Source organism: Curtobacterium sp. GC_Cur_3 (assembly GCF_026544205.1).
In the GTDB taxonomy this organism is placed as follows: Bacteria; Actinomycetota; Actinomycetes; order Actinomycetales; family Microbacteriaceae; genus Curtobacterium.
Genome location: NZ_JALNUI010000018.1, coordinates 1 through 86387 on the forward strand (window position 1 = coordinate 1; position 86387 = coordinate 86387).

Annotated in this window: 86 protein-coding genes; 48 read left to right on the forward strand and 38 right to left on the reverse strand. The window is 71.6% G+C overall.

What is annotated here, in order from left to right; genetic code table 11:
- Positions 1-10: 10 nt before the first annotated feature.
- Positions 11-604: a molybdopterin-dependent oxidoreductase gene (locus tag OXR63_RS10890; protein ID WP_267423081.1), complete on the reverse strand. Its 594-nt coding sequence runs from the start codon at positions 602-604 to the stop codon at positions 11-13.
- A 162-nt stretch (positions 605-766) separates the two neighbouring features.
- On the opposite strand from OXR63_RS10890, the gene OXR63_RS10895 reads away from it, so the two are divergent.
- Genes OXR63_RS10895 through OXR63_RS10925 form a run of 7 tightly spaced genes read left to right on the forward strand, consistent with a single transcriptional unit; the run spans position 767 to position 9218 of the window.
- A complete protein-coding gene (locus OXR63_RS10895) occupies positions 767-2383 on the forward strand; it encodes an ABC transporter substrate-binding protein (RefSeq protein ID WP_267423082.1) in 1617 nt (538 codons plus the stop codon).
- Positions 2380-3432: an ABC transporter permease gene (locus OXR63_RS10900; protein ID WP_267423084.1), complete on the forward strand. Its 1053-nt coding sequence runs from the start codon at positions 2380-2382 to the stop codon at positions 3430-3432. The genes OXR63_RS10895 and OXR63_RS10900 overlap by 4 nt, the downstream gene beginning before the upstream one ends.
- A complete protein-coding gene (locus tag OXR63_RS10905; RefSeq protein ID WP_267423086.1) occupies positions 3429-4292 on the forward strand; it encodes an ABC transporter permease in 864 nt (287 codons plus the stop codon). The genes OXR63_RS10900 and OXR63_RS10905 overlap by 4 nt, the downstream gene beginning before the upstream one ends.
- On the forward strand, positions 4289-6079 hold the full coding sequence (locus OXR63_RS10910; protein WP_267423088.1) for a dipeptide ABC transporter ATP-binding protein: 1791 nt from the start codon (positions 4289-4291) through the stop codon (positions 6077-6079). The genes OXR63_RS10905 and OXR63_RS10910 overlap by 4 nt, the downstream gene beginning before the upstream one ends.
- Positions 6076-8127, forward strand: a complete 2052-nt coding sequence (locus tag OXR63_RS10915) for a CocE/NonD family hydrolase (protein ID WP_267423090.1) — start codon at positions 6076-6078, stop codon at positions 8125-8127. The genes OXR63_RS10910 and OXR63_RS10915 overlap by 4 nt, the downstream gene beginning before the upstream one ends.
- A complete protein-coding gene (locus OXR63_RS10920) occupies positions 8124-8774 on the forward strand; it encodes a TetR/AcrR family transcriptional regulator (RefSeq protein WP_267423092.1) in 651 nt (216 codons plus the stop codon). Before OXR63_RS10915 ends, OXR63_RS10920 begins: the two co-directional genes overlap by 4 nt.
- 21 nt (positions 8775-8795) lie before the next feature.
- Positions 8796-9218, forward strand: a complete 423-nt coding sequence (locus OXR63_RS10925; protein WP_267423093.1) for an SIP domain-containing protein — start codon at positions 8796-8798, stop codon at positions 9216-9218.
- 21 nt (positions 9219-9239) lie between these two features.
- Here OXR63_RS10925 and OXR63_RS10930 read toward each other — a convergent pair whose 3' ends face one another.
- The 6 genes from OXR63_RS10930 to OXR63_RS10955 form a co-directional block, all read right to left on the reverse strand.
- Positions 9240-9899, reverse strand: a complete 660-nt coding sequence (locus OXR63_RS10930; protein ID WP_267423094.1) for a response regulator — start codon at positions 9897-9899, stop codon at positions 9240-9242.
- Positions 9896-11128 (reverse strand): sensor histidine kinase, encoded by a 1233-nt coding sequence (locus OXR63_RS18415; protein ID WP_267423096.1) that lies wholly within the window; start codon positions 11126-11128, stop codon positions 9896-9898. Before OXR63_RS18415 ends, OXR63_RS10930 begins: the two co-directional genes overlap by 4 nt.
- The gene (locus tag OXR63_RS10940) at positions 11125-11760 is read right to left on the reverse strand and encodes a DedA family protein (RefSeq protein WP_267423097.1); all 636 of its coding nucleotides are present in this window, start codon (positions 11758-11760) and stop codon (positions 11125-11127) included. The genes OXR63_RS18415 and OXR63_RS10940 overlap by 4 nt, the downstream gene beginning before the upstream one ends.
- Positions 11761-11854: 94 nt before the next feature.
- A complete protein-coding gene (locus OXR63_RS10945; protein WP_267423099.1) occupies positions 11855-12736 on the reverse strand; it encodes a glycosyltransferase family 2 protein in 882 nt (293 codons plus the stop codon).
- Positions 12733-14226: a D-glycero-beta-D-manno-heptose 1-phosphate adenylyltransferase gene (rfaE2, locus tag OXR63_RS10950; protein WP_267423100.1), complete on the reverse strand. Its 1494-nt coding sequence runs from the start codon at positions 14224-14226 to the stop codon at positions 12733-12735. Before rfaE2 ends, OXR63_RS10945 begins: the two co-directional genes overlap by 4 nt.
- Positions 14223-15728: an aldehyde dehydrogenase family protein gene (locus tag OXR63_RS10955; RefSeq protein WP_267423102.1), complete on the reverse strand. Its 1506-nt coding sequence runs from the start codon at positions 15726-15728 to the stop codon at positions 14223-14225. Before OXR63_RS10955 ends, rfaE2 begins: the two co-directional genes overlap by 4 nt.
- A 224-nt stretch (positions 15729-15952) precedes the next feature.
- Here OXR63_RS10955 and OXR63_RS10960 point away from each other — a divergent pair, with 224 nt between their 5' ends.
- The gene (locus tag OXR63_RS10960) at positions 15953-17056 is read left to right on the forward strand and encodes a glycosyltransferase family 9 protein (protein ID WP_267423104.1); all 1104 of its coding nucleotides are present in this window, start codon (positions 15953-15955) and stop codon (positions 17054-17056) included.
- A 201-nt stretch (positions 17057-17257) separates the two neighbouring features.
- Here OXR63_RS10960 and OXR63_RS10965 read toward each other — a convergent pair whose 3' ends face one another.
- The 7 genes from OXR63_RS10965 to OXR63_RS10995 form a co-directional block, all read right to left on the reverse strand.
- Positions 17258-17962: an SDR family oxidoreductase gene (locus OXR63_RS10965; RefSeq protein ID WP_194660915.1), complete on the reverse strand. Its 705-nt coding sequence runs from the start codon at positions 17960-17962 to the stop codon at positions 17258-17260.
- A gap of 53 nt (positions 17963-18015) precedes the next feature.
- A complete protein-coding gene (locus OXR63_RS10970; protein ID WP_267423106.1) occupies positions 18016-19401 on the reverse strand; it encodes a PfkB family carbohydrate kinase in 1386 nt (461 codons plus the stop codon).
- Entirely contained in the window at positions 19398-20021 is a 624-nt protein-coding gene (locus OXR63_RS10975; RefSeq protein WP_267423108.1) for a D-sedoheptulose-7-phosphate isomerase, read from the reverse strand. Before OXR63_RS10975 ends, OXR63_RS10970 begins: the two co-directional genes overlap by 4 nt.
- Positions 20018-21322 (reverse strand): glycosyltransferase, encoded by a 1305-nt coding sequence (locus OXR63_RS10980; protein ID WP_267423110.1) that lies wholly within the window; start codon positions 21320-21322, stop codon positions 20018-20020. Before OXR63_RS10980 ends, OXR63_RS10975 begins: the two co-directional genes overlap by 4 nt.
- Positions 21319-22314: a glycosyltransferase gene (locus tag OXR63_RS10985; protein WP_267423111.1), complete on the reverse strand. Its 996-nt coding sequence runs from the start codon at positions 22312-22314 to the stop codon at positions 21319-21321. The genes OXR63_RS10980 and OXR63_RS10985 overlap by 4 nt, the downstream gene beginning before the upstream one ends.
- A 72-nt stretch (positions 22315-22386) precedes the next feature.
- Entirely contained in the window at positions 22387-23505 is a 1119-nt protein-coding gene (locus tag OXR63_RS10990; RefSeq protein ID WP_267423112.1) for a glycosyltransferase family 9 protein, read from the reverse strand.
- On the reverse strand, positions 23502-24053 hold the full coding sequence (locus OXR63_RS10995) for a D-glycero-alpha-D-manno-heptose-1,7-bisphosphate 7-phosphatase (protein ID WP_267423114.1): 552 nt from the start codon (positions 24051-24053) through the stop codon (positions 23502-23504). The genes OXR63_RS10990 and OXR63_RS10995 overlap by 4 nt, the downstream gene beginning before the upstream one ends.
- 98 nt (positions 24054-24151) lie before the next feature.
- On the opposite strand from OXR63_RS10995, the gene OXR63_RS11000 reads away from it, so the two are divergent.
- The 3 genes from OXR63_RS11000 to OXR63_RS11010 all read left to right on the forward strand — a co-directional run bounded on the left by OXR63_RS11000 (position 24152) and on the right by OXR63_RS11010 (position 26658).
- Positions 24152-25141 (forward strand): glycosyltransferase family 9 protein, encoded by a 990-nt coding sequence (locus OXR63_RS11000; protein ID WP_267423115.1) that lies wholly within the window; start codon positions 24152-24154, stop codon positions 25139-25141.
- 48 nt (positions 25142-25189) lie between these two features.
- A complete protein-coding gene (locus tag OXR63_RS11005; protein WP_267423117.1) occupies positions 25190-25546 on the forward strand; it encodes a PRC-barrel domain-containing protein in 357 nt (118 codons plus the stop codon).
- Positions 25547-25731: 185 nt separating this feature from the next.
- Positions 25732-26658, forward strand: coding sequence for an SGNH/GDSL hydrolase family protein (locus OXR63_RS11010; RefSeq protein WP_267423119.1), 927 nt, complete (start codon positions 25732-25734; stop codon positions 26656-26658).
- Between the two features lie 9 nt (positions 26659-26667).
- On the opposite strand, the gene OXR63_RS11015 is transcribed toward OXR63_RS11010, so the two are convergent.
- Positions 26668-27510, reverse strand: coding sequence for an alpha/beta fold hydrolase (locus OXR63_RS11015; RefSeq protein ID WP_267423121.1), 843 nt, complete (start codon positions 27508-27510; stop codon positions 26668-26670).
- A 23-nt stretch (positions 27511-27533) separates the two neighbouring features.
- Between OXR63_RS11015 and OXR63_RS11020 the strand changes: the two genes are divergently transcribed.
- Both OXR63_RS11020 and OXR63_RS11025 read left to right on the forward strand, forming a co-directional pair.
- A complete protein-coding gene (locus OXR63_RS11020; protein ID WP_308202158.1) occupies positions 27534-27998 on the forward strand; it encodes an NUDIX domain-containing protein in 465 nt (154 codons plus the stop codon).
- 109 nt (positions 27999-28107) lie between these two features.
- Positions 28108-30420 carry a carboxypeptidase-like regulatory domain-containing protein gene (locus OXR63_RS11025; protein ID WP_267423123.1) on the forward strand — a complete coding sequence of 771 codons (2313 nt, stop codon included), beginning with the start codon at positions 28108-28110 and terminating at the stop codon, positions 30418-30420.
- 160 nt (positions 30421-30580) lie between these two features.
- Here the strand turns inward: OXR63_RS11025 and OXR63_RS11030 are convergent, their stop codons facing one another.
- Complete coding sequence (locus OXR63_RS11030) at positions 30581-31972, reverse strand: MFS transporter (RefSeq protein WP_267423124.1); 1392 nt, start codon at positions 31970-31972, stop codon at positions 30581-30583.
- A gap of 213 nt (positions 31973-32185) precedes the next feature.
- Positions 32186-33079: a hypothetical protein gene (locus OXR63_RS11035; protein WP_267423125.1), complete on the reverse strand. Its 894-nt coding sequence runs from the start codon at positions 33077-33079 to the stop codon at positions 32186-32188.
- A 56-nt stretch (positions 33080-33135) separates the two neighbouring features.
- Between OXR63_RS11035 and OXR63_RS11040 the strand changes: the two genes are divergently transcribed.
- Positions 33136-33330, forward strand: coding sequence for a hypothetical protein (locus tag OXR63_RS11040; RefSeq protein WP_071275455.1), 195 nt, complete (start codon positions 33136-33138; stop codon positions 33328-33330).
- A 6-nt stretch (positions 33331-33336) separates the two neighbouring features.
- On the opposite strand, the gene yidC is transcribed toward OXR63_RS11040, so the two are convergent.
- Together yidC and OXR63_RS11050 are read right to left on the reverse strand one after the other, a co-directional pair.
- Positions 33337-34074, reverse strand: a complete 738-nt coding sequence (yidC, locus tag OXR63_RS11045) for a membrane protein insertase YidC (RefSeq protein ID WP_267423128.1) — start codon at positions 34072-34074, stop codon at positions 33337-33339.
- 63 nt (positions 34075-34137) lie between these two features.
- Complete coding sequence (locus OXR63_RS11050; RefSeq protein ID WP_267423129.1) at positions 34138-34422, reverse strand: DUF6412 domain-containing protein; 285 nt, start codon at positions 34420-34422, stop codon at positions 34138-34140.
- 66 nt (positions 34423-34488) lie between these two features.
- Here OXR63_RS11050 and ybaK point away from each other — a divergent pair, with 66 nt between their 5' ends.
- From ybaK to OXR63_RS11065, 3 genes are all read left to right on the forward strand, one after another.
- Entirely contained in the window at positions 34489-34968 is a 480-nt protein-coding gene (gene ybaK / locus OXR63_RS11055; protein WP_267423130.1) for a Cys-tRNA(Pro) deacylase, read from the forward strand.
- Between the two features lie 97 nt (positions 34969-35065).
- The gene (locus OXR63_RS11060; RefSeq protein ID WP_267423133.1) at positions 35066-37654 is read left to right on the forward strand and encodes an ATP-dependent Clp protease ATP-binding subunit; all 2589 of its coding nucleotides are present in this window, start codon (positions 35066-35068) and stop codon (positions 37652-37654) included.
- A 625-nt stretch (positions 37655-38279) separates the two neighbouring features.
- Positions 38280-38522 carry a hypothetical protein gene (locus tag OXR63_RS11065; RefSeq protein WP_267423136.1) on the forward strand — a complete coding sequence of 81 codons (243 nt, stop codon included), beginning with the start codon at positions 38280-38282 and terminating at the stop codon, positions 38520-38522.
- 64 nt (positions 38523-38586) lie between these two features.
- On the opposite strand, the gene OXR63_RS11070 is transcribed toward OXR63_RS11065, so the two are convergent.
- Positions 38587-39636: a glycoside hydrolase family 6 protein gene (locus tag OXR63_RS11070; RefSeq protein ID WP_267423138.1), complete on the reverse strand. Its 1050-nt coding sequence runs from the start codon at positions 39634-39636 to the stop codon at positions 38587-38589.
- Positions 39637-39795: 159 nt separating this feature from the next.
- Between OXR63_RS11070 and OXR63_RS11075 the strand changes: the two genes are divergently transcribed.
- From OXR63_RS11075 to OXR63_RS11140, 14 genes are all read left to right on the forward strand, one after another.
- A complete protein-coding gene (locus tag OXR63_RS11075) occupies positions 39796-40338 on the forward strand; it encodes an adenine phosphoribosyltransferase (RefSeq protein WP_267423140.1) in 543 nt (180 codons plus the stop codon).
- A 90-nt stretch (positions 40339-40428) separates the two neighbouring features.
- Complete coding sequence (thrS, locus tag OXR63_RS11080; RefSeq protein WP_374116112.1) at positions 40429-42462, forward strand: threonine--tRNA ligase; 2034 nt, start codon at positions 40429-40431, stop codon at positions 42460-42462.
- Positions 42462-43037, forward strand: coding sequence for an HIT family protein (locus tag OXR63_RS11085; protein ID WP_267423142.1), 576 nt, complete (start codon positions 42462-42464; stop codon positions 43035-43037). Before thrS ends, OXR63_RS11085 begins: the two co-directional genes overlap by 1 nt.
- 26 nt (positions 43038-43063) lie before the next feature.
- The gene (gene pdxS, locus OXR63_RS11090) at positions 43064-43990 is read left to right on the forward strand and encodes a pyridoxal 5'-phosphate synthase lyase subunit PdxS (RefSeq protein WP_267423144.1); all 927 of its coding nucleotides are present in this window, start codon (positions 43064-43066) and stop codon (positions 43988-43990) included.
- The gene (gene pdxT / locus OXR63_RS11095) at positions 43980-44591 is read left to right on the forward strand and encodes a pyridoxal 5'-phosphate synthase glutaminase subunit PdxT (protein ID WP_267423146.1); all 612 of its coding nucleotides are present in this window, start codon (positions 43980-43982) and stop codon (positions 44589-44591) included. Before pdxS ends, pdxT begins: the two co-directional genes overlap by 11 nt.
- Positions 44592-44840: 249 nt before the next feature.
- Positions 44841-45605: a YebC/PmpR family DNA-binding transcriptional regulator gene (locus OXR63_RS11100; RefSeq protein ID WP_194660890.1), complete on the forward strand. Its 765-nt coding sequence runs from the start codon at positions 44841-44843 to the stop codon at positions 45603-45605.
- Positions 45606-45609: 4 nt separating this feature from the next.
- Complete coding sequence (ruvC, locus tag OXR63_RS11105) at positions 45610-46275, forward strand: crossover junction endodeoxyribonuclease RuvC (protein WP_267423151.1); 666 nt, start codon at positions 45610-45612, stop codon at positions 46273-46275.
- Positions 46272-46892 (forward strand): Holliday junction branch migration protein RuvA, encoded by a 621-nt coding sequence (gene ruvA / locus OXR63_RS11110; RefSeq protein ID WP_267423153.1) that lies wholly within the window; start codon positions 46272-46274, stop codon positions 46890-46892. The genes ruvC and ruvA overlap by 4 nt, the downstream gene beginning before the upstream one ends.
- Positions 46889-47926, forward strand: coding sequence for a Holliday junction branch migration DNA helicase RuvB (ruvB, locus tag OXR63_RS11115; protein ID WP_194660887.1), 1038 nt, complete (start codon positions 46889-46891; stop codon positions 47924-47926). Before ruvA ends, ruvB begins: the two co-directional genes overlap by 4 nt.
- Before the next feature lie 94 nt (positions 47927-48020).
- Positions 48021-48410 (forward strand): preprotein translocase subunit YajC, encoded by a 390-nt coding sequence (locus OXR63_RS11120; RefSeq protein ID WP_267423158.1) that lies wholly within the window; start codon positions 48021-48023, stop codon positions 48408-48410.
- A gap of 95 nt (positions 48411-48505) precedes the next feature.
- Positions 48506-50242 (forward strand): protein translocase subunit SecD, encoded by a 1737-nt coding sequence (gene secD / locus OXR63_RS11125; protein ID WP_267423161.1) that lies wholly within the window; start codon positions 48506-48508, stop codon positions 50240-50242.
- Entirely contained in the window at positions 50242-51255 is a 1014-nt protein-coding gene (gene secF / locus OXR63_RS11130; protein ID WP_267423163.1) for a protein translocase subunit SecF, read from the forward strand. The genes secD and secF overlap by 1 nt, the downstream gene beginning before the upstream one ends.
- 5 nt (positions 51256-51260) lie before the next feature.
- Entirely contained in the window at positions 51261-51611 is a 351-nt protein-coding gene (locus OXR63_RS11135; RefSeq protein WP_267423165.1) for a rhodanese-like domain-containing protein, read from the forward strand.
- A gap of 45 nt (positions 51612-51656) precedes the next feature.
- Positions 51657-53993, forward strand: a complete 2337-nt coding sequence (locus tag OXR63_RS11140) for a RelA/SpoT family protein (protein ID WP_267423167.1) — start codon at positions 51657-51659, stop codon at positions 53991-53993.
- Here the strand turns inward: OXR63_RS11140 and OXR63_RS11145 are convergent.
- The 3 genes from OXR63_RS11145 to deoC all read right to left on the reverse strand — a co-directional run bounded on the left by OXR63_RS11145 (position 53980) and on the right by deoC (position 56423).
- Positions 53980-54528: a type IV toxin-antitoxin system AbiEi family antitoxin gene (locus OXR63_RS11145; RefSeq protein ID WP_267423170.1), complete on the reverse strand. Its 549-nt coding sequence runs from the start codon at positions 54526-54528 to the stop codon at positions 53980-53982. The genes OXR63_RS11140 and OXR63_RS11145 overlap by 14 nt on opposite strands.
- 104 nt (positions 54529-54632) lie before the next feature.
- Positions 54633-55598, reverse strand: coding sequence for an ROK family protein (locus tag OXR63_RS11150; RefSeq protein WP_267423173.1), 966 nt, complete (start codon positions 55596-55598; stop codon positions 54633-54635).
- A gap of 93 nt (positions 55599-55691) precedes the next feature.
- Positions 55692-56423, reverse strand: a complete 732-nt coding sequence (deoC, locus tag OXR63_RS11155) for a deoxyribose-phosphate aldolase (RefSeq protein WP_194660881.1) — start codon at positions 56421-56423, stop codon at positions 55692-55694.
- A 43-nt stretch (positions 56424-56466) separates the two neighbouring features.
- On the opposite strand from deoC, the gene OXR63_RS11160 reads away from it, so the two are divergent.
- Genes OXR63_RS11160 through OXR63_RS11175 form a run of 4 tightly spaced genes read left to right on the forward strand, consistent with a single transcriptional unit; the run spans position 56467 to position 60684 of the window.
- Positions 56467-57996 carry an SDR family oxidoreductase gene (locus OXR63_RS11160; RefSeq protein ID WP_267423177.1) on the forward strand — a complete coding sequence of 510 codons (1530 nt, stop codon included), beginning with the start codon at positions 56467-56469 and terminating at the stop codon, positions 57994-57996.
- A complete protein-coding gene (locus OXR63_RS11165) occupies positions 57993-58580 on the forward strand; it encodes a GDSL-type esterase/lipase family protein (RefSeq protein ID WP_267423180.1) in 588 nt (195 codons plus the stop codon). Before OXR63_RS11160 ends, OXR63_RS11165 begins: the two co-directional genes overlap by 4 nt.
- Positions 58580-59077, forward strand: coding sequence for a DUF6804 family protein (locus OXR63_RS11170; RefSeq protein WP_267423184.1), 498 nt, complete (start codon positions 58580-58582; stop codon positions 59075-59077). The genes OXR63_RS11165 and OXR63_RS11170 overlap by 1 nt, the downstream gene beginning before the upstream one ends.
- A gap of 50 nt (positions 59078-59127) precedes the next feature.
- A complete protein-coding gene (locus OXR63_RS11175) occupies positions 59128-60684 on the forward strand; it encodes a stealth conserved region 3 domain-containing protein (RefSeq protein ID WP_267423186.1) in 1557 nt (518 codons plus the stop codon).
- 673 nt (positions 60685-61357) lie between these two features.
- Here OXR63_RS11175 and OXR63_RS11180 read toward each other — a convergent pair.
- The 5 genes from OXR63_RS11180 to ctaE all read right to left on the reverse strand — a co-directional run bounded on the left by OXR63_RS11180 (position 61358) and on the right by ctaE (position 66773).
- Entirely contained in the window at positions 61358-62317 is a 960-nt protein-coding gene (locus OXR63_RS11180; RefSeq protein ID WP_267423188.1) for a phosphodiesterase, read from the reverse strand.
- A 200-nt stretch (positions 62318-62517) separates the two neighbouring features.
- On the reverse strand, positions 62518-64203 hold the full coding sequence (gene qcrB, locus OXR63_RS11185; protein ID WP_267423189.1) for a cytochrome bc1 complex cytochrome b subunit: 1686 nt from the start codon (positions 64201-64203) through the stop codon (positions 62518-62520).
- A complete protein-coding gene (gene qcrA, locus OXR63_RS11190; RefSeq protein WP_267423190.1) occupies positions 64203-65267 on the reverse strand; it encodes a cytochrome bc1 complex Rieske iron-sulfur subunit in 1065 nt (354 codons plus the stop codon). Before qcrA ends, qcrB begins: the two co-directional genes overlap by 1 nt.
- Before the next feature lie 33 nt (positions 65268-65300).
- Positions 65301-66113, reverse strand: a complete 813-nt coding sequence (gene qcrC, locus OXR63_RS11195) for a cytochrome bc1 complex diheme cytochrome c subunit (protein ID WP_267423192.1) — start codon at positions 66111-66113, stop codon at positions 65301-65303.
- Positions 66114-66134: 21 nt separating this feature from the next.
- Positions 66135-66773, reverse strand: a complete 639-nt coding sequence (gene ctaE, locus OXR63_RS11200; protein ID WP_267423194.1) for an aa3-type cytochrome oxidase subunit III — start codon at positions 66771-66773, stop codon at positions 66135-66137.
- Between the two features lie 71 nt (positions 66774-66844).
- Between ctaE and trpD the strand changes: the two genes are divergently transcribed.
- A complete protein-coding gene (gene trpD / locus OXR63_RS11205) occupies positions 66845-67891 on the forward strand; it encodes an anthranilate phosphoribosyltransferase (RefSeq protein WP_267423196.1) in 1047 nt (348 codons plus the stop codon).
- A gap of 85 nt (positions 67892-67976) precedes the next feature.
- Here the strand turns inward: trpD and glpK are convergent, their stop codons facing one another.
- Both glpK and OXR63_RS11215 read right to left on the reverse strand, forming a co-directional pair.
- Positions 67977-69488: a glycerol kinase GlpK gene (glpK, locus tag OXR63_RS11210; RefSeq protein WP_267423198.1), complete on the reverse strand. Its 1512-nt coding sequence runs from the start codon at positions 69486-69488 to the stop codon at positions 67977-67979.
- Between the two features lie 77 nt (positions 69489-69565).
- Positions 69566-70291, reverse strand: coding sequence for an MIP/aquaporin family protein (locus OXR63_RS11215; RefSeq protein WP_267423200.1), 726 nt, complete (start codon positions 70289-70291; stop codon positions 69566-69568).
- A gap of 307 nt (positions 70292-70598) precedes the next feature.
- Here OXR63_RS11215 and dhaK point away from each other — a divergent pair, with 307 nt between their 5' ends.
- The 3 genes from dhaK to dhaM all read left to right on the forward strand — a co-directional run bounded on the left by dhaK (position 70599) and on the right by dhaM (position 73038).
- Positions 70599-71600, forward strand: a complete 1002-nt coding sequence (gene dhaK / locus OXR63_RS11220) for a dihydroxyacetone kinase subunit DhaK (protein ID WP_267423202.1) — start codon at positions 70599-70601, stop codon at positions 71598-71600.
- A gap of 89 nt (positions 71601-71689) precedes the next feature.
- Complete coding sequence (dhaL, locus tag OXR63_RS11225) at positions 71690-72316, forward strand: dihydroxyacetone kinase subunit DhaL (protein ID WP_267423205.1); 627 nt, start codon at positions 71690-71692, stop codon at positions 72314-72316.
- Positions 72313-73038, forward strand: coding sequence for a dihydroxyacetone kinase phosphoryl donor subunit DhaM (gene dhaM / locus OXR63_RS11230; RefSeq protein WP_267423207.1), 726 nt, complete (start codon positions 72313-72315; stop codon positions 73036-73038). Before dhaL ends, dhaM begins: the two co-directional genes overlap by 4 nt.
- A 55-nt stretch (positions 73039-73093) precedes the next feature.
- Here dhaM and OXR63_RS11235 read toward each other — a convergent pair whose 3' ends face one another.
- A complete protein-coding gene (locus OXR63_RS11235; protein ID WP_267423209.1) occupies positions 73094-73657 on the reverse strand; it encodes a TetR/AcrR family transcriptional regulator C-terminal domain-containing protein in 564 nt (187 codons plus the stop codon).
- A gap of 30 nt (positions 73658-73687) precedes the next feature.
- On the opposite strand from OXR63_RS11235, the gene OXR63_RS11240 reads away from it, so the two are divergent.
- Positions 73688-74944 (forward strand): beta-ketoacyl-[acyl-carrier-protein] synthase family protein, encoded by a 1257-nt coding sequence (locus tag OXR63_RS11240; protein WP_267423211.1) that lies wholly within the window; start codon positions 73688-73690, stop codon positions 74942-74944.
- A 64-nt stretch (positions 74945-75008) separates the two neighbouring features.
- On the opposite strand, the gene OXR63_RS11245 is transcribed toward OXR63_RS11240, so the two are convergent.
- Positions 75009-75842: a helix-turn-helix domain-containing protein gene (locus OXR63_RS11245; protein WP_267423213.1), complete on the reverse strand. Its 834-nt coding sequence runs from the start codon at positions 75840-75842 to the stop codon at positions 75009-75011.
- A 101-nt stretch (positions 75843-75943) separates the two neighbouring features.
- Here OXR63_RS11245 and OXR63_RS11250 point away from each other — a divergent pair, with 101 nt between their 5' ends.
- Positions 75944-76624 carry an SDR family NAD(P)-dependent oxidoreductase gene (locus OXR63_RS11250; protein WP_267423214.1) on the forward strand — a complete coding sequence of 227 codons (681 nt, stop codon included), beginning with the start codon at positions 75944-75946 and terminating at the stop codon, positions 76622-76624.
- Positions 76625-76761: 137 nt separating this feature from the next.
- On the opposite strand, the gene OXR63_RS11255 is transcribed toward OXR63_RS11250, so the two are convergent.
- Positions 76762-77391 carry a copper resistance CopC family protein gene (locus OXR63_RS11255; RefSeq protein WP_267423215.1) on the reverse strand — a complete coding sequence of 210 codons (630 nt, stop codon included), beginning with the start codon at positions 77389-77391 and terminating at the stop codon, positions 76762-76764.
- Positions 77392-77496: 105 nt separating this feature from the next.
- Between OXR63_RS11255 and OXR63_RS11260 the strand changes: the two genes are divergently transcribed.
- From OXR63_RS11260 to OXR63_RS11270, 3 genes are all read left to right on the forward strand, one after another.
- Positions 77497-78531 carry an alcohol dehydrogenase catalytic domain-containing protein gene (locus OXR63_RS11260; protein WP_267423216.1) on the forward strand — a complete coding sequence of 345 codons (1035 nt, stop codon included), beginning with the start codon at positions 77497-77499 and terminating at the stop codon, positions 78529-78531.
- A complete protein-coding gene (locus tag OXR63_RS11265; protein ID WP_267423217.1) occupies positions 78528-79382 on the forward strand; it encodes a pentapeptide repeat-containing protein in 855 nt (284 codons plus the stop codon). Before OXR63_RS11260 ends, OXR63_RS11265 begins: the two co-directional genes overlap by 4 nt.
- A gap of 106 nt (positions 79383-79488) precedes the next feature.
- Positions 79489-79977 (forward strand): DUF4396 domain-containing protein, encoded by a 489-nt coding sequence (locus OXR63_RS11270; protein WP_267423218.1) that lies wholly within the window; start codon positions 79489-79491, stop codon positions 79975-79977.
- Positions 79978-80025: 48 nt separating this feature from the next.
- Here OXR63_RS11270 and OXR63_RS11275 read toward each other — a convergent pair whose 3' ends face one another.
- Complete coding sequence (locus tag OXR63_RS11275; RefSeq protein WP_267423219.1) at positions 80026-80295, reverse strand: hypothetical protein; 270 nt, start codon at positions 80293-80295, stop codon at positions 80026-80028.
- A 255-nt stretch (positions 80296-80550) separates the two neighbouring features.
- Between OXR63_RS11275 and OXR63_RS11280 the strand changes: the two genes are divergently transcribed.
- Complete coding sequence (locus tag OXR63_RS11280) at positions 80551-81438, forward strand: NAD-dependent epimerase/dehydratase family protein (protein WP_267423220.1); 888 nt, start codon at positions 80551-80553, stop codon at positions 81436-81438.
- A gap of 76 nt (positions 81439-81514) precedes the next feature.
- On the opposite strand, the gene OXR63_RS11285 is transcribed toward OXR63_RS11280, so the two are convergent.
- On the reverse strand, positions 81515-82324 hold the full coding sequence (locus OXR63_RS11285; protein WP_267423221.1) for a hypothetical protein: 810 nt from the start codon (positions 82322-82324) through the stop codon (positions 81515-81517).
- A gap of 87 nt (positions 82325-82411) precedes the next feature.
- Positions 82412-82918 carry a hypothetical protein gene (locus OXR63_RS11290; protein ID WP_267423222.1) on the reverse strand — a complete coding sequence of 169 codons (507 nt, stop codon included), beginning with the start codon at positions 82916-82918 and terminating at the stop codon, positions 82412-82414.
- Positions 82919-83574: 656 nt separating this feature from the next.
- On the opposite strand from OXR63_RS11290, the gene OXR63_RS11295 reads away from it, so the two are divergent.
- Positions 83575-83937, forward strand: coding sequence for a hypothetical protein (locus tag OXR63_RS11295; protein WP_267423223.1), 363 nt, complete (start codon positions 83575-83577; stop codon positions 83935-83937).
- 211 nt (positions 83938-84148) lie between these two features.
- Positions 84149-84547, forward strand: coding sequence for a hypothetical protein (locus OXR63_RS11300; protein WP_267423224.1), 399 nt, complete (start codon positions 84149-84151; stop codon positions 84545-84547).
- Between the two features lie 427 nt (positions 84548-84974).
- Here the strand turns inward: OXR63_RS11300 and OXR63_RS11305 are convergent, their stop codons facing one another.
- Positions 84975-85295, reverse strand: a complete 321-nt coding sequence (locus OXR63_RS11305; protein WP_267423225.1) for a hypothetical protein — start codon at positions 85293-85295, stop codon at positions 84975-84977.
- A 5-nt stretch (positions 85296-85300) separates the two neighbouring features.
- On the opposite strand from OXR63_RS11305, the gene OXR63_RS11310 reads away from it, so the two are divergent.
- Entirely contained in the window at positions 85301-86083 is a 783-nt protein-coding gene (locus OXR63_RS11310; protein WP_267423226.1) for a GNAT family N-acetyltransferase, read from the forward strand.
- A gap of 22 nt (positions 86084-86105) precedes the next feature.
- On the opposite strand, the gene OXR63_RS11315 is transcribed toward OXR63_RS11310, so the two are convergent.
- Positions 86106-86387: hypothetical protein (locus tag OXR63_RS11315; protein WP_267423227.1), on the reverse strand; the 282-nt coding region annotated here is incomplete at its 5' end.

The window sequence follows — 86387 nt, forward strand, 5'->3', positions numbered from 1 at the left end:
ACGGGTGCGCTCACCAGTACCGCTCTTCCTTCCAGGGGTCACCGTGCATGTTGTAGCCCGCGTTCTCCCAGAAGCCCGGCTCGTCGTCGGCCTGCATGACGATGCCGCGCACCCACTTCGCGCTCTTCCAGAAGTACAGGGCGGGGACCAACAGACGCGCCGGGCCGCCGTGCTCGGGCTCGAGGGGTTCGCCGTCGGCCTCGAACGCGACCCAGGCCTTGCCGCCGAGCAGTTCGTCGAGGGGCACGTTCGTCGTGTAGCCGCCGAAGCTGTGCACCATGCAGTAGTCCAGCGAGGTCTCCACCTGGGCGAACAGGGCGTCGAGCGGGACCCCGCGCCACGGCATGTCGAGCTTGGACCAGTGCGTCACACAGTGGATGTCGACGGTGACGTCCTCGACGCCGAGCGCCTGGACCTCGTCCCACGTCCACTCGTGCAGACCGGACTCCGTCTGGATGGAGAAGCTCCAGTCCGTCGGTGCGATGTCCGGGGTGGCCCCGGCCGAGAGCACGGGCCAGTCGCGCACGAGCGTCTGCCCCGGCGGGGTGCGGTCCTCGTCCTCGTTGCGTCGTCGTCCGCCGAACCCGCGGGTGAAGGTCGCCATCGGTTTGCTCCTCGTCGTTGCTCCTGTCGATCCTGGCCCCTCGACACCGTCGGCGTGTAACGGATTCGTGAATCTTCGCGCCGGGACGCGTCACGGGATTGGCCAGGGAGCGCGAAGCCCCCTATCGTTCACCGGAACGATTACCAGGAGGGGTCACCCCGAATGCAGCACGTCGTCCAGCAGCACCACCCCGACCAGCGAGCCGCCCGAGACGGCCGTGGTCCCAGCCGCCGCGCGCTCCTCACCGGGGCCGCCGGCCTCGCCGGTCTCGGTCTCCTCACCCTCACCGGGTGCAGCACCGGCGCCGATGCCGTGACCATCCCGGAGCAGGCCGCCACCGGCGTCGCCCGCCGCGGTGGTCGCCTGCGCATCGCCCGCCCCGCCGCGTCCGCCGCCGAGACCCTCGACTCGGCGAGCTCGCTCTCCGCCTACGAGTACCTCGGCGCGCTCTACAACCGCCTGGTCCGGCTCGACGAGTCCGGGCAGACCGTCCCCGACCTGGCACGCGAGTGGTCCGGCAACGACGACGGCACCGTGTGGACGTTCGCGCTCCGCCGGGGGGTCCGCTTCCACGACGGCTCCCGGTTCACCGCCGACGACGCGATCGCGAGCATCCGGCACATCCTCGACGAGAAGACCGCGTCACCGCAGGCCGGGGTGCTCGGCGAGGTGATGACCGCGGACTCGATGCGGGCGCTCGACCCGTACACGCTGCGGTTCGAGCTGACGAAGCCGAACGCGGAGTTCCCCTCGCTGCTGACGGCCTACCAGTGCTACATCGTGCCCGCCGGCGCGATCGACACCATCGGCACGACCGGCATCGGCACGGGCCCGTTCAAGCTGTCGTCCTTCGCACCCGCCGGCACCGGCAGCATCGAGGCCTTCGACGACCACTTCGCCGGACGCCCCGCGCTCGACGGCATCGACTTCTTCTCGATCCAGGACACCACCGCCCGGGTGAACGCGCTGCTCGCGGGCCAGATCGACCTGATCTCGCAGACGAACCTCGACTTCGCCACCGCGCGGGTCGTCGCCGCGTCCCAGCGGGCCACCGTCGCCCGGGTCGTGAACGCGCAGTGGTACACGATGCCGATGCTCGCCACCAGCGACGAGTTCTCCGACCCGCTGGTGCGTCAGGCCATGAAGCTCGCCTACGACCCGCGGAAGATCGTCGACACGTCGGTCCAGGGCACCGGCTCGCCCGGGTGGGACAACCCCGTGCCGCCGCAGCTCGCCGCGTTCCTCGACGAACCCCGCGAGCACGACCCGGACAAGGCCAGGAGCCTGCTCAAGCGCGCCGGCCACGAGCGCTTCCAGGCGTCGATCTACACGTCGAGCTACGAGTCGGTGTTCACGCCCCTCGCCGTCGCCTACCGCGACCAGGTCAAGGCCGCCGGAATCGACCTGACCGTGAAGAACGCGTCCGCGGACTCGTACTACACGCAGATCTGGATGCAGAAGCCGCTCATGGTGAGCTACTTCTTCACCGGGCGGCCGATCGACCAGCTGCTCAACCAGATCTTCCGTTCCGGGTCCTCGTACAACGAGAGCGCCTGGTCGAACCCGACGTTCGACGCGCTCCTCGACGACGCCCGCGCCGAGATGGACGACGCCAAGCGCCTGACGCTGTACCAGGACGCGCAGCGGCTCGTCGTCGCGGACGGCGCCGACATGACCCCGATGTTCGGCGACCGTCTGGTCGGGCTGTCCCGCGACGTCGTCAACTACGCGGAGTTCGGCTTCGAGTTCGACTACCTGAAGATCGGACTGGCCCGATGAACGTCCTCCTCCCCGTGCTCCGGCGCGTCGGGATCGCCCTGCTGACGGTGGTCCTGGCGTCCCTGTTCGTGTTCCTCGCCGTGCAGGCCCTGCCCGGCGACGTCGCGCAGCAGCTCCTCGGTCAGAACGCCACGCCCGACGCCGTCAAGCAGCTCCGCGAGACGCTCGGGCTCGACCAGAACGTGTGGCTGCGGTACGGGCAGTGGCTCGTCGGCGCGGCACACGGCGACTTCGGCACCTCGCTCGTGAGCGGGGAGCCCGTCGCCCCGACGCTGTTCACCGCGTTCCGCAACAGCATGCTCATCGCCGTGCCCGCGATGCTCGTCGGTGTGACCCTGTCGCTCACGCTCGGCGTGGTGGCCGGTGTGCGTCGTGGGCGTCCGACCGACCGGGTCATCTCGATCGTCAGCCTGGTCGTGATGAGCGTCCCCGAGTTCATGGTCGCGACCGTGCTCGTGCTGCTCTTCGCGATCGGCATCCCGCTGTTCCCAGCCGTGGTGCTCCGCGGCAGCGACGCGACCGTGGGGGAGCTGCTGCCGACCATCTGGCTGCCGATCATCGTGCTGACCCTGGCGATGGCGGCGTACATCGTGCGCACCGCCCGCTCGTCGACGATCGACGTGATGGCGTCCGAGTTCGTCACGACCGCCGAGCTGAAGGGGCTGACGATGCGTCGGGTGGTGTGGAAGCACGCCGTGCCGAGTGCGCTGCTCCCGACGCTCAACGTCGTCGCGCTCAACGTGGCGTGGCTGCTCGGTGGCGTGGTCGTCGTGGAGAACGTCTTCAACTACCCGGGCATGGGCAAGCTCATGCTCGAGTCGGTCTTCAACCGGGACCTGCCCGTGATCGAGGCCATCGCGCTCCTCAGTGCCGTCGTCTACGTCGTGTGCAACCTCGCCGCCGACCTGGTCGCGCTCGCGCTCGACCCGCGGCTCCGCACCCGGCAGCGACGCACCCGCGTCCGCCCGCCGGCCCGGCGGCGCCGGATCCCGGGGACGCCGACGGCACCGGGCGGCGCCGTCACCCCCGAAGGGAAGGTCTCCGCATGAGCACGAGCGTCATCGGCAGCGTCGTCGCGCCGCTCCGCAGCTCGACGGCACTCTCCGTCGGCCTCGGGGTCATCGCCCTGCACCTCGTCCTCGCCGTCCTCGCCCCGGTGATCGGCGTGCACGACCCGGTCGCCACCGACTCCGCGAACGTGCTCGCCGGTCCGGAGTGGACGCACTGGCTCGGCACCGACCAGTACGGGCGCGACATCCTGTCCCGCACGCTGAACGGCGGCCGGTACGCGCTCCTCGTGACGTTCCTCGCCACGACCATCGCGGTCGCCGTGGGGACCGTCCTCGGTGCCGTCACCGCCTACGCCGACAACTGGTTCGACGAGGTCGTGATGCGCGTCGTCGACGCCCTGCTCAGCGTGCCGTCGATCCTGGCGCTGCTCGTCGTCGTGACCGTCTTCGACGCCGGCCTCTGGGTCATCGTCCTCGCCGTGACCGTCGTGTACGCCCCAGCCGTCACCCGGGTCGTCCGCGGCGCCGCCCGGACCGTCATCACGCAGGACTACGTGACGGCCGCCCGTGCCCGGGGCGAGAAGCCGCTGTCGATCGTGTTCCGCGAGATCCTGCCGAACGTCCTCGACGTCGTGCTCGTCGAGTACGCGATGCGGGCGTCGTGGATCGTGCTGCTCGTGGCGTCGCTGTCCTTCCTCGGTTTCGGGGCGAACCCGCCGACGCCGGACTGGGGCCTCATGGTGCAGGAGAACCGCACCGCACTCACCGTCGTGCCGCTCGGCACGCTGGCACCCGTCGTGGCGCTGGCGACGCTCGTGGTCGGCCTGAACCTCGCCGCCGACGGACTGAGCAAGTCGCTCGGCGTCGACCGCGCCACGCAGGGAGCGACCCGCGCATGAACCGCGACACCCCAGCTACCGACACCACCACCGCGAGCACGCGGACGCCGGAGGCCACCGCCGTCGTCCGCGTCGAGGACCTCGCGATCTCCTACGCCGCCGGACGCACCGAGGTCCCCGTCGTCCGCGGCGTCTCGTTCACCATCGCGGCCGGACGGACCCTCGGCCTGGTCGGCGAGTCCGGCTCCGGCAAGTCCACGGTCGCGCGGACGCTGCTCGCGCACCTCCGCACCGGCTCCCGGATCGTCCGCGGCTCGGTCGTCGTCGGCGACCAGGACGTCTTCGCCCTGTCGCCCTCGGCCACACGCGCACTCCGCGGGGGCACGGCGTCGGTCGTCGCGCAGAACGCCGGGCAGGCCCTGACCCCGTCGATGCGGGTCGGTGCACAGATCCGCGAGGCGCTCAGCGCCCACGGCGAGCCCGACTCCCCGGAGCGCGTCGCCGAGCTCGTCCGGCTCGTCCGGCTGCCCGACCCGGACACGATCGTCCGCCGCTACCCGCACCAGCTCTCCGGCGGCCAGCAGCAGCGCGTCGCGATCGCGATGGCCGTCGCCGCGCGGCCCCGGGTGCTCGTCCTGGACGAACCGACGACGGCGCTCGACGTGGTCACGCAGGCGGCGGTCCTCGACCTGGTCGCGGACCTCGGCCGTGAGCTCGGCATGGCCGTCCTCCTCGTCAGCCACGACCTGGGCGTCGTGTCCGCGATGGCCGACGAGATCGCCGTGATGCGCGACGGCGAGGTGGTCGAGCACCGCGACACCGCCGCGCTCTTCGCGGACCCGCAGCACGCGTACACGCGGGCCCTGTTGGCAGCCGTCCCCGACGGCCGCACCCGGACGGGAGGCCCGGATCACCACGACCAGGACCCGACCGTCCCCGGGACGGTCACCGACACGGCTGCGCACACCGGGCCTCCCGGCCGTCCGGTCGTGACCGCGCGCGACCTGGTGGTCCGCTACGGACGCGGTCTGCCGGCCGCCGTCGACGGCGTGTCCTTCGAGATCGGTGCGCGCGAGACGCTCGCCGTGGTGGGCGAGTCGGGCAGCGGGAAGTCGACGCTCGCGACGGCGATGGCGGGGCTGGTGCCCGCCGAGTCCGGCACCTTCACCTACGCCGACGACGCCGCGACCGGCGACCTGCGCCAGCCCGTCGGCGGACGCTCCCCGGAGCTCCGCCGTGCCGTGCAGCTGGTGTTCCAGAACGCGGACACCTCGCTGAACCCCCGTCGGACCGTCGGCGCGGCGATCGCCCGCCCGCTGCGGCTGTTCACCGGGTCGTCGTCGCGCGCGCGGGTGGCGGACCTGCTGACCCAGGTCGGCCTCGGGCCGGAGTTCGCGACCCGGCTGCCCGCGCAGCTCTCGGGCGGGCAGCGGCAGCGCGTCGGCATCGCCCGTGCACTGGCCGCCGGGCCCCGGCTCGTGATCGCCGACGAGATCACCACCGCGCTCGACGTGCAGGTACAGGCCGGCATCCTGGCGCTGCTCGCCGACCTGCAGCGCGAGAACGGGCTGAGCTGCCTGTTCATCAGCCACGACCTCGCCGTGGTCCGCGGCGTCGCCGACCGGGTCGCCGTGATGACCGGTGGCCGGATCGTCGAGATCGGACCGACCGAGCGGGTCTTCACCGGCCCGAACCACCCGTACACGCGGACGCTGCTCGCCGCGACGCTCGAACCCGGGGTGACCGACCTGCCGGACGTCGACGACGGCGTGCAGCACTGGCGACACACCGACGGGTGGACCGACCACGGTGCCGGGCACCGGATCCGGAACTGGGAGGACGCATGACCGACGGCTCGTTCACGGGGATCGGGGTGCCGGTCGACCTGCCCACAGGGGTGACCGTCCGCGACACCTGGATCCCGATGCCCGACGGCGTGCGCCTGCACACCCGCATCTGGGCACCGGTGACCGCCGGGCCGGACGCCCCCGTCCCCGTGCTGCTGGAGTACCTGCCGTACCGGCTCGACGACTGGACGGCGCCGCGGGACTCGGAGCGCCACCCTTGGTACTCCGAGCACGGGTACGCCTCGGTCCGCGTCGACATCCGCGGCACCGGGTCCTCGAACGGCACCTTCGACGACGAGTACAGCGAGCAGGAGCTCCGCGACGGCGAGGCCGTGATCGCCTGGCTGGCGGAGCAGGCGTGGTCGACCGGCGCCGTCGGCATGTTCGGCATCTCGTGGGGTGGCTTCAACGCCCTGCAGCTCGCGGCGCGTGCCCCCGCGGCGCTCAAGGCCATCGTCACGGTGTGCTCCACCGACGACCGCTACGACAACGACGTGCACTACGTCGGCGGTGCGGTCCTCGGGATCGACATGGCGGCGTGGGGCGGGACGATGTTCGCGTTCAACGCGCGGCCCCCACGCCCGGAGGTCGTCGGGCCGTCGTGGGTGGAGCAGTGGCGTGCGCGTCTGGCGTCGAACCGTCCCATGACGCCGGTGTGGCTGTCGCACCAGGAACGCGATGACTACTGGCGGCACGGCAGCGCCGCCGAGGACTACGCGGGCATCTCCGCCGCGGTGCTCGCCGTCGGCGGGTGGGCGGACCCGTACCGGGACGCCGTGCTCCGGCTCGTCGAACACGTCGACGCCCCGGTCAAGGGGATCGTCGGGCCGTGGTCGCACCAGTACCCGGACCGCGGGCTCGCCCCGGGGCCGTCGATCGGGTTCCTGCAGGAGTCGCTGCGCTGGTGGGACCGCTGGCTGCGCGGCGTCGACACCGGCGTCGAGCACGAACCGGCACTCCGCGCGTGGATCAACGACCCGGAGCCGCCCGCCACGTACTACCCCGTCCGCTCCGGTCGTTGGGTCGGCGCGTCCTCGTGGCCGGACGACGCCACGGCGCCGAGGACCCTCGCACTCGATGCCCTTCGTGGCGGCGGGGACGGCCCCGTCGTCGTCGCGTCCCCGCAGGAGACCGGTGCGGACGCCGGACGGTTCTTCCCGTTCGGCAACCAGACCGACCTGCCGCCGGACCAGCGCGCCGAGGACGGCCGCTCCGTGTGCTTCGACCTGCCCGTCGAGGAGTCCTTCGACCTGCTCGGGAACGTCCTGGTGGACCTCGCCGTCACGAGCGACCAGCCCCGGGCGACCGTCACCGTGCGGCTGTGCGACGTGGCCCCGGACGGCAGCTCCACCCTCGTCACCCGCGGTGTGCTGAACGGACTGCGGCGGGTGGGCATGGACCGCTCGGTGCCCCTGGTGCCCGGGGAGCCGACGACGCTGCCCGTGCGGCTCGTGTCGACCGGCCACCGGTTCCTCGCCGGACACCGCCTGCGCCTCGCCGTGTCCACCGCGTACTGGCCGTGGGTCTGGCCGCACGGCACCGCGGCGACCGTCACGCTGGACCCCGCTGCCAGCACGGTGACCCTGCCGGTCTGGACGCGCTCGACCGACGACGGCGTCCGGTTCGAGGAGCCGACCCGGTCGACGCCGCTCGCGATCATGCGCGTCGAGCCGAGCGACCCGCTGCCGCAGCGCACCGTCACGCACGACGTCGAGACGGGGGCGTGGACGCTCGACGTCGACCCCGGGTACGGCGGCGGTCGGGTGTACCCGGACGGGCTGGTGTTCCACGAGGACGCCCGCGAGACCTACCGCATCGTCAGCGGCGACCCGACCTCCGCGGTCGCCGAGTCGCGGTGGGCGATCGGGCTGACGCACACGGACTGGGCCGCACGGCTCGAGACGACGTCGCACGTGTCGGCCACGGCCGAGGCGTTCACGGTCGTCAACACCGTCCGGGCCTGGGCGCGGGACGGCGTTGATGGCACCCCCGAGGAGCTCGTGGCCGAGCACACCCACCACGACGAGGTCCCGAGGACGTCCGCGTGAGCGCCGCGGTGCCCGCGCAGCCCGGGTCCCCGGCGCCACGTGTGCGACAGCGCCCCGAGGTCCGCCGGGCGATGATCGTCCGTGCCGCGCGCGCCGTCATCGTCCGGCAGGGGCTCGGCGCCACCGGGCTGCGCGACATCGCGGGCGAAGCGGGCGTCTCGGTGGGCACGGTGACGTACCACTTCGCGAGCGTCGCGGAGATCCTCAACGAGGTCGTCGTGCTCGAGACGGAGCGGTTCTACGGCGCGATCGTGGCCGCGGTCGACGCCGAACCCGACGCGGTCGTGGCCCTGCGGATGCTCGTCGAGCCGCTCTTCGACGACAGCGAGGAGGTCCGGCAGCACTGGCGCATCTGGTCGGACTACTGGACCGCAGTGGCACGTCGGCCGGAGGTCGCCGAGGAGTACGCCGAACGCATCCGCGTGTGGGAGGCCTGCCTGGTGCGGGTCATCCGTCGCGGGGTCGCCGACGGCACGTTCACGGCCCCTGGCGGCATCGACCCGTCCGTCGTCGCGCTCAAGCTCGCCGCGTACAGCGACGGCGTGGCGACCCAGATCGCGCAGAACGCCCCCGGGCTGACCGACGCGGTGGCACTGACCTGGATGTGGGAGTTCCTCTCCCAGCAACTCGGGGTTGTCCTGGGCTGAACGCGGTCCTACCGTTGGAGCATGGACCGGACCCGTCGACAGCCCAGCGACCGCGTGCTCATCGCCGGGGCGGTCGAGGACCTGTCGGAGATCCACCGGCTGCTCGAGGACCTCCCCGAGACCGCCTACGGCCAGGTCTTCGTCGAGGTCGCGCTCGAGGAACAGGTCCGCATCCTGCCTGCACCCCCGCGGGTGACCGTGTCCTGGCTCGTCCGGAGCGACCGGCCGTCCTCGGTGCCGTCGCTCTGCTTCGCCGACCACGGGGAGGCGCTCGCGGCCGCCGTGCTCGCGTGGGCGGGCGAGTGGTGCCTCGCCGACTCCGAACCGCGCACCGTCGTCTGGATCGGGTGCTCGGACAGCCCCTGGATCGAGCAGACCCGGGCCGCGGTCCAGGACGGGCTGACCAACGCCGGCCAGCAGGTCCAGGTGGAGTTCGGCGGCTGACGCCCCGGACCCCCTCCGGGGTCAGGCCGGGCCCACCAACCCGGACTCGTAGGCGAGCACGACCGCGTGCACCCGGTCGCGCAACTGCAGCTTCGCGAGGATCCGGCCGACGTGGGTCTTCACGGTCTGCTCGGCGATGAACAGGTCCCCGGCGATCTCGGTGTTCGAGCGCCCCCGGGCGACGAGCATGAAGACGTCCCGCTCGCGGTCGGTGAGCACGTCGAGGACCTCGGTGCGCGGCGTGGACGGCGGGGGAGCGGCGACGAAGGCCTCGACGAGGTGCCGGGTCACCCGTGGAGCGAGCAACGCCTCGCCACCGGCCACCGTCCGGACCGCCGCCACGAGCTCGTCCGCCGTGGCGTCCTTGAGCAGGAAGCCGCTCGCCCCGGCGCGGAGGGCGTCGAAGACGTAGTCGTCGATGTCGAACGTGGTCAGCATCAGCACGCGGACCGGGGAGTCGGACGGTGCGGCCAGCAGGCGGCGCGTGGCCTCGATGCCGTCCAGGTGCGGCATCCGGACGTCCATCAGGACCACGTCCGGCTGCAGGCGGACGCCGAGCGCCACGGCCTCGTCGCCGTCGCTCGCCTCGCCGACGACCTCGACGTCGTCCTGCGCCTGCAGGATCGACCGGAGCCCCATCCGGAACATCTGCTGGTCGTCGACCACCACCACGCGGATCACGCGGTCACCCCGTTGACGTGCGCGGGGAGGTCGGCGACGACCCGGAAGCCCCCGGCCGGCGTCGCGCCGTGGTCGAGCGTGCCGCGCACCGCTGCGACGCGCTCCCGCATCCCCGCGAGCCCGAAGCCGCCGTCGTCCGGCGGCGTGAGCGGGACGCTGCCCACCGGCGGGGCGTCGTTCGTGACCGACACCCGGATCCGTGCACCGACCCGGGTCACCGTCACGGTCGTGGGCGCACCGGAGGCGTGCCGGGCGACGTTGCCGAGCGCTTCCTGCACGATCCGGTAGGCCGTCAGCTGGGTCAGCCGGTCGACGTCGTCCTCGGCGTCCACCGTCAGCGTCACGGGGATGCCGGCCGCGCGCGTGGCCGTGACGAGCGCCGGCAGGTCGGTCAGGTGCGGTTGCGGCGCACGTTCCGCCGCGTCGTCGCCGCGCAGCGTGCCGAGCAGCTGCCGCATCTCGCGGAGCGCGGTGCGCGAGGTCTCGGCGATCGCCTGGAACTCAACGCGCGCCTCGGCCGGCAGGTCAGCGACGCGGTACGGCGCCGACTCGGCCTGCATGTGCACGACGGACATGCTGTGCGCCACGACGTCGTGGAGCTCGCGGGCGATGCGGGAGCGCTCCTCGACGGACCTGCGCCGTGCCACCTCGACCTCGGTGTCCCGCAGGGCGGCGTCGAGTTCGGCGCGGATCGAGCGGCGCTGCCCGACGACGACCGCGGCGGCCGCCACCACGAGGGTGTCGCCAGCTGAGACCACGAAGCTGGCCGCCCAGACGCCCGGGTGGCCCCAGCGGTCGGGGGTCGCGGCCACGAGCACGAGGGGGATCACGGTCGCGACGCCCCACACCACGGCGGTGAGACGCCAGGACGTGCGGACCCCGAGCACGACGAGCAGCACGCTGAGGCCGATGATCCCGGTGACCGGCACCGGCCAGGGACCCACGTCGCTCGGTGCGGTCAGGACCCCGAGCCCGACGAACGCAGCGAGGTGGACGACGGCGGCGCTCCGCGGTGCCCACGGGGCGACGGCGACGGTGACGCCGAGGACCACCGACACCAGGAGCGACAGCGGGACGGCGACGCCGTAGACGACCGAGGTCACCGGGGCCGCGACGGCGACGATCGCGGCGGCGACGACGACCAGGGCGATGCGGAGCGCGGGCGCCGCCCATGCCGGACGGGGACGCGGTCGTGGCACGGGGCCGGTGTGGAGCTGCTGGTCGGTCACGGTCGCGCGGTCTCTCCGGTCGTGAGCGGTCGGGCGTCGCGCCTGCGGCCGAGCCTACCGATGACACGGTCGACGACGACGCCGAGCACACCGGCCACCACCATCGAGACCACGGCCGCGACGAGCGGTTCGTGCAGGACGCTCGAGGTCGCGAGCGCGATCCCGACCGACGTCGCCGACCACGCCACGCCCGCGATCGCACTGATGGCGATGAACCGACGGTAGGGCAGCCCGGTGGCACCGGCGGTCATGTTCACGGCGACGCGGCCCACCGGGACGTACCGGCCGACGAGGATCAGGCTCGCCGAGCGTCGACGCATCTGCCGTTCCGCGAAGGCGAAGGCGGCCGCGATCCTCGGGCGCTCCGCCCGGGACAGCCGCTCGAGTCCGATGCGCCGACCGATCAGGTACGCGATCGAGTCACCCGCGATCGCACCGGCAGCAGCGGCGACCAGGACGCCGGCGATGACCGGCTGTCCCGAGGTGACCGCGATGGCGGCGACCGCCACGAGCGCAGTTTCGCTCGGTACCGGCGGGAAGAAGCCGTCGACCAGGCACAGGGCGAACAGGACGACGTAGACGAGCGGACTCGCCGCGAGGTCCACGACGAACGGGGTGATCTGGTCGAACACGGCGAGCTCCAGTTCCGCCGACGACGATCGCCGACGTCACCGACGCTACGGAGCGCGGGACCTCCTGCCATCCCGCTGCGGGGTCGGCGACCCCCTACCCGGGTATGACCGGTGCCTGCCCCATCACCACGTCGGGGGCGTCGACGGAGCGGTCGGTGACGGTCGTCGGCGCCTCGAGGTGGACGGCGCCGGAGGGCACGATCCCCGCGCCGCCGAAGCGCTCCATGACCCGCCACTGCGCGACGACGTCCTCGCCGGCGTGGCCGACCGGCAGCCGGTCCCAGAACTCGAACCCGCCGACCTCGACGAGCGCGGCACGGTCGTAGAGCGCGCAGGCACCGACCCAGGCGACGTGGTACGGCATCCACCCGCCCGGTTCGACGTCGAGGCCGGCTGCGACGTGCGCGAGGTTCGCGGCGTTGTGCAACGACCAGCGCTCGAAGCCCGGGGACCCGCGGCGGATCACCTCGGGCAGCACCTGCCCGTCCCACGGCTCGAACGGCGCGGTCTCGTGCGGACGCACGTCGGCCAGGTACGACAGCCCCTGCACCGCGCTGCCGACGAAGCCGCAGCCGAGCGTCCGCAGCGCGTCGAGCATCCGGGACACGGAGCCGGGCTCCAGCCAGACGTCGTCGTCGAGGAACAGCACGGCCGGGGCGGACGCGCGGTCCAGCAGGAACTGCCGGTGCTCGGCCAGGCCACGCCGTTCCGGGTGGGTGAGCAGCGTGACGGGCCGGCCCTGGGCCTCCAGGACGCGCACCATGGCGGCGACCGCCGGACGCGACGCGACGTCGCTGGTCTCCGACTGGTCGCTCAGGACGACGCGGAACGAGGCGTCCGTCTGGGCGGCGAGCCCGGCGAGGGTCGTCGCCAGCTCGGCGGTGCGTCCCACGGTGGGGATGAGGACGTCGACGTCCGGCGCGTCGTCGGGTCGACCGTCGCGCGCCCAGGCTCCTGACCAGCGGGCGGTGCTCACACGGCCTCGCCTCCCGTCGCCCCTCCCGACGTCTCGCGGATGCGACGGACCACGGCACTCGTGGAGTGCTCGGGGACGTAGTCGACCATGACGACCTCGCCGCCGTAGCTGCGCACGACCTCGGTCTCGCGGAGCATCTCGGGGGAGTAGTCGCCGCCCTTGACGTAGACGTCGGGCTGCACGCGTTCGATGAGCGGAATGGGGGTGTCCGTCGCGAAGACCGTCACCAGGTCGACGCACGCGAGTGCCGCGAGGACGCCGGCTCGGTCCTCGGCGGTGTTGATCGGCCGCTCCGGGCCCTTGAGCCGACGGACGGAGTCGTCGTCGTTGAGCGCGACGACGAGCAGGTCCCCGAGCTCCTTGGCCTGGCGGAGATACGAGGTGTGTCCGCGGTGCACGACGTCGAAGCAGCCGTTCGTGAACACGACCCGGCGGCCCTCGCTGCGGGCGACGGCCACCGCGGCGGCGAGGTCGTCGTGGTCGACGACCGTCTCGGCCGGTGCCTCGACGGAGCGGAGCAGCGCGGCGGCGTCGCAGGTGGACGTGCCGGCCTCGCGGACGACGACGTCGGCCGCGGCCTGCGCGAAGGCGACGGCATCGCGCGCCGGGGCGCCGACGGCCAGGGCGACCGAGGCGGCGGCGCAGAACGTGTCGCCGGCGCCGGACGCCTGCTGTTCGGAGGCCGGGGTCGCGCGGGTGCGGAAGCCCGTGTCCTCGCCCGGCTCCAGGAGCACGGTGCCGTTGCGGTCGAGGGTGACCACGACGGCGCGGGCACCGGTGGCGGCGAAGACCTCGTCGCGCGCGGCCACGACGGTCGCGGCGCGGTCGACACCGTCGCCGAGGGGCCGACCGAGGAGCGCCGCAGCCTCGCCCGCATTCGGCGTGACGAGGTCGGGACGCAGCTCGCGCCAGCCGCCCAGGTCGTGGGCGTCGACCACGACCACGTCGGGACGGTCGCGGTCGATCACGGGCAGGACGCTCTCCGGCGTCACCCCGAGGCCGTAGTCGCAGACCACGGCGGCGTCGGCGGCGCGGATCGCACGGGCCACGGCGGCGGCGAGCTGCTCGCTGTGGCCGTCGGTCGGCATCGCGGCGAGCTCGTCGACGCGGACGACCACACGGTCGCCGCCGACGATCCGGGACTTCGACGTGGTCGTCGCGCCCGGGATCGTCACCATGTACGAGGTGTCCACCCCGGCGGCGTCGAGACGCTGGCGGAGGACCGCCCCGGCCTCGTCGTCCCCGAGCAGGCCGACCATGCGGACGCGGGCACCCAGGGCGCGGGCGTTCACGGCGGTGTTCGCCGCGCCGCCGGGGACCGCGATGGTCTCGGTGACGCGGACGACGGGTGCGGGTGCCTCGCGGGAGACGCGCTCGGCCTCGCCGATCGTCCAGCGGTCCAGGATGCAGTCGCCGATCACGACGACGAGCGGCTCGCGGTCGTCGATGCGGCCGATCATGTCGCGGACCAGGCGGACGTCGGCGGTCATCGGTCGAAGCCCTCGGCGGGTGCGGTGACGCCCTCGTCGGTCCCGGGTGCAGCAGCGGCCGCAGCCGGTGCGGCGGACGTCGCGGACGGAGCAGGGGTGGCGGAGGCCGAGGGTGCGGCGGGGGCCGCTTCGAGGTGGACGACCGTGGTCGTCGTCATCTCGTCGAGCAGGTGCGGGCCGTACCCGAACCCGGAGCCCGAGGCACCGCGGGGCTCGGCGCTGCCACCGGGAGCGCCACCGAACACCGCGTTCACCTTCACGGTGCCGACGGGGAGGGTCGCGGCGGCGAGCAGCGCGTGCGCGGTGTCGTTGGTCAGGACCGAGGCGGCCAGGCCGTACCGGTCGGCGGCCGCGAGCTCGAGGCCCTCCTCGAACGAGTCGACCACGCGGACGGGCGCGATCGGTCCGAAGGTCTCCTCGGTCAGCACGAGCGCGTCGTCGGTGCACCCGGTGAGCACGGTCGCGGGGTAGAAGGTCCCGGCACCGTCGGGCACGGAGCCGCCCGTGCGGACCTCGGCGCCCTTGGCGACGGCGTCGTCGACGTGCTGCTGCACGAGGACCCGGAGCCGGTCGTCGACGAGCGGGCCGTACTGCGCGGCGGGAGCTGCGGTCTTCGCCTCGGCCTCGGCGACGAGCGCCTCGACGAAGGCGTCGGCGACGTCGCGGTGCACGTAGACGCGCTCCACGCTCGTGCAGATCTGGCCGGTGTTCGCGAAGGCACCCAGGGCGGCCTGCCCGGCGGCCCACACGGGGTCGACGCCGGCGTCGACGACGAGCGCGTCGTTGCCGCCGTTCTCGCGGATGACGTGCGCGCGGGTGCCGGCGGCGACCTCGCTGAGCCGGTCCCCGGTCGCGGTGGAGCCGACGTGGGCGTAGACGGCGATGCCGTCCTCGGTGAGGAGCGCCTCGCCGGTGGAGGCGTCGCCGTCCACTCCGACGAACACGCCGTCGGGCAGTGCCTCGGCCAGCAGCTCGTTCAGCCGGGCGAAGGTCGCGGGGCACCGCTCGCTGCCCTTGTGCACGACGGTGTTGCCGGTGACGACGGCCGCGCCGATGATGCCGAGCGCGACGGCGACCGGGTCGTTCCACGGCGTGAGCGCCAGGACGACACCGCGCGGGTGCGGGACGGTCCAGTCCGCGGCACCGTGCTGGCCGCGGAGGGACTCACCACGGTGCAGGGGGCCGAGCTCCGCGTACTGCAGGAGCGTGCCGATGCCGGCCTCGACGCCGCCCGCCGCGTCACCGGGGACCTTGCCGGTCTCGCGGGTGTTCAGCTCGGCGAGCTCGTCGGCGTGCGCCCGGAGGTGCTCGGCGGCGGCGCGCAACGCGGACCCGCGCTCGGCCGGGGCGGTGCGTGCCCAACCCGGGAACGCCGCTCGCGCCCGCGCCACCGCGTCGTGCACGGCGTCGGGGCCGGCGAGCGCGGTCGTGGAGGCGACGTCGCCGGTCACGGGGTCCAGGACGACGACCTCGTCCGTGGCGGTGGGGGCTTCGAGCGTCATGCGCGTCCTTCCGGGCGGTGCTGCTGGGACAGTGCTGATGGGTCAGTGCTCACGGGTCGGCGCTGATGGGTCACGCCGATGGTCATGAGGAGTTCGACACTGCTCCTCCTTCTCTGGACGTGGTCACGGCACTGCGTTCCGCGGTCAGGCGGCACACCGCCCAGCGATGCTCGGTAGACAGGACGTCGGTCGATCCCGACCGACGACGACAGGAGACAGCGGACGTGGTGCGCATCGGCGACGGCGGCGAACGGTTCGAGGGGGTCCGCGAGGTCGCGGTCCTGCGGGGCGGAGGCCTCGGCGACCTGATGTTCGCGATGCCCGCGATCGAGGCACTCGCAGCTGCCTACCCCGACGCCCGGCTGACCCTGCTCGGCACGCCCGCGGCGGCGGCCCTGCTCGAGGGCCGGAGCGACGCGGTCGACGCCGTCGAGGAGCTCCCCGTCGTGCCGGGTGTCCGCGACGCCGGCGACGGCGCGCCGACGCCGGAGGACTTCTTCGACCGGCTGCACGGCCGGTTCGACCTCGCGGTGCAGCTGCACGGCGGTGGACGCAACTCGAACCCGTTCCTGCTCCGCCTCGGCGCCCGCCACACCGTGGGGACCGCCACCGAGGACGCCGAGGTGCTCGAGCGCTGGGTCCGCTACGTCTACTACCAGCACGAGGTGCTGCGCGGCCTCGAGGTCGCCGGGTTGGCGGGCGCGGAACCCGTCACCCTCGACCCGCGCCTCGCCGTGACGGACGCGGAGCGCACCGCCGTCCGGGCGCGCCTCGGCGTGACGGGGAACCTCGTCGCGATGCACCCGGGCGCGACGGACCCCCGACGCCGCTGGAGCCCGGAGCACTTCGCCGCCGTGGCCATCGCCCGTCTCCGAGCCGGGGACGACGTGGTGGTCGTCGGCGACGACTCCGACCGCCCCGCCACCGACCGGATCACCGCGGCCGTGCAGGACGCCCTCGGCTCGACCGATCGCCTGCACGACGTCGTCGGCTCGCTCCCGCTCCGGGAGCTCCCCGCGGTGCTCGGCGCCGCGGACGTGATGGTCGGCGACGACTCCGGTCCGCGCCACCTCGCCCTGGCCGTCGGCACCCGCACGGTCGGCGTGTTCTGGTTCGGCAACGTCATCAACGCCGGACCGCTCGACCGCGGCCGGCACCGCGTCCTGATGTCCTTCGTCACGCGCTGCCCGGTGTGCGGGACCGACGTCACGCAGGTCGGCTGGACCGCCGAGCGCTGCGAACACGACCCGTCCTACGTCGACCAGGTCACGCCGGAGCAGGTGCTCGCCGACGTCGAGGACCTGCTCCGGACGGCGCCGGTCCGGTAGCGCTGCGGCGGAACGCACAGCGGGTGGAATCGCGCGTTGCGAGTGGAATCGCGCGTTGCGTGTCGGAACTTCCGACCCTCCACGCGCGATCCGACCTCCCATGGCGCGCGACAGGGGAACGAACGCACCACCGACACGGACGGGAGGCCCGGTGCCAGCTGGCACCGAGCCTCCCGTCCGCGACATGGGCGCGTCAGCGCGTCACGGCCAGCTGGGCTCCGTGGCCGGCATGATCGACAGCTCGCGGATCTCGCAGCCTGCCGGCTGCGAGAGCGCGAACATGATCGAGTTCGCGACGTACTCGGGCTCGATGAGCTGCGCGTCCGGGCCCGGCTTGTACTGCTCGGTGCGGTCGGCGAAGAAGTTCGTGCGCATGCCGGCGGGGATCACGTTCGTGACGCCGACGCGCCCGGCCGTCTCGGCGGCCAGGGCCTGCGAGAAGCCGCGGACGCCGAACTTCGACGCCGAGTACGCGGTGCCGTGGCCGACACCGCGCAGGGCGAGCGACGAGGAGATCGTCACGACGCGGCCGTGTGAGGCCTCGAGGGCGGGGAGGGCGGCGCGCACCGTCGACGCGGTGCCGATGAGGTTCACGCCGACGATCTTCTCCCAGTTGCCGGACGAGATCGCGTCGATCGGGGCCGGCGTGTCGATGCCGGCGGCGGTGACCACGGCGTCGAGGCCACCGTGGCGCTCGACGGCTTCGCGCACGGCCTGCTCGACGGCGTCGGTGTCCGAGACGTCCACGGCGACGGCGTCGACGCCCTCGGGGACGGCGTCGATGCGCAGGTCGAGGACGATCGGGGTGCCGCCGGCCTCGGTGACGGCGGCCACGACGGCTGCGCCGAGTCCGGATGCGCCGCCGGTGACGAGGACGCGGCCGATGGGGGTGGTGGGGACGGGCATGGATGTCCTTTGCGTTGTGGTGCTGGTGTGGGGAGGGACGAGCAGGGAGCGGTTCAGCTGACGCGTTCGATCGCGGCGGCGAGCCGGGTGGTGGAACGGCCCGGGTGGAACGGGACGGTGACGACCCGTCCGCCCCACTCGGCGAGCGTGACGGCCTCGGGCAGCTCGTCCGCGGTGTAGTCGCCGCCCTTCGCCCACACGTCGGGGCGGAAGCGGCGGAGTGCCTCGTCGGGCGTCGTCTCGTCGAAGACCACGACGGCGTCGACGCAGTCCAGCGCGAGCAGCAGCTCGACGCGGTCGTCCTGCGTCATGAACGGCCGCTCGGGGCCCTTGAGCTGGCGCACCGAGCTGTCCGAGTTGAGGCAGACGACCAGGCAGTCGCCGAGCGCCCGCGCTGCCGACAGCGTCCGAGCGTGGCCCGCGTGGAGCAGGTCGAAGCAGCCGCCGGTCGCGACGACGGTCCCGCCGCCGCTCCGGACGCGGTGCACGACCCGCAGGGCGTCACGGTCGGTCCCGGGGACCTCGACCGGCGCGGGGGCGTCGGCGAGGAGCGAGGCGACCCCGCCGGCCGCGAGGTACGCCGAGGCGTCGGCCACACCGGCCGCGACGGCGTCTGGCACGTCGGCCCCGCCGGCCAGCGCGACTGCGACGCCGGCGGCGAGCCGGTCACCGGCACCGCAGGGGTCACCGGCGGTGACGGACGGTGCCGGCAGGAAGCGGGAGTCCATGCCACGGGGGGTGCGGCGGCCGACGAGCGCTCCGCGGTCGCCGAGCGTGACGGCGACGGCGCGGACGTCCCAGGCGTCGACCAGGGCGGCGGCCGCGTCGGTGGCGAAGGGCACGCCCTCGCCGCTGAGTTCGGTGAAGCGCCGGGCCTCGGAGGCGTTCGGCGTGGCGACGGTGATGCCGGCCACGGGGACGGCGCCCTTGGGGTGCGGGTCCCACACGACCGGGGTGTGCTCAGTGGCACGGGCGATGGCCTCGCGGACGGCCGGTGCAGCGGCGACCCCGCGGCCGTAGTCGGCGACGATGACGGCGTCGACGTCGTCGAGCGCCGCGGTCATCTCCGGCGTCGCGGACGGCACCGGGGGCGTGTCGCAGCCCTCGTCGATCCGGACCAGGGCGTGGTCGCCGACGCGCACGCGGGTCTTCACCGGCGTGGCGACACCGGACGGACCGGCGACGATGCGGACGCCGGGCAGCAGGTCGCGGATCTCGGCCGCCCGGGCGTCGTCGGAGAGCACGGTGACGAGCGTGACGTCGTGGCCGTCCTTGGCGAGCATGGTGGCGACGAGTCCGGCACCACCGGCGCGGCGGTCGTCGGTGCGGACGTCCACGACGGGGACGGGGGCGTCCGGGCTCAGCCGTTCGCTGGTGCCCGAGACGTCGACGTCGAGCAGCGTGTCGCCGACGACGGCGATCCGGAGCCGGGCGCTCATCGGCGCACCCCGTGACGGAGCGCGGGCTCCATGGCGCGGCACAGGGCGTGCACGAGGACGAGCTGGGCCTCCTGCACGTTCGCGGACGGTCCCTCGATGCAGATGGCGTCGTCGACGGCGTCGGCGAGGGGGTTCGGGCGGGCGCCGGTCAGGGCGATCGCGCGGGCACCGACGGCCCGTGCAGCAGCGGCCGCCGCGAGCAGGTTCGGGCTCTTGCCGCTCGTGCTGAGCAGCACGACGACGTCCCCGGTCCTGGCGTGCGCGCGGACCTGCCGGGCGAACACCTCCTCGAAGCCGTAGTCGTTGCCGATGGCCGTGACCGCGGAGGTCTCGGCGTGCAGGGAGATCGCCGAGTACGCGGGTCGGTCTCCGTCGAAGCGACCGGTCAGCTCGGAGGTGAGGTGCTGGGCCTCGGCGGCCGAACCGCCGTTGCCCGCGGCGAGCAGCCGACGTCCGGCGACGAGCCGCGACGCGATGTCGTCCGCCCAGGCTGCGATGTGGTCGTGGTGGTCGACGAGCGACGCGATGACGGGCACGGACGCCGCGATGTGGTCGAGCACCACCTGCGCGCTGTCCCGCATCTGCTCGGTCGCGCCGATCCCGGTCTGTTCGATGGTCATCGTGCCGTCCTCTCCGTCGCACGCACGGCGCGGGTGGCGCGCGTCGTGGTCGTCCGTGTCCGCGGCGCCGTGGTGGCCCCTCCGCTGATGAGTCGCTCGTACACCCGCTCGGTGTCCGCGGCGACCCGGGTCCACGCGTAGCGGGACTCGACCCGCTCGCGTCCTGCTGCGCCGTAGGCCTCGCGCCGCTCGGGATCGTCGAGGAGCGCCGTGACGGCCGCCGCGACGGCGGCCTCGTCACGCGGCGGGACGTGGAGTCCGGTCGCGTCCTCGACGACCGTGTCGATGAGGCCGCCGACCTGCGAGGCCACGACGGGTCGGCCGCAGGCCATCGCCTCGAGCGGCACGATGCCGAACGGTTCGTACCAGGGGGCGCAGACGACGACGTCGGCGCTCCGGTAGACCGAGGGCATGGCGTCCTGGCCGAGCTGGCCGCGGAACGACACGTGGTCCCGCACGCCGAGCGACCGGGCGAGTGCGTCGAGACGCTGGTACTCGGGGTCGTCGGCGAGGTCGGCCCCGGCCGTGCCGGCTCCACCCACGATGACGAGTTCGACGTCCCGACCGGCCTCGACCAGCGCAGCGAGCGCGGCGATCGTCGTGCCGACGCCCTTGCGGCGCACCAGGCGCGACGCGGTGAGCACCCGCTCGGTCCGGCCGCGCTCTTCGACGGGGCCGTCGGGGCGGAAGCGGTCGACGTCGACCCCGCACGGCACGACCGAGATCGCGTGCAGCGGGACGCCGAGCGCCTTGAGCTCGAAGGCCTCGTCGGAGCAGGTCGCGACGACCTGGTCGACGCCGCGGCCGACGGCGGGCTCGATCCACTCGCGCTCGTCCGGGCTGGTGTCCGCGGATCCTTGGTGGCGGCGCTTCACGACACCGAGCGCGTGGAAGGTCTGCACGATCGGGATCCGGGTGCCACCGGTGCGCGACTGCACCTGCGTCACGGCCTCGAGCGCGGCGTGGCCGGACATCCAGAAGTGCCCGTGCACGACGTCGGGTCGGTCGAGGAACCACTCGGCGGCCAGCACCTGCGCGAACGTCCCCATGAACGGGAACAGGTCGTCCTTCGGCACGGCCCGGGCGGGACCGGCATCGACGTGCACGACCTCGACGCCGGGGCGCAGCATCACCCGGGCGGCGAGTTCGGGGTCGTCGCGGCGCGTGTAGACCGTCACCTCGTGCCCACGGTCGGCCAGGGCACCGGACAGGGCTGCGACGTGCACGTTCTGCCCGCCGGCGTCGACACCGCCGAGCACCGCGAGCGGGCTGGCGTGTTCGGAGACCATCGCGATCTTCATCGGGTGCTCCCTTCGAGCGCGGGGCTCGCACCCCGCGTGCGCCGGTGGCGCGTCACGGCGTCGTCGAGGAGCTCGTCCCAGTCGCCGAGGAAGCGGGCGAGCGAGTGCCGCGCGAGCGCGGCCTCCCGGGCGACGGCACCGCGTCGGCGCGCCTCGTCCGGGTCGTCGAGGAGCAGCCGGGAGGCCCGGGTCAGCTCCGTCACGTCGGTCGCGATCGCGCCGGCCTCGGCGGGCACGGTGCGCGAGGCGTCGGTCGTCGCGAGGACGAGCACCGGCATGGCCATGTGCATCGCCTCGATGAGGGAGAGGCCGAGCGAGGTCCACCGGTTCGGGTGCAGGTAGGCGCGGCGTTCCGCGAGTGCGGCGTGCATCGGGTCGGGCTTGACGTCGCCGAGCCCGACCAGGCCGTCGCCGAGCCCGAGCTCGGCGAGCTTGTCCGTCCCCATGCCGAACACGTCGACGGGGGCGACCTCGGCGAACCGGGGGAGCAGGTCCGTGCCGACGACCCGGTTGCGGCGCACGGGTTCGTTGATGACGGCGCCGAAGCGCTCGAGGGAGCCCGAGTAGAGCGGACCCGGGTCCACGACCCCGTGCTCGACGACGGTGGTCCTCGTGGTGCCGCAGTCCCACATCAGGGCGTTCCAGTGCGTGACGTGCGCGATCGTCAGGTCGTCGCGGTCCCCGAGGGGGTGGACGGAGTTCGGCACGTCCACCCGCGGGGCGTTGTGCTCGACGAAGACGATCGGCACGTCGCGACCGCCGAGGAGCTCCACGGCGACGGCCTCCTCCTCGGTGCGCTGCAGCACGACGACGTCGACCTCGGCGTCGGCGACGTCCTCCGGCGCGATCTCGACGACGTTCGGCCAGTCGCGGCCGCCCGCTCCCAGGCCCCATCCGTCGCGTGCCGCGGTGGTCGGGACGAGGTACTCGTGCGGCCCGCGGACGAAGGCGTCCATCCAGCCGCCGTGCACGTGCCACAGGAGGATGCGCATGCAGGCCTTTCGTTCGTCGAGCGGACAGACCGTCGACCGGGAGAACAGGAGAAGGAGAAGCAGTGCCGCACGCTACTGCTCGTCGGCTGCAGCAGTTCGCAGGGTGCTCTGCTTCGTCCGCAGAACGCATCCGGTCAGGCGCTCGTGGGCGTCGAGCACGTCGTCGGGGGTCACGGAGGTCAGGCACGGGTGCCCGGGGACGGGGCAGTCGCGGGCCCGGCTGAGGCGGCAGGGGGCGTCCTGGTCGCCGAGCAGTTCGACGTGCTCGGCGTACGGCGCCCACTTCACAGCGGGCACCACGGGTGAGAAGAGGCTGACGATCCTGGCGCCCACCGCTGCGGCCAGGTGGGCGGGCCCGGTGTTGCCGACGACGACCACCTCGGCTCCCGCCAGCACGGCGGCGAGCTCGGCTGGGCTGGTCCGTCCGCCCAGGTCGAGCACGGTGGTCGCCCGGTCCGCGGCACCGTCGGGACCGGCGACGAACGCGGTCAGGTCCCGCTCGCCGGGCGACCCGGTGACGACCACCGGGACGCCGAGGTCGCGGTAGGCGGCGACCAGCGCACGGTGGGCCGCGGGCGGCCACGAGCGCGCCTCCACGCTGGCGCCGGGGTGCACGACCACGTAGCGCTCCAGCGCGGCCACCTCGGCAGGTGCGACGGCGTCGTGCCGCACCACGAGCCTCCCGTCGTCCTCCGGGGGCAGCGCGAAGCCGGCGGCCTCGGCGATGCGGAGGGCGCGCTCGGGTTCGGGGAGGTCCTCGGGCAGGTCCTCGCCGGGGCGGAGCCGGACGTCGAGCAGCGAGCCGGGGTGGTCGACCGACGCGCCGGAGACCCGCTCGACGCCGGCGAGGCGGAGCAGCATCGCGACCGGGAGCGGCGACTGGTGGAACGAGGTGAGCACGACGGCCTCGTCGACCCGTTCCTCGGCGACGACCGCGCGGAACTCGGCGAGGACGGCGTCGTCGAGCGGCCGGACGGTCTCGGTGACCCACGGCGCCGCCCAGACCCGGACCCGGTCGATGCCGGACAGCAGGTCGGCGGCCGGGGCACCCTGCGGACCGCAGAGCATCGTGACGTGCGAGGCGCCGGCGGCGACCGCACGGACGGCGGGGCCGGTGACCAGGACGTCCCCGAACGAGTCGAGCCGGACGACGAGCACCCGGGGTCCGGTGCGGGGACCCTCGTCGCTCATGCGCGGGCCGCCGCCACGCGGGCGAGCGCCATCGCGACGGCGTCCTCGATGGTGGCCGCGACGGTGGGGGCCCCGTCCACCTCCTCCTGCCGGGTGCGCGGTGTCGGCACGAGGATCGACTGCGCACCGGCAGCGGCGGCGGCGCCGACGTCCGCGCCGATGTCCCCGATCACGACGAGCTCCGACGCCGGGATCCCGAGGCGCTCCGCGGCCTCGAGCACCAGGCCCGGCCGGGGCTTCCGGCAGGCGCAGTCGTCGGCGGAGCCGTGCGGGCAGACGCACCAGACGTCGAACGGCCCGACGAGCTCGTCCACGCGGGCGTTCGTCGCGTCGACCTGCTCGCGGGTGGCACCGCCGCGGGCGATCACCGACTGGTTCGTGACGACCCCGACCGGCAGCCCGGCGGCGCGGGCACGCTCGACCGCCCGGTGCGCACCGGGGACGGGCACCACCTTGTGCGGGTCGGCGTTGTAGGGGACGTCGATGACCAGGGTGTCGTCACGGTCGAAGAGGAGACCGCGCACGACACGGTCCACGGAGAGAGCCATGCCCTGAGTTCTACCAAGGACGTGTGTCGCCGGCGGCAGGAAGGCCGCTGACCGCGCGTCCCGGGCGTGGCTCCCGCCGTGCCGCTAGCGTCGGGAGCGTGACCGCCCTCGAAGCCCTGCCCCCGTCCGACGGCCGCCCCGAACTCGTCGTGCTCCGCGCGATCAAGCTCGGCGACCTGCTGGTGGCGGTCCCCGCGCTGCACGCCATCCGTCGGGCCTTCCCCGACCACCGCATCAGCCTCGCCACGACCGCGTGGCTCGCCCCCGTCGTCGAGCTCATCCCGGACGTCGACGTGCACCTCGCGCAGCAGGGCTTCGACCACCCGATCGGCGTGCCCGCCGGGGTGACCGACGTGGCCGTGAACCTGCACGGCGCCGGCCCGGAGTCGCAGGACCTCGTCGACGCGCTCGGCGCGCGGCTCGTCATCGCGCACGGCGGAGCCGAGGGGCCGGCATGGGAACAGGGTCCGGTGAACGAGCGGGAACGCTGGGCCGGGCTGCTCACCGCCCACGGGTACGACGCCGACGCGGACGACGTCGCGATCGCGCGCCCGGCCGAACCGGCCGTCGTCGAGGGTGCGGCCGTCGTGCACGTCGGCGCCTTCCACGGTGCCCGGCACTGGCCCGTCGACCGCTTCGCCGAAGTGGTCCGTGGCCTGCAGGAGCGCGGCTTCCACGTCGTCCTGACAGGAGGCTCGGCGGACGTCGAGCGCGCCGCCGCCGTCGCCGACGCGGTCGGCCTGGCAACCGACGACGTGCTGGCCGGGGTCCTGGACCTGCAGCCGTTCGCCGCCGTGGTCGCCGCGGCGCGGCTCGTGGTCACCGTCGACACCGGCGCCGCGCACCTGGCGTCCGCCTACGGGATCCCGTCCGTGGTGCTCTTCGGCCCGGCCCCGCCCGAGTCGTGGGGACCGCCGGCGACCGGACCGCACATCGTGCTCACCGACGCGTCGGTCCGCCGCGGAGACGTCTTCGCGGAGGACCCCGACCCCGCGATCCTCGCCGTGCACGCCGCCGACGTGCTCGGGGCCGTGGACCAGCTCGGCGTCGTGCCGGACCTGCGGACGACGGCGACGACCGACCGGTAGCGTCGAGGCGCGGCTTCGGATCGTCCGACGGCCGCGGAGGGAGCACCCGTGTTCGAAGCGGCCAACATCCGGGACTGGATCGGCCTGCCGGTCGTCGACGAGAGCGACGACAAGGTCGGGAACCTCGAGAGCATCTACTACGACACCGCGACGTCCGAGCCTGCGTTCGGCTCGCTCACCACCGGTGTGATGGGCTTCACGAAGCTCGTGTTCGTGCCGCTGGTCGGCGCGACGGTCACCCCGAAGCACCTCCGCGTGACCTTCGGCAAGAAGGCGATCAAGGACGGCCCGTCGATCGCGACGGACGGCGAGTTGACGGCGGAGCTCGAGCCCGAGGTGTTCGCGCACTACGGCCTCGAGTACCGCACGGGCAGCGGCGGCGAACGGCGACTCGGCCGACGCTGAGCGCGCCGCGGGTAGGGTGATCGTCCCCGACCACCCGACCCGCACCCGAGGGACCCGCCCTGCTCCGCTCCGCCCGCTCGACGCTGCTCGCCGCCCTGGCGCTCGTCGGTGTGCTCGGGGCAGGGGCGGTCGCTCCGGCTCCGGCCTCTGCGGCACCGTCCTGGCCGGTCCCGCAGCCCTACCCGGTGTCGTCCCCGCCCGCCGAGGCGCTCGCCGGGCTGCCCCCGGGGAGCGAGTACGTCGCCCTCGGTGACTCGTACTCGGCCGGGTACGGCCTGACCGACCCCACCCGGCTGCCGGTGTCCGCGTGCGGGCAGTCCGCCAGGGACTACCCGCACCGGATCGCCGCCCGGTTCGGCCTCGCGCTGCAGGACGTCACCTGCGGCGGGGCCACGAGCGAGGACGTCACCGAGCGGCACCAGTTCAGGGGCGTCCCCCCGCAGATCGAGGCCCTCTCCGCGCGGACCCGGCTCGTCACGCTGACGATCGGCGGCAACGACGCAGACCTGTTCGGCACGGCGGCGTCCTGCCTGGCCCTGACGGCGAAGGGCCCGGTGTTCTCCGGCCGTGACGCCTCCTCCTGCCGGAGCACCCTCGTGCACGACGGCGAGGACCAGCTCGGCGCCAAGATCCAGTCCCGCGTGGCGCTCGGCATCGCCGACACCCTCGCCGCGGTCCGCCGTGCCGCGCCGAACGCCCGCGTGCTGTTCCTCGGGTACCCGGCGATCTTCCCCGACGCCGAGCACACCCCGGCGAAGGGGTGCTTCCGCGCCGGGCTCGACCTCGGCACGCTGACCGGGTCGTTCCCGACGGACACCTACCCGTTCACCGACACGGACGTCGCGTACCTGCACGGGGTGCAGGAGGAGCTGGACGACGTGGCCCGGTCCGCTGCCACGGCCGCCGGTGTCCGCTACCTCGACGTCTTCCGGGCCACCCAGGGGCGGACGAGCTGCGCCCGCTCCGGGGCGTACGTGTCCGGCGTCACGCTCGACTCCACGAGCGGGTTCCGCCGGATCGACCTGGAGCCGGGCGCGCTGCACCCGAACACCCGGGGCGTCGCCTACCTGACCCGGCGGGTCGCGGCCGAGCTCCGGACGCTCGCCGGCTGACCCGCCCCCTCACCCCTGCGCGGCGAGCCAGTCCAGCGCCGCGGGGACGCCGGCGAGGACCGAGACGTGACCGGCACCCGGTCGTTCGTGGAGCACGGCACCGGGGACGGCGGTGGCGATCATCCGGCCGTGCGCCAGCGGCACCACCCGGTCGTCCACACCCTGCTCGACGAGGGTCGGCACGTGCACGTCGGCGAGCGCGAAGCCCCAGCCGGTGACGAACGCCCGGTCGTCGTCGGCACTGCCCACGCGACCCGTCTCGCCGGCGGCCTGCGCGTCCTGACCGAGCGCCGCCCAGTCGCCGTCGAGCGCTGCCCAGTCAGCGTCGGTGAACTGCGCCGGGTCGAAGCCGGCGGTGTCCGCCCAGGTGAGCCGAGCCTCCCGTCCGAGGACCGCTGCGCGGAGGCCACCGTCGTCGGCCATGCCGTCCCACCAGGCCGGTGCGTCGACGAACGGGGCGGGGGAGGCGAACGTCGCGACCGCGGTGACGCGGTCGGGCAGGAGGGCCGCCGCGGCGAGGGCGTGCGGGCCGCCGCCGGACCCACCGATCGCGGTGACCCGGTCGATGCCCAGGAGGTCGAGGACCTGCTCGAGGTCGCGGGCGCCGTCGGCGACGGTGCGACCCGGCAGGGGGTCGGCGCCGCCGAAGCCCGGGCGGGTGACGGCGACCAGACGGAGACCGCGTTCGGTGGCGGCGGCGAGGACCGGGGCGAGGTGGGCGCCGGTGTGCGGTGTCTCGTGGTGCCAGACCACGGAGGTGCTGCCAGCGGTGCTGCCACTGGCACTGCCGGAGTGGGCGCCGGTGTCGGCGACGAGGACCGTGCGACCGTCGGCGAGGTGCAGGGGCGTCATGCGGGCGAGCGTAGCCTCGGATCGTGGTGCGGAGTGCGGGACTGCTGCTGTACCGGACCGGTGCGTCCGGGACCGAGCTCTTCATCGCGCACATGGGCGGTCCGTTCTGGCGTCGGCGCGAGCGGGCGTGGTCCATCCCCAAGGGCGAGTACACCGACGAGCAGCCCCTCGAGGCCGCGCTGCGGGAGTTCCACGAGGAGATCGGCGTGCCGGCGCCCGACGTGCCGTGGTCCGAGCTGGGGGAGTTCCGGCAGGCCTCGGGCAAGCGCGTCGTCGTGTTCGCCGGTGCCGCGCCCGGCTTCTCCGTCGTGGCGGTGCGGAGCAACACCGTGCGGCTCGAGCTCCCGCGGGGGTCCGGCCGGTTCGTCGAGGTGCCGGAGGTGGACGACGCCCGGTGGGTGGGCGTCGACGACGCCCGGACGATGCTCGTCGCGGGGCAGGTCGCGGCGGTGGACGCACTCGTCGGGCTGCTCGGTCGGTCGGGCTGACCGGGGTCAGCGTGACGATCACGTCTCGATCCGTCCCTGGCGTTCGTGCGGTGGATAGCCTGGGCGGACGTCGCGGCGGCGGGGCCGGCGCGCGGACAGGGGAGATCGCATGCGCCACTGGCGGATCATGACGGCCGGGCTGACCGGGATCGTGCTCGGAGCCGGGCTCGCGCTGGGCGGAGCGACCACCGCCTCGGCCGCGACGGCCGGGCACTGGGGAGCGTTCGCCGTGAGCGGCTCGAGCAGGGCCTACACCGGCACGATGACGTTGCCCGGGTTCCCGGAGACGACCTTCACCTCGACGTCACGGCAGGCCAGCGTGATCAGCGGCGCGACGACCGGTCAGGGGCCGTCCACGCCTCCGGGTGCGGTCTACGGCAACAGCCGGAACAACACCTACCTGAACCAGCGGCCCCTCGCCGACCAGCCGAACGCTGCGAGCGCGGCGACCACGAAGTACACCTTCGACGGTGCGACGCCGGGGTCCGGCGGCTGGTCCTTCGTGCTCGGCGACGTCGACGCCGACCAGGTGACCCTCAGCGCGACGGTGCCCGGCGGCGGTGCTGCGACGGTCGCCCAGCTCGGCTACCAGGGCTCCTACAACTCCTGCTCGACGGTCTCACCTGGCGGATGGACGTGCCCCGCTGATCCCGGGGGCGTGCCCGCGGGGCAGGACCGACCCACCTGGGACGCGGCCACCGGCGTGCTCACCGGGAACGCCGCGGCGAACGACACCGCTGGGGCCACCGCGTGGTTCACACCGACGGTGCCGCTCGCGACGCTGACCATGACCTACCAGGCCAGGAGCGGCCTGCCGGTCTACCAGACCTGGTTCGCCAACACGACCGCATCGCTCTCGGGCGTCGCGACCCTGGACGGCGAGCCGCTGGGCGGAGCCGTCGTCACGGTGACCGCACCGGGTGGCGCCGAGTTCACGACCACGACGGGCGACGACGGCCGGTACGTGATCGACGCCCTGACCCGGTCGGACGGCTACGTCGTCGACGTCGACCCGCCCGCCAACGCCTCGCTCGCGACCCCGTCGGCCCCGATCTCCCTGCGTGCCGGTGACGCGACCGCCGACGTCCCGTTCGTGACGCCGGTGGGCACCGTCGCCGTGACGGGCACGGTCGTCGACACCACCGGGGCACCGGTCGCCGACGCTCCGGTCGTCGTCACCGATCCCACCACCGGTCAGACGCTGGCCGAGACCGTCACCGACGGCGACGGCTCCTACCTCGTCCCCGGGCTGCCGGCGTCGACCGCGGTCGAGGTCGTCGTCGACGGCGGCACCCCGGTCCCCGTGACGACCGGTGCAGACGGGGCCGCACCCGTCGTCGTGCCGCCCGTCGTGGTGCAGGCAGCGGTGTCGACCATCAGCGGCCGCGTCACGGTGGACGGTGTCGCCCCGACCGCGGTGAGCGTCGTCGAGCTCGTGGCGGACGGCGAGGTCGTCGCCACGACGGAGACCGCTGCTGACGGCACGTACGCCTTCCGTGTCCTGCCCGGCGTCTACGCGGTCCGGACCACGTCGCCGGCCGCCGGTGCCACGGGACCGACGGAACGCGCCGCGGACACCTCCGCCGGCAACGCCGCCGACGTCGACTTCGCCTTCGTCGTCCCCGTGCCGGTCGTCGTCTCGCAGTCCGGCTCCGTGACCGACACCGACGGCACCCCCGTCGCGGGGGCGACCGTGACCGCGCGGCCCGTCGACGCGGGCTCCGGCGCCGTGATCGTCGCCACCACCGGGGCAGACGGCTCGTTCGACCTCCGCGGCCTGACACCGGGGACGCCCTATCGCGTCTCGGTGGCCGGGACCACCCCGCAGGACGTCACGACCGGGGCCAGCGGTGCCGCACCGACGCCGCTCGACTTCGTCGTGCCGGTGCCGACGGTGGACCAGCCGGGCACCGTGACCGACGCCGACGGTGCCGCCGCGGCGGACGTCCCGGTCGTCGCGACGCCGACGGACACCAGTGCAGGCGACGTCGTGACGACGACGACCACCGCTGCGGATGGCTGGTTCGACCTGACCGGGCTGCGGCCGTCGACGTCGTACTCGGTCGTGGCGGGCTCCGGTGACCAGGCCAGCGAGCCCCAGGTCGTCGTCACCCCCGCCAGCGGGTCAGGCACGCCGCTGTCGATCACGCTCGCGGCGGCCACCCCCGCGCCGTCGACGGCCCCGACGCCCGGTGGTGCCACGGGCGGTGGTGGCACAGTCGGTGGCACGGTCGATGGCGGCAGCACGGCCGGTGGTGGTGGCGCCTCGTCCGGTGGGTCGACGTCCGGCTCGCTCGCCTTCACGGGTGCGGAGATCGCGCCCGCGGCGATCGCGGCCGGGATCCTCGTGCTGCTCGGTGGCGGACTGTTGACCTTCCGTGCCGCACGCAACCGCCGCCGCACGGAGCACCTGCAGGACTGACGCCCGCGCTGCGGGGGCGAGCCGGGCCTCCTGGCCGACCCGACCGCACGAGCATGGCGTTGCGCCGAACCGCACCGCGGAACGGACACAGCACCACGGATCCCCGTGGTGCTGTGTCCGTTCTGTGGTTCTGTGCCGCTTCCCGCCGCGCCCCGCCCCGCTACTCCGCCACGTGCCGCGTCCGCGTCGACCCGGTCACCGTCGCGACCGATCCCGTCATGGTCTGAATCGCCCGGCTGATCGTCGGGATCGACGTGGTGACGACGGCGAGCGAGGACGTGATCGCCTCGATCGACGACGTGGACAGGTGCTCCTGGTGCGAGGAGTGCACCGGGAAGCCCCGGCGCGCCGCGACGACCACGCCGAGGGACCCGAGCAGCACGACGGCCCCGGCGATCGGCAGCGTCTGCATGCCCGTCATCCCGAGCACCTGCCCGCCGATGGCCGCACCGCCCGCGATGCCGATGTTCGACGCGCCGTTGACCAGTGCGCCCGCGATGTCGGGGGAGACGCCCCCTGCACGGATCGCCGCCGCCATGAAGAGCGTGCCCGTCGTGCCGTTCGCGGCCATCCACACGCCGGCGACGACCATCGTCCCGATGATCGACCCGTGCACGAACGGCAGGGCGACGAACGCGGCCGCCATCACCGCGACCGACACGATGAGCGTCTGCCGGGGCGCGGTGTCGACGAACACGCCGGCCAGCCACAGCCCGATCACGCCGGTGCCGCCGAGGACCAGCAGCGCTCCGCTGACCAGGCCCGTGTCGAGACCGGCGTCGATCGCGTAGGGGCCGACGTACGTGTACACGATGTAGTGCCCGGCGAAGAGCAGCAGGTCGGCGGCGACGACGGCGAGCAGCCCGGTGCGCGCCCATGCCCGCGGCGACCCGATGTGCGGCGACGACGTGCCGCGGACGGCCGGCAGGAACACGGCCGCGACGACGGCGAGCGCCGCGGCGCACACGGCGACGGACCCGACGGCGGGCCGCCAACCGATCGACTGCCCGATCCCGGTGGCGAGCGGCACGCCGATCACGAACCCGAGCGAGCTGCCCGAGTACACGAACGCGATCGCCCGGCCGGCGAGGCGCGGGGGCACGATCCGGGTGGCGTACGCCGACGCGACGGAGAAGAACAGGGCGTGTGCGACGCCGCCGACCACGCGTCCGGCACAGACCACGGCGAACGACGGCGCGAGCGCGACCGTGAGGTTCGACACGGCGTACCCGATCAGGGTGGCGACGAGGACCGCCTTCCGCGGCAGCCGAGCGGTGAACGACGTCAGCGGCAGCGCGAGGACCGCCACGGCCGCGGCGTACACGGTGATGACGATGCCCATCTGCGACTCGGTGACGCCGAGGTCGGTGCTCATGGTGCCGAGCAGTCCGACGGGCATCAGCTCGGTGGTGATGGCGAAGAACGTGGCGAGGCCGAGGACGGCGATGCCGACGACGGCCTTCGAGGTCAGGACGGACGTCGTGACGGACGACGTGGTCGACGCGGTCGACGCGGTCGACGTGGTGGTGACGGACGCGGTGCTCGTGGACACGGGGCTGACCTCCTCGGGACGTGGTGGAGCGCGCGACGGGGACGTCACGTCGACGACACCACGACCGGGTCGGTCGGGCAGTGCGCGCTCGCGGGTGTGGGATGTGTGGTTGGTCACTCCACGGCGAGTGCGATCCATCCAGTGTCGCACGCCACCACGCAGGAGCGCGAGTGCCCGGAGGAACTTCGAAGGAGCGCTCCAACACTCCTGGCGTCAGAACTCGTTCGTCACCGTGCCGCGCACCCCGCCGCCACGGAGGTCGACCGTCAGCGTGCCACTCAGTGACGACGCCGACAGCGACACCGACCCGTGCAGCGCGTCCTGCCGCGGGTAGCAGGCACTCGTCGCGTGCCGGCGGTCGGCGGTCGCGACGAGGCAGATTGTCGCCCGGTCCGTGCCGACCCCGGCCCACACGGCCCAGGGTGTGGCGGCGTCGTCCCCGCTGAGCGACCGGTTCGTGAAGACGAGTCGCGTCGTGTGCAGGCTGACCGGCGCCTCGAAGGCCCCCGGCAGCTGGTCGGCGTAGGTCTGCGGCGCGTCGAGCAGCTGCTCGAGCGTCACCGACCCGGCCGTCGGGGTCACCGAGGGCGACGAGGGCGTGACCGGGTGGGCGGTCCCGATCGCGAGCCCTGTCCCGAACGCCACGACGACCACGGCCGCGACGCCGCCGGCCACCCACGGTCGTGCCAGCGCCCACCGTGCCAGTCGGAGCGGCCTGGTCCACGGCCGTCCCGGTGCCTGGGTCTGCGCGGCCTCCTGGTCGCCGACGTCGCCCGGGGCAGGACCGTCGACCGGCACCCGGTCCGGCAGGTCGTCACCGTCATCCGGCACCCGTTCCGGCAGGTGGCCACGGCCGGCCTGGAGGCTCGTGTCGGCCTGGTCGCGCGGCTCCGCCTGCACGACACGGGTCGCGTCAGGCACCGATGCACGGACCCCACGTCCGCGCTGCAGGTCCCCGAGGGCGATCCGCGCCCTCGCGGCTTCCGCCTCGCTGGATCCTGCGCCCCAGGCGATGCCCTCGAGGCGCGCGCGTTCGACAGCGGTGTCGCGGTCGTCGTCGGCCATGCGCACTCCCGGGCTCCGGTCGTTGCTCTCGTCGGTTCTCATGCTGGCACTCCGACCGCTCCGGCGCGCACCCAGATCGGGGGGAGTACGCCGGTGACATGACAGACGCACGCGAGCCCGACCCCGAGACCCTCGAGCCGCTCAGCCACGACACCCAGTCCGGCGAGGCCGACTACGTCGCGACGAGCCCCGGCGGCAGCGGCACCGAGCGCCACGTCCCGCTCCCGTCGGAGGAGCAGGGACGCGACACCGAGTACGACCCGGTCGACGAGGGCCCGAAGCACGAGGGCTGAGTCGCGTCAGCGCACCAGTCGCCGCAGCACCGCCCGCTCCCCGTACGTCCACGTGGCACTCGTCACGACGTAGAGGGCTGCGGCGAGCGGTGCGATCGCGGCGAAGACCACCGTCAGGAACGGCGCCCACCGTCCGATCACGGTCGCGGCACCGGCGCCGGGCACGTCGACGTCCGGCGCTGCTGCCGGGTTCCAGTGCAGGGCCGACCGGCGCGTGGCCTCGACCACGACGGCGAGGACGACGAGCAGGACGACCACCACCCAGGCGTGCACCCACAGCGGCGAGGCGGCGACCGCGACCAGGGACTGTCCGAGCGATACCCCCGCGAGCGTGGCCTGGAGCAGGACGTTGGACGTCCCCGCGATGGTCGTGTGCGTGAACAGGGCGTACAGCAGCGAGACGACCGGAGCCTGCGCGAGGACGGGCAGGCACCCGGCGAGGGGTGACACGTGTTCGGCGGTGTACAGCGCCTGCACGGCACGCTGCAGCCGCTCCCGGTCGGCACCGTGCCGCTTCCGGAGTGCGGCGAGCTGCGGCGCGAGTCGGCGGCGGTCCCGTTCCGCCCGGACCTGCAGGACGGACAGGGGCACGAGCGCGGCGCGCACGACGAGGGTGACGAGCACGACGGCCAGCGCCGCGGCCAGCGGCCCCGCCACGGGGGAGAGGGCTCCGGCGAGCGAGGCGAGCAGGTCGGCGCCGAGCTGCAGCAGCGCGCCGACGACGGGCAGGGTGGAGAGGTCCATGACGGTTCCGTTCGAGTGGGGTGGTCGGGGTCACGTGTGCGACCCGCCACCGATCGATCGGCGTCAGGTCGCGGGGAGCACCCCTGGGGCCCTCGGACGCGCGTGGCCCGCGGCGTCGGGGTGGCTCCACGTGATCCGCGTGATCACGTCGACGTGACGGTCGGCCTCGGACGCTGCCGGACCGACCCGGACACCGAGCACCAGTGCGACCAGCTGCGCGACGACCACGGCGGCAGCGACGGCGGCGACACCGAGTGCGGCCACGGCGAGCAGCGGCAGGACGCCCGTGGTGGGGTCCACGGTGAGCAGCGCGGCGACGGCGCGCAGGATCACCTCGATGACGGTCATGGTCCGTTCAGCGTAACCCCCGCGTGCCGCCGACCCGTGGTGCGCCGGGCACGGGAGGATCGCCGCATGACCTCCCCGAGCACCCCCGCGACGCTGGCGCTGGAGCGTGCGGGCGTGCCGTTCGTCCCACACGTGTACGAGCACCACGAGACGGCGACGAACTTCGGTGAAGAGGCCGCAGCCGCACTCGGCCTCCGCGAGGAGCAGGTGTTCAAGACGCTCGTCGTGTCCGTCGACGGCGCACTGGCGGTGGCGATCGTCCCCGTGGCCAACCGGCTCGACCTCAAGGCCATCGCCGCGGCGGTCGGTGGCAAGAAGGCGAGCCTCGCCGACCCGGCCCTGGCGGAGAAGCGCACCGGCTACGTCGTGGGTGGCATCAGCCCGGTGGGGCAGCGCTCGAAGATCCGCACGGTGCTCGACGCGTCGGCGTCCGACTACCCGACGATCTTCGTCTCCGGCGGTCGTCGCGGGTTCGACATCGAGATCGCGCCGGCAGACCTCCTCCGCGTCACGGAAGCGACCACGGCGGCCATCGCGCGGACCTGAGTCGGGTCGGCGCAACTTTCTTCCACGACCGGGAATGCCCCGGTACCCCCTGCGTTGCATTGAGTCGAAGGCACTCAAGTACCCCCAGGAGGTCCCGTTGCCAGAACAATCCGGCCCCATCGGCGGGCGTGACTCGTTCGACGAGTTCCTCGCACGCCTCCTCGCCGCCCAGAACACCGGCCAGCAGCGCTCCATGCCGTTCGGCCGCCCCGTCGACATCACCCGACTGCTCAGCCGTCGCACCCACGAGATGCTCCAGCGCACCGCCGAGTACGCGGTCGAGCAGGGACAGCGGGAGATCGACGCCCTGCACGTCCTGCACGTGCTCGTCCGCACGCAGCCGTTCGACGCCGTCGTCCGGTCCGCGGGCGTCGACCCCGAGCGCCTCGCGGCCGAGGTCGAACAGCGCCTCCCCGCCCCGTCGTCCGAGCCCGTCGAGGGCCGTCCCGCGCTGACGGCCTCCGCCCAGCGGATCCTCGTCGAGGCCACCCAGGCCGCACGCGGCTTCGGCAGCACCTACACCGACCCCGAGCACGTCTTCTTCGCGCTCGTCATGGACCAGGAGACGGTCACCGGCCAGCTCCTCGCGAACGCCGGGATCACCCCGGCCGTCATGCAGTCCTACGCACAGCAGGCCGCCAACGCGGCACGAGAGAGGCACCCCATGCCAGGCACCAGCGAAGCGGCTGACACCCGCACCGACAGCGAGACGCCGACGCTCGACCAGTTCGGCACCGACCTCACCCAGCGCGCCCGCGACGGCCACATCGACCCGGTGATCGGCCGCGCTGACGAGATCGAGCAGACCGTCGAGATCCTGCTCCGTCGGTCCAAGAACAACCCCGTCCTGATCGGTGAGCCCGGCGTCGGCAAGACCGCGATCGTCGAGGGGCTCGCCCAGCGCATCGTCGACGGCGACGTCCCCGCCCTGCTGCAGGGCAAGCGCGTCGTCGCCCTCGACCTGCCCGGCATGCTCGCGGGCACCCGGTACCGCGGTGACTTCGAGGAGCGCCTGACGAAGGCCCTCGACGAGATCAGCGCGCACGCCGACGAGCTCATCGTGTTCGTCGACGAGCTGCACACCGTCGTCGGGGCGGGTGGCGGCGGCGAGGGCGGCTCGATGGACGCGGGCAACATCCTCAAGCCGCGCCTGGCCCGGGGCGACCTGCACATGGTCGGCGCCACCACGCTCTCGGAGTACCGCCGGATCGAGAAGGACGCCGCGCTCGAGCGGCGCTTCCAGCCCGTCACGGTGGGGGAGCCGAGCGTCGAGGACGCGGTCGCGATCCTCACCGGGCTCAGCCCGCGGTACGCCGAGCACCACGGCGTCACCTACACGGAGGGCGCCCTCCGCGCCGCGGTCGAGCTCTCGCACCGCTACGTCACGGACCGGCACCTGCCCGACAAGGCGATCGACCTCATCGACCAGGCGGGCGCACGCAGCCGCCTCCTCCGATCGGGGGACGTCGACGTCGAGGCGCTCCGTGACCAGCTCGCCGAGCTGATGGCGGAGAAGGACCGCGCGGTCGCCGAGGAGCGCTACGAGGAGGCGTCTCGCCTCCGCGACCAGACCGCCGACCTGGAGGCCCGGATCACCGCCGCCGGATCGGCGGACGCAGGGCGCGCCTCCCGTCCGGACCAGGCCGACTCCGTGATCACGGAGGCCGACATCGCGGCCGTCGTGTCCCGCGCCACCGGCATCCCCGCGGCCCGGCTCACCCAGGGTGACCGGACGCGTCTCGCCCGACTGGAGGACGAGCTGCACGAGCGGGTCGTCGGACAGGAGGATGCGGTGCGCGCCATCGCGACCGCCGTCCGCCGCAGCCGGACCGGGATGGGCGACCCGGATCGTCCGGTCGGGAGCTTCCTGTTCCTCGGACCGACCGGTGTCGGCAAGACCGAGCTCGCGAAGGCCCTCGCGTCGTCGCTGTTCGGGGACGAGTCGGCCATGCTCCGCTTCGACATGAGCGAGTTCGGCGAGCGGCACACCGTGTCCCGACTGGTCGGTGCCCCTCCCGGGTACGTCGGCTACGACGAGGCCGGCCAGCTGACCGAGCGCGTCCGCCGCAACCCGTACTCGGTGATCCTGCTCGACGAGGTCGAGAAGGCGCACCCCGACGTGTTCAACCTGCTGCTGCAGGTGCTCGACGACGGTCGACTCACGGACGGACAGGGCCGCACGGTCGACTTCCGCAACACCGTGGTCATCATGACGTCCAACATCGGGTCGGAGTTCCTCGCGTCGCGCTCCGGCGCCCTCGGGTTCTCCGCGTCGGCGGACGGCGGCTACGGCGAGGACGACCTCCGGAACCGCGTGATGGGCAAGCTGCGCGAGTCGATGCGCCCCGAGTTCATCAACCGCATCGACGAGATCGTGCTCTTCCGCAAGCTCGACCGGACGCACCTGCGCTCGATCGTGTCGCTGCTGCTGGCCGACACCTCCCTGCGCCTCATCGCGCAGGACATGGTGCTCTCGGTCGACGAGGCCGCGGTCGACTGGCTCGCCGAGCACGGGTACGAGCCCGAGTACGGCGCCCGACCGCTCCGTCGCCTGATCCAGCGCGAGGTCGACGACCGCGTCGCGACGCTCGTGGTCGAGGGTGCCGTGCAGGCCGGTGACACCGTCCGCATCGAGGTGTCGGGTGGGTCGCTCGTCGCTCGTGTCTCCGCACCGGCGACCGTCTAGTCGCACCACCCCTGAACGCCCCGGGACCGATCGGTCCCGGGGCGTTCTCGTGTGTTCAGTTCTGCAATTCCGACGCATTTCGTGGAATGGGTTGCGCGGGCGGGGAGGATGTCGCTACTGTTCACACGTCGCGAACACACTTCCCGACAGCATCAGTTGCATTTCCCGACCCGTGCCGAAAGGGGGCCGACCATGATCTCGATCATCATCACCACGCAGACGCCGTTCCGTGCAGTCCGTGGGACCACCGGCTCCTTCCCCGGGTCCCGCTGACGCGACCGCGTCCGCCACGCACAGGCTCACCGCCACGCACTGGTCCGTCGCCGCGACGGCCCGCCGGTCCTGTCCACCTCGGCCGCTCCAGGCTGACGCCGAGCACTGCTCGCGTCCTGGTCGTCTGCCGTTGATCCTCCTGGATCAACGACGCTGACCCTGTCGTGCAGGACCGTGGAATGTGTCCGGAATGCCGTTCGAGCGTGCGGATGCGTGTCGTCGCGGAATGTCGATCCACATTCTCATCGCCGATCCGTGTGCATTCTGCACGCACATCGGACGATCCTCCCTGCCCGGTCGCCGGCTGATTCGTCGCGCCCCGGGATCCAAGCCACACCCGTACCCAGAACCGGTGACCACCATGTCCACGAAGTCCGTCCTCCGCCCGCCCGGCGCGACCACAGCAGCCCGCTCGGTCTCCCTGACCGACCGGCTCGCGATGCGCCTCGGGATGGCACTCATCGTCTGGAGTCGACGCACCCGCGCGAAGCGGCCGCCCGTCGACCTCTTCCTCGCCGAACAGCTCCGCCAGGAGCGTGCTGGGCGCGAAGCCGAGTGGGTGATGCTCGGCGCCACGATGCACATGTGGCGATGAGCGCACCGACCACCACCGACGGGTGGTCCGACCGTCTCGACGGCCGGGCCACCCGTTCCTCGTGTCACCGCCGGTTCGCCACCAGGGCCTGCGCATAAGCGGACCACCACTTGCCGGCAGCCGGACCGCCGTTGCACGTGCCGTCGCTCGACCCCGGGGTCTTCACCCAGAGGAGCGCGTCCATCGCGGTCGTGCCGGCGCTGACCCGCGGCGTCTGCCCGAGCCCCGCACCGGTCGGGTTGCACCACGTGCCCTTCCACCCACGGCCGTTCCGCGAGACGTCCACGACGTAGTGCGACCCACTGGTCAGCGCGCTCACGCGGTCGGCGTACGCGCGCTCCTGGTCGACCGGCTGGAAGTTCGCGACGTTCGTGAAGAACCCGCGCGCCTCGGCGACGCCGGCCGACCGCAGCAGCGCCGCCTGCGCCTCGGGCGTGTTCCACGTGCTGTTGCCGCCGTCGAGGTACGCGGGCACACCGGCCGCTGAGAGTGCGGCCACGGCCTGCGCGAGCAGCGGCGGACGCGTCGCGGCCTCGCTCGTGCACCGGGGGAGCGCCGAGAGCGAGTCCGGTTCGACCAGGACCACCGCTCGGTGTCCGCGGAGGTCGTCCGCGATCCGCTGGTTCCACGCGACGTAGTCGGCGGCGGAGACGCCTCCGGCCGAGTAGCCGCCGCAGTCCCGGTTCGGGATCGCGTAGGTGACGAACACGGGCGTCCGGCCGGCTGCCTCAGCTGCCGCCAGTGTGCGCGCGAGGTACCGGTCGAGCATGTCGCCCCGGAACCACTCGCCGAGCCAGGTCGCGACGGGCTGCGCGGCGATCGTCCGCGCCGCAGCGACCCCCGCGGTGTCGCCGGACGCGGTCAGCGCGGTCACCGCCTGGGCCGCCTGGCTGTCGGGCTGAACGAACAGGCCGCCGGCGAAGACCTGTCCGGTGGTCGCGGTGCGGATGGTCGCGGTCGTCACGGTCGGTGCTGCCTGGGCCGGCTGCGCCGGGCCGGAGGTGGCGACCCCGGCGAGTGTCGCCAGCGCGGTGATCGCGGCAGCGACGGTGAGTCTGTTGCTGGTCGTGCTGCCTGTGCGGTTCCTGGTCGTGATCCTGGTGCGTTCGTCCACGGTGTCGCTCCCCTGTCCCTGGCGGCGGGCGCCCGGTGCGCCCGTGTCCCGACCGGTCCAGGGGACCCCGAGCCGCGGTCCGTCGGCCAGGACCAGAACGAGGGGTTGACCGTCCGGGCGGTGTCCGTGCAGGGCTCGGGCGGACCGTACGGTTGGTGCATGAGCGAAACCGCCTCCGACCTCGTCCAGCGACTCACGGCGATCGTGCCGGACTTCCCGAAGCCGGGCATCCTGTTCCGTGACGTCACCCCGGTGTTCGCCGACGCCGTGGCGTTCGGCCGGGTCTGCGAAGCGCTCGCAGCGCCGTTCGCCGTCGGCGGCGGGTTCGCCGCGGTCGCCGGCATCGAGGCCCGCGGGTTCGCCCTCGCCGGCGGCATCGCGGCGCAGCACCAGGTCGGCGTGCTGACGGTCCGCAAGGCCGGCAAGCTCCCGGGGGAGGTGCTCAGCGAGCAGTACGCGCTGGAGTACGGCGAGGCGGAACTCGAACTCCGTCCCGCACAGCTCCCGGCGGGCACCCGCGTGCTGGTCGTCGACGACGTGCTGGCGACCGGCGGTACCGGGGCCGCGACCATCACGCTGCTCGAACGCGCCGGGTACGAGGCGATCGGGTTCGCCGCCCTGCTGGAGCTCGACGGGCTCGCCGGCCGCGAGCGGCTCGAGTCGCGCCTGCCCGTCACCACGCTCGGCGCCGTCCCCGCCTGAGCACGCGCCGGCGGCTCCCGACCCATCCCGGTGGCCGTCCGCTCGCGCACTAGTCTTGACGCACCGTTTCTATCGAGGAGTCCCACCATCGTGACCGAGTCAGTCGCACCGCCGGAAGCCGGCCAGCCCGCAGACGTGCCCCAGGCACCCGAGCCCCGCACCGCGACGACGACCACGACGGGCACCGAGCTCTTCGACGGCGTCCGCGGTGTCGTCGCGATCCGTGTCGACGGCGTCCTCAAGGACCTCGCCGCCGAGGTGCAGGACGGCGAGACCGCCGAGCCCGTCACCCTCGACGAGCAGGACGGCCTCGACATCCTCCGGCACTCCGCTGCCCACGTGCTCGCGCAGGCCGTCCAGCAGATCAACCCGGACGCCAAGCTCGGGATCGGCCCGCCCGTCACCGACGGCTTCTACTACGACTTCGACGTCGCTGAGCCCTTCACCCCCGAGGACCTCAAGGCGATCGAGAAGGGCATGGACCGCATCGTCAAGCAGGCCCAGCGCTTCCGTCGCCGCGTCGTGACGGACGACGAGGCCCGCGAGCTGATGGCGGGTGAGCCCTACAAGCAGGAGCTCATCGGGCTCAAGGGTGCCGCATCCGAAGGCGACTCCGGCGAGAGCGTCGAGGTCGGTGCCGGCGAGCTCACCGTCTACGAGAACGTCGATCCGAAGTCCGGCGACGTCGTGTGGCAGGACCTCTGCCGTGGCCCGCACGTGCCGCACACCCGCTGGATCGGCAACGCCGCCAAGCTGATGCGCGTCGCGGCCGCCTACTGGCGCGGCTCGGAGAAGAACCCGCAGCTGCAGCGCATCTACGGCACCGCCTGGCCCGACAAGGACCAGCTCAAGGCGTACCTGGTGCGACTCGAGGAGGCCGCCAAGCGCGACCACCGCAAGCTCGGCGCCGAGCTCGACCTGTTCTCGTTCCCGGACGAGATCGGTTCCGGACTCGCGATCTTCCACCCCAAGGGCGGCATCATCCGTCGTGAGATGGAGGACTACTCGCGCCGCCGGCACGAACAGAACGGCTACTCGTTCGTCTACACGCCGCACATCACCAAGGGCGACCTGTTCGAGACCTCCGGGCACCTCGGCTGGTACAAGGACGGCATGTTCCCGGCCATGCACATGGACCAGGCGACCGACGAAGAGGGCAACGTCACCCGCCAGGGTGCCGACTACTACCTCAAGCCGATGAACTGCCCGATGCACATCCTGGCGTACCGCTCGCAGCCCCGGTCCTACCGCGACCTGCCGCTCCGGATGTTCGAGTTCGGCACCGTCTACCGCAACGAGAAGTCCGGTGTCATCCACGGGCTCACCCGTGTCCGCGGCATGACCCAGGACGACGCCCACATCTTCACCACGAAGGAGAAGATGAAGGAGGAGCTCACCACGACCCTCGAGTTCGTGCTGTCGCTGCTCCGCGACTACGGCCTCGACGGCTTCTACCTCGAGCTCTCCACGAAGGACCCGGAGAAGTACGTCGGCGACGACGACGTCTGGGAGGAAGCCACGAACACGCTGCGCGAGGTCGCCGAGGAGTCCGGGCTCGAGCTCGTGCCGGACCCCGCCGGTGCGGCGTTCTACGGCCCGAAGATCTCCGTGCAGGCCCGTGACGCCATCGGTCGCACCTGGCAGATGTCGACCGTGCAGCTCGACTTCAACCTGCCCGAGCGCTTCGGCATCGAGTACGCCGCTGCCGACGGCACCCGGCAGCGCCCCGTGATGATCCACCGTGCCCTGTTCGGGTCGATCGAGCGCTTCTTCGGCGTCCTGACCGAGCACTACGCCGGCGCGTTCCCGGCCTGGCTCGCCCCGGTCCAGGTCGTCGGGATCCCCGTCGCCGAGGAGTACGGCGACTACCTCGACGAGGTCGTCGCCAAGCTCCGTGCCGAGGGCGTCCGCGCCGAGGTCGACCACTCCGACGACCGGATGCAGAAGAAGATCCGCACGCACACCAAGCAGAAGGTGCCGTTCCAGCTGATCGCCGGTGGCGAGGACCGCGACGCCGGCGCGGTGAGCTTCCGCTTCCGCGACGGTCGCCAGGACAACGCCGTGCCCGTCGACGAGGCGGTCGAGCGCATCCTGACGGCGATCCGCGAGCGCGCGCAGGTCTGATGTCCGACACCGAGGACGACCCGCTGGTCATCCGGGACGCGGCCACACAGGCCGCTGTCCCGGATGCCTTCCAGCGTCTGTGGAACCCGCACCGGATGGCGTACATCGACTCCGGGCGGGCCGGCGAAGGCCGCGGGCACAAGGACGACTGCCCGTTCTGCGAGGCGCCGGAGAAGACCGACGAGGACGCCCTCATCGTGGCCAGGGGCGAGCACGCCTACGTGCTGCTCAACCTGTACCCTTACAACAACGGCCACCTCCTGGTCTGCCCGTACCGGCACGTCCCGCTCTACGACGAGGCCACCCCCGAGGAGCTCCGCGAGATCGGCGAACTCACGCAGACCGCGATGCGGGTCCTGCGGCAGGTGTCGCACTGCGACGGCTTCAACATCGGCATGAACCAGGGCGAGGTCGCCGGCGCCGGCGTCGCGGGACACCTCCACCAGCACGTCGTGCCGCGGTGGGAGTCGGACTCGAACTTCTTCCCGGTCATCGCCAGGACGAAGTCGATGTCGCAGATGCTCGGGGACACCAGACGACTGGTCGCAGAAGGCTGGTCCGCACAGCGGTCCTGACCGCTCAGCACTAGGATGGGGGCATCATGAGCGACAGCACCAGCACCCCCGACACCAGCACTCCCGGCACCTCCATCACCGGATCGTCCCGCGTGAAGCGCGGTCTGGCGGAGATGCTCAAGGGCGGCGTCATCATGGACGTCATCGACGCCGACCAGGCCCGCATCGCCGAGGAAGCCGGCGCCACCGCCGTCATGGCCCTCGAGCGCGTGCCCGCCGACATCCGTGCGCAGGGTGGCGTGGCCCGCATGTCGGACCCCTCGATGATCGAGGAGATCATCGCCGCGGTGTCCATCCCCGTCATGGCGAAGGCCCGCATCGGCCACTTCGTCGAGGCCCAGGTCCTGCAGGAGCTCGGTGTCGACTACATCGACGAGTCGGAGGTCCTCTCGCCGGCCGACTACGTCAACCACATCGACAAGTGGAACTTCACGACCCCCTTCGTCTGTGGCGCCACGAACCTCGGCGAGGCACTCCGTCGCATCACCGAGGGCGCGGCCATGATCCGCTCCAAGGGCGAGGCCGGCACCGGTGACGTGTCCGAGGCCACCCGCCACATCCGCACCATCGCCAAGGAGATCGCGGCGCTCCGCCACCTCAAGGACGACGAGCTCTACGTCGCCGCCAAGGAGCTCCAGGCGCCGTACGACGTGGTCAAGGAAGTCGCGAGCACCGGCACGCTCCCCGTCGTCCTGTTCACCGCCGGTGGTGTCGCCACCCCGGCCGACGCGGCGATGATGATGCAGCTCGGCGCCGACGGCGTCTTCGTCGGCTCCGGCATCTTCAAGTCCGGCGACCCGGCCAAGCGTGCCGCCGCCATCGTCAAGGCCGTGACCTTCCACGACGACCCCAAGGTCATCGCCGAGGTCTCGCGTGGTCTCGGGGAGGCGATGGTCGGCATCAACGTCGCCGACGTCCCCGCCCCGCACCGCCTCGCCGAGCGTGGCTGGTAGTCCGACCACGGGCGCGGCACCCCGCATCGGGGTGCTCGCGCTGCAGGGTGACTTCCGCGAGCACATCGCCTCGCTGACGGAGCTCGGCGCCGAGGTGGTGCCCCTCCGTCGTCCCGAGGAGATCGCGGGACTGCACGGTGTCGTGATCCCCGGGGGCGAGTCCAGCGTGATGGACAAGCTGTCACGGGCGTTCGGTGTCGCGGAGCCCCTCGCCGAGGCCATCCGCAACGGGCTGCCGACGTACGGCACCTGCGCCGGGATGATCATGCTGAGCGACCGCATCACGAACGCGATCGGTGGGCAGCAGACCCTCGGTGTCCTCGACACGACGGTGCGGCGCAACGCCTTCGGCAGCCAGAACGACTCCTTCGAGACGGACATCCCGATGCCCGACCTCGGCGAGGCCCCGGTGCACGCGGTGTTCATCCGTGCGCCCGTGGTGGAGCAGCACGGTGACGCCGTACACGTCCTCGGGGCGCTGTCCGACGGCCAGGTCGTCGCGGTGCAGCAGGGCAACGTCATCGCGAGTGCCTTCCACCCGGAGGTCGCGGGGGAGGACCGCTTCCACCGGCGCTTCCTCGACCTCGTCCGGCACGCCTGACCCGAGCGTCCCCGACCTCGCTGAACACCGGCGTCTGGCCATGCGTGCCGCCGTGCCTGCTGCGCTCAACACCGGCGTCTCGGCATGACACCGCGGAAATCCGCGGCGTCGCACCCAGACACCGGTGTCTTGCCGCATCTCACGAGACGACAGGGCGGCCGGCTGTCCACAGGGCCTGCGTGCCGGGCGCACGGCGAGCCTCCCGGCCGGTAAACTGATCCGGACTTTCCGCACGACGCAAGGAGAACCGTGTCCGGGCATTCCAAGTGGGCGACCACCAAGCACAAGAAGGCCGTCATCGACGGCCGCCGTGCCAAGTCGTTCGCCAAGCTCATCAAGAACATCGAGGTCGCCGCGAAGATGGGCGGTGCCGACCTGTCGGGCAACCCGACCCTGGTCGACGCCATCCAGAAGGCCAAGAAGACCTCGGTGCCCAACGACAACATCGACCGCGCCGTCAAGCGTGGTGCCGGCCTCACCGGTGAGTCGATCGAGTACACGACCATCATGTACGAGGGCTACGCGCCCAACGGCGTCGCGATGCTCATCGAGTGCCTCACGGACAACAAGAACCGGGCAGCAGCGGAGGTTCGCACCGCGATGTCGCGGAACGGCGGCACCATGGCCGACCCGGGCAGCGTCGCCTACAACTTCGCGCGCAAGGGCGTCATCTCCGTCACCAAGACCGACGGCCTGACCGAGGACGACGTCATGACGGCCGTGCTCGACGCCGGTGTCGAGGACGTCATCGACCAGGGCGGCGGCTTCGAGGTCATCACCGAGGCCAGCGACCTCGTCGCGGCCCGCACGGCGCTGCAGGACGCCGGCATCGACTACGACTCCGCCGACGCAGAGTTCGTCCCCGGCCTCAAGGTCCCCGTCGACGCCGAGACCGCCCGCAAGGTGTTCCGGCTGATCGACGCGCTGGAGGACAGCGACGACGTCCAGAACGTCTACGCGAACTTCGACGTCCCCGCCGACGTCCAGGCCGAGCTCGACGAGGACGAGGACTGAGCCGGTGCTCCGCGTGCTCGGGGTGGACCCCGGGCTCACCCGCTGCGGTGTCGGGGTGGTCGAGGTCACCCCGGACCGTCGCGCCCGCCTGGTGCACGTCACCGTCGTGCGCACCCCGGCGGACATGGCGCTCGAGCAGCGCCTGGTGCTGATCGCCTCGGGCATCGCGGAGCAGATCGAGGCCCACCACCCGGACGCCGTCGCCGTGGAGCGCGTCTTCGCGCAGGCGAACGTCCGCACGGTGATGGGGACGGCCCAGGCCGCCGGGCTCGCCCTGCACGCGGCGGCCGTCCGCGGCATCCCCGTCGGCCTGCACACCCCGTCCGAGGTCAAGGCCGCCGTCACGGGCTACGGCAACGCCGACAAGCGGCAGGTGCAGGCGATGATCGCCCGCGTGCTCGGACTCGCGGAGGCCCCGAAGCCGGCGGACGCCGCCGACGCGCTCGCCCTGGCGGTGTGCCATGCCTGGAGGCTCGGTGCGCCCGATGCGGTCAGCACCGGCACCGGGACCCTCACCCCAGCGCAGCGTGCATGGCGCGACGCGCAGGCAGGGACGACCAGCCGCACCGCGGCCTCGCCGATCAGCCGCGCCACCTCACCACTCCAGCGTGCCGAGGCCGCAGCGCGGCGTGCGTCGTCGTCGGCCGCTGCCCCTAGGCTCGGGGCATGATCGCGAGTCTCCGGGGAACCTGCATCGACATCGCCGGGTCCAGCGTCGTCGTCGAGTGCGCGGGGGTCGGGTACCTCGTCACCGTGACGCCGGCGCACGCGCTGACGCTCCGCCACGGGGCAGAGGTCTTCCTGCGCACCGCGATGATCGTGCGGGAGGACGAGCACCTCCTCTTCGGCTTCGAGTCCACGGACGCCCTCCGCGTGTTCGACCTGCTCCGCAGCGTGTCCGGCGTCGGACCGAAGTCGGCCCTCGGCGTCCTCGGGCAGATGGACCCGGCACAGATCGCGAACGCCGTCGCGAAGGACGACGACGGCGCCTTCCGCAAGGTCTCCGGCATCGGCCCGAAGACCGCGAAGCTCATCATCGTCGCGCTCTCCGGCAAGCTCGTCGCGTTCGAGACCCCCACCGCCCCCACCGGCACCCGTGGCGGAGTCGCCCACCCGGCGTCGGAGGACGTGGTCACCGCACTCGTCGGGCTCGGCTGGCGTGAGGAGACCGCCCGCACGGCCGTCGACGACACCATCGCGACCGAGCCCGGCGTGGCGGCGATGGGCACCCAGGCACTCCTCCGTGCGGCGCTCGGAGCCCTCCGGCCTGCCGGGGCCGCCCGATGAGCGGCGGCATCACCGCGGCCGACGCCCAGTCACCCGAGGAACTCGCCTTCGAAGGCGCGCTCCGACCGAAGTCCCTGGCCGAGTTCGTCGGGCAGCGGAAGGTGCGCGGGCAGCTCGACCTGCTGCTCAAGGCCGCGGCGATGCAGGACCGCACGCCGGACCACATCCTGATGGCGGGGCCGCCCGGCCTCGGCAAGACGACCCTCGCGATGATCGTCGCCCACGAGTCCGGTCGACCGCTCCGGATGTCGAGCGGCCCGGCGATCCAGCACGCCGGGGACCTGGCCGCGGTGCTCTCGTCCCTGATGCCGGGCGAGGTCCTGTTCATCGACGAGATCCACCGCATGGCCCGTTCGGCGGAGGAGATGCTCTACCTGGCGATGGAGGACTTCCGCATCGACGTCATGGTGGGCAAGGGCGCCGGGGCCACGAGCATCCCGCTCGACCTCGCGCCGTTCACCCTCGTCGGGGCCACCACCCGTGCCGGGCTGCTGCCGAACCCGCTGCGGGACCGCTTCGGCTTCACCGCGCACCTCGAGTTCTACGAGCGTGACGAGCTCGAGCAGGTCCTCATCCGCGCGGCACACCTGCTCGGCCTCGACTTCGACCGGTTCGCCCTGCGGGAGATCGCCGGTCGGTCGCGAGGCACACCGCGCATCGCGAACCGTCTGCTGCGCCGTGTCCGCGACTACGAGCTCGTGCACGCCACCGGTGACGGCATGGCCGCGGTGCAGGGTGCGCTCGAGCTCTACGACGTCGACGAGTTCGGTCTCGACCGTCTCGACCGCGCCGTGCTCGAGACCATGCTGACCCGCTTCGACGGGGGACCGGTCGGGTTGAACACCCTCGCCGTCTCCGTCGGGGAGGAGTCCGAGACGATCGAGTCCGTCGTGGAGCCCTTCCTCGTCCGGATCGGGCTCGTCACCAGGACACCACGCGGGCGCATCGCGACCCCGTCGGCCTGGCGCCACCTGGGTCTGACGCCCGGGCAGCCGGGGGCCTCGGCGCTGCCGGGCCTGTTCGACGACGAGTAGTCCCGGCCCCGCAACCGGCCGCGACGCCAGCCACAGCCCGGTGCCCTAGACTGCTACGGCCCGAAACCGAAATACCAGAGAAGGCAATGCAACCATGGGTCAAGAAGTCATCCTCATCGTCATCGTCGTGGCGTTCGCGGCCTTCATGTTCTACAACAGCCGCAAGCGCAAGAAGCAGCAGGGTGAGCTCGCCACCAAGATGGTGCCCGGCGCTCGCGTGATGCTCTCCTTCGGCCTGTACGGCACGCTGCTCTCCGTCGACGACGAGAAGGTCACCGCCGACGTCGAGATCGCCCCCGGCACCGTCGTCACCGTGCACCGTCAGACGCTCTCCCGCGTCGTCGACGACACCGCCTCGGACATCGAGACGACGACGGCCACCCCGGTCGACACGACGGAGCACGTCACCGAACTCAACGGCGAGCCGATCTACGGCGAGCGTGCAGACGACGCCGAGCAGGCGAAGCGCAAGACCGAGGACTGAACCCCTCGGGCACCGGGACACGACCGTGACCCGGTGGCGACACTCTTCCGTCGGCGTCCAGCGCCGACGGTCCTGACAGAAAGACGAGACGACCGGTGGCACGATCGACACCCGTCAAGAAGGCGCTGCGCTCGCTCACCTGGTTGGTGATCCTGATCGCGATCCTCGCCGGCCTGAACACGGCCGCGTCGATCCTCGCGGCCACCAGCAAGGACGACACGGGCAAGTGGTACGAGGGCGCGAGCTGGGTTCCTGAGCTCGCCCTCGACCTGCAGGGCGGCACACAGCTGACCCTCGCGGCGCAGAACACCGAGGGTGGATCCGTCACCTCACAGCAGCTGCAGCAGGCGGTGAACATCATCCGCCAGCGCATCGACGCCACCGGTGTCTCGGAGTCCGAGATCAACACCCAGGGCGCCAACAACATCGTCGTGTCGATCCCGGGCAAGCCGGACCAGCAGACGATCCAGCGCATCGAGGCAGCGGCGAAGCTGACCTTCCGCCCGGTGCTCTACACCGAGGCCGCGACGAACACCGCGGTCGGCGGGGCCTCCGGGTCGAGCGCATCGCCGACGCCGTACTCGCCGCCCGCGTCGCTCGCGGCGACGCCGAGCACGAAGCCGTCCAACGCGAGCGACCTGGCATGGGTCACGCCGAAGCTGCAGGCCCTCTTCACGAACTACAACTGCAAGGCGCCGGACGACGTCACCACGGCGCCCGACGACGAGCCGCTCGTCACCTGCGACACCGACGGCGCCGGCAAGTACATCCTCGGTCCGGTCGAGGTCTCCGGCGCGAACATCTCGAACGCCACCTCCGGGCTCGCGACGAGCTCGCAGGGCACCACCACGGGCGAGTGGGCCGTCAACCTCACGTTCGACGGCACCGGCACCAAGGACTTCCGCACGGTCACCAACCGACTCGTGTCGCTCCAGCAGCCGCAGAACCAGTTCGCCATCGTGCTCGACGGCAACGTCATCACGGCACCGACCACGAACTCCGCGATCACCAACGGCAAGGCGCAGATCAGCGGCTCGTTCACGTCGGAGTCCGCCAAGACCCTGGCGGACCAGCTGAAGTACGGCGCGCTGCCGATCAACTTCCAGGTCCAGTCGAACGAGAACATCTCGGCGACCCTCGGCACCGCACAGCTCATCGGCGGTCTCGTCGCCGGGTTGATCGGGTTGATCCTGGTGATCATCTACTCGGTGATCCAGTACCGGGCTCTGGCGTTCGTGACGGTCCTGTCCCTCGGTGTCGCCGCCGCCCTGACGTACCTGGTCATCGCGATCATGTCGTGGCGCGTCGACTACCGCCTGTCGTTGGCCGGCGTCGCGGGGTTGATCGTCGCGATCGGCATCACCGCGGACTCGTTCATCGTGTACTTCGAGCGCATCCGCGACGAACTCCGTGACGGCCGAGCGCTCGAGGGAGCCGTCGAGTCCGGGTGGAAGCGTGCCTTCCGCACGATCATCGCGTCCGACTCGATCAACTTCCTCGCCGCGATCGTGCTCTACGTCCTCGCGGTCAGCGACGTGAAGGGCTTCGCGTTCACGCTGCTCCTCACGACGCTCATCGACATCGTGGTCGTGATCCTCTTCACGCACCCGATGCTCCAGCTCATCTCCCGCCGTCGCTTCTTCAACGAGGGGCACCGGTTCTCCGGGCTCGACCCCGCGGCGCTGGGTGCGGTGTACCGCGGTCGTGCACAGTTCCGTGCGCCGGTCGTGGACGGCAAGCGCCAGCGCAGTGCCGGTGAGGCACAGCGACGACAGACCATCGCGGAGCGCAAGGCCGGCAACGGCGAAGCGCCGAACGGGAAGGACAGCTGATGGCGAGCTTCAGCCAGTTCGGCAACGACCTCTACACCGGCAAGCGGTCGTACGACATCGTCGGGCGCCGCCGCACCTGGTACCTCATCGCGATCGTGGCGATCGTGGTGTCCCTCGCGGTGCCGTGGCTCCGCGGCGGGTACCAGCTCGGCATCGAGTTCACCGGCGGGTCCGAGTTCACGATCTCCGACGTCAAGTCGGTCGACCAGAACCTCGCGACGAACGCCGTCGAGGACATCGTGTCCGACGAGATCCCGCGCGTCTCACAGCTCGGGACGCACGGCATCCGCGTGCAGACCGGCCAGCTCACCGACCGGCAGACCACCGATGTCCAGTCGGCACTGGCGAAGGCCTACGACGTCGACGAGTCCGAGGTCGCCTCGACGTTCATCGGTGCCACCTGGGGTGCCGACGTCCTCGCGCAGGCCATCCGCGGCCTGGTGATCTTCCTCGCCCTCGCCGCGGTCTTCATGGCGCTGTACTTCCGCACCTGGAAGATGTCGCTGTCGGCCATGGTCGCGCTGATCCACGACCTGCTGATCACCGCAGGCGTGTACGGCATCGTGGGGCTCGAGGTCACGCCCGCGGCGGTGATCGGCTTCCTCACCATCCTCGGGTACTCGCTCTACGACACCGTCGTGGTGTTCGACAAGGTCCGCGAGAACACCGGCAGGGAGACGCACCGCACCTTCGTACAGTCGGTCAACCTCGCGGTCAACCAGACGCTCGTCCGCTCGATCAACACGTCGATCGTCGCGCTGCTCCCGGTCGCGGCGATCCTGTTCATCGGGTCGTACATCCTCGGTGCCGGCACGCTGCGCGACATCTCGCTCGCCCTGTTCATCGGCATCATCGTCGGCACCTACTCGACGATCTTCATCGCCTCACCGATGTACGCACACCTGCGCGAGAACGAGCCGAAGATCAAGCAGGCGGACGCCAAGAAGGAAGCCGCCAACGCCAAGCGGCGTGCCGAGGTCGGCGTGCCGGCAGACGCAGCTGCGGAGGCCTGATCGCCGTGCAGGAGATCACCGTCGAGGACGCCCTCGCCCGCATCGCGTCGGGTTCCCGCCTGTACGACGTCCGCGAACCGGGGGAGTGGACCGAGGTCCACGCCCCGCAGGCCACGCTTGTGCCGATGTCCGAGTTCACCGAGCGGTGGAGCGAGATCGAGCCGACCGACGAGCCCGCGATCGTCGTCTGCCACTCGGGGATGCGCTCGGCCCGGGTGGTGGCCGCGCTGGAACAGGCGGGCGTCCCGGCGGTCAACCTCGCTGGCGGCATGGTCGCCTGGGAGTCCGCGGGTGCTCCGGTCGTCCGGGGCGACGCGGACGCCACAGCCCCCGGCGAACACGGTCACGGGCACTGACCCGACGCGCGTAGTGTTGTCGGATCAGGTCCTGGGAGGCGCAGCATGACGGACATCCGTGAATCCTCGAAGCAGGACGACTCCGCGCCCAGCCGCCCGGGATCGCCCTCTGAGCCCACCAGTCCGCCGCTCGGCCCGAACACCACGGGCAACCTGGGATCACTGCGGTCCCTGCTCCCGCGCCTCTTCTCGCGCGCGCAGCCGGCCGGCGCCGTCGACACCCTGATCCGCACCGTCCGGTCGCACCACCCCAAGGGCGACGTCACGCTCATCGAGCGGGCGTACTCGGTGGCGGAACGCGCGCACGACGGCCAGAAGCGCAAGTCCGGTGAGCCGTACATCACGCACCCGGTGGCCGTGGCGCAGATCCTCGCCGACCTGGGCATCGGCCCGATCACCATCGCCGCGGCACTCCTCCACGACACCGTCGAGGACACCGACTACCAGCTCGACCAGCTCCGGCAGGACTTCGGCGACGAGATCGCCATGCTGGTCGACGGCGTCACGAAGCTCGACAAGGTCAAGTACGGCGACAGCGCCCAGGCCGAGACCGTGCGCAAGATGGTGATCGCGATGTCGAAGGACATCCGCGTGCTCGTGATCAAGCTCGCCGACCGCCTGCACAACGCCCGGACGTGGGGCTTCGTCGAGTCCACCTCGGCGACGCGCAAGGCCAAGGAGACGCTCGAGATCTACGCACCGCTCGCGCACCGTCTCGGCATCCAGATGATCAAGCTCGAGCTCGAGGACCTGTCGTTCGCGGTCCTGCACCCCAAGCTCTACGTCGAGATCGACAGCCTGGTCAAGGAACGCCAGCCCAAGCGCGAGCAGTTCGTCCAGAACGTCATCGGCACGCTGAAGAAGGACCTCAAGGCCGCCAAGGTCCGCGGCGACGTGATGGGCCGACCGAAGCAGTACTACTCGATCTACCAGAAGATGATCGTCCGCGGTCGTGAGTTCGACGAGATCTACGACCTGGTCGGCATCCGCGTCCTCGTGCCGACCGTGCGCGACTGCTACGCCATGCTCGGCTCGGTGCACGCGCGCTGGACCCCGCTCCCCGGCCGGTTCAAGGACTACATCGCGACGCCGAAGTTCAACCTGTACCAGTCGCTGCACACCAGCGTGCTCGGTCCCCAGGGGCGTCCGGTCGAGATCCAGATCCGGACGCACGAGATGCACCAGCGTGCCGAGTTCGGTGTCGCCGCCCACTGGAAGTACAAGCAGCGCGCCGCCGGCCGCGACGTCGACACGTCCAGCGCCACCGACCAGGACATGGCGTGGCTCGCGCACATCACCGACTGGCAGGCGGAGACCAGCGACCCGGGCGAGTTCCTCGACTCGCTCCGCTACGAGATCGGCGCCAAGGAGACCTACGTCTTCACCCCGCAGGGCAAGGTCATCGGCCTGCCCGCCGGCGCCACCCCCGTCGACTTCGCCTACGCCGTGCACACCGAGATCGGCCACCGCACCATGGGTGCGAAGGTGAACGGCCGGCTCGTCCCGCTCGAGAGCTCCCTGTCGAGCGGTGACGTCGTCGAGATCTTCACGTCGAAGAACCCCGACTCCGGCCCGAGCCAGGACTGGTTGACGTTCGTCCGCAGCCCGCGTGCACGCAACAAGATCAAGCAGTGGTTCACCAAGGAGCGCCGCGAAGAGGCCATCGAGCAGGGCCGCGACGCCATCGCCCGCGCGATGCGCAAGCAGAACCTCCCGCTGCAGCGGATCATGAGCCAGGACTCCATCTCCGAGGTCGCCTCGGCGATGCGGTACGACGACGTGTCCGCGCTCTACGCCGCCATCGGTGAGGGGCACGTCTCGACGCAGTCCGTCATCGAGAAGGTCCTCGCCGGCGTCCAGTCGGAGACGGAGACCGACGAACCCGAACTCGCCTTCCCCCGCCAGGTCACGAGCCGGCAGCTCCGCAACAGCGACAGCGGTGTGCTCGTCCGCGGTGCGCCGGACATCCTCGTCAAGCTCGCGAAGTGCTGCACCCCGGTGCCCGGCGACCAGATCGTGGGCTTCATCACCCGCGGCCAGGGCGTGTCCGTGCACCAGGCGGCGTGCAGCAACGTGAAGTCGCTCATGAACGAGCCCGACCGGATGATCGAGGTCGAGTGGGCCCCGTCGTCGAAGTCGGTGTTCCTCGTGCAGATCCAGATCGAGGCGCTCGACCGCTCCGGCCTGCTCAGCGACGTCACCCGCGTGCTGACCGACCACCACGTCAACATCCTGTCCGCGACCGTCTCGACGTCCTCGGACCGACTGGCGCTCTCGCGGTTCGTGTTCGAGATGGGCGACACCACGCACCTGGACCGCGTGCTCAACGCCGTCAGACGCATCGACGCCGTCTACGACGTCTACCGCGTCAGCGCCGGCTGAGCAGGTCCGCGAGGCGCCGCTCGGCCTGACGGACCATGGGCACGGTGCCGAGCAGCTCCAGGCGGTGCTGCAGCGCCGGGGGGTCGACCGCGCCGATCGCGATGAGCCCCGCGACCGACTCGATGGACGCGTCCCAGGCATCCTGCCCGTGCACCCGGAGCAGGTCGAGCGCAGTACGCACCGGCGTCGTGACGGGCACGCCCGCCGGGTGGAGGAGGTCCTCCGGCGTGATCGCGACCTCCCGGATCCGTTCTCCGGCCCGTCGGTGGATGCGCTGACCGGCCCGGACGCAGGCGTCGTGGGGGAGCGGCGGCCGTGACCGAGCGCCCCAGATCCAGGTCGCCGTCCGACCGGCGGCGATCACCCGAGGGTCGCCGGTGCTCCAGGCGAACGAGGCGGCTCGCAGCGCTGCGTCCTGCGGTTCGGCGACCGAGGCCCAGCACGCGCCGACCTCGACCAGGTCACCGGCGAGCGTGGCGGCGTGCAGTTCCGCCTCCGGCCAGTCGTCCGTGGTCAGCAGGCGCGAGGAGGGCACCCGGACATCCTGCCCCACCCGCCACGGCGACCGGACACACTGTGGACAGCGCCCCCGCGCGGGCCGAGCCGACCGGCACGACGCCCCACGGGCCTCCCGGCGGGTCAGCGCAGGACGTGCGCCCGGTGCACGAGCGCGGCAGCTCCGATGAGGGGGCCGTCCTGCGACAACCCCGTCGGCACGATCTTGACCTTCGTCACGAAGCCGAACTCGACGCGCTCCGCGACGGCCTGCCGCGCGTACTCGAACAGGTCGGGCGTGACGTGCGAGAACCCGCCGCCGATCGCGACGACCTCGAGGTCGACGAGCGACGTCGCCGCGGCGATCGCCTGCCCGAGCGCTCGTCCGCTGCGCTTGACGGCGGCGACCGCGATCTCGTCCCCGGCGGCGTAGGCCGCCGACAGGTCCTCGCCGGTCTCCCCGGTGAAGCCCTGGCGCCGCGCCCAGGCGACGGTCTTCGGGCCGCTGGCCACGGCCTCCAGGCAGCCGGTGCCGCCGCAGGCGCACGGGTCGTCGAACCCACCGCACTCGACGTGGCCGATGTGGCCGGCGTTGCCGGTCGGCCCGCTGACGGTGCGGCCGTGCAGGATCAGGCCGCCACCGACGCCGGTGGACACGATCATGCCCATCACGTGGTCGTGGCCCTGGGCCGCACCGAGCCAGTGCTCGGCGAGCGTGATGGCCAGGCCGTCCATGCGGAGCACGACGGGCGTGCCGGCGGGGACATGGGCGGCCACGCGGTCGCGAAGCGGGTACCCGCGCCAGACGGGCATGTTGAGCGGCGAGACGCGGCCGTTCACCTCGTCGACGGGTCCGGCGGAGCCGATGCCGACCCCGGCCAGCGCTGCACCCTCGGGCAGGGCGGCGAGTGCGTTCGTGACGGCCTCGTCGACGGCGGCCTGGAGCTCGTCCGACGTCCGCTGCGGACCGGTTGGGCTGCGGAACCGGCTGCCGGGCAGCACCACGCCATGCTCGGAGACCAGCGCGGCCTCGACCTTGGTGCCGCCGAGGTCGACGGCGAGGGCCAGCGACCCGCTCAGGTCGTCGGTGGCGGGTGCGGGGTTCGACATGGGCGCTCCGATGCGTCGGTATGGAGGCTCGGAGCGGCTCCTCGACGCAGCGTCACGTCGGGCGCGCACCGGCTCGGTGCTGGTGGGTTCGGGTCAGTAGGAGGTGGTGTCGTCGCCGACACCTGAGGCTGCGCCGGTCGCGACGCGGTGCGCGACCTCGTCCAGGATGCGGGCCGAGGCACTCGTGCCGATCCGGTCGGCGCCGGCGTGCACCATGTCGACGAGGGTGTCGAGCCCGCGGACACCGCCCGAGGCCTTCACCCCGGTGTCGGCACCGACCGTCTGGCGCATCAGCGCGATGTGCTCGGTCGTGGCCCCGCCGCCGGCGAACCCGGTCGACGTCTTCACGAACGCGGCACCACCGGCGACGGCGGCACGGCTGGCAGCGACGACCTCGTCGTCGGTGAGGAAGGCGGTCTCGAGGATGACCTTCACGACGGTGTCACCCGCGGCGTCGACCACGGCGCGGACGTCCTGTTCGACGCGCTGCCAGTCCCCGGACTTCGCCGCGCCGATGTTCTGCACCATGTCGAGCTCGAAGGCGCCGTCGGCCAGGGCCTGCAGCGACTCGGCGACCTTGGTGGAGGTGGTCGTGGTGCCGTGCGGGAAGCCGATGACGGTGCCGACGCCCACACCGGTGCCCTGCAGCCGCTCGACGGCGTGCTGGACGTCGCTCGGGCGGACGCACACGCTGAACACGCGGTGGGTCGCGGCTTCGTCGAGCTGCGCGTCGACGTCGGCGCGGGTGAGCTCCGGCTTCAGGATCGCGTGGTCGATGAGCCGACGGACGGCGTCGGCGGTGACGGAGAAGGGTGCGTTGTCCACCGGGCAAGCCTAGCCTCAAGGGGCAGCGCGTACCGTGCCAGGCATGCGCGTCCTCGTCACCGGGGCCACCGGCTACATCGGCGGTCGTCTCGTCCCACACCTCCTCGACGCCGGACACTCCGTCCGCGTCCTCGCCCGCACCCCGCAGAAGCTCGACGACGTCCCCTGGCGCGACCGCGTCGACGTCGTCCAGGGCGACCTGCAGGACAGCGACGCCGTCCGCACCGCCGTCGACGGCATCGAAGCGGTCTACTACCTGGCCCACGCGATGGGCGCCGACGGTGACTTCGAGGAGGCCGAGCGCGACGCCGCCCAGACGATGGCCGACGCCGCGAAGGCCGCCGGCGTCCGCCGCTTCGTGTACCTCGGCGGACTGCACCCCGACGGCGAGCTCTCGAAGCACCTGCGCAGCCGGAAGGAGGTCGGGGACATCCTGCTCGGCTCCGGCGTCCCGACGATCGCCTACCAGGCCGGCGTGGTGATCGGCTCCGGCAGCACCTCGTTCGAGATGATCCGCCACGTCACGGACGTCCTGCCCTGGATGCCCGCGCCGCGGTGGGTGCGCAACCGCATCCAGCCGATCGCCGTGCGCGACGTGCTCTACTACCTCGTCAAGGCGCTCGACATCCCGGCCGAGGTCAACCGGACGTTCGACATCGGCGGCCCGGACGTCCTCCGGTACGGCCAGATGCTCAACGGCTACGCGGTGGAGGCCAAGCTCCCGCAGCGCCCCATCAGCCCGCTGCCGGTGATGACCCCGGGCCTCGCCGCCCACTGGTTCAACGCGGTCACCCCGATCCCGCGCAAGCTCGCGACGCCGATCATCGAGTCGCTGCAGTTCGAGTGCGTGCAGCGCGAACACGACATCGACGACGTGGTGCCCCGTCCCGAGGGCGGGCTCACCTCGTACCGGCGTTCCGTCCGGCTCGCGCTGACGAAGATGCGCGCCGGCGAGGTCACCACCAGCTGGCGCAACGCCACCCTGACCGGCACCGCGGACCCCCTGCCGAGCGACCCGGACTGGGCGGGGCACACCGTCTACGTGGACGACCGCAACCGGCACTCGTCCGCCCCGCCCGAGGCCGTGTGGAGCGTCGTCGAGTCGATCGGCGGCGAGAACGGCTGGTACTCCTTCCCGCTCGCCTGGGTCGCCCGCGGCTGGATGGACAAGGTCCTCGGCGGTGTCGGCCTGAACCGTGGGCGCCGCGACCCGAAGCGGCTCGAGCAGGGCGACGCGCTCGACTGGTGGCGCGTCGAACGGCTCGACCGTGGCCACTACCTGCGACTGCGCGCCGAGTTCAAGTCGCCCGGCCGCGCCTGGCTCGAGATGACGGTCACACCGACCGACGACGGCGGCTGCGACTACCACCAGCGCGCGATCTACTTCCCGCAGGGACTCGCCGGACGCCTGTACTGGTACGGCATCCTGCCCTTCCACGGGGTGATCTTCCCCGGCATGGTCGAGCGCATCACCGCCCGCGCCGAGCGCGAGGCGCACCGCACGGACTCGACGCAGACCAACCGGACCGAGCAGAATGGGTCGCGCGCGCCGGCGCACGAGGAGGCATCATGACCGAGAACGACCGAGAACTGGTCCTGTTCCTGGGGGACAGCATCACCGAGGGCGGCTCCTGGGACCAGCGCCTGCCCGACGAACGGACCCTGAACCAGGGGATCGGTGGCGACACCACCGACGGCGTCCTTGCCCGGATCGACTCCGTGGTCGCGGCAGCCCCCGACGTGATCGTGCTGCTCATCGGCACGAACGACTTCGGCAACCACCGCAAGAGCGCCGAGCACGTCGTCCGCAACGTCGAGACGATCCTCGTCACGCTCCGTCGCGAGCTCCCGGGCGTCCGCCTGCTGCTCGTGTCGATCCTGCCGCGACAGGCCGACCACACGCCCCGCATCGAGGAGGCGAACCGGCACCTGCGGCAGTTCGTCGCCACGTGCCACGCGCAGTACCTCGACGCCTGGCCTGCACTGGCCGACGGCGACCACCTCTCCGACAAGTACACCGAGGACGGCCTGCACCTCAACGACGAGGGCTACCGTGCCTACGTCGACGAGCTCGTGCCGGCCCTCGAGCGGCTCCGCGGCCTGCCGCCGATGTCCCGCTCGATGACCGCGATCGAAGTGGACGAGGCCTCGGCCTGATGGCGGCGCGGAAGGGACGGCCCGCGGTCGGGTCGTCGCTCGGCTCGCCGCGCGGGTCCTCGTTCGGGACCGGCGCGACCGGGGACCGGGCGACCGGTGCTGGTGCCGACCGTGCCGGGACCGGCGGCCGCGCTGGCGGCCGTGGACGAGCCTCCCGTCCGGTCACGAACTTCACCCGGCCGGCACTGGCCCCCGGTCTCATCGCGGCGATCGTGCTGCTCGCCTGCGTCGCGTTCCTGGACGCCCCGGCCTTCGTCGCCGTCCGCTGGGGCGTGACGGTCCTCGCGCTCATCATCCTGGTGTTCGCGCTCCGTGGCCGCGCGTGGTGGGCCCTCGCGGTGACCGCCGCGATCGCCGTCTGCTGGAACCCGCTCGTCACCGTGCCGATCCCCGGACAGGTCTGGGCGGCGCTCCAGATCGTCGCCGCAGCACTGTTCGTGGTGATGGGCCTGGCGGTCAAGGTGCCCCGAACCACGGAGGCACCGGTCGCCCGATAGGATCGCTGGGGTCGGGTGCAGGTCCCGACCGCACGACCAGAAGGGCATGGATGAGCAACGAGACCGAGCCGGTGACCGAGAGTCCTCTGCTGCACCCTCGACCGTCCTCCGGCGGTCTCGACCGGTCTGACGTCGTGCTCCGCAAGGGGCGCTTCACGCTGCTGAACGGGCACCTCACGCCGCAGCAGTCGATGATCGACGACCTGCTCTTCCTCGACGACGCGCTCACCGCCGGCGACGTGGACCACCTGCTCATCCGCGGCAACGACCAGCGCCCGGTGATCGCCCTCGACGAGCGCGACCGCCAGCGTGCCGAGTCCGCCGTGATGGACGCCGCCGTGGGGGAGCCCTTCTACGCCAAGCCCCCGGGCAAGCCGGCGGTCCTGGTCGTCGACGACGGCCTCGGCCCCGTCGACGAGACCGTCCTCCGCGTGTTCCGGCCGCGGCTCGAGCCCATCGGGCGGCTCCGCTACGGCGCCGAGACGAGCGTGCAGATGGAGTTCTGGCGGGTGACGGACACCGAGGTCCTCGCTCCCGTCGAGAACGCCCTGATGCGCCGCAGCCTGCCGATCGAGGAGTTCGTCCTCGTCGACATCGAGCGCTACGGACGCACCTGGCAGACCGTCGAGCACATGTTCGACGACCACGTCTCCGACATCCGCTTCCCGATCGACATCGTGTTCTCGTGGGTCGACGGCAACGCGATCGAGTACCAGCGTGCCCGTCAGGCAGCGCAGTCGTCCGCCGTGCTCGGTGAGGGCGACGACGCCCCCGCCCGCTTCCGGCAGATCAACGAGCTGAAGTACGCCCTGCGATCGGTCTACATGTACGCGCCGTGGGTGCGGACGATCTACATCGCCACCGACTCCCCGGCTCCGGCCTGGCTCGCCGACCACCCCCGCGTCCGCATCGTCCGGAGCGAGGAGTTCTTCGCCGACCCCTCGGTGCTCCCCACGCACAACTCGCAGGCCGTCGAGTCGCAGCTGCACCACATCCCGGGCATCAGCGAACACTTCATCTACTCGAACGACGACATGTTCTTCGGCCGGCCGGTCGACCCGTCGGTGTTCTTCAGCCCGGGCTCGGTGACGAAGTTCCTGCTCGCCGACACCCGCATCGGCCTCGGGTCGAACAACCCGCGCCGCAGTGGCTTCGAGAACTCCGCCCGCGTCAACCGTCGCCTCCTGCAGCAGCGCTTCGGGGCCGTCACCACGCGCCACCTCGAGCACGCACCGACACCCCTCCGCGCCAGCATCATGACGGAGATGGAGCACGAGTTCGCCGACGAGTTCCGCGCCACCGCCGCCTCGCGGTTCCGTGCCGCCGAGAACATCTCGGTGACGAACTCGCTGTACCACTACTACGCGCTGCTCACGGGCCGTGCGATCGTGCAGGAGAACGTCCCCGTGGGCTACATCGACACGACGATGCTTTCCGGGCTCCGCGAGCTCGAGGAGCTGCTCAAGAAGCGCAACGCCGACTTCTTCTGCCTCAACGACGGCAGCTTCCCCGAGGTCAGCGACGACGAGCGCACGACCCGCGTCACGGACTTCCTGGAGCGCTACTTCCCGTTCCCGGCGCCCTGGGAGCGCCCCGACGAGGCCTGACGCGCGCGATTTGGTGAGATCGCACTTCGTGTCGCCTCCGATTCGCTGGACCCGACACCGAGTGCGATCTCACCGCCAGGGGGCGCGCATGCGCTCGGCCGGGAGGCTCGTGCCGCGTCCGCAGGACCCGGTTGCGTCCGGTGCGTGACCGGTCACGACACCCCGCTCACGTCTGCCGAGCGGTCACCGGCTGTCGCCTGCGCCGCCGTGTACCGACGACGTGTGAGCACTCGGCGCCGGGCCGCGGGTCCCCGTCTGGCCCCGGTGAGATCGCACTTCGTGTCGCCTCCGGTCCGCCGGACCCGACACGGAGTGCGATCTCACCGCCAGGGATCGCGCGCGTCCGGCCGGGAGGCTCGTGCCGCGTCCGCAGGACCCCGTTGCGTCCGGCCTCCTGACCGGTCACGACACCCCGCTCACGTCTGCCGAGCGGTCACCAGGGTGAGATCGCACTTGGTGTCGCCTCCGGTCCGCCGGAGCCGACACCAAGTGCGATCTCACCGCAGGGGGCGGCGGTCCGAGGCGCGCCGTCGCGAGCGGTCACGACACCCCGCTCACGTCCGCTGAGCGGCCACCGGCTGTCGCCTGCGGCGCCGGTCAGCGACAACGAGGGACCACTCGGCGTCGCGGGAGCGACGAGGTGTGACCAGCCGGGGCGGCGCCGCCCGACGGGTCAGCGGCGGATGGGGGAGACGGGGACCGAGTCGAGCGTGAACACCGGGATGCTCGACGTCACGGGGGCGGGCTCGACGGCGTCGGGGATGGTGACCCCGGCGGCGGCGAGACGAGCTTCGGTCTCGTCGGAGGACACGGGCTGGCCGACCGTGGAGTACGTCCCGATGGGCACGACCGAGTGCACGGCGGTGTGGCCGTACACATGGACGAGGTTGAACGACTGCGCGCCGTCGCGGCCACGGGTCCCACGCTGGAACTCGTTGAGGTCCTGCGTGTAGCACGTGGCACTGGCGACGGACACCGGGATCCCGGCGAACACGGCGCTCGTCGAGTAGTGCAGGTGCCCGGCGATGATCGTGAGGACGTCCGAGCCCTCGAGGACCTCGGCGAGGGCCTGCTGCTCCCGGAGCTCCACGAGGACGGTGAGGTCCTGCACGCTCGGAACGGGCGGGTGGTGCATCGCGAGGACCGTGCCGTGCGGTGCGGCCTCGGAGAGCACCTCAGCGAGCCAGTCGAGCTGCTCGGGGGTGACGACGCCGTGGTGGGCACCGGGGACGCTCGTGTCCAGCGTGATGACCCGGAGACCATTGACGTCGTACACGAAGTCGACGGGCCGGTCGGTGGGCTGCAGGCCGAAGAGCTCCTGGCGGAAGGCACCGCGCTCGTCGTGGTTGCCCATCGCCCAGATGACCTGGGCGCCGATGCGCTCGGCCGCCGGCTCGATGATCTGGCGGACGCGGGCGTAGGCGCCCGGTTCGCCCTTGTCGGCCACGTCACCGGTGACGACGATCGCTTCGGGTCGAGCGCCGGAGGCCTCGATCTCGTCGATGATCTGCGTCAGCCGGGCGGCGGAGTCGACGGCGCCGTAGAGGTCGCCGTCGCCCGCGATGAGGTGGGTGTCGCTGAGGTGGAGCAGGAAGTGGTTCGGCCTGGGGTGTTCAGCCGTCCGGGCGTCCATCGGGTTCTCATTCCGTTGGTGGTTCCTCGGCAGAGGATCTCCCGCTGGGGGAGTGCACGGTGCAACACATTGCCACATCGTGCTGGAGCAGTCCAACACGTGTCCTTGAATCGCAGGTGAACCCCAGACGGCGTGTTGTCGCCGGCAACGAAACAACCCCCACCACGGCGTGATGGGGGTTGTTCGTCGAACAGTGAGAGCTAGTGCCCTGCTCCGACCTGCGGGGCCTGGTGGCTGCCCTCGAGGTCGGGGCCGTGGTGTGCCGCGTGTGCGGCTTCCAGCTCGGCCTTGGACACCGGGGCGATGCGGTCCTCGAAGAAGAAGCGCGTCATGCCGGCGCGGACCTTCTGCGCGGGCGTGATCTGGCCCTTGGCATTCGGGCGGACCATCAGCGGCTTGTACTCGTTGAACTGCAGCAGACGCCAGCGCTCGTACTCGTCGAGCTGCTCGTGGACCTCGATGTACTCGCCGTGCGGGAGGCGGACGATGCGGCCCGACTCGTAGCCGTGGAGCACGATCTCGCGGTCCTTCTTCTGCAGCGCCAGGCACACGCGCTTGGTGATCCAGAAGGCGACGAACGGGCCGAGGACCGTCGTGGCCTGGATCACGTGGATCACGTGGTCGACCGAGACCATGAAGTGCGTCGCGATGATGTCCGAGCTCGCCGCTGCCCAGAGGCTGGCGTAGAGCGTGATGCCGGCGGCACCGATCGCGGTGCGGGTCGGGGCGTTGCGGGGACGGTCAGCGAGGTGGTGCTCGCGCTTGTCACCGGTGACCCAGGCCTCGAGGAACGGGTACAGGAAGATCGCCAGGATCAACGCGACCAGGACCCCGATGGGGACCAGGAGGTTGAAGGAGACCGTGTAGCCGAACCACAGGACTTCCCAGTGCGGCGGGACAAGTCGGAGCGCGCCGTCCGCGAAGCCGATGTACCAGTCAGGCTGGGTACCGGCGGACACGGGGGACGGGTCGTACGGGCCGTAGTTCCAGATCGGGTTGATCGTGAACAGCGTGGCGATGAGGGCGAGGATGCCCGCGACGATGAAGAAGAAGCCACCGGCCTTCGCGGCGAACGCCGGGAGGATCGGGACACCCACGACGTTGTCGTTGGTCTTGCCGGGGCCCGCATACTGCGTGTGCTTGTTGATCACGACGAGCACGAGGTGGACACCGAGGACCGCCACGAGGATCGCGGGCAGCAGCAGGATGTGCAGCGTGTACAGACGCCCGACGATCGCGGTCCCGGGGAACTCGCCGCCGAACAGGATGTAGCCGATCCAGACGCCGATGACCGGGACGCCCTCGATCATGCCGACGATGATGCGCAGACCGTTGCCGGAGAGCAGGTCGTCGGGGAGCGAGTAGCCCGTGAAGCCCTCGGCCATGGCCAGGACCCACAGCACGAAGCCGAAGACCCAGTTGAGCTCGCGGGGCTTGCGGAAGGCGCCGGTGAAGAACACGCGGGCCATGTGCAGCATCACGGAGGCGACGAAGAGCAGAGCCGACCAGTGGTGGATCTGCCGGACGAAGAGACCGCCGCGGATGTCGAACGAGATGTCGAGCGTGGACTGCAGGGCCGTCGACATCGCGACGCCCTTGAGCGGGACGTAGGTGCCGTTGTAGACGACCTCGGCCATCGACGCCTGGTAGAAGAACGTCAGGAACGTCCCCGACAGCAGGATGACGACGAAGCTGTACAGCGCCACCTCACCGAGCATGAAGCTCCAGTGGTCGGGGAAGATCTTGCGTCCGACCTCCTTCACCAGGCCGGAGATGCTGGTCCGCTCATCGATGTAGTTGGAGATCCCGCCGATGATGCGGGACCCGCGCTCCGGAGCCGGCTTGGTGCTGGTCTCCGGTGCTCGTGTCGTGGTTGTGGTTGTCATCAGCGTGCACGCTCCCAGAAGGACGGCCCGACGGGTTCGTGGAAGTCGCTCTGCGCCACCAGGTAGCCGTCGTCGTCGATCGCGATAGGAAGTTGGGGGAGGGGACGGGCAGCCGGTCCGAAGATGACCTCGCAGTTGTTCGAGACATCGAAGGTCGACTGGTGGCAAGGGCACAGCAGGTGGTGCGTCTGCTGCTCGTAGAGCGCGACCGGGCATCCGACGTGGGTGCAGATCTTGGAGTACGCGACGATGCCGTCGTAACCCCAGTTCTCGTGCCCCTTCGCCGGGTTGAGGTCCTTCGGGTCGAGGCGCATGAGCAGCACCGCGGCCTTCGCCTTCTCCTCGAGCATGTGCTCCTTGTCCAGGAGCCCGTCGGGGATGACGTGGAAGACAGAGCCGATCGTGACGTCCGATGCCTTGATCGGGAGTCCGGTCGGGTCCTTCGTGAGACGAGTCCCCTTGGCCCACATGGTGTGGCGGAGGAGCTCGTTCGGGTCGGCGGCCGGTGCGAGGTCACGCACGAGCACGATGCCGGGGAGGGGGAACGCGACGAGCGCACCGATCATCGAGTTGCGGATCAGCTTGCGACGGCTGAAGCCGGACTCCTTGTCGGCGAGCGTGAAGGCCTCGACGGCCTTGGCACGCGTGGCCTCGGTCCCACGGGTGGAGTGGCGCTGCTCGGTGATCTCGCGGTCCGTGACGAGGGACTTGCCCCAGTAGACGGCGCCGATGCCCAGCGAGAGCAGCGCGAGCGAGATCGAGAGCCCCAGGAAGAGGTTGGCGAGGCGGACCGTGCCGAAGTCGTCCGCGCTGATCGGGAACGCGATGTACGCGGCGATCGACAGGACGCTGCCGACGATCGACAGGTAGAAGAACGTCGCGACCTGACGCTCGGCCAGGCGGGCCTTCTTCGGGTCGACGTCGGTGCGACGCGGACGGTGCGGCGGCTCGCCCGGGTTCTCGAACGGTTCCGCGGGGACGACCGCGGTACCGCCGCCGACCGATGCCGCGTGCCTCTCGACAGCCGAGGACGAGTTCAGCGCCTCGTCGTCGTGCTCTGCCATGGTGTTCCCTTCAGTGTCGTGCGACACGGACGATCAGTTGGACTTCGCGGTCAGCCACACGGTCATCGCGACCACTGCGCCGAGTCCGAAGATCCAGATGAACAGACCCTCTGCCACCGGGCCGAGGGACCCGAGGGCGAACCCACCGGGGGACTTGTTGTCCTGCACGTACTTGAGGTACGTGATGATGTCGGCCTTCTGCTCCGGCGTGATGTTCAGGTCGTTGAACACCGGCATGTTCTGCGGGCCGGTCTGCATGGCCTCGTAGATGTGCTTGCCCGTGACGGAGTGGAGGTTCGGCGCGTACTTGCCCTCGGTCAGGGCACCACCGGCTCCGGCGACGTTGTGGCACATCGCGCAGTTGATGCGGAAGAGCTCGGCGCCCTCGGCGGCGTCGCCGTCCTCACCGTTGGTGAGCGACTGGGACGGCACCGACGGGCCGGGGCCGAGGGAGGCGACGTAGGCCGCCATGGCGTCGACCTGGTCGTTCGTGAACTGCTCGGGCTTCTCTTCGCCCTGGGGGCCCTGCTGCGCGAGCGGCATGCGGCCGGTGCCGACCTGGAAGTCGACCGAGGCGGCACCGACACCGATGAGCGAGGGGCCCTCGCTGGTGCCCTGCGCGGACAGGCCGTGGCACGTGGCGCAGTTGGACGCGAAGAGCTTCTGGCCCTCGTTCACCTGCGACTGGCTCGAGGCGGCGACCGTGCTGACGTTGTCGTCGGCGCTGGCCGTCGAGCTGAACAGGGCGTACGCGCCACCGGTGGTCATCAGACCCACGACGATGAGCGAGACGGTCGCCACGGGGGAGCGACGGCCCTTCTTCTTGGACTTGCTGCTGTTGAACATGCGCTTGGTGCTGTCCGTTTCCTACTTGAGAAGGTAAATGACGGCGAAGAGGCCGATCCAGACCACGTCGACGAAGTGCCAGTAGTACGACACGACGATGGCCGTGGTGGCCTCCTTGTGACCGAAGTTCTTGGCGGCGAAGCCACGACCGATCGTGAGGAGGAAGGCGATCAGGCCACCGGTGACGTGGAGGCCGTGGAAGCCGGTGGTGAAGTAGAAGGCGGAGCCGTAGGCGCTCGAGGAGAGCGTGATGCCCTCGTGCCAGAGGTTGGCGTACTCGAAGATCTGGCCGCAGACGAAGATCGCACCCATGCAGTACGTGACGAAGAACCACTCCGTCATGCCCCAGTCGGTCGGCTTCCAGCTGGTGCGGTGCACCTGGAAGCGCTCAGCCGCGAAGACGGCGAACTGGCACGCGAAGCTGGACAGCACCAGGACGATGGTGTTCACCGAGGCGAAGGGCACCTCGAGGTGCGCAGTCTCGGTGGCCCACAGCTGGGGCGAGGTGCTGCGCAGCGTGAAGTAGATCGCGAACAGGCCGGCGAAGAACATGACCTCGCTGCCCAGCCACACGATCGTCCCCACGGCAACGGGGTTCGGCCTGTTGAGGACCGTACCGCTGGCTGGTCTGGAGAGAGGGGTGCTTGTCACGTTCTCCATTATGGCCGAAACCACCGACAGTGTTTTGCCAGTCAACTGGCGGGTCGTTCGAAAACAGTACGATCGTCGGCATGTCTGACCTCCTGACCTGGCCCGTGGTGATCAGTGCGCTCATGGCGCGCGAGGACCTGAGCATCAGACAGTCCACATGGGCCATGGAGGAGATCGTCGCCGGGCGCGCCACCGACGCGCAGATCAGCGCCTTCGCGGTGGCCCTCCGCGCGAAGGGCGAGACGGTCGACGAGGTCGTCGGCTTCCGTGACGCCATCCTCGACGCGGCCGTCCCGCTCGACGTCGACCCGATGGCACTCGACATCGTCGGCACCGGTGGGGACGTCGTCGGCACGGTCAACGTCTCGACGATGGCGGCCGTCGTGATCGCCGCCGCGGGGGTCCCCGTGGTGAAGCACGGCAACCGGGCGTCGTCGTCCAAGAGCGGCTCGTCGGACGTCCTCGCGGCCCTGGGGCTCGACCTGACGATGGACGCCGAGCGCGTCGCCGAGACGTTCCGTCGCGTCGGCCTGACCTTCGCCTTCGCCAGCGCCTTCCACCCCGGGTTCCGGCACGCAGCCGCCGTGCGCCGCGAGATCGGCGTCCCCACGGTGTTCAACTTCCTCGGGCCGCTCGTGAACCCCGCCCGGTGCGAGGCCAACGCCGTCGGTGTCGCCCAGCTGGAGCTCGTGCCGATCATCACCGGCGTGTTCCAGACCCGTGGCGCGACGGCACTCGTGTTCCGCGGGGACGACGGCCTCGACGAGCTCACGACCACGGGCCACAGCCACATCTGGGAGGTCACCGGCGGCCGGGTCACCGAGCACGACCTCGACCCCCGCGACCTCGGCATCCCCCGTGCCCGGACCGAGGACCTGCTCGGCGGTGAGCCCGAGGTGAACGCCGCGATCGTCCGTCGGGTGCTCGCGGGGGAGACCGGCCCGGTCCGCGACATCGTGCTGCTGAACGCCGCCGCGGGCCTGGTCTCCTTCCGACTGGCCCAGGACCCGACCGAGTGGGACCGCCCGATCCTGCACCGCTTCCGCGAGCAGCTCGTGGTCGCGGCCGAGGCGATCGACTCCGGCGCGGCCGAGCAGAAACTCGCCGACTGGGTCGGCGCCGCGTAGCGCGTACCGGACAACGCCGGGAGGCCCGGTGCCGGTCCCAGGGACCGGCACCGGGCCTCCAGGCCGTCCGTGCTGTGGTGCAGTGTTACTGGACGTCCTCGTCGACCCAGTCGAAGGTCTTCGTGACGGCCTTCTTCCACAGGCGGAGCGTGCGCTCGCGCTCGGCGGCGTCGAGCTGCGGCTCCCAGCGGGAGTCCTCCTGCCAGTTGGCGCGGAGCTCGTCGAGGTTGGCCCAGAAGCCGACGGCGAGGCCGGCGGCGTAGGCGGCACCGAGCGCGGTCGTCTCGGCGACGACCGGACGCACGACGGGCACGTTGAGGATGTCGGCCTGGAACTGCATGAGGGCGTTGTTCGCGGTCATGCCACCGTCGACCTTGAGCTCGGTCAGGTCGACGCCGGAGTCGGCGTTCACCGCGTCGAGCACCTCGCGGGTCTGCAGCGCCGTCGCCTCGAGGGCCGCACGCGCGATGTGGCCCTTGTTGACGTAGCGGGTCAGGCCGACGATCGCGCCGCGGGCGTCGGGACGCCAGTACGGCGCGAAGAGCCCGGAGAACGCCGGCACGAAGTACACGCCGCCGTTGTCGTCGACGGTCTTGGCGAGGGCCTCGACCTCCGGCGCGCTCTGGATGAGCCCGAGGTTGTCGCGGAGCCACTGGATGAGCGACCCCGTGACGGCGATCGAGCCCTCGAGCGCGTAGTGGGTCTCGCCGTCGCCGAGCTTGTAGCCGACGGTGGTGAGCAGCCCGTTCTCCGAGCGGACGATCTCCGTGCCCGTGTTGAAGATGAGGAAGTTGCCGGTGCCGTAGGTGTTCTTCGACTCGCCCTTGTCGAACGCCGCCTGGCCGAAGGTGGCTGCCTGCTGGTCACCGAGGATGCCGGCGATCGGGACCTCGCGGAGGAGGCTGGAGGACTCGACGTGGCCGTAGACCTCGGAGGAGCTGACGATCTCCGGGAGCATCGACTTCGGCACACCGAAGTCGGCGAGGATGTCGTCACGCCACTGCAGCGTCTCGAGGTCCATGAACAGCGTGCGGGACGCGTTGGTCACGTCGGTCTTGTGGACGCCGCCGTCGGTGCCGCCGGTCAGGTTCCAGAGGACCCAGGTGTCGGTGGTGCCGAAGAGCAGGTCGCCGGCCTCGGCCTTCTCGCGTGCACCCTCGACGTTCTCGAGGATCCACATGATCTTCGTCCCGGCGAAGTACGTGGCCAGGGGCAGCCCGACGATCGACTTGTAGCGGTCGGTGTCACCGGCGGCGAGCTTGTCGACGAGTGCCTGCGTGCGGGTGTCCTGCCAGACGATGGCGTTGTAGACGGGCTTGCCGGTCGTCTTGTCCCACACGACCGCGGTCTCGCGCTGGTTCGTGATGCCGACCGCCGCGACGTCGTGGCGGGTGATGTCGGCGCGGGACAGTGCCTGGCCGATGACCTCACGGGTGTTGTCCCAGATCTCGCTGGGGTCGTGCTCGACCCACCCGGCGCGCGGGAAGATCTGCTCGTGTTCCTTCTGACCGCTCGACACGATCGAGCCGGAGTGGTCGAAGACGATGGCGCGGGTGCTGGTCGTGCCCTGGTCGATGGCGACGATGTAGTCGGCCATGGGTGCTCCTTCTGGGTGGTCGTGCTGCGGTCGGCCCCGGGGGTCGGGGTCGACCGTCGTGGTGGGAGGGGTCGGCGTCAGGCGACGACGGGGAGGAGTGCGTAGGACAGGCCGGCGGCGATCGCGCCACCGAGCAGCGGTCCGACGACGGGGACCCAGGCGTAGGCCCAGTCGCTCGTGCCCTTGCCCTTGATCGGCAGGAAGGCGTGCGCGATGCGCGGGCCGAGGTCACGTGCCGGGTTGATGGCGTAGCCGGTGGGGCCACCGAGGCTGACACCGATCGCGATCACGAGGAAGGCGACGGGGATCGCGCCGAGCTCCGAGGGGGTCTTGCCGTTCGTGAAGGCGATGACCGTGAAGACGAGGACGAACGTGCCGATGATCTCGGTGACGAGGTTCCAGCCGTACGAGCGGATCGCCGGGCCGGTGGAGAACACGCCGAGCTTGGCGGCGGGGTCGGGCTCCTCGTCGAAGTGCTGCTTGTACGCGAGCCAGACGATGACGGCACCGATGACCGCACCGATCATCTGCGCGAGCCAGAACAGCAGCATCGTGCCGACGGAGATGTTGCCGAGGATGGCCTGCGCGAGGCTGACCGCGGGGTTGAGCTGGCCGCCGGACTTGTACGACACCGTGACGCCGGCGAAGACCGCGAAGCCCCAGCCGATCGTGACCATGAGGAAGCCCGCGCCGAAGCCCTTCGACTTCTTGAGCGAGACGGCGGCGACGACACCGCCACCCAGGATGATGAGCATCGCGGTGCCCACGAGCTCGGAAAGGAACTTGACGCCGATGTCGTCCATCGGTGACCTCCAACTGTGTTGGTTGGGGAGGCCCGCTGCTGCTCGGCACTCCCCATCGAGTGATTGGGGCGAGCATACTGCCGGGTTTCCGGCCCGCGGGGGGTCCTCGTGAGCGTTCGACAGAAAAGTGCACGAACGTGCACGAGGAGCGGGCGTCCGACCATCGACACCCCGGTTCCCGCCTGCCAGGCGGTGCACGGACGTGCACGCTCGGGGAACACCCGCCCGCTGTAGCCTGGCTCCACTCCGGACGACGTCGGCGGTGTGCAGGCCTCGTCCCGGTCCCGACCCGAGGAGTCCTCCCGCCATGAAGAAGCTCATCAACGACCCGCACGACGTCGTCACCGAGACCGTCCGCGGGTTCGCCGCAGCCCACGCCGGCCACGTCGTGCTGGTCGAGGACCCGGTCCACCTGCACCGCGCGGACGCCCCGGTGGCGGGCAAGGTCGCCCTGGTGAGCGGCGGTGGCAGCGGGCACGAGCCCCTGCACGCCGGCTTCCTCGGGTTCGGCATGCTCGACGCCGCCGTCCCCGGGCCGATGTTCACGAGCCCCACGCCGGACCCGGTGGTCGCGGCGACGAAGGCCGTCGACGGCGGCGCCGGCGTGCTGCACATCGTGAAGAACTACACGGGCGACGTCCTGAACTTCGAGACCGCGGCCGAGCTCGCCGAGATGGACGGCATCCGCGTGGAGACCGTCGTGGTCGACGACGACGTGGCCGTGCAGGACTCGCTCTACACGGCCGGTCGGCGCGGGGTCGCCGGGACGGTCGTCGTGGAGAAGTGTGCCGGTGCCGCTGCGCAGCGCGGTGACGACCTCGACGGGGTCGCGGCCGTGGCACGCCACGTGAACGACGTCACGCGGTCGATGGGCCTGGCGCTCGCACCGGGGACCGTCCCGCACGCGGGGGAGCCGTCCTTCACGCTGGCCGACGACGAGGTCGAGCTCGGCATCGGGATCCACGGGGAGCCCGGTCGGGAGCGCATCGCGATGGCGCCGGCCGACGAGCTCGTCGACCGGGTCCTCGAGCCCGTCCTCACCGACCTGGACCTGCCGGCCGGCTCCCGCCTGCTGCTGTTCGTGAACGGCATGGGCGGCACGCCGCTCTCCGAGCTCTACATCGCCTACCGACGCGCCGCCGAGGTGCTCTCCGATCGTGGCCACGAGGTCGCGCGTAGCCTGGTCGGCAACTACGTCACGTCCCTCGAGATGCAGGGCTTCTCGATCACCGTCACGGTGCTCGACGACGACCTGCTCACCCTCTGGGACGCTCCGGTGGAGACCCCGGCACTGCGCTGGGGTCGCTGACACCCGACCGGCCGGCACCACCGGCCGCCGAACCGGCCACGCCCGGCCCGCACGCAGGGCCGAGCGAGGCCCCGCAGGAAGGAACGACATTGGCGCTCGACACCGCATGGGCCACCGACTGGGTCCGACGCACCGCCGCGACGATCGACGAGCACCGGGCCGAGCTCGTCACGCTCGATCGGGAGATCGGCGACGGTGACCACGGCGAGAACCTCGACCGCGGGTTCCGTGCCGTGCTCGAGGCCGTCGAGTCCGGCACCTTCGACACCCCCGGCGCCGTCTTCAAGACCGTCGCGACGAAGCTCATCTCCACGGTGGGCGGTGCCGCCGGCCCGCTGTTCGGCACCGCGTACCTCAAGGCCGCGCAGGCAGCGGGCGACGCCACCGAGCTCGACGCCGAGACGCTCGTACAGGTGCTCGCCGCGGCCCGCGACGGCGTCGTCTCCCGCGGCAAGGCCGCGGTCGGCGACAAGACGATGATCGACGCCTGGACCCCTGCGGTCGACGCCGCCACCACCGCGGCGCAGGCGGGGGAGTCCCCGGAGCGCGTCCTCGAGGCCGCGGCCGACGCCGCACGCACCGGGGCCGAGTCCACCGAGCCGCTCGTCGCACGCAAGGGCCGCGCGAGCTACCTCGGCGAACGCGCCGTCGGGCACCGGGACCCCGGCGCGCAGTCGACGGCCTACATCCTGCGCGCCGCGGTGGACGCGGCGTGAGCGTCGGCATCCTGGTCGTCTCGCACAGCGCGGCGATCGCCTCCGGCACGGTCGAGCTCGCCCGGCAGATGGCCGCGGACGTCCAGCTCGTCGCCGCGGGCGGCACCGACGACGGCGGGATCGGCACGTCCTTCGAGGCCATCACCGCCGGCATCGAGGAGCTCGCCACCGCCGACGCGGTCGTCGTCCTGTGTGACCTCGGGTCCGCCTACCTGACCACCGACACCGCGCTCGACTTCCTCGACGACGACCTCCGCGCACGGGTGCACGTGTCCGACGCCCCCGTCGTCGAGGGCACTGTCGCCGCGGCGGTCGCCGCCCAGACCGGAGGCGACGTCGACGCGGTGCTCGCAGCCGCCCGCTCGGCCGCAGCGTCCGAGGCGGACGCTGGGGGAGCCTCCCGTCCGTCGGACGGTGACCAGCCTGGAGGCCCGGTGCCGGACAGCGGAGCCGGCCCCGCTGACGACGTGGCCGCGTCCACCACCGTGCAGCTGGTCAACGAGACCGGTCTGCATGCCCGCCCCGCGGCGGAGTTCGTGAAGACGGCCGCGAAGTACGACGCCACCGTCCGGGTGAACGGCGTCGACGCGAAGAGCCTGCTCGGGATCATGGCGCTCGCCCTGCCGAAGGGCGCGACCGTGTCGATCGAGGCGACGGGCGACGACGCCCAGGACGCCGTCGACGCGCTCGAGGCCCTGGTCCGGTCCGGCTTCGGCGAGTGAGCCCGACGAGCCACTGAGTCCGACCCGCCACTGAGCGCTCGCGTCGCCGCGGTCGTCAGCCCCTGATGCTGACGGTCGCGGCGACGTCCACGTCCGAGGGGCCGCCGACCGCCCCGGCCGTGGCGAACAGGACGGCGCCGAACACCGCGCTCCAGAACGTCCTGGCGTCCCGCGCGACACCGCGCTCGCTCGTCCAGCCGTGGTCCGCGACGACCCGCTCGAGGTAGCGCTCCGACTGGCGGAACAGCACGGCGAGCAGGGTGCTCGTACGCTCCCGCAGGGCGTCGTCGTCCTGCGCCAGCCCGAGGGCCGTGACCAGCAGGCCCGTCGACGGCATCGCGAGGGCGGTGCGGGCGAGGACGTCGCGGAAGCCCTCGGACGTCGACGCCCGTCGGCCCGCCGACTGCAGCCGGGTGGTGTCGCGGAGGAACCGGACGAAGGCGGCGTCCACCACGAGCCGGTCCTTGGAGCCGAAGTGGTGCGTGATCTGGTTGGGGTAGACCCCGGCTGCCCGCGCGACCTCGCTGACCGTCAGGGTGCGGGGGTTCCGGTCGGCGAGGAGGTCCGCCGCTGCCTGCAGGATCCGAGCGCGGGTCGCCGTGCCACGAGGGGTTGCCATGGCTGAATTGTACGTGGTACAACTCGACTTGTGCAGCATACAAACAGCGACAGCAGCGACATCGTCATCACCGGGTACGGCGCGGTCTCGCCGTTCGGGCACGGGGTCGACCCGCTCTGGGACGCTCTGGTGGCCGGTCGATCCGGCGTGCACGAGCTCGACCGCGACGGCGAGCTGTGGGCCCGCGTGCCGATCCGCATCGGCGCCGACGCCGCCCTCGACGCCGAGGGGGCGCTCGGACGGGTCCGCGCCGCCCGGCTCGACCGCAGCCAGCAGCTGGCACTCGTCGCGTCGGGGGAGGCCTGGGCGGACGCCGGGTTCGCCGGTGCCGCGACCGGGCTCGACCCGGAGCGGCTCGCCGTCGTGGTGGGGACGGGGATCGGCGGCATCGAGACCCTGCTGGACGCGCACGACGAGCTCGGTCGCAGCGGGGCCCGCCGGGTGTCGCCGCGCACGGTGCCGATGCTCATGGCGAACGGGACCGCTGCGCAGATCAGCATCGAGGTCGACGCCCGGGCGGGGGCGTACACGACGGTGTCGGCGTGTGCGTCGGGCGCCGAGGCGATCGCGATGGGTGCCCGACTCATCCGCTCCGGGGAGGCCGACGTCGTCATCGCCGGGGGCACGGAGGCGGCGGTCACCCCGGTGACGATGGCCGCGTTCGCCCAGTCCCAGGCACTGGCGAAGCCGGAGGGCGAGGACCCGACGACGCTCTCGCGGCCGTTCGACCGCAGCCGCCGCGGGTTCGTGCTCGGCGAGGGCGCCGGGATCGTCGTGCTCGAACGGGCCGACCACGCCGCTGCCCGTCGCGCCCGCGTGCACGCTCGGCTCGCCGGGTGGGGCATCACCTCGGACGCGTTCCACATCACCGCGCCGCGCGCCGACGGCTCCGGGCAGGGGCGGGCGATGACGCAGGCGCTCCGGATGGCCGGGCTCACCGGCGCGGACGTCGACCACGTGGACGCCCACGCGACGAGCACCCCGCTCGGTGACGCGAGCGAGGCCGCCGCGATCGCCCGGGTCGTCGGCCGTGGCGCCGTCGTCACCGCTCCGAAGAGCGCGATCGGGCACATGTTCGGCGCGGCCGGGGCGGTCGAGACGATCCTGACCGTGAAGGCGCTCGAGACCGGGATCGTGCCGGCGACGCTGAACCTGGAGCACCTCGACCCGGCGATCGACCTCGACGTCGTGTCCGGTGCCGCACGTCAGGTGTCGCTCCGTGCGGCGCTGAACAACTCGTTCGGCTTCGGCGGGCAGAACGCGTCGTTGGCGCTGCTCGCGGTGTGAGCGGTCCGGTCGTTCGGCCTGCTCGGCCTGCTCGGCCTGCTCGCGGTGTGAGCGGTGTGCGCGGTCAGCGCGGCGCGAAGTCCTGCAGCCCGGTGACCCGCAGCAGGTCGAGCGTCGTCGCCGCCTCGGAGCCGGGCACCACCGTGTAGACGACGATCCGCAGGTCCCCGCCCGGGACGGTCATCACGTCGCAGTCGACCTCGATCGGCCCGGCCGCGGTGTGGACCGTCTTCCGGCTCGCCCGGTGCTCCGCGACCCGGGCCGTGTCCCAGCGGCGGGCGAACTCGGGGGACTCGGCGCGGAGCCGTGCGACCAGGTCGGCGAGCGCGCGGTCGCCCGGGTACCGCCCGTACGCGGTGCGGAGGTCGGCCACGAGGTCGCTGGAGAACTCCTCGGCGTGCTCGTCGTCGTAGTCCACGTTGTGCTGCCCGACCATGAAGTGCCGCCAGACGAGGTTGCGCTCGAGCCCGACCAGGCGCTCCGGGTCGCCGTTCATCGCCGCCCAGAGGTCGTTCCACAGCAGGATGTCGTGCGTCGCCGTGAACACCGCGAGCGGGACGTCCCCGAGCCGATCGACGATCCGCTGCACGCCAGGGGTGATGTGTCGCGGGACGACGTTCCGCGACGGTGGTGCGGCGTCCGCGACCCGGAACAGGTGGTCCCGCTCCTCGGTGGTCAGGCGCAGCGCGGTCGCGAGGGCGCCGAGCAGCTGCGGCGACGGGTTGACCGACCGACCCTGCTCGAGCCGGACGACGTAGTCGACGCTCACCCCCGCGAGCGCGGCGAGTTCCTCGCGTCGGAGCCCGGGCGTCCGGCGTCCGGCACCGGCGGGCAGCCCGACCTCCTCCGGTCGGACCCGGTCCCGCCACGACCGCAGCACGTTCGCGAACTCGCTCATGCCCTCATCCTCGCCTGTCCCGGGCCGCCCGGGGTGGTACTCGGAGTCCCACCGTCGAACGGCACCTGGGAGTCCTGTGGCCGAGGGGACAGGCTGGGCACATGACCACCACACTCATCACCGGGGCCAACCGCAGCCTCGGACTCGAGACCGTCCGCCGCCTGACCGAGGCCGGCCACACCGTGTACGCAGGCATGCGCGACCCGTCCACCGGCGACGACGCCCGCGCCCTCGGAGCCCACGTCGTCCAGCTCGACGTCACCGACCAGTCAAGTGTCGACAGCGCGATCGCGTCGATCCCCGAGCTCGACGTGCTCGTGAACAACGCCGGGGTGCTCGGCGCCTCGTTCGGCGTCGACGACCTCGACGCAGCCGTCATGACCGGCGTGCTCGACACGAACGTCGTCGGCATCGTCCGTGTCACCCAGGCCGCACTCCCGCTGCTGCAGGCGTCGTCGAACCCAGTCGTCGTGAACGTCGCCTCCGGGGTCGGCTTCACCCGCTGGCTCTCGACGCCCGGGCACGACGAGTACCCCGTGCCGTCGATCCCGTACGCCGCGTCGAAGGCCGCGGTGATCGCCCTCACCGTGCAGTACGCCAAGAACCTGCCGACGTTCCGGGTGAACGCGAGCGACCCCGGCTACACGGCGACGGAGTTCAACGGCTTCGGCGGGCACCAGACGATCACCGAGGGCACGGACGCCACGGTCATGCTCGCCACGCTCGGTGCCGACGGCCCGACGGGCGAGTTCCACGACCGGCGCGGTCGCATCGAGTACTGACGCGGACGGTCGGTTCCGTCCTGGTACCGGCGTCCCTGACGCCACCACATGACGGATGGGAGGCCCGGTGCCAGCTGGCACCGGGCCTCCCGTCCGTCGTGGTGGTGCGTCGGTCGTCGTCGGGTCGACCGGGTGGGTCAGCCTTCGGCGGGCGCGCGGCGGCGGCGCGCCACCGCCAGGACCGCGACCAGGCCGGCGACGAGGACGGCGCCAGCGCCGAGCCAGAGTGCGGCTCCACCGGCGCCGGAACCGGCGTCGCCCGCTGCCGGGGTGGCGGAGCGGGTCAGCTCGACCGTCGCGCTGGTCTCGGTGGGCTCGTCGGCGGGCGCGGTCGGCGTCGCCGAGGCGGACGGTCCCTGCGTCGGGGCGGGGAGCGCGACCGTGAAGCCGAGTTCGCCGGTGACCGGGTGGCCGTCGGGGGAGACGTAGCGCCAGAGGACCGTGTACGTGCCGTCTGCCAGGTCGACGGTGCGGGACATCGTCGTGCCGTCGACGGTGACGTCGCCCGAAGCCCGGTCGGTGCCGGCGGCGTCGCGGACCTCGATGCGGAGCCCGGCGTCGAGACCGGTGAGCGGCGCCTCGGAGAACGTCAGGGCGACGTGGTCGATCGGCGTCGTGATCGTCTGCCCGTCGGTCGGGTCACTCGACACCAGAGCCGAGTGCGCCTGGGCCGGTGCGGCCGAGGCCAGGCCGACGAGACCGGTCAGGGCGACGACGATCGCGACGAGGGACATCCGGGCGCTGCGACGGATCGCGGTGGAGGACATCCGGCGATCCTACGAGAGGTCGTCTGACCGGTCGGTCGTCTGACGGGTCGGTCGTCTGACCGGGCGGTCGTCTCAGGGAAGTCCGCCTGCTGGCAGGATGACGGGATGCGCGCAGTCATGTACCGGGACTTCGGGGACACCCCGCAGATCGTCGACGTCGAGCGGCCGGTGTGCCCGCCACACGGCGTGGTGGTGCGTGTCGCCGCGACCGGTGTCTGCCGGAGCGACTGGCACGCCTGGCGTGGTCACGACGACTCCGTGACGCTGCCGCACGTCCCGGGGCACGAGTTCGCCGGCGTCGTCGTCGAGACCGGGTCCGACGTGGTGGACCACCGGGTCGGGGACCGCGTCACCGCTCCCTTCGTCTTCGCGTGCGGGGCGTGTGACGAGTGCCTCGCCGGAGCGACCCAGGTGTGCACGCGCCAGCAGCAGCCCGGCTTCACGCTGCCCGGGTCGTTCGCCGAGGAGCTCGTCGTGCCGCAGGCCGACGTCAACCTCGTGACGCTGCCCGACGGCATCGGGTTCGCCGAGGCCGCGGCGCTCGGCTGCCGCTTCGGCACGGCGTACCACGCCCTGCACGCCCGGGGCCGGCTCCGGGCGGGGGAGCACGTCGCCGTGTTCGGGTGCGGCGGTGTCGGGTTGTCGACGGTCATCGTCGCGGTCGCCGCCGGGGCGCACGTGGTCGCCGTGGACGTCTCGCCCGCCGCGCTCGAGCGGGCAGCAGCACTCGGCGCGGAGACCGTCACGTCCGGACTCGACGCCGTCGACGAGGTCCGACGGCGCACGGACGGGGGAGCGCACGTGTCCGTGGACGCCTTTGGAAGCCGTGCGACCTCGGTCGCCGCGGTCGAGTCGCTCCGGCCGCGCGGACGCCATGTACAGGTCGGCCTGCTCCTCGGCGACGAGGCGGCGCCAGCGATCCCGATGGGGCGGGTGATCGGCGAGGAGCTCGAGCTGCGCGGCAGTCACGGCATCGCCGTGGGGGAGTACGCCGCCATGCTCGACGACGTCGTGGCCGGTCGGCTGCGACCGGACGCCACGATCGGTCGGACGATCGGGTTCGACGACCTGCCCGATGCGCTGGTCGCGATGGACCTGCCAGCCACCGGGTCGGGCATGACCGTCGCGGTGTTCGGGTGACCGGAGGCGGGCGGACGCGGATCGAGCTCGGCCGTCGTGAGGACCTCGGCGCCGACTGCGCGAACTGCTTCGGCCTGTGCTGCGTCGCCCTCGCCTTCACCAAGTCCGCCGACTTCCCGTTCGACAAGGACGCGGGGGAGCCCTGCACGAACCTCGACGGCGTCGACGGGTGCCGCATCCACCCGCACCTGCGCGACCGCGGCTTCAAGGGCTGCACGGTCTTCGACTGCTTCGGTGCGGGGCAGAAGGTGTCGCGGCAGACGTTCGCCGGACGCTCGTGGCGCGACGACGACGACACCCGCGCGGCGATGTTCGGGACGTTCCCGATCGTCCGTCGGCTGCACGAACTGCTGTGGTACCTCGACGAGGCGATCGACCTCGTCACGGGTGCCGTCGACCCCGCTCCGTGGGTGGCGACGTTCGAGCACGTCCGGGTGCTGAGCGACGGGACGCCGTCGGCACTGGCCGAGCTCGACGTCGACGCCGAGTACGACGCCGCCCGTCCGCTGCTCGTCCGCGCGAGCGACATCGCCCGGCGCGACGTCGTCACCACCCGGCAGCCGCGGTCCCAGCGGAGCCTCGAGCCCGGCGCCGACCTGATGGGCGCACAGCTCCGCGGACGGGACCTCAGCGGGCTGACACTCCGGGGGAGCACCGCCATCGCCGCCGACCTCCGCGATGCACGGCTGCACCGCTGCGACCTGCTCGGGGTGGACCTGCGCGACGCCGACCTGTCCGGCGCGGACCTGACGGGTGCGGTCTACCTGACCCAGATGCAGGTGAACAGCGCGCAGGGTGATGCCGCGACAGTCCTGCCGACGGGGTTCGAGCGGCCGTCGCACTGGGCCTGATCGGTCGTTGCCCAGGGGTCTGGGGAATGTCTCGTCCGCTCGCGCGTTGCGCACTTGGTACCCCCCGGGGGTATCATCGAGACGGCAACGGAACCGGAGGACCGCGATGAACGCACACGAGCACCACGACATGGCCGACCACGGCACCAGCGGACACGGTTCGACGACGTGGGCGATGGCGGCGCAGGCGACACTGCACTGTCTGACGGGCTGCGCGATCGGTGAAGTCCTCGGCATGGTGATCGGGACCGCCGCGGGCCTGCACAACGCCGGCACGGTCGTCCTGTCGATCGTCCTGGCCTTCGTCTTCGGCTATGCCCTCACGATGCGGGGGGTCATCCGGTCGGGGCTGACCGTCGGTGCGGCCTTCAAGGTGGCCCTGGCGGCGGACACCGTGTCGATCGCCGTGATGGAGCTCATCGACAACTCGGTGATCGCGGCCGTCCCGGGCGCTCTCGACGCGCAGCTGAGCGACTGGCTGTTCTGGGGCTCACTGGCGTTCTCACTCGTGCTCGCGTTCCTCGTCACGACGCCGGTCAACCGCTGGATGATCAGCCGGGGACTCGGGCACGCCGTCGTGCACGGGCACCACTGATCCTGGTGACGAACAGGGGGTCGAACGCAGTGGGTGTGCGCAGCACGATCAGAGCAGTGCCGCGCGGTCACGGAGTGCGTCGACGAAGACACGGTCGTCCGACTCGAGTTCGTCGTCCTCAGCCCAGACCGATCGCATCCGCGTCCGCGGACTGATGCGCAGCCGGACCCGAGTCGCCGTGCCGTCGAGGTCGATCGCCGGCAGGTCCACGCTGTCGGTGCCGAGCACGAGCTGCAGGGACGTCCGGTAGCGCATCACCGCACCGGCTGCAGCGCTGCCCGTCAAGAACGACCGTGCGTTGTGGATGAGGTACTGCATGGCGTGGGCCCCGTTCGGTCAGCTCAGCAGGCCGCGTGGTGAGTTCGGCGGTGGTGAGGTCGGAACGACCGAGGTCCGGGGTCGATGTCGGCCTGACACTACGCCCTGTCGAGGAGCAGCAGGCCGCGCAGAGCCGGCCGGGAGGACGTCGCCCGACTGACTCCGCTGGCTCGGCGTAGCCTCAGGCACATCACCATCGCGGACGACTCCGGCGCTCCGGCTGGCGTTGACGCCGCGTGGCCGAGAAGGAGCACCGTGAAGGTCGTCATCACCGGATCCCGCGGCAAGGTCGGCCGAGCCACGGTGAAGCGGTTCGTCGAGGCGGGTCACGACGTGCTCGGGGTCGACCTCGTGCCGCCCGTGTTCGATGCGGGATCGGTCGTACCGGGTCGCTACCAGTTGGCCGACCTCACCGATGCGGGCAGCGCCTTCGCGGTCGTCGCCGGTGTCGACGCCGTCGTCCACGTCGCGGCCATCCCACAGCCGACCGGTCACCCAGCGCACGTGGTCTTCCAGACCAACCTGATGTCGACCTTCAACGTCCTGGAGGCGGCAGTCCGGTTCCGCGTGCCCCGCTTCGTCAACGTGTCCAGCGAGAGCATCGTCGGCAACTTCTTCCCCGAGCGGCCGTTCCTGCCCGACTACGTACCGGTCGATGAGGAACACCCCCTGCACCCACAGGACCCGTACGCGCTCTCGAAGGCGTTCGGCGAGCAGCTGATGGACGCGGCTGTGCGACGCTCTGACATCCGCGCGATCTCGATCCGTCCGAGCACGGTGCACGACGAGAGCAACTACGAGGAGAACCTCGGGCCGCAGGTGCGCGAAGCGTCGAGCACCAGCGCGAACTTCGGCAGCTACATCGACGCCGACGATCTCGCCGACGCGCTCCTGCTCGCGGCGGAGTCAGACCTGCCGGGGCACGAGGTCTTCTACATCGCGGCCGCCGACAACGCCGGTGGCCACGACTTCGCGGCCACGCTGCGCGAGCACCACGGCGACCAGGTCGAGCTCCGCGAGCTCGACCGCGTCGACGCCTCGGGCATCTCCACCGCCAAGGCACGACGCCTGCTCGGCTGGACGGCCAAGAGGTCGTGGCGAGACCACCTCGACGCCGACGGCCGGCGCCTGCCGCAGCGCTGACGCACGGCAGTGCCGCCGCAGCGATGGGTGACGGTGTGGCCTGACGGAACTCGACGCGCAGGGGAGTCTGGTCGACTCAGGGCCCCGGTCGCGTCGCTTGGCGGGCGTTCAGGAGATCGCCGTCCCAGCTCAGGTCGTCCCCCTCGTGTACCTCGAAGGCCTCGAAGCGGTCGTCCGCGAGGACGTCGTCAACAAACGTGCGCGAGCCAGCGACGATCGTCGAGTCCCAGTCCTCCTCCGACGCGACGACCCAAGAGTGGTCCTCGGGCCAGACCAGGGACGTGTAGGGCCCTTCCTGCCCGGGGCGGCTGCATTCCCACCCCGGGACCCTGCGTTGCGCCCACGTCGGGTCCGCGAGCGCGCTCAGGCTTGAGCTGAACAGCCACATGTCACGACCGGGCCAGGGCATCTGCATGCGAGCGCGCGCGTTCTCGTTCCGACCACCCTCGGGCCAGGGCGGGTTGCCGGTGCCTTCCCACGCTCCGACGACCAGGTGGTCCGGCGTCCGTGTCGCGACCCGCAGATGCGCGGTGAGGACCGCGAGGTCCTCGGGGTCGAACCAGCCGTCGTCGGACTGACCGACGCTCCATCCGTCCGGCCAATCGACCGTCTGCTCGGTGTCGCTGATGCGGAACCACTGCACCAGGGGATGCATCACCCGGCCGTTGCGGCGCGCGACCTCAGCCCACTGCCATCGCGTGGACTCAACGGTGAGGGCAACGCCCCACTCATCGGTTGTGTTCGGGTCGGTACGGTGCGCCTGGAGCGGGTGCAGCAGCCGCACGTACGCCTCGAAACCGGTACCAGCGACACCGCCGACGGTCGCCCATCGGCCGGCTCGCTCGACGAGCCACGCACCACGCACGGCTTCGGTCAGCAGAATCACCCGGCCAGCCTGGCACGGCCGGCGCCGTCGTCCGCGCGAAGCAGTCTCAGTCGACGATCGGTAGCCGGGACAACGTTTGGGGGTTCGTCATGGAGCGGCGGTCCGCCCCCGCTGGCGTCGCGTGCGGAGGACGACGAGCAGCAGGAGGAATCCGAGGACGCTGCCTGCTAACAAGGCCGTGCCAACCCAGACCGTGACGAACGTTCTGTTGCCAAACAGTGCGTCAAGCAGCAGGCCGCCACCGACCGCGAACACGGATAGTAGTGCCGCACAGACCGGTTCGAGCCATCGTGGTGAGAGCAGTGATGCGCGATCGGCCGGGAGGCCCTGATCCAACCGCGCGCGTGCCGCCTTTTCGCGATCGCGGATGGCGATACCGATCGTCGGGCCCCAGAAAGCGACCATCGCTTGGTTACCGTCGGGGTTGAGCAGGATCAGAACACCAACTGACACGACTGCGCCAGCGACATACCACCATGGGAAGACGCGGCGGATTGGTACTGCCCAGCGTCCGTCCGGACCGGTGCCGTCATGCTTCCGCTCGCTCTTGGGCTCCGTGACGCCGACGAAGTCGAGAACGCGCCGGACGGTCATGAGCTGAGCATACGTTGACGCCTCTCGACCAATGGCTAGTCACCGCTGGGCATGCTCTTTACTTCGAATCGGCGCGATGGATGGCTCGGTAGCCGATCCCTCACCGGGGCAGGTCAGGCCTGACGCCGAGGTTGGTGTTCGAAGGTCAGCCGTCGAGTGCGATGACCCCACAAGATCAACAGTAAACCTGTGACTACGAACACTCCGACTCCTGACCAGAACCAAGGAGCACTGGTTCCGCGCTCGGCTCTGGCACGGCCGATCCCATCTCTGCGAACCGCAATCACACCAGCACGCCAGCACGCCCGATCAGCCCACACCCCACAAACATGATGGCCATAAGCCCCCACCACGTCCACCACGAAAACGCCATCCGACAAGCATGCCGGACACGACAAGTTTGCTACCGCGGCAGGCCTATGGCGAATGTCTCACGACCCGGTCGTCCACCGGGACGCGATGCAACGCTCTCTTACCCATGACGAGCTTCGTGAACGTGTACGAGCCGGTGTCTTCATCGCTGCAGACCGGCTTGCGCAACAGTGCCCGCCTCTTGTCTCATCACCGGCGATCGGTCACACTGCCTCATGCCCGCCGCGCAGTCCGTGAGTGCCACCCGGCCCGTCAGCAGTCGCTTCCGCACCATGGCCACAATCGTGGCTTACACCGTCGCGACGGCCCTGCTCGTCACGGTCGCCGCTCAGGGCGACCTCGAACAGAAGCTCAGCGCTAACACGACCCGTTCCCTTGAGACCCACGCACCACTCTTAGCTTTCGCCGTCATAGCCGTGCTGTTCGTCGTCCTGTCGGCGCTGGTCGCGCGCACAGGCCACGATGACACGACTCGGCATCGCGCGATCATGCAAACCAGCATCCTGGCCCTCGCAATCGCGACGGTTGCACTCGCAGCGTTCGTCAACGTACATGTGCAGGCGTTCCTTCTGGGTTGGCCAAGCGCTCCAGATACCCCGCCGTGGTGGAGCAATGCGACGCTCAGCACCTACACCACGTCTGGTTGACCCTCCCCGGCTCCGACAACACGTTGGGCACCGAAACGGCAGCGCACGATGTCACGATCTCGCACAGGCCGGGACATCCCGTTGACTGCCCCTGCCGGGCGCTTCCCACTCTCGATGCGGCGACCGATAGCGGTTCGGCTACCGGGGTGGGTCGCGCGATGCGGCCGTGCTTCGCTTTGGGCTCTGGACTGTGAAGGCTCGCGGAGCGCCCGTGGCGCTCGATCTGACGTTGGGGTGGGCGGCGGTCGTCGCCTCGGTGTACGTCTGCGTCGTCTTCGCCTGGGGTGGCCTGCTCGGCGCTCTTTTTGCTGCACCGCCGGTTGCCTTGATGGTGGTGATCGTGTCGGGCGCGCTCGTTGTTCGACGGGTGCGGGGCGCCGTTTCGCTGCGGGCGTGGCTCCTGTTGGTGCTGACCACCGCCGTCGGCTCGGTGCTGCTCCTGCCGCTGTTGATGCTCGGCGGAGGTGATCCTTACGGCGATCTGATCGGGTTGTGGTCGATCCCGATGCTGCCACTTGCAGCACTGCTCGTCGTAACGGAGTTCGTCGTCCGACACGTCGTGCGTCGGAAGAACCGGATCGTCTCAGAATCGGCAAGCAAGACCGAATGAACCGCTTCGTCCGGTAGCCGACAGGCTATAGAGACGTTGGCTGCGAGGAGTAGAAGGAATCGTGTTCAGTTCCGCTACCCAGATATGGGGTCCGCTGCCACTCGTCGTCATCGGCGCTGCAGCCCTGATCGCCTTCGCACTTGTCTTCCTCAACTCACGCCGTCGCAGGTAGAAGCGGCGGGCAGCGTATGCGGTCACTGGTCGGCCCCCAAGTGTTCTACCTTTTGGCGACGCGTCAGATGGCTAACCGATGACCGGACGCCCTGGTAGCCGATCGGCCGCCGATACGGCTGCGCGCCGGACTGTTTGAAGCACTACCGGCCTCGTCGCGCCCTCGCCTACCCGATGAGCCCGGACGCCGTGAGGACAGCTCGAGTAGGAGCAGCCCGACGTTTCCGCTCGGGGTAGATCCGCCACCGGACAGCGCTCAGGTCGACGGAGCGGCGTCGGGGCCGAGCGCGGTCACTGTCCCGAGGAACCGGGCCGGTTCTTCGTCATCAGTGAAGGTCACGGGAGTGAGCTCAGAAACCGGAATCAGCCCACGCGCTCCCTGATCTGTCCTGAACCACACCGCGGGAACGGGCTCGCGGCCCTCCTCTGCTGCCAGCAGAGCAGCGGATGCGAGCCGCGGCCAGTGCGCCTCCTGTTCCGCAGAGACACCCATCGCTACCGTCTGAATTGTCAACACGCGCACGCGTTCATAGTGCGCCGAAACGTGCTCGAGCGCGTCCCGTATGCCGATCGTCATCCGGGATGCTCATACGGCCGCGGAAACATGTGCAACAGCGCAGCCGCCACGACTCGCTGCCTAGACTTGCTCGCTATGGAGCCGCCACCCGCAATCGAGTGGACCTCGCTTGCGCGTCCGTCGTCGCGACCTTCGTCTCACTCGCAGCGCCGCCTCGACGCTGCGGCCACTATCGTCGCCCTGACAGCCGGCTTCGTCGCCACTGTTGCCGTCGTTCTGATGGCTCTACTTCTCCTGTGTTGCAGCCCTCGTTGACCACCGAGCGTTTGCGACTCGAGCCGCTCGATGATCAGCACGTGAGGCACGAGGTCGCGCTCGACAGCGATCCGGACGTTATGCGGTTTGTCGGGGACGGGCTGCCCCGGAAAGCGGAGGAGGTCGCTTCCTCGCACGCTCGTCGGATGAGTCGTGCAGGCTCGGGCTTGGGGTTCTGGGCCGGGTTCACGGAGCGCACCTTCGTGGGATGGCGGCTCCTCACCGAGGCCGAGGACGACCATCGCGGCGGGGCGGAACTGGGGTACCGGCTGCACAAGCGGTTCTGGCGGCAGGGTCTGGCATCCGGAGGAGCCGCTGCGCTGCTCGAGTACGGTTTCGCCGTCCGCGGCCTCGGACAGATCTTCGCAGAGACGATGACCGTGAACGTCGGTTCGCGGAGCGTGATGCGCCGGATCGGGATGCAGCACATCGGGACGCGGAGGCTCGAGGACGACGTGGCGATCGAGGGATCTGATCACGGGGCGGTCGACTACGCGATCAGAGCCGACCGGTGGCGTCGACGCGATCGGTAGACGATCGGCATACGAGACGACGTCAGAGTCCTCTCCTCGCCTGCCACCGGTTGATGAAGAACACGACCAAGCCGATGACTGACAGGCCGGCGCCCACGAAAAGCTGTTCGGGCCCATGGTGGTCGGTGAGGCCAAAGAACCCTCGAACAACCAACACCACTCCGACCACAACGGCCACCCACGGGAGAACGTCCCGAAGAGGATTCGGCCGCAGCGTTCGGAAGCGCCCTGGAGTCCCGCTTGTTTCGTCCTCGTCTGTCATCTGACCAGCATCCTCCTGCGCGGAAGCGTCCGGCAGGCCATC

Excerpts from the sequence above, each read along its gene's own strand:
- OXR63_RS10890 (WP_267423081.1), bottom strand. The coding sequence starts at position 604 with ATGGCGACCTTCACCCGCGGGTTCGGCGGACGACGACGCAACGAGGAC.
- OXR63_RS10895 (WP_267423082.1), top strand. The coding sequence starts at position 767 with ATGCAGCACGTCGTCCAGCAGCACCACCCCGACCAGCGAGCCGCCCGA.
- OXR63_RS10900 (WP_267423084.1), top strand. The coding sequence starts at position 2,380 with ATGAACGTCCTCCTCCCCGTGCTCCGGCGCGTCGGGATCGCCCTGCTG.
- OXR63_RS10905 (WP_267423086.1), top strand. The coding sequence starts at position 3,429 with ATGAGCACGAGCGTCATCGGCAGCGTCGTCGCGCCGCTCCGCAGCTCG.
- OXR63_RS10910 (WP_267423088.1), top strand. The coding sequence starts at position 4,289 with ATGAACCGCGACACCCCAGCTACCGACACCACCACCGCGAGCACGCGG.
- OXR63_RS10915 (WP_267423090.1), top strand. The coding sequence starts at position 6,076 with ATGACCGACGGCTCGTTCACGGGGATCGGGGTGCCGGTCGACCTGCCC.
- OXR63_RS10925 (WP_267423093.1), top strand. The coding sequence starts at position 8,796 with ATGGACCGGACCCGTCGACAGCCCAGCGACCGCGTGCTCATCGCCGGG.
- rfaE2 (WP_267423100.1), bottom strand. The coding sequence starts at position 14,226 with ATGACCGCCGACGTCCGCCTGGTCCGCGACATGATCGGCCGCATCGAC.
- OXR63_RS10955 (WP_267423102.1), bottom strand. The coding sequence starts at position 15,728 with ATGACGCTCGAAGCCCCCACCGCCACGGACGAGGTCGTCGTCCTGGAC.
- OXR63_RS10965 (WP_194660915.1), bottom strand. The coding sequence starts at position 17,962 with ATGCCCGTCCCCACCACCCCCATCGGCCGCGTCCTCGTCACCGGCGGC.
- OXR63_RS10970 (WP_267423106.1), bottom strand. The coding sequence starts at position 19,401 with ATGAGCGCCCGGCTCCGGATCGCCGTCGTCGGCGACACGCTGCTCGAC.
- OXR63_RS10975 (WP_267423108.1), bottom strand. The coding sequence starts at position 20,021 with ATGACCATCGAACAGACCGGGATCGGCGCGACCGAGCAGATGCGGGAC.
- OXR63_RS10980 (WP_267423110.1), bottom strand. The coding sequence starts at position 21,322 with ATGAAGATCGCGATGGTCTCCGAACACGCCAGCCCGCTCGCGGTGCTC.
- OXR63_RS10985 (WP_267423111.1), bottom strand. The coding sequence starts at position 22,314 with ATGCGCATCCTCCTGTGGCACGTGCACGGCGGCTGGATGGACGCCTTC.
- OXR63_RS10990 (WP_267423112.1), bottom strand. The coding sequence starts at position 23,505 with ATGAGCGACGAGGGTCCCCGCACCGGACCCCGGGTGCTCGTCGTCCGG.
- OXR63_RS10995 (WP_267423114.1), bottom strand. The coding sequence starts at position 24,053 with ATGGCTCTCTCCGTGGACCGTGTCGTGCGCGGTCTCCTCTTCGACCGT.
- OXR63_RS11015 (WP_267423121.1), bottom strand. The coding sequence starts at position 27,510 with ATGACGCCCCTGCACCTCGCCGACGGTCGCACGGTCCTCGTCGCCGAC.
- OXR63_RS11025 (WP_267423123.1), top strand. The coding sequence starts at position 28,108 with ATGCGCCACTGGCGGATCATGACGGCCGGGCTGACCGGGATCGTGCTC.
- OXR63_RS11035 (WP_267423125.1), bottom strand. The coding sequence starts at position 33,079 with ATGAGAACCGACGAGAGCAACGACCGGAGCCCGGGAGTGCGCATGGCC.
- OXR63_RS11040 (WP_071275455.1), top strand. The coding sequence starts at position 33,136 with ATGACAGACGCACGCGAGCCCGACCCCGAGACCCTCGAGCCGCTCAGC.
- yidC (WP_267423128.1), bottom strand. The coding sequence starts at position 34,074 with ATGGACCTCTCCACCCTGCCCGTCGTCGGCGCGCTGCTGCAGCTCGGC.
- OXR63_RS11050 (WP_267423129.1), bottom strand. The coding sequence starts at position 34,422 with ATGACCGTCATCGAGGTGATCCTGCGCGCCGTCGCCGCGCTGCTCACC.
- ybaK (WP_267423130.1), top strand. The coding sequence starts at position 34,489 with ATGACCTCCCCGAGCACCCCCGCGACGCTGGCGCTGGAGCGTGCGGGC.
- OXR63_RS11075 (WP_267423140.1), top strand. The coding sequence starts at position 39,796 with ATGAGCGAAACCGCCTCCGACCTCGTCCAGCGACTCACGGCGATCGTG.
- OXR63_RS11085 (WP_267423142.1), top strand. The coding sequence starts at position 42,462 with ATGTCCGACACCGAGGACGACCCGCTGGTCATCCGGGACGCGGCCACA.
- pdxS (WP_267423144.1), top strand. The coding sequence starts at position 43,064 with ATGAGCGACAGCACCAGCACCCCCGACACCAGCACTCCCGGCACCTCC.
- ruvA (WP_267423153.1), top strand. The coding sequence starts at position 46,272 with ATGATCGCGAGTCTCCGGGGAACCTGCATCGACATCGCCGGGTCCAGC.
- ruvB (WP_194660887.1), top strand. The coding sequence starts at position 46,889 with ATGAGCGGCGGCATCACCGCGGCCGACGCCCAGTCACCCGAGGAACTC.
- OXR63_RS11120 (WP_267423158.1), top strand. The coding sequence starts at position 48,021 with ATGGGTCAAGAAGTCATCCTCATCGTCATCGTCGTGGCGTTCGCGGCC.
- secF (WP_267423163.1), top strand. The coding sequence starts at position 50,242 with ATGGCGAGCTTCAGCCAGTTCGGCAACGACCTCTACACCGGCAAGCGG.
- OXR63_RS11140 (WP_267423167.1), top strand. The coding sequence starts at position 51,657 with ATGACGGACATCCGTGAATCCTCGAAGCAGGACGACTCCGCGCCCAGC.
- OXR63_RS11150 (WP_267423173.1), bottom strand. The coding sequence starts at position 55,598 with ATGTCGAACCCCGCACCCGCCACCGACGACCTGAGCGGGTCGCTGGCC.
- OXR63_RS11160 (WP_267423177.1), top strand. The coding sequence starts at position 56,467 with ATGCGCGTCCTCGTCACCGGGGCCACCGGCTACATCGGCGGTCGTCTC.
- OXR63_RS11165 (WP_267423180.1), top strand. The coding sequence starts at position 57,993 with ATGACCGAGAACGACCGAGAACTGGTCCTGTTCCTGGGGGACAGCATC.
- OXR63_RS11170 (WP_267423184.1), top strand. The coding sequence starts at position 58,580 with ATGGCGGCGCGGAAGGGACGGCCCGCGGTCGGGTCGTCGCTCGGCTCG.
- OXR63_RS11175 (WP_267423186.1), top strand. The coding sequence starts at position 59,128 with ATGAGCAACGAGACCGAGCCGGTGACCGAGAGTCCTCTGCTGCACCCT.
- OXR63_RS11180 (WP_267423188.1), bottom strand. The coding sequence starts at position 62,317 with ATGGACGCCCGGACGGCTGAACACCCCAGGCCGAACCACTTCCTGCTC.
- qcrB (WP_267423189.1), bottom strand. The coding sequence starts at position 64,203 with ATGACAACCACAACCACGACACGAGCACCGGAGACCAGCACCAAGCCG.
- qcrA (WP_267423190.1), bottom strand. The coding sequence starts at position 65,267 with ATGGCAGAGCACGACGACGAGGCGCTGAACTCGTCCTCGGCTGTCGAG.
- qcrC (WP_267423192.1), bottom strand. The coding sequence starts at position 66,113 with ATGTTCAACAGCAGCAAGTCCAAGAAGAAGGGCCGTCGCTCCCCCGTG.
- ctaE (WP_267423194.1), bottom strand. The coding sequence starts at position 66,773 with ATGGAGAACGTGACAAGCACCCCTCTCTCCAGACCAGCCAGCGGTACG.
- trpD (WP_267423196.1), top strand. The coding sequence starts at position 66,845 with ATGTCTGACCTCCTGACCTGGCCCGTGGTGATCAGTGCGCTCATGGCG.
- glpK (WP_267423198.1), bottom strand. The coding sequence starts at position 69,488 with ATGGCCGACTACATCGTCGCCATCGACCAGGGCACGACCAGCACCCGC.
- OXR63_RS11215 (WP_267423200.1), bottom strand. The coding sequence starts at position 70,291 with ATGGACGACATCGGCGTCAAGTTCCTTTCCGAGCTCGTGGGCACCGCG.
- dhaK (WP_267423202.1), top strand. The coding sequence starts at position 70,599 with ATGAAGAAGCTCATCAACGACCCGCACGACGTCGTCACCGAGACCGTC.
- OXR63_RS11235 (WP_267423209.1), bottom strand. The coding sequence starts at position 73,657 with ATGGCAACCCCTCGTGGCACGGCGACCCGCGCTCGGATCCTGCAGGCA.
- OXR63_RS11245 (WP_267423213.1), bottom strand. The coding sequence starts at position 75,842 with ATGAGCGAGTTCGCGAACGTGCTGCGGTCGTGGCGGGACCGGGTCCGA.
- OXR63_RS11250 (WP_267423214.1), top strand. The coding sequence starts at position 75,944 with ATGACCACCACACTCATCACCGGGGCCAACCGCAGCCTCGGACTCGAG.
- OXR63_RS11255 (WP_267423215.1), bottom strand. The coding sequence starts at position 77,391 with ATGTCCTCCACCGCGATCCGTCGCAGCGCCCGGATGTCCCTCGTCGCG.
- OXR63_RS11260 (WP_267423216.1), top strand. The coding sequence starts at position 77,497 with ATGCGCGCAGTCATGTACCGGGACTTCGGGGACACCCCGCAGATCGTC.
- OXR63_RS11270 (WP_267423218.1), top strand. The coding sequence starts at position 79,489 with ATGAACGCACACGAGCACCACGACATGGCCGACCACGGCACCAGCGGA.
- OXR63_RS11275 (WP_267423219.1), bottom strand. The coding sequence starts at position 80,295 with ATGCAGTACCTCATCCACAACGCACGGTCGTTCTTGACGGGCAGCGCT.
- OXR63_RS11290 (WP_267423222.1), bottom strand. The coding sequence starts at position 82,918 with ATGACCGTCCGGCGCGTTCTCGACTTCGTCGGCGTCACGGAGCCCAAG.
- OXR63_RS11305 (WP_267423225.1), bottom strand. The coding sequence starts at position 85,295 with ATGACGATCGGCATACGGGACGCGCTCGAGCACGTTTCGGCGCACTAT.
- OXR63_RS11310 (WP_267423226.1), top strand. The coding sequence starts at position 85,301 with ATGCTCATACGGCCGCGGAAACATGTGCAACAGCGCAGCCGCCACGAC.